Raw genomic sequence first — 82,052 nt, forward strand, 5'->3', positions numbered from 1 at the left:
GTTATTGCTGGTCCTGGTACAGGGAAAACCCAAATTCTTTCTCGTCGTGTTGCGAATATCTTAACTAATTATAACACTACCAAGAAGAGATTAGTGGTGTAGTGTCTGTAAATGAATTAAGAGAATATGGTCAACAACTACTTAAGAATCTTTACGAGAACTATATCCCTAATAGTTTAAAAGGTGAAAATGTTAGTTTAGAGAAAGAGATTAATGTTAGGTTAGAAGGAAATTACTTAATTAATGGTATTATAGATAAATTAGAATATGATAATGATATAATCAGAGTAGTAGATTATAAGACAGATTCAGCAGAACAAGGATTAAAAAAACTTGTGTTAGGTCGTAGTTATTGGCGTCAAGCCGTATTTTATACTATAGATAATTTCTATATATTCAATTTTAGATTGTTATAAATAAAATTAATATATGTATTAAATTAAATCAAAAAGCACTTTTCTAGATGCAGAATAGTGCTTTTTATGTTTATGAATATATTTTATCAAATACATTTTTTCTTAATTTTCTTGTTGCAAGAATCAACAGTACAATTAGTATTAGAGAATATATTATTCCTACTATATTTGCTGATGATGGCAGCATAGCAATTAAGAAGAATGTCGCTACATTAAGTAGTACTAATAATAAAATAGCTCCGAAAGCTAAAATAGTTAATAGGACTTGATTTATCGAACTACGATTAGCTAAATCTGTGATAGTGTTCCAGTTTAGATATAATTTTTTATAGTCGCTTGTATAACTATAGAAAGAAAAGACAAGACTTGAAATAATATAAGATATTATTGTTACAATTGCTAATATGATTGGTGTTTTAGTTATAATTAACATCATAATCAGAGCAAATAATCCAAATCCAAGTTGTAATAAGGTAGCTATTGCTAATTTAATTTTTAGATATTTTTTAAAATCTAATGGCAGAGATTTTAAAAAATAGTAATCTTGTTTTTCTAGTGATATTGCTATACTTGTAAAATTCATAGGATTAGAATTGATGTACAATGCTAACGTGAATCCTATAGTCATAGCTACTGGATAGAATATAAGTGGTAGTGTAATACCTCCGTGCTTTCTAATTTCTATAATCGGAATTACAAATATACCAAGTGTAATTATAAGATTAGTAAATACAGTTGACGAAATTGTACTGTTTAACATTAGTTTTACATTTCTCTTAATTAGTTTAGAAAATAGTGTAGTTGGTGTACTATTAGTATTTTCTTTAATTTTTACAGCTTTAGAACTAGATGTGTATGTATTACCTGATATTCTATATAAGTCTTTCATATATTTTCTTATTACAAATATATATGTAGTAAAGAAAGAAATAAGTGCTAAGATAATAGCTACTATTAAGTAAGTATAAGTCTTAGAAATATCTAATACGAGTATATTTAAAAATAAATCTCCTGAATAATCAGAATCAAAACTTTTAAAAGTATGAGCAAAATTAAATATGTATCCTGTGAAGAATATCAACGCGATTAATATTGTAGCTGCATTAACTTTCCCTTTATTCTTCTTAAAATTTGGGATATAAGTAATAAATGAAAGTAGTGTCATAATAGAACATATTAAAGTAATGATAAATGCAAAACTATATACTAATACGAAGAAAAGTTTTTGAATTGAAAACTCTGCATTTAATCCAATAATCAAGTTTATAACTATTAAAGGAGTAAAATTACTAATAACTTGTGAAAGTAGAGTGAACAATTTACTAAAAAATATTTCAGATCCTGTAACAGGTAAGTGAATAATTGCTAATGTATCATCACTTTCGTAAAACATATTGATAAAATTATTTAAAATCTGAATAAACACTAATAATAAAATAAAGAAAAGTATATTTCGATATCCCGGTCCAGAAAAGTTAAAACCACGAGAAAATATTGAAAATACAAATAAAATATTTAAGAAATTGAAAAAATTCATCATTAATACATTTTTAAAAAGATTATGTCTTATATCGCTCTTTCCACTGAATTTTTTTCTGTATTTTATTCTTTGAGGTGAAAAACTATAAAGAAGATTCGTTAAGAATAACTCTTTTATTACATTGAATCTCATATCTAATCACCACCTAAAATATTTGAATTTGAATTTTTTACTATATTAAGATAAATTTCTTCTAAATTATCTCCCTCAAATTGTTCTTTAAGTTCGTTAAGTGTACCGATAAAAACCAGTTTTCCCTTGCTGAGGATGCCTATTCTATCGCATAGATGTTCAGCGACCTCCAAGACATGAGTAGAGAATAGAACACTGTTTCCTTTTGTGGCATGTTCTTTCATTAAGTTTTTCAAGTCAAATGCAGCTTGTGGATCTAATCCTGTCATAGGTTCATCCATAATCCAAAACTTAGGTTCTGATAATAATGCCCCAATTACGAATACTTTTTGTCGCATACCATGAGAGAAGGAACTAATCTCTTGATGCCCAACGCCTATCAAATTAAATAATTTGCAGTACCTGTTAAGAATTTCATCTCTTGTTTTATTTTCTATTTCGTATATGCTAGCGACTAATGACCAATATTCAAAGGCTGATAATGTAAGAAACATATCAGGAGTATCAGGAACATAGCCAATTTGTTTTTTACATTCTAATCTATTATTTTTAAGAAGTAGGTCGTTGAAATAAATCTCTCCTGAAGTAGGTTCTAATATACTAACTAAAGATTTGATTGTAGTTGACTTACCAGCTCCGTTATGCCCGATAAGTCCGAATATTTCTCCATCATTAATGGTGAAACTCAAATTATCAACAGCACACTTTGTATCAAATTTCACGGTTAGGTTTTTAATTTCTATCATAAGTATCCCTCCAATGTTATCTATAGTTATATTATACTTGTAATCGTTTTAAACAACAAGGGGGATTATTAAATTATTTCTATAATAATAGTTGATGAGAATATAATAAATTGAAAATTTAAAAGTAGTAACAAGGAATACTTGAAAAAGTGACGCAAAATAATATATGCGAAACACCTGGAAGTGTGAATTAAAACTCTATGTATGATACACCTGGAAGTGTTTATTTATATTAGTAAAATGATACACCTGGTTAAGTGTGAAAATAGAATATGATAATAGCAAGTTAAAAAAGATATAAAAAATTTTAAAAAAGTGTTGACAAGAAAAAATAAAAGTGGTATTATTTAGTACGTGAGTGTTACGGCACTCTGTGTAAAGCCACTATGGCTTATAAAAAATTTAAAAACGTGATACACCTGGATAGGTGATTCACAAATTATCGAGGAAAGGAGGAAATCAGGAAAATGCCAACTATTAACCAATTAGTTCGTAAACCTCGTAAATCAAAAGTATCGAAATCAGATTCACCAGCACTTAACAAAGGTTACAACTCTCAAAGAAAGAAAGAAACTAACATTTCTTCACCACAAAAACGTGGAGTTTGTACTCGTGTTGGGACTATGACACCTAAAAAACCTAACTCAGCTTTACGTAAATATGCACGTGTTCGTTTATCAAACCAAATCGAAGTAACAGCATATATCCCAGGTATCGGACACAACCTACAAGAACACAGTGTTGTACTTATTCGTGGAGGACGTGTAAAAGACTTACCAGGGGTACGTTACCACATCATCCGTGGAGCTTTAGATACTGCAGGAGTTAACGACCGTAAACAAGGACGTTCACTATACGGTGCTAAAAAACCAAAAGAGAAAAAATAATATAAGATAAAAATTTGATAAAAAGAATTCGTGAAAGGAGGCAGACACTATGCCACGTAAAGGTCCAGTTGCAAAACGTGACGTTTTGCCAGATCCAATTTATAACTCAAAATTAGTTACAAAATTGATTAACAAATTAATGCTAGATGGGAAACGCGGTACAGCACAAAGAATTTTATATTCAGCGTTTGATTTAATTAAAGAAAAATCAGGACGTGATGCTATGGAAGTTTTCGAAGAAGCATTAAACAACATTATGCCAGTTCTTGAAGTTCGTGCTCGTCGTGTTGGTGGTTCTAACTACCAAGTACCAGTAGAAGTACGTGCTGAAAGAAGAACTACATTAGGTCTACGTTGGTTAGTTAACTATTCTCGTTTAAGAGGAGAAAAAACTATGGAACAACGTTTAGCTAATGAAATTTTAGACGCAGCAAATAACACAGGTTCAGCAGTTAAGAAACGTGAAGATACTCACAAAATGGCTGAAGCTAACAAAGCATTTGCTCACTATCGTTGGTAATTATAGGGTGAATATCAAGCTATTTTATAGCTTGAGTTTTTCACTATAAAAGACAAATTACTCAAAACATTTAAAAATTTATGAAAGGAGAAAATTGACTCATGACTAGAGCATTTTCTTTAAAAGATACTCGTAATATCGGTATCATGGCTCACATCGACGCAGGTAAAACTACTGCAACAGAGCGTATTTTGTTCTACACTGGGAAAATCCACAAAATCGGAGATACTCACGATGGTAACTCACAAATGGACTGGATGGAACAAGAACAAGAACGTGGTATCACTATCACATCTGCTGCAACAACTGCTGAGTGGAAAAACCACCGTATCAACATCATCGATACACCGGGACACGTAGACTTCACAGTTGAGGTAGAACGTTCTCTTCGTGTACTTGATGGATCAGTAGCTGTATTAGATGCGCAATCAGGTGTTGAACCACAAACAGAAACAGTTTGGCGTCAAGCTACAACTTATGGAGTTCCTCGTATCGTATTCGTAAACAAAATGGATAAAACAGGAGCTGACTTCCTATATTCTGTAGGAACAATCCACGACAGATTACAAGCTAACGCACACCCAATTCAACTTCCAATCGGAGCTGAAGATTTATTCGAAGGTGTAATTGACCTTGTTGAAATGAAAGCTATTTACAACGAAGGTAGCGTAGGGGAAAATCTTGTTGTTAAAGAAATCCCAGCTGACTATCAAGATCAAGCTGAAGAATACCGTGAAAAATTAATCGAAGCTGTTGCAGAATTCGATGAAGACTTCATGGAAAAATACTTAGGTGGAGAAGAAATTACAATTGACGAGCTTAAAGCTGCAATTCGTAAAGCTACATTATCTGTAGAATTCTTCCCAGTAGTATGTGGATCAGCATTCAAATATAAAGGTGTACAACCAATGCTAGATGCAGTAGTAGAATACTTACCATCTCCATTAGACGTACATGCTATTAAAGGGGTTAATCCAGATACTGATGAAGAAGTAGAAAGACACTCTTCAGACGAAGAGCCATTCTCAGCCCTAGCTTTCAAAGTTATGACTGACCCATTCGTAGGGAAACTTACTTTCTTCCGTGTGTACTCAGGTATTTTATCATCTGGTTCATACGTTAAAAACTCAACTAAAGGTAAACGTGAACGTGTAGGACGTATCCTACAAATGCACGCTAACACTCGTAACGAAATCGCTGAAGTTTACGCTGGTGATATCGCTGCAGCTGTTGGTCTTAAAGATACAACAACTGGGGACACATTATGTGACGAGAAAAACGAAGTTATTCTTGAATCAATGGAATTCCCAGAACCAGTTATCCAACTTTCAGTTGAACCAAAATCAAAAGCTGACCAAGATAAAATGTCTACAGCTTTACAAAAATTACAAGAAGAAGACCCAACATTCCGTGCTGGAACTGACGAAGAAACTGGACAAGTTATCATCGCAGGTATGGGTGAGCTTCACTTAGACATCATCGTTGACCGTATGCGTCGTGAATTCAAAGTTGAATGTACAGTAGGTGCTCCAATGGTATCTTACCGTGAAACATTCAAACAAGCTGCACAAGTACAAGGTAAATTCACTCGTCAATCTGGTGGACGTGGACAATACGGGGACGTATGGATTGAGTTCACTCCAAATGAGCCAGGTGCAGGATTTGAATTCGAAAATGCTATCGTTGGTGGGGTAGTTCCACGTGAATACATCCCAGCAGTAGAAGCAGGATTAAAAGACTCTATGGCAAATGGGGTATTAGCTGGATACGAATTAATCGACGTTAAAGCTAAATTATTTGATGGATCATACCACGATGTCGATTCATCTGAAATGGCGTTCAAAGTTGCTGCATCATTAGCTCTTAAAGAAGCTGCTAAAAAATGTAACCCAGTAATCTTAGAACCAATCATGAAGGTTGAAGTTGTAATGCCTGAAGAATACTTAGGAGATATCATGGGAGACATCACTTCACGTCGTGGACGTGTTGAAGGTATGGAAGCTCGTGGTAACGCACAAGTAGTAAGTGCTTCAGTACCATTATCTGAAATGTTCGGATATGCAACTTCTCTACGTTCTTCAACTCAAGGACGTGGTACTTACTCAATGGTATTCGACCACTACGAAGAAGTACCTAAATCAATTTCTGAAGAAATTATCAAAAAAAATAAAGGATAATAAAAATTATTCTTTATAGTTGCAATTTTCGTTGTAACATTATAAAATATAGTTATCATAGAATGCTATGTGACTAATTATTAAAAAATAAAATTTTATTAACTTGAAGGAGACATTTTTAAAATGGCAAAAGAAAAATTTGACCGTAGTAAAACACATGCTAACATTGGAACAATTGGTCACGTTGACCACGGTAAAACTACTTTAACAGCAGCTATCGCTACTGTATTAGCAAAAACTTATGGTGGAGAAGCTAAAGACTACGCTTCAATCGATAACGCACCAGAAGAAAGAGAACGTGGTATCACAATCAACACTTCTCACATCGAGTACGAAACTCCAAACCGTCACTACGCACACGTAGACTGCCCAGGACACGCTGACTATGTTAAAAACATGATCACTGGTGCTGCTCAAATGGACGGAGCTATCTTAGTAATCGCTGCTACAGATGGACCAATGGCTCAAACTCGTGAGCACATCCTATTATCTCGTAACGTTGGAGTACCAAAAATCGTTGTATTCTTAAACAAATGTGATATGGTTGATGACGAAGAGTTATTAGAATTAGTTGAAATGGAAGTTCGTGAACTATTATCTGAATACGGATTCGACGGAGATGAACTACCAGTAATCAAAGGTTCTGCTCTTAAAGCTCTTGAAGGAGATGCAGATGCAGAAAAAGCTATCATCGAATTAATGGAAACAGTTGACGAATACATCCCAACTCCAGAACGTGATAACGCTAAACCATTCATGATGCCAGTTGAGGACGTATTCTCAATCACAGGTCGTGGTACAGTTGCTACTGGACGTGTTGAACGTGGACAAGTTAAAGTTGGAGACGTAGTAGAAATCGTTGGATTAACTGAAGAACCAGCTTCAACTACTGTAACAGGTGTTGAAATGTTCCGTAAATTATTAGATTACGCTGAAGCAGGAGATAACATCGGTGCATTATTACGTGGTGTTGCTCGTGAAGACATCGAACGTGGACAAGTTTTAGCAGCTCCTAAAACAATCACTCCACACACTCAATTCGTAGCTGACGTGTACGTATTATCTAAAGAAGAAGGTGGACGTCACACTCCATTCTTCACAAACTACCGTCCTCAATTCTACTTCCGTACTACTGACGTAACTGGTGTAGTTACTTTACCAGAAGGTACTGAAATGGTAATGCCTGGGGATAACGTATCAATCAACGTAGAACTTATTTCTCCAATCGCGATCGAAGAAGGAACTCGTTTCTCAATTCGTGAAGGTGGACGTACTGTAGGTTCAGGTGTTGTAACTTCAATCGTTAAATAGTAATTGAATTGAAACACATAAAGCAAGGTGAATTTCACCTTGCTTTTTTTATACTTAATATAGATTTACATAAAGTTCATATTTAATTGGAGATACTTGATAGTTTTTAAAAATTATATGTATTAATATTGTATTTTTACTGTAAAATCATTATTTTTTGTATTTTCATTAGAAAATACGTACTATTTTTAATAAATCCTTGCAGAAATTCTGTAAGAGGTGTATAATATGTTTAAAGGTAGTATAGGGGAAATAATATAATTTTATATATTATTAAAATAAATCCTAATTACTCTAGGGATATTGAGTAATAGTAAAAAGTCGAAGTTAAAAAATTAGCTTCGATTTTTTATTAATTATGCCAAATAGAGTTTTTAGAATTAGGTATAGATATAAGAATAATAGTATTTTGGATATATTATTTATAAAATTGCTATCATATATCATAGGTTATTAATTCCCTATTGTTCCTATAAAGTAAATAGCTTATAATAATATTACAAGTATATAATTTATCATTATAAGTTATTTAGGAAAAGGAGAAGATTGTGAATACTATAATTTATTTATTAGCGTTGATATTAATAGTCTTATTATTTATTTGTAGTTTAATTGTTATAAAATTTTTTAGAAATAAAGCAATTTGCAAATTATCTACCGGGATTAAAAAAGAGGAATTTATTATCAAAAAAAGTGGGAAATACTCTATTTGGATAAAAGATAAGAGGTATTCTTTTACTAACATTAGAGATTTAAGGATAACTGTTGCTAATAAAAATACTTGTGAAAAAAAATATTTAGAAGAAGTATTTTATAAATCTAAAGGTCTAGGGGTTATTTGGAGAAGAGTAGAATTTTATTGTTTTCAAGCTGATGAAGGGGAGTATATTATTTCATTTGAAAGTGATGAGAGATTTCGAGAGTCTATTTTTAATACTACTATCCAAGTTCGTAAGTATATATCTTTTTATAAGTTTGTGTTAGTTATTTTCGGAGTTCAGTTTCTTTTATTTATAATTAGTATATTACTAATTATTATTTTAAAAAATTTTAATTAATAAGTTTTAGTATATAATTGTTTATAGTATTTTTAAATAAATTAGTTTATTTTAGGAGAAGGAAGAATTAATGAATCAAAAAATTAAAGTATATTTTATAGGTGGCTTAGGCAGTAATTATTATTTCGCAAAGGATTTCTTTCAAGAGCTTGAAGTAGAAACTATTTTTTTAAATCCTTATAAAGAAATAATACAAGATAAAAAAGAACTTCAAAATTGGTTTAATGATGAAGTAAGAGATTGTGAAGAGGTTTATCTGATTGGTCATTCACTAGGTGGTGATTTAGCTAGATTTTTAGCATCACGTTGTCCGAAAATAACTAAACTTATTTTACTTGATGGAGGTTATTTGAATTTAGATGAAATTATGCCTCTTGAAAATGAGATAGAAGCGACAAAAGATTATTTTAGTCAGCATACTTTTTCAAATTTGGAAGAAGTTATAGCTAATGAAAAATCTAAGTCGTATTATTGGTCAGAAAATCTAGAAGAAGCATTAAGAAATTCTTATCGTTATAATAATACTTCTGACAAATTTGAATTAGATTTAGATTTTGAAAAAGTTTTTTATTTACTTAAATTACGTCGAGTTATTAGATCATATCAAAGAAATTTAGAATCAAAAGATGTATTATTTATAGCTCCAGCATATGAGGAAGAACCTGAATGGAGAAAGATATCACTAGATAAACTTCCGAAATATTTTGATGTTGAGTTAGTGGAAAATTGTGGTCATGAGATGTATATGAACCATCCTATTGAAATTGCTACAATAGTACATAGTTGGATTAATAAAAAATAATTTAATAAATTTATTGTTGATAAAAGAGGTCTTTAGAAAGTCTAAAGGTCTCTTTTAGCTATTTATAGAAAATATCATCCCGCTTAAATAGAGACAATAGATATCCATTATAATTTAATAATTTGACTTTACAAGTTATATTCTATATGCTTAGTATAATGCAATTTATTATTTATGAATAAAAATTTTATATTTTAAGGAGAAAAAATGTTTTTAGCTATTAATGAAATAAAGGATGCTAAGCTCAGGTATAGTCTTATTGTAGGATTACTAACACTAGTTTCTTATTTGATGTTTTTCTTATCCGGATTAGCTTTTGGATTGATAGATCAGAATAGATCCTCAATTAATCATTGGAAGGCGGATACGGTATTGCTTTCTTCAGAAGCAAATAAAACTATTGGTTTATCTAATCTGAAATTATCAGATAAAGAATCTTTATCTGCGGATAATGTTGAACCTTTTAGTCAGATGGTTACAGTAGCCGTGACAGAAAAAAATTCAAATGAGGTTATTAAACAAAAAGTCAGTATTTTTGGAGTTAACAATGGAAGCTTTTTAATACCCCCAGTAATTCAAGGAAGAACTTTTGAAGCGAAAAATGAAGTAGTGATTGAAAAAAGCTTATCTGAAAAAGAAGGATTTGCTATAGGAGATACTATTAAAACAGCAAATTCTGATACTGAATTAAAAATAGTAGGTTATACAGAAAAATCTAGATTTAATGTAGCTCCAGTCATATATATGAATATTAATGATTTTCAAGTGTTGAAATATGGTGATAATAAATTAATTGATAATCCTATAATTAATGCATTCGTAGTAAAAGGAGAATTAAAGGATTACGACAGTTCTATTTTCCAAAAAGTTAGTATAGCTGATTTTATTAATGAATTACCTGGTTATAGTGCTCAGATTTTAACGTTTGGACTAATGATAGGATTCTTAATAGTGATTTCTGCTATTATTATAGGTATTTTCATGTATGTACTTACTATTCAGAAAACACCTATCTTTGGTATAATGAAAGCGCAAGGAATCTCGAACGGAATCATTGGAATTTCTGTTTTATCGCAAACATTCTTACTTTCATTAGTTGGAAGTATACTGGGTTTGGTTGGAACATGGGGAACATCACTTGTCCTGCCATCAGCAGTACCATTTTTAGGAAATGGACTTTATTACAGTGTTATATTCGTTAGTTTGATTATTTTTTCTTTAATTGGAACATTATTCTCTGTTTTAGCTATTAGAAAAATTGATCCATTGAAAGCAATAGGGTAGGTGTCATATGAATGTGTTAGAATTTAAAAATGTAACTAAATCATATCAGGATGGAAATAAAGAAATAGAAGCTTTGAAAGAAACCAATTTTAAAATAGAAGAGGGTCAATTTATTGCGATTATCGGTCCATCAGGTTCAGGTAAATCAACTTTCTTAACTTTAGCTGGAGGTTTACAAACTCCATCTAAAGGTCAAATAATTATTAACGGAAAAGATTATACTAATTTGTCTGAGAAAGAAAGAGCAAAGTTACGATTTAACGATATTGGATTTGTTCTGCAGGCATCTAATTTGGTTCCATTTTTAACTGCAAAACAACAGTTAGAATTAGTTGATAGAATAAATAAGCGAAAAAGACAAACACTTCAAGATCAAAAATCTTTATTTAAAGAATTAGGAATAGATCATTTAGAAAATAAATTACCAAAAGACTTATCAGGCGGAGAACGACAACGATTAGCTATTGCTAGAGCTCTTTACAATAATCCGGCAATTATCTTAGCTGATGAACCTACAGCAAGTCTTGATTCAGATAGAGCGTTTGAAGTCGTAGATTTACTTTTAAAAGAGTGTAAAGAAAAAAATAAATCAATTATTATGGTAACACATGATAATAGAATGATTGAAAAATGTGATCATGTTTACCGAATGAAAGATGGTATTTTGACAAAAGAAAGATAAGATAAAAAATGTCTAAGTGAAATAACTTAGGCATTTTTTTGTTGATAATAAGTATAAGTTAGAATATAATTAAACTACAAATAATATATGTTATGAATATTAGGAGATGAATAATATGCTTTTACTAGGTGTAGAAAAAGAAAATGGATGGTTATTTGCAGAATATAGATTGACTTATAGAGTAGGTTGGGAGCACATTTGTAGAGGTGTTGAATTAGCTTACGATTACTATGATAATGTTGAAGTCCTAGTGGATGATAAAACAGCAAATATAAACTCAAAAGAACAAGTTATGGAATTAGAAGAAGCTGGAAAGATGACTATACGAGGTATTTCTAAAATAATAGGTGTACCATTGATGATAACTTTCTATAACCAACTACAAGTAGTTAGATGCTCAGTTGGGTGTGCTACAGAAGAATTTCAAGTAGCTGATTATGAAAAATTTAATAAGTCATTAGCTCAATATATGGATAGTCTAGAAATAGCTATGTTTAGATAAGAAGGATTTTTATTTTTAAAAGTCTTTTTTATTTTTGAATTATATATATTGTTTAAATAAATAATTGTATAAAGCATATTAATATGATACTATGAGTTAAGGTAGTTTATAACATTCTCATTATATTAATATATTAACTAATATTTTAAAAAAAAATAAAAATAGTATAGAAAGGAAGAAGATGAAGAATTTAAAGTTTGATGGAACTCAGTTAAAATATATAGCTATAATTGCTATGACAATTGATCATTTAGCATGGCTATTATATCCAGGTTTAGTTAAAGAACCAATACCAGTACTTATGCACATAGTAGGACGTTTAACAGCGCCAATTATGTGGTATTTTATCGCAGAAGGATGTTATTATACAAAAGATATTAAAAAATATTTCTTTAGAATTATGAGCTTTGCTGTTATCAGTCACTTTGCTTTTTGCTTCGGTTTAGGAATACCATTTGATATAACAACAGGAAGTATATTTAATAAAACGAGTGTCTTATTCCCATTGGCGATGTCGGTTGCATTAATCGCAATCTTTAGAAATGAGAAGATAAATAATACATTAAAGATTTTAGTAATTATTGTTTTCTGTTTATTAACGTTTGTAGCGGATTGGTCTTCTATAGCTCTAATGATGCCATTCTTTTTGTATAATCATAGAAATAATAAAAAACAACAAATACTTGATTATGTTATATGGATAAGTGTTTATGCAGCCATTTACATTATATTTATAGATGTATTTTATGGATTATTACAGTTTACAACTCTATTCTCTCTACCATTATTAATGAGATATGATGGTACAAGAGGAAAACATATTGGTTCTAAGTGGTTCTTTTACTACTATTATCCAATACATTTAGCTATTATAGGTATATTTAGAATAATATTATATGGAAATATTTCATTGGTACTTTAATGATAAAATAATATTTACAAGAAGTGTTTATTAAAGTTAGCACTTCTTTTTTTTAACTGTTATGTTATAATTAGAGTGACTATAATTATATAGTTATTTAGGAGGAAAGTATATGAAGAAAAATATTTTATTAATTTCAGTAGCAACACTGTTATCTATTGGTGTAGTTGGTTGTGGTGTTAATCAATCAACTGAAAATAAGCAGAGTGAGCAAAAACTAAAAACTGTTGAAGGACCAGGTAAAGATTTTGATTGGAATGCTAAAGTTTCACCTGAAGGTACTAAACGTACTTATATTGAGCAAAATACCGGAAAAAGTTTTGACCACGAGTTAACTGGATTAAAGAGAGCTCAGAGTAAATTAGAAGAAAAACGTAAAACCATAACTGATAAAAAAGTCCAAGAAGCACTTAAAGTTGTCGATGCTTTCTATGTAAACCAAGAAAATATCGATGTTATTGTTAAAGCAGCAGGATTCGATAATCAAAGAGAAATGTATAAAAAGGTTTGGAATGATTTAAAACAGTCCATGATTCCTTCGGAAGAAAATGTTAATTTTAAATATCAAAATATTAATTACGATATGAATGAATATGGTCCCATGATTCTAAAAGTTAATGGTAATGCTTATGGTAAGGCTGGAGCTTATGATTTTATAGATTATAAAGTTGAGGGTAATACTGTTTACTTATCTTTAATCGCCCCAACTATCGATACATATCAATACACGGTTAAAGCTACTTATAAACCAAACTACAAAACATTTTTTGAGCCGTTAGCTCAGATGAATGCAACAAGTAAAAATATTGCAGAAAAAGGATTTTCTAAATTTATTTTTTATTTAGCATCAGTTGATTTCAAAGGTGATGGATATGTGAATTTGCAAGGCATGGATTATTTGGCAAAAGAAAAACAATACCTTGCAATTCAAGTAGATGACTCAGGAAAAGTATCGATTGACAATGACAATCTATTAAATTTATTGCGTATAAAAATGGACTTAGCAAACCAAAAGAACATGGTTAAATTTAATACAACAAAAATATAATACAGAGGTTCCTTATTAAGATATTACTTAATAAGGAACTTTTTATACAGTTTGATATCAATATGTAGTAAATGATATCGAAATATAATACAATATTAGTGTGGGATTTACAATTAGAAATAGCATCTATAGAATTTTAAAAGTTGGAGAATGATTAGTATGAAAATATACAAAGAAAATATAGTACGATGTAATGAATTTTATAATAGTGATTTTTATAAATTTCTTAATGAAAACGATTCAGATTTTTTAGAGATAATTTTTACGGAGCTGTGTCTAGATGCAGATGAGTGTGATGAAGAATTATATATAAAATTAGGAGAGAAGTATAACTTAGAAAGAAAAGGAAAAAAACTTTTTGACTATGTAGATAACGAAAAAATAATATTATCTGCAGATGTAATATGTGGTAGAAAGCAACTAGTAAAAATAAATGATGACGTATATTCAAAATGGATTAAAGATTATGAAACTATAAGATCAAAATTAGATTTTCATTTTATATGGCCAAGACATAATCTACCAACAATTAATACGTACAGATATGCTATTTATAAAGATCGAATTGATTGTTTGCTATATGATTTAAAAATGTATTTTAATTGTAAAAAAACACCAATGGAGAAAGCCTATAATAATGGAACTACAAAAATTTGGTTGAAAAAATTTAAGGATTTTCCTGATTTTATTAATAAAATGAAATTTAATAATTATGTTGATGAAAATTATAATGTATTAGATATAGAAAAAAATGATGGTTCTATAATATTTGAATACATTCAAGGAAAAGAGTTAAATGATTCATTAGTAGGATATCTAAGAAATGTACTGGCTTTAAGTTAAAAATAAACTGTTTTCGAAAGGATAAAATGAATAATAAGGAAGAAAGAGTTCAATGTCAAAAGTTATGGGCAAAAAATAAATATCTTGTTTTAAGTCATTCAAGTAAAATATACTTAGAAATTAGAACGTATTTAAAGCAAGAAGAAGTATCCCAAAATAAAGTAAGTGAGCTTATAAAACAAGCTGTAAGTTTACCTGAAGATAAAGGGCAAGTAACGAATGCATTGCATCACGTTTGGGGATATTTTAAAAAATATGCGACAAAAGAAGAAAAAGAAAATTTTTTCGAAATGATTGAAGAATATCATAATAATAAATACAAAAAAGAAGTTTTAATAAAAGAAGTAAAATATCTTCTAAGTAAATATCCAAATAAGTATTTGGAAGAATCTACTTTTATCAATGGAGGACAAGATGAGACTTTGGCATGAAGAACTAATATCAAAATTACCAAGGCAACAACTTTTAGGTCAACATAGAGAGTGTTGTGCATTAAGAGGAAATGGTTGGGGTAAGAAACATGCAACGGTAGATTATGTATTTGAACATAAGCCATTTTTCCTTTTTAAGTATCATGAATTAATCATGCAGGAGATGAAGAATAGAGGCTATAATGTTAGTGAAGAATGGCTTGATAAAAATTATAGAGGAAAAGTTTGTTCTCCTCACAACGATCTAAAAGAATGTAAAATAAATAAGCCGATTTATAAAGAACATGATGCAGCATACTATGATGAGTGCATTGAAAATTTAGCACAAAAGGATATTTTTATCTAGTAGTAATAAGAAAAGATAGTTTTATTGACAATTAATAATAAAAGTAGTAATATTAATTTACTTGCAAACGCAAGTAAATTAAGAGGTGACAAATGAATAATGAAGAAGTAGTAAATAAATGGATAGCATTTCATAATAATATGAAACAAATAAGTACTGAATTAGAAGATGCCTTATCAAAAGGAGAGCATCCAATAACTTTAAATGAATACTATAGCTTACATTACTTGAATGAAACCGAAGGAAATATATTAAGAATGACAGATTTAAGTACTAAGATTTCATTAAGTTTAAGTGCAACATCAAGAATGTTAGCTAAATTTGAGAATACGTGTGGTGTAATAGAAAGATTTTCTTCTGCTGAGGACAAGAGAGGTGTATGTATAAAATTAACACCTAAAGGAAAAAAGTACCTAGAAAACACTACAAGTATAGTTACAGATGTATTAAATAGAAATAGTGATAAAATATAAAATCAGAATTTATTATTTTGATTTTTATATTTTACTAATGTACTTGTTTGTGCAAGCAAATATTTTTAATGAAAGTTTAGGAGAATTAAAATGACAAAATTAACAAATCAACCAGTAAAAGATAGAGCAGAACATAACGCGTATTTCCCATCGGACTATTCTTTGAGTATATATACGAGTCCTGTGACAAATTTTGATGGTTTTAAATTTGAAAACACGTATAGAGGTGAAAAGAATAAAATTTTAATGATAGCGTCAGATGAAAGATACTTACAAATGTCTAATGGAAAGTATTTTTCAACAGGGAATCACCCTGTAGAAACATTATTACCAATGTTACATATGGATGCTGCTGGATTTGAGATAGATATTGTTACTTTATCAGGAAACTCTGTAAAATTAGAGATGTGGGCAATGCCAGAAAAAGATGAAAATGTTATGAAGCTTTATAATAAATATATAGAAAAATTTGAGAATCCTGTTAAATTAGATAGAATTTTGGAGAATATTACTTCAGAAAATTCACCTTATTCAGGTGTCTTCATACCAGGTGGTCATGGTGCAATGATTAACTTGCCTGAAAGTAGTGAAGTAAAAGAGGTTCTTAAATGGGCAATTAAAGAAAATAAAAAAATCATAACACTATGTCATGGACCTGCTGCACTAATTTCAGGAAATATTGACGAATCAGAGTTTTTATTTAAAAATTATGAAATGACTGTTTTCCCTGATAGTATAGATGAGGGAGCAAACCAAGAAATTGGATATATGCCAGGAAAATTAAAATGGTTATTAGCTGAAAAGCTAGAAAGTTTGGGTGCGAAAATAGTAAATGAAGCAATAAGCGGTCAGGTTCATATAGATAGAAACTTAATAACTGTAGACAGTCCTCTTGCAGCAAATCAACTAGGAATTGTAGCTGTAGATGAGTTGTTAAAAATGGTAAATAAATAGAGGTGAAAAACTATGAAAATTTCAATTTTAAATTTAGCTCCATTAAGACAAGGAGAAAATTTTAAAGATGCTATTGATGCAATGGTTAAATTAGCAAAAAAGGCTGATGAATTAGGATATGAAAGATATTGGATTGCAGAACATCATAATACCAAAAGTGTAGCGAGTAGTGCGACACAATTACTAATACAACGTACATTAGATAATACAAAAAATATTAGAGTAGGATCAGGTGGTGTGATGTTACCTAATCATAGTCCATATATAGTTGCTGAGCAATATGGAACTTTGGAGACTCTTTATCCTGGTAGAGTTGATTTAGGTTTAGGGCGTGCACCGGGTACTGATTATAACACTGCGCGAGCTATTAGAAGAAATACTAATAGAGAGATGGATTTTAAAAAAGAAGTCGTGGAGCTATCTGGGTATTTTAAAGATACAAGGCCTGTTCATGCATATCCAGCTGCCGGGCTGGATGTTCCACTATACATATTAGGTTCAAGTACTGATAGTGCATATGTAGCTGCTGAGCTAGGCTTACCTTATTCATTTGCATCACATTTTGCTCCAGCTATGATGGAAAATGCAGTAGCAATTTATAGACATTACTTTAAACCATCAGAAGTTTTAAGTGAGCCGTATGTAATTTTAGGTGCTAATGCAGTTGTTTCAGATACTGATGAAGAAGCAAAAAGATTATCAACAACGCAGATTCAATCATTTTTAAATATTATTACAAGTAATCCTCAAGGTATGGTTCCTCCAGTACAATCGGAAGAAGCGGTTTGGAAAAATTATATTGCGACAACTAAAGTTCCACATTTTGGACCAATTGCATTTGAACATGATGAAATAGTTGATCATGAGAAAGCTGTCGTTAATCAGATGACAAAAATCTCATTTATTGGTAATAAGGAGACTGTGAAAAATCAGATTTTAGATTTAAAACGTAGGGTAGAGTTTGATGAATTAATGATAAATTCATATATTTATGATGAAAAAGCACAACACCACTCTTATGAATTATTAAAAGAGGTTATTGATGATATTAATGGATAGTCTATTGGTGAATTTAGAAATACTGCTTCTTAATTGCTAAAATTTATAATTTCTTAAAAACTAAATTGATGACAAAAGTAGATAATTAGTGTATTATGAAATCAAATAAACTTAATAATAGTAAAAAAGAGGTAAATTATGGAAAAATATCTAATTAATGACGAATTTGTCAATGTAAAATCAAGAATAGAAGAATATTTAGAAAAAAATAACATTCACCAATTTTTAAATATAAACCAAGGTGAATATGCAAAAAATGTTGATTTAGAATTAGAGGATATTCAATATGTAATATTTGGTAATCCAAAAGTAGGAACATTACTAATGCAAGATGACTTATATCTAAGTTTTAACCTACCACTTAAATTATTACTTATTAAGAGAGAAGATAAGACAGAAGTATTATATGAAAAACCTACTTCTTGGTTAAAAGAAGATCATTCTGATAGAATAAAAGAAATATTACCTAAGATGGACAATTTGTATTTAGATATCATTAAGCATTTAGAAGCATAATTAAGAATTGTTTATTTTAGATGAGAAAATTAAAGAAGGAGAATTGGGACTAATCTAAAAGTACTAGATTTTAAAAATAGTTTATATGGAAACTCATAGACGCAGTGGTTTATTGATATCTAAATTCGCTTAAAAAAGCTTTTTAGATATCTAATAAACTGTGCGGGGGTGACTCGAAAAAATCTTGTTTCTAAGAAATCACGATTTTTGAGTCACTCCCACTTCTTCTTTTTATTTGAATATAAATCTAAAACTGGTTTTATCAATGGTTATTGAGAGTATTTTATGATAAACTGTTATTAGTATACATAGGAGGTATGAAGAATGTTAAAAACAAATTTTTTAGATGTAGAATTATCTAACCCATTAATGAACGCATCAGGAGTGCACTGTATGACGACTAAGGAACTAGATGAATTAGCAACTAGTGAAGCAGGTGCTTTTGTTACAAAAACTGCAACTCGTGATTATAGAGAAGGTAATCCTGAGCCTAGATATTATGATACTGCTTTAGGAAGTATAAATTCAATGGGGTTGCCAAATAATGGTTTAGATTACTATTTAGATTATGTTATTGAACGCCAAAGAGCAGGTGCAAAATTACAGTTTTTATCTGTAACAGGTATGAGTTATGATGAAAATATTGCTCTATTAAAAAAAATTCAAGAGAGTGAATATGAAGGTGTGACTGAATTTAATCTATCGTGCCCAAATGTACCAGGAAAGCCTCAGATTGCTTATGATTTTGAACTTACAGATAAATTATTGGCTGAGGTATTCACATTTTTTACAAAACCTATTGGGGTAAAACTACCTCCGTATTTCGATATTGCTCATTTTGATGAAATGGCTAAAATTCTTAATAAATATCCTCTTACATATGTGAATAGTGTAAATAGTGTAGGGAATGGTTTATATATTGATTTAGATAAAGAACAAGTAGTTATCAAACCTAAAGGTGGATTTGGTGGACTAGGAGGAGAATATATAAAACCAACTGCATTAGCTAATGTTCGTGCATTTAGGGAACGCTTGAATCCTAGTATAAAAATTATTGGAACTGGTGGAGTTATAAACGGTAAAGATATATTTGAACATATTCTATGTGGTGCTGATTTAGTGCAAGTGGGAACAACTCTTCATAAGGAAGGAGTTTCAGTTTTTGCTAGACTAACTAAAGAACTTCAAGAAGTGATGAAAGAAAAAGGGTACTCAAGTTTAGATGACTTTAGAGGTAAATTAAAGGTAATAGAATAAATAATTAGCATATATATAGTATAAATTTTAATTAATGATGAAAATGTAAAAGAAAAAATAGATAACACTTGAAAATCATTTTGAAAATTGTTATTATATATTGTACAGACAAAATATAGCACATATAAAGGCAAGAATATGGCTTGCAAGTTTCTACCATCAGACCGTAAATTTGATGACTATGGGCATTCTTATTATAATATTATTACTTTGAATTAATTTTTAAAGTAACTATTTGTAGTAGAATTTTAAATCGCCTATAAGTAATTATAGGTGATTTTTTGTATTTATATAGTTATATTTGTCAAAAAATAATATATAAATAACTAAGGAGAAAAGAATCTTGAAAACTTTTATTTTAAGTTTACAGCACGTACTAGCGATGTACGCAGGAGCGGTAATTGTACCGATAATTGTTGCTGGAGGTCTAGGTCTTTCAGCAGAGCAAACAACTTATTTAGTGTCAGTTGATATTTTTATGTGTGGTGTAGCAACATTTTTACAAGTATATAAAGGTAAATTTACAGGAATTGGGTTACCTGTTGTTCTTGGATGTACTTTCACAGCAGTTGCACCGATGATAGCTATAGGAAATAGCTCAGGATTACCAACTATGTATGGAGCGATTTTTGTTTCGGGGCTAGTGGTAGTTGTAATAGCACCATTTTTTGCTAAGGTGGCTAAGTTATTCCCACCAGTAGTTACAGGTAGTGTTGTAACAATTATAGGTATTACATTAGTACCAGTTGCGATGAATTATATTGCAGGTGGACAAGGATCGAAAGATTTTGGAAATCCAAAAAACATAGTATTGGCATGTATTACGCTTGCAATTATTTTAGTAATTTATAAATTCACTACTGGATTTATTCAATCAATAGCAATTTTATTAGGTTTAGTATCAGGAACTGTTATTGCTAGTTTTATGGGAATGGTAAGTTTAACAGAAGTTACACAAGCAGGTTGGTTCCAACATCCAACACCACTTAAGTTCGCTAGTTTCGAATTCAATATAAGTGCGATTTTAACATTTGTTATAGTTGGAATAGTTAGTATGATTGAATCAACTGGTGTATATTATGCCCTAGGAAATATCTGTAATCAAGAGGTTAAAGAACCAGATTTAAGAAGAGGATATTTAGCAGAAGGATTAGCGGTTATGATTGGATCATTAGTAAATGCCTTCCCATATACTACTTATTCTCAAAACGTAGGACTTGTACAAATTTCAGGTGTAAAAAGTAAAAAAGTAATGTATGTCATGGTACTGTTACTTCTAGTTTTTGGATCAATTCCAAAAATTGGAGCTTTAGCTACAATCGTACCTCAACCAGTACTAGGAGGAGCGATGATTAGTATGTTTGGTATGGTACTTGCATATGGTGTGAAAATGTTAGGAAATACTGATTTTGCTAAACAAGAAAATCTTATGATAATTGCTTGTTCTGTTGGTTTAGGATTAGGTGTAACAACAGTTCCTACAGCATTTGCTCAATTACCAAGCTTTATCCGTATGTTTACTGATAGTGGTATTGTTTTAGGTACAATTGTTGCGATTGTAATGAATCTGATTTTTAATAGAAAATCAAAACTAAAAAACAACTAACTAATAGAGATAAGTATTTTTAATCTAAATACTTTAATTAGAAAATAGAATTATAATGAATGACTCAGGAAGAATAGATTTTTTAAATCATGATTTTTGAGTCGTTCATTTTTATTTATATATGGCTAAAAATCAATGTTTTTTGTGTACAAAATATTGTAGATGTAGTATAATTTAATAAAGGTCAATTTTAGTCAATAAAGGAGGTGCTCTTATGAATAATAGTAATATGACTGATATACTTGAACAATATATTATTGGCTTATTTAATGAGGCGTCAGAAGATCATATAATTATAAAAAGAAGTAATGTTGCACAAAAATTTGACTGTGTACCATCTCAATTAAACTATGTAATAAAAACAAGATTTACACCAGAACACGGATTTATAATTGAGAGTAAGCGAGGTGGAGGTGGATTCATCAGAATCACCAAAATAACTCTTCACGCAAATAAAGACTACATTGATTATTTAATTGAGACAGTAGAGAATGAGATAGTTGAAATAGATGAGGCTATTAGATTAGCTAAAATACTATTGGATAAAGAGTATATTGATAAATTTGATTATAATCACTTTATAGATAGTATAGAGATTGTTACAGCGGTTCATAATCAATTTTTAGATTGTATTGATGAAAATAGTGCTGAAGAAATGATTAATCAAACCAAAGCAAATATTAAGGATCTAACAATAAGATTTTTAACAAATATAAAATATAATAAAAGGGGATGATGTTATGTATATAAGATTTAATGAAACGGCCCTTATGGTATTAACAACAGCAAAAGAAGAAGCAAATGATTTTGGAGTTAAAGCTGTAGGAACAGAACATTTATTATTAGCTATGTTGAGTATGCAAAATACAATATCTTGCAAGGTGCTTAACAGGCATGGTGTTTACTATGACGATTTTAGAAAAAGTGTAGTAGACTTTTATGAAGCAGAATTAGAAGGAACTGATTTTTATCGTAATGTTTTAATGAAAATAGATTATACAAATGGAGCAGTTAGAACGATAGAAAATAGTCAAAGATATGCTGATGACACTTCTAGTTTTGTTGTTACTAGTGAACACTTGTTATTATCTTTACTTGAAGAAGAGACTGGTACAGCTGTACGTTTATTAACTGATAAATTAGGAATAAATGTCGATGCTTTGGTTGATGAATTATTTGATTTAGTGAAAAAGAACCATGCATTGGTATCTAAATTGTATGAAGGATTTAAAAAAATTACTGAATCTGAGAATAGTTCCTCAAAAACTAAAACATTAAATTCTTTAGCGAAAGATTTAACTAGAGATGCATTTAATAATAAACTAGATCCTGTATTAGCACGTGATAAAGAAATTACTCGTATGATCGAAATTTTAAATAGACGTACTAAGAATAATCCTGTATTAATTGGAGAACCTGGAGTAGGGAAAACAGCGATAGTAGAAGGTTTAGCAGAAAGAATCGTTTCACAAAATGTTCCTAGTAATTTATTAGGAAAGAGAGTAATGGTATTAGACATGGGTACATTACTTGCAGGTACTAAGTATCGTGGTGAATTTGAAGAAAGATTAAAAAATATAATTGCAGAGATTGAAGATGCAGGAGATATTATTTTATTTATAGATGAAATTCATACGATTATTGGAGCTGGTGGTAGTGAAGGGAGTGCTGATGCATCAAATATTCTTAAACCTGCCTTATCTCGTGGTTTAATTCAATGTATCGGTGCTACAACAACTGAAGAATATAGAAAATATTTTGAAAAAGATGCAGCCTTAGAACGTCGTTTCCAACCAATTAAGGTTGAAGAACCAAGTACTGAAGATTCTATTAAAATTCTTGAAGGACTACGACATAAATATGAAGAACATCATGATGTAGAAATATTAGATGAAGCTATTTGCTCAGCTGTAAAATTAAGCACAACTTATATCACAGACAGATGTCTACCTGATAAAGCAATAGATCTAATAGATGAGGCATGTTCTAAAGTTAAACTAAGATATTATAAATCACCAGATAAATTAAAAGAGTATGAAGATGAGCTTACTCGATTAAACAAAGAAAAAGACAGAGCTGTTATTAACCAAGAATTCGAAATAGCAGCTAAAAAACGTGATGAAGTTAATAAGGTAATTAGTAAAATCGAAGAATTCAAAATTTCTTGGCAAGACAGCTTATCAAAAGATAAGATTAAGATTACTTCTGAACACATAGCTGAAGTTCTTGCAGCTTGGACAGGAGTTCCAGTTACAAAATTAACAGAATCTGAAAGTGAACGTCTACTAAAATTAGAAGAAATTTTACATAAGAGAGTTATAGGGCAGGATGAGGCTGTAGTTAGTCTTGCCAAAGCTGTTAGAAGAGCAAGAAGCGGATTTAAAGCACCAAATAGACCAATAGGAAGTTTTATTTTCCTAGGACCTACAGGTGTAGGGAAAACAGAACTTGCTAAAAGTTTATCAGAAGCTTTATTTAGCTCAGAAGATAATATGATCCGTATTGATATGAGTGAGTATATGGAGCCACATTCAATTAGTAGATTAGTTGGAGCGCCTCCAGGGTACGTAGGGTATGAAGAAGTAGGACAATTATCTGAACAGGTTCGTCAAAAACCATATTCAGTAGTTCTATTTGACGAAATTGAAAAAGCTCACCCATCAATCTTTAATATCCTTTTACAAGTACTAGATGATGGACGTTTAACTGATGCATCAGGACGCGTAATTGATTTTAAAAATACAATTATTATAATGACTTCAAATGTCGGAGTTAGTGAACTTAATGATCAAAAATTTGTAGGTTTTGGAGGTAGTGATTCTATTAAGAATGATTATAAGAATGTTCAAAACACTATGATGGAAGCATTGAAAAAACAATATCGTCCAGAATTCTTAAATAGGATTGATGATATAATCGTCTTCAAAACTCTTGAAAAAGAAGAGTTGGAAAAAATTTCTGAATTACTAATTGATGGTCTATCTAAGAGATTAGAAGATAGAAATATCACTATTAAACTTACTAAAAAAGCAATGGCTAAAATAGTTGAAGATGGTAGTATAAAAGAATACGGAGCTCGTCCATTAAAACGAAGTATTCAAAAAAATATTGAAGATTTATTAAGTGAAGAACTGTTACAAAATCCTGAATTAACAGGAACTATCAATATTGATTATAAAAAAGATAGTTTTGTTGTAAAGAAGACTAAGAGGTAGTTATGGCTAAGGTAAATGTTAAATACGAATGTAATGCCTGTGGTTACCAAAGTTTGAAATATATGGGGAGATGTCCAAATTGTAAAAAATGGGCATCTATGGAAGAAGTAGTCGAAGCAAAAAAAGCGACAAAACATACAGAATTTGAAGTTAAAACAAACGATACGGAGCGTGTAGAAGCTGGGAAACTAAAATCAGTTTCTACACAGGATGTACCGAGGACTCTAACGGACAGTAGTGAATTAAACAGGGTCTTAGGTGGAGGAGTTGTAGGCGGATCATTAGTACTTTTAGGAGGAGATCCAGGTATTGGAAAATCTACATTACTTCTACAGATTTCAGCATACTTAGCAAAAGAACACGATGTACTATATGTAACTGGGGAGGAGTCAGTAAGACAGGTTAAAATAAGAGCTGATAGATTAAAGAATAATACAGATGAACTTTTTGTTTATGCACAGACTGATCTTAATTTAATATATCAAGTGGTAAAAAAAGTAAAGCCTCAGTTTTTAGTAATTGATTCAATTCAGACAATTTATAATCCTAATATGGAAAATTCTCCAGGTAGTATTACTCAGGTTAGAGAATGTACTCAACAATTGATGAAAATTGCTAAGAGTTTAAATATAGCAATATTTATAGTTGGGCATGTTACTAAGGAAGGAACTATTGCGGGTCCACGTATGTTAGAACATATGGTAGATACAGTTCTGTATTTTGAAGGTGAAGGTCAACATAGTTATCGAATACTTAGAGCGGTTAAAAACCGTTTTGGTTCAACTAATGAAATTGGAATTTTCGAGATGAAACATAGTGGATTAGAAGATTTAGCTAACCCGTCTCAAATGTTCTTAGAAGAAAGAAGTAAAAATCTTGCTGGAGCGACTATAATTAGTACTATGGAAGGTAGTAGACCACTTCTTGTAGAAATACAATCATTAACTACACCAACAGCTTTTAATAATCCGCGAAGAATTTCGACTGGATTAGAATATAATAAGTTAATATTACTAATGGCTGTATTAGAGAAAAAAGCTGGTTATTTATTACAACAACAAGATGTTTATGTTAAAGTTTCTGGTGGAGTTAAGATTGATGATCCGGCAGTAGATTTAGGAGTAGTTATGGCAGTTGCTTCTAGTTTTAAAGATATAGCTGTAAACATGAATGATTGTTTCATTGGAGAAGTTGGCTTAACAGGAGAAGTTAGAAGAGTTAGCAGAATTGAACAAAGAATCAATGAAGCAAAAAAACACGGTTTTAAACGTGTAATTGTACCGGTAGGAAATATGAAGAATTCTGATTTTCCTGACGGGATTGAGATAGTTCCTGTAAAGGATATTAGAGAGTGCTTAGATATAGCCTTCAGTAATGTGTTTTAATAAAGATATGAGATGAATAGAGAGAAAACTAGATGTTTTTTCTTTATTCATTTCTTAGTATTTATATTTATAAAAATATTTTAAAAAAACTTTAATTTTTTTGATTTAGTTATGTTAATTTTAAGTAGAATGTAGTAGAATAGATAGAAGAGATGTTTTATATCTCTATACTTTCTAATGTATTATTATTAAAGCATTATTAATAATTTTATATTTCAAATTAAATAATAAAAGGAGTGATTTTTATGTTGAAAAAAGTTTTAATTATTATTTCCTTTTTTCTAGGAATAACAGTAGGAACACTTTCAACTAGTGCATTAATATATTATAATATTTTTGCATCATTGAGTGAGACGATGTTAAGACTTATTGTTACAATTGGAACTACAGTAGTTTTTGTATTAGTGTCTTTATTATTTTCAGATAGATTCGTAGCAATGTTAAAAAGAATCGAAGATCGTCTAACGAATACACCAATCCAAAAAATTGTATTTACTACAATTGGATTAATTCTTGGTCTGCTTCTAGCTAGTTTACTTTCATCAGGGGTAGATGTTATAGCAGGTGCAGGAATAATGGGAAGAATTATTTCTGCTGTAGTATATATCGTCTTTGGATACTTAGGATTGGTGTTAGGATATAGACGTGAAGGAGAATTTTTAAATATCTTTACGGCATTTAAATTTGGGAACAAACCTAAAGAAAAAGAACAAAAAGTTAACACAAAGAAAATCTTATCAAAAGTTGTAGATACGAGTGCATTAATTGATTCACGTATTCAAGATGTTGCGAAAACTGGATTTTTAGAAGGTAAGATTATTGTTCCAGAATTTGTTTTAAAAGAATTACAGCTTATTTCGGATTCTGAAGATCCATTAAAACGTGCAAAAGGTCGTTTAGGCTTAGATTGTGTTGAACATCTTCAAAAAATGAGAGAAATTGATCTCGAAATTGATAATAAGTACAAATATAATGAACATAAAGGTGTTGATAATTTATTAATAGATTATGCAATGAGATATAAATGTGCTATTATTACAACTGATTATAATCTTAATAAACTTGCAACTTTACAGTCAATTAAAGTTCTGAATGTAAATGATTTAAGTAACGCTGTTAAACCAATGTTAACAACAGGGGAGAGACTGAAAGTTCAAGTATTAAGAGAAGGTAAAGAGAATAATCAAGGTGTGGCTTATACTGAAGATGGAACAATGATTGTTGTTGAAAATGGTAAACGCTCAGTTGGTAAAACTGTTGAAGTAGAAGTACAAAGTGTCTTACAAACATCTTCAGGAAGAATTATCTTCACTAAGATTGTTTAATAAATTTGCTTTTTTTGAAAAAATGTGTTAATATAAGTTGTATTGTATTAACGAATGATTATTTTAGGAGGAGAGTATGCACACTTTTTTAATGACAATGGCAATAGTGAGCAGTATTCTGCTAATTGTAGTAGTTTTATTACAAGAAAGTAAATCTGGAGGTCTATCTGGATTAACTGGTGGAGCAGAAGAACTGTTTGGAAAACAAAAAGTAAGAGGTGCTGAATTAGTTTTACAAAGAATTACAGTAGTACTAGGACTAATATTTTTTATATCACTAGTGTGTCTTACTTGGTTAAAATTATAGACTAAAGATAATAAACCTAAAATGTAATTTCATTTTAGGTTTATTTTTATAGAAATAATTATATGTTGTATAATCTAAATTAAGGAGGATTATATGTTAGAAAAAATTGAAAAAATATTTAAAGAAGAAAAAGTTTTAAGTATAGAAGATTTAAAAGAAAAGTTAAATATTGAATCAGCAAAGGAATTTGTTGAATTAGTAAAGAATGTTGGAAAGTTAGAGAGAAAATCAGTTGTTACTCAACTACCAAGTGAAAAGTTTCTTTACGTTAAAGAAGCATTAGAAATTGAAGGGGTCATTAGATTACATCAAAAAGGATTTGCTTTTGTATATTCTGCAGATTTAGGAATAGAGGTATACATTCCTAAAGGTTTCACACAAAGTGCCATGACAGGTGATGTTGTTTTAGTAAAAGTAGATAGTGTTTATAAGGATGACCGCAATCTAGAAGGGATAGTCCAAAAAGTATTGGAAAGAAATACTAAGTATACAGTTGGAACGCTGACTAATGCTAAGTTTTTTTCTTTTGTTAAAAGTGATGATAAAAATATTGTAAAATATATAAAAATAACGAATGCTAAAAACTTTAATTTAGTTGATGGTAGTAAGGTACTAGTTGAAATTACAGATTATTCAAAGGTTAGTTTTGAAGATCATAAGGGAATTATCATAAAATCAATTGGTCATAAAGATGATCCAGGTGTAGATATTCTTTCCGTGATTTATAAACATAATATCCCGAATGAGTTCCCTCAAGAAGTTTTGGAGCAAACTGAGAAAATAAGTGATGAAATAAAACTTGAAGATAAGTACAGAGACTGTACTAATGAAATGGTAGTTACTATTGATGGAGATGATGCTAAAGATTTAGATGATGCTATTTCAGTGATTAAAACTAAAAAAGGTTATAGATTAAAAGTATTTATAGCTGATGTTAGTAGGTATGTAACTGAAGATAGTCCATTAGATAAAGAGGCAGCTAATAGGGGCTGTAGTGTTTATTTAGCTGACAGAGTAGTTCCAATGTTACCTAGAAAATTATCTAATAACATTTGTTCGTTAAATCCCCAAGTATTACGTTATACAATTTGTTGTGATATCGATTTTAATACTAAAGGATTTCCTGAAAGTTATGACATATATCCAGCTGTAATAAAATCTAAAGGGAGATTGACTTATAAAAAAGTTAATGAAGTCTATGCAGATAATAAAGAAACGATAGAAGAATATAAAGAATATGTACCTATGCTAAAGACAGCATTAGAATTATCAACAAAAATTCGTGCAAATAGAGAAACAAGAGGTGCTATTGATTTTGATAAACCTGAATCAAAAGTAGTGGTTGATGAAAATGGAGAAGTTTTAGATATTGTTCTTCGTGAAAGAGGTATATCAGAAAAACTAATTGAAGATTTTATGCTAAGTGCAAATGAAGTAATTGGAGAGCATTTCTACTGGATGCAAGTTCCATTTATTTATCGTATTCATGAAGAGCCTAAAATGGAAAAATTAAGACAATTCTTTGATATTGCTGCAAGTCTTGGTTATAGAACAAAAGGTAAAATTGAGGAGATTGAACCTTATATGTTAGCAAATATGCTTAGAAAATTTAAAGGAGAAGTTGTAGAAACTATGCTTTCTACAATTCTTCTTAGAACTATGAATCAAGCTAGATATTCAATAAATAATATAGGTCATTTTGCACTTGCTACGAAATATTATACGCATTTTACATCACCAATCAGACGTTATCCGGATTTATTGGTGCATAGAATGATTAGAACATACTTGTTTAATGGTGATGTGTCTGATCAAACTATAGATAATTTTATTAGTAGATTACCGGATTTAGCTGAGAGTTCTTCAGAATATGAAAAACGAGCGGTTGATTGCGAACGTGAAGTCGATAGAATGAAAAAATGTGAGTATATGTTAAAATATCAAGAACAGACATTTAGAGGTATTGTCTCGAGTGTTACAAACTTTGGTGTATTTATTACTCTTGAACGAAGTAATATTGAGGGATTAGTGCATATTAAGGCAATGAATGATGATTATTATACATATGATCAGAAAAATATGTTATTAATTGGTCGTAGAAAGAAAAAAGTTTATAGACTTGGAGACGAAGTAATAGTTAAAGTAGCAAATGTTGATTTAGAAAATCAAGAAATAGACTTTAAAATATTGAAACACAAATCATTAATTAGTAAAAAATAGAGGATTAGATTATGGATAAAGAAATAAAAGTTATTGCCCAAAATAAAAAAGCTAATCATGATTATTTTATAGAAGAAACTTTTGAAGCAGGATTAGTTTTAACAGGTACAGAAATAAAATCTATTCGTAGAGGAAGAATCAATTTAAAAGATTCATACTGTCAAACAAGGCGAGGAGAAATGTTTGTTTACAATATGCATATTTCTCATTTTGAAGAGGGAAATAGATTTAATCATGAACCATTAAGAGTAAGAAAATTATTATTAAAGAAAAAACAAATAGCTTCATTAACTAATGTGCAAAACGAAATAGGGATGAGTATTGTTCCGTTGAAACTTTATATTAAAAACGGCTATGCAAAGCTATTAATAGGTGTTGCTAAAGGTAAGAAAAACTACGATAAACGCCATGTATTGAAGCAAAAAGAAGCAAATAAAGAAATTAATCGTGTTCTAAAAGATAAGCAGAGATATTAAATAACTATATATTGTTACATCGAAAACAAGAGAGACATATCGTATTAATATTAACTACGATATGTTTTTTTTATATATAGTGTACAAAAATAGTAGTAACATAAATTGAATTTTGAAAAAAATAAAGTTCATAAAATCATTTAAAGAACTGTTATAAAAAAAGTTAAGAAAAATTTTCAAAAAAAAGCATACTTTTCCCATTGATAAATAAGGATTTTTTAAAAATGTTGTAAAAATAACCAAAAAAACGCTTTACTTTTAAATGAAAGCGTGCTACAATATTAAATGTAATCAAGAAAATCATTAAATAAATACTATCAAATATGTGGTATAAGTAATAAAAAATAGAACAGGTAAAAAACTGTTACATATCTGATTTAACAAAAAGTAGGTTTTATTCTAAATTAAAATAAAGATGAATTATTACAATATTTGATTTTTAGTTAATATATAACTTTGTTATTTATAATAATAGATTTTCACAAACCAAACAAAATATATTTATACAAAGGAGAAGTGTATTCATGGAAAAATTCACTCAGTTATTACAGCCTGTGGCTGATAATTTATATATTTCTGCACTTGTTGCATTAATTCCTATTGTGTTTTACTTAGTAGCACTTGCAGGATTGAAGGTTAAAGGTTGGCTAACAGGTTTATTAACTTTATTAGTAGCAATTGTAATTGCAATTTTATTCTTTAAAATGCCATTCCAATTCGCAGCATTCTCAACATTACATGGTATGGTTTACGGTGTAATGCCAATCGGTTGGATTATTTTAACATCAGTATTCTTATATAAAATGACTGTTAAAACTGGTCATTTCGACATCATCAGAGATAGTATCACATCATTAACTGATGACCGTCGTATCCAAGCATTAATTATTGCATTCTCATTTGGTGCTTTCTTAGAGGGGGCAGCAGGATTTGGTGCACCAGTAGCAATTACAGCCTCATTATTAGTAGGTTTAGGATTTAGACCACTTTATGCAGCTGGTGTTTGTTTAATTGCTAACACTGCGCCAGTAGCTTTCGGAGCTGTAGGAGCACCTGTTACAGCAATGGACGGATTAACAACTTACGCTAATGGATCACCTATCGCAGCAGCTGAAATCGCAGCAATGATTGGACGTCAATTACCTCTAGTATCTATCTTTATTCCATTCTACTTAGTATTAATCATGGCTGGATTCAAGAAAACATTAGAAGTATGGCCTGCATTATTAGTATCAGGTGGATCATTTGCGATAGCACAATTCGTAAGTTCTAACTTTATGGGAGAACAATTACCTGACATTCTTTCATCATTAGTATCATTAATTTCAATGGTTATTTTACTTCAATTCTGGAAACCAAAAACTACTTGGAGATTTGCTGATGAAAAAGAAGTCGATGAAAATACAGCACATCCAAAACACAGTTTAAAAGAAGTATTAGTAGCATGGTCACCATTCGTTGTATTAACATTTGTTATCTTCATTTGGACAATGAAATCTTCTAAAGCATTCTTCAAAACAATTGCTTTAAATCCGAAGGTACCATTTATCCACAATAATATTATTAGTTCAGTTTCAGGAAAAGAAATTGCAGCAGTATTCAAACTTGACCTAGTAGGTTCAATTGGTACAGCAATTTTAGTGGCTGCATTAATCTCTAAATTTATTATTAAAATTAGTTGGAAAGATGCAGGAGCAACTTTTGTTCAAACATTCAATGAAGTAAAAATTGCGTTATTAACAATTTCATTCGTAGTAGGATTTGCTTACATCATGAATGCATCTGGTATGTCAAATACTTTAGGATATGCATTAGCAGCAACAGGAGCAGCGTTTAAAGTGTTATCACCAGCCCTTGGTTGGATTGGAGTATTCATTACTGGTTCTGATACATCAGCTAACTTACTATTTGCTAAATTACAACAAGTTACAGCAAGTAAAGTTGGAATGGACCCACTATTAGCAGTAGCAGCTAACGCATCTGGAGGAGTAGTAGGTAAAATGATTTCTCCGCAATCTATCGCAGTTGCAGCAGCAGCGGTTGGATTAGTAGGAAAAGAGCCAGACTTACTTAAATTTACAGTTAAACACAGTTTCATCCTGTTAATAATTGTGTGTGCTATCATCGCACTTCAATCAACTGGAGTACTTGGATGGATGATTCCAGTACACCCATAATAAAAGAATAGTATTAAGGAAGATCGAGTCATACTCGGTCTCCTTTTTTTGATGAAAGTGTTAACGAAAAAAAATATCTTAAAATAAAGTGTTTTCGCTAGTATATTTGTTTACAATAAAGAAAAATAGTGGTATTATTGATAAGTTAGATTAAATAATATATGAATTTTTAGATTACATATATTTTATAAAGTAAGAACAAGGAGATAAAAATGTCAGTACAATTAAGAGACGATGTTAGAAATATTGCGATTATAGCCCACGTTGACCACGGTAAAACTACATTAGTTGATGAGCTATTAAAACAATCAGGAATTTTCCGCTCAAATGAGCACGTAGAAGAAAGAGCTATGGACTCTAACGATTTAGAAAGAGAGCGTGGAATTACAATCCTAGCAAAAAATACAGCTATTGATTATAAAGGTAAAAGAATTAACATTCTTGATACACCAGGACACGCAGACTTCGGTGGTGAAGTAGAGCGTATCATGAAAATGGTAGATGGTGTTCTTTTAGTAGTAGATGCTTATGAAGGAACAATGCCTCAAACACGTTTCGTTCTTAAAAAAGCTTTAGAACAAAACTTAAAACCAATCGTGGTTGTAAACAAAATTGATAAACCATCAGCCCGTCCAGAGGAAGTAGTAGATGAGGTTATTGATTTATTTATCGAATTAGGTGCAAATGATGAGCAACTTGAATTCCCAGTTGTTTATGCATCAGCAATTAACGGAACAGCTTCTTTAGAGAGTGATCCAAGTGCGCAAGAAGAAAACATGCAATGTTTATATGAAACAATAATTGATTACGTTCCAGCACCAAAAGATAATAGAGATGAACCACTTCAATTCCAAGTAGCATTATTAGACTATAATGATTATGTTGGACGTATCGGTATTGGACGTGTATTCCGTGGAAGTATGAAAGTAGGAGAATCAGTTTCTCTTATGAAACTTGACGGATCAGTTAAAAATTTCCGTGTAACTAAGATTTTTGGTTACTTTGGATTAAAACGTGAAGAAATTCAAGAAGCGTATGCAGGGGATATCGTTGCAGTAAGTGGTATGGATGATATTAACGTTGGGGAAACAGTTTGTCCAACAGATCACCAAGAAGCATTACCAGTACTTCACATTGATGAACCAACATTACAAATGACTTTCTTAGTAAATAACTCACCATTTGCTGGAAAAGAAGGTAAATTTGTTACAGCTCGTAAATTAGAAGATAGATTAATGCAACAATTAGAAACAGACGTTTCATTACGTGTAGAACCTAATACAAGTGATTCTTGGGTAGTAAGTGGACGTGGAGAACTTCACTTATCTATTCTTATCGAAAACTTACGTCGTGAAGGTTACGAGCTTCAAGTATCTAAACCAGAAGTAATTATTCGTAACATCGATGGTGTTGATTGTGAACCAGTTGAACGTGTTCAAGTTGATGTACCAGATGAAAGTGTTGGTGCTGTTATTGAATCATTAGGTCAACGTAAAGGTGATATGGTAGATATGCAAGCTGATGGAAATGGACAAACTCGTCTTATCTTTAACGTTCCAGCTCGTGGGCTTATCGGATACTCTACAGAATTCATGTCTATGACTAAGGGATATGGTATTATTAACCACACATTCGATTCTTACCAACCAATGCAAAAAGGACGTGTTGGTGGACGTCGTAATGGTGTATTAGTAGCTCTTGAAAATGGTCAAGCTACAGCGTACTCTATTTCAAGTTTAGAGGATCGTGGTACAGTATTTATTGAACCAGGTACTGATGTATATGGTGGTATGATTGTTGGAGAAAACAGCCGTGAAAATGACTTAACAGTTAACATCACAAAAGCTAAAGCTCAAACAAACGTACGTTCTTCAACTAAGGACCAAACAGTAACACTTAAAAAAGCTCGTATCATGACTTTAGAAGAAAGTCTTGAGTACCTAAGTGATGATGAATATCTAGAGGTAACTCCAGAGTCAATTCGTCTACGTAAAAAAGAGTTAGATAAAGCAGCCCGTGAAAAAGCAGCTCGTAAAGCTAAATATTCAGAAGAATAGAAATAAAGAAACTTTCGAAGTAGGTAACTATTTCGAAAGTTTTTTATATTATATGATCAATTTAAAAATGTCCAAGAGTATTCGTATACTCTTGGACAAGATTAACTATTATTGATTTTTAATTTCTAAGTTTCCGTTATCTAAAGAGATATTATCTCCTTCTTTAACTTTTTCATATTGTTCTTTTGTAACGGTAACGTGTTTTGTTTCACCATCCTTAGTTTTAATTTCAAGCATATAAACTGGAACTTTTGAATCTTTAACGTTATCCACTAATTCTTTTTGTTTATCGCTAGCCTGAACAGTATTGTGTGATGTAGCTGAATTAAATAGCGTATACCATAAAAGAGCGTTAGTTATCGTACTACCTGAGAAGAAACCACTATTTCTATAGTTATTGTTTAAATAATCTGTATATTGTCTTTTATATCCTTGATTATTGTAGCTATTGTAGTCTTTGTTATATGAACCATTTATACTATTTGAAAAGTTCTTTTTAGTACCTGTAGTTGGTTTACTGCTGGCAGTGGATGTAGTAGGTTTAGAACTTGACTTACTACTAGATGGTTTAGAAGAACTAGGCTTAGAACTTGATCTTGATGCGCTAGGTCTTGCTGAAGAACCTTTTGCTTCTACTATATTTATACTTGATCCACTTAATGTAGAAAAAATAAGTGTCGAAGTAAGAAATAAGCTTGTTAGTTTTTTTAAAGTATTCTTTTTCATAGTATAATCCTTTCGCAAAATTAGTTGTTTTCTGTAGAACGTTTAGCTACTACAGTTCCTTCAATTTTTTCTTGAGAAGATGAATCGCTTTTCACTATATTTTCTATATTAGTTTTATCATCAACTTGATCATCATTTGTCGATGAAAAAGAGCCATTGAAGTAATAATATAATCCTATAGCAATTGCAGTAATTGATAATAAAGTAAGAAATATTTTTAAAAATCTAGCCATATTAGAATCCTCCTAATACGTATCCTTTCATATCTAATGCACGTTTTAGTCTATCATATTCTGATGCTGGTACTTCAATTTCTTCGCCATTTACTTGAGAAATAGTAGCATATTCGTCGTTTAGACCTTTCCAAATATCAACGATATTGTTTAAGTTAATTAATCCTCGATTTCCATCGATTAGAGTAATTTCAAACCAATTCATAAAATTACCTCCTTTATTTATTCTGATTAAATTATAACATAATTTTAAAGAAAAGAATAGTATAGTAGATATTATAGTATTTGGATTTTTGGTTAAGATAAAATGATACTTATAAGTAAAATTAATGTATATTTTTAGAAAATTTGATATAATTAAAGTAACAATAATTTATAGTGAGGGCAGAATGATGAAAATATCTGTGATAGGTTCGGGAAGTTGGGGAACTGCGTTAGCACAAGCAGTTGTTGATAACGGTCATGAATTACGCTTATATTCAAGAAGTGAGAAGTCGAGAGATGAAATTAATGAAAATCACACTAATAGTAGGTATTTAAAAAATGCTGTTTTACCAAAAGAAGTGATTGCTACTAGCGATTTAAAAGAAGCAGTAGAATTTGCAGATGTAATTGTTATAGCAGTCCCTACAAAAGTGATGAGAGAAGTAGCAAGAGATATTAATAAATATTTAGAACGACCTAAGTTTATTATCCATGTTTCTAAAGGTTTAGAGATGGAAACTAATAAGAGAATGTCAGAAGTTATATCTGATGAAATTGATAGTGTTAAATTAAAAGGAGTAGGGGTATTAAGTGGTCCTTCTCATGCAGAAGAATTAATATTAAGAAATCCTACAGTTGTTGCTATTGCATCTAAAAATGACGAATTAAATAAAATAGCTCAAGAGATATTCCACAATAAATATTTTAGAATATATGTTAATAAAGATATAATTGGTGTTGAAGTTGGCGGAGCGCTTAAGAATATTATTGCTCTTGGATGTGGAATGATTGATGGAATGGAATATGGTGATAATGCCAAAGCAGCATTATTAACACGTGGACTAATTGAGATAACGAGATTAGGAAAAAAACTAGGAGCTGATGAAATGACGTTCTTAGGACTTGGAGGAATAGGTGATTTAGTAGTAACATGTACATCTAAACATTCAAGAAACTATAATTGCGGTTATTTAATAGGACAAGGATATTCATTAAAAGAAGCGATTGAAAAATTAGACATGGTAGCTGAAGGAGTACGAACTACAAAAGTTTGCTATTTCTTATCAAAAGAATACGACGTTTATATGCCTATAACTGAAAATATTTATAAGGTTCTTTATGAAGGATTAAGCATTAAGGATTGTGTAAATAACCTTATGAATAAAATGGCTGCAGAAGAATTAAACAAATTTGAGTAAAATCAGTCTATATATTATTGTATAAATAGAAAAAATCGAAAGAATTGTTAAAAATATTGCAAAAATGCTTAAAAAACGCTAAAATTCGGTAATAAAACCTTGATTATTAGCGATTTATATGGTAATATTTAATAAGTGAAACGGGAGAACCGTTACTCAATAATGGAGGTAAAGAATTAATGAACAAATCAGAATTAATTTCAAAAGTTGCTGAGAAATCAGGACTACAAAAAAAACAAGCAACTGCAGCTATCGAAGCATTCGTAGAAACAGTTGAAGAAACTTTAGCTAAAGGTGAAAAAATCCAAATTATCGGATTTGGTAACTTTGAAGTAAGAGAAAGAGCTGCTCGTAAAGGACGCAACCCTCAAACTAACGAAGTTATTGAAATCGCTGCAAGCAAAGTTCCTGCTTTCAAAGCTGGTAAAGCTCTTAAAGATGCAGTTAAATAATAACAATTTAATTCAAAAAGAGGAGTTACTACTTAGTAGCTCTTTTTTTTATAAAAAATGGAGGATAGCTTTGAAAAATAAAGAACAATCACAAGAACTTATAAAAACATTATTAGAAAATATTGGAGAAGATACATCTAGAGCTGGATTATTAGATACACCAAAAAGATGTGTAAAAATGTATGAAGAGTTATTATCTAAAACAAATGTTGATCCAAAAGAGGAAATCAATACATTTTTTGAATCAGATAATGATGAACCTATTTTAGTAAAGGATATTCAGTTCTATTCTTTATGTGAACACCACATGTTACCTTTTTATGGAGTTTGTCACATAGCTTATGTACCAAATAATAAGAAAATTACAGGGCTTAGTAAATTAGCACGCCTTGTGGAAAGTGCAAGTCGTAGACTTCAAATTCAAGAAGATATGACACTTATGTTAGTGAATGCAATAGAAGAACAATTACAACCCAAAGGTGTCTATGTAATTATAGAAGCTGAACATATGTGTATGGCTATGCGTGGAATTAAGAAAATTGGTTCTAAAACAGTGACAAGTAAGAAAACTGGTGTTTTCTTAGAGGATACAGAATTAGTTAAGGATATTCAATATAAAATTAAGTTATAGTATTAACAGGAGTAGATTATGAAAGAAAGTAGCTATATTATTATTAGAGCAGAAGTCGATAATGTAAAAGTAATTACGAAAAAGACGAATAATGAAGAAGCTTTAGAGATACTAAATAAGGGAGAAGTTATTATTCTAAATATTTTTGATAATATCGTAAACTTTAAAGTACAGGGAAGAGCGAGAATAGTATCAAATTTAGATCAAGTAATTTCAGAATAAAAAAAGTTCGCAGAAATTTTTCTGCGAACTTTTTATCATTTTACTAGAATAGTAATTTGTCTGCTCCACCTAGTTTGTAGTCTAGAGCTGCCATAGCTAGTACGTTAATGAAGTGCCATGGACGGTCGAATTCTGGTTGGAAGAATATATCAGCAAGTGCTAATTGTTCTAATGTCCATTCTGCTGCGATAGCTATAGATAATGCTGCGATAGCACTAGATACGTCATGTTTAGACATAAATTGAGCTCCTAGAACTCTGTGCGTATCTTCGTCGAAGTAGATTTTCATGTGAACTAAATTATTTTCTTTTCTCATGAAGTCTGGGTAAATTCTTTCTTCTACATATTTAGAAGCTACTTTACCATCATATAGACCAACACCGTTTTGAGATAAACCAGTACTTACAAATTTGTAATCAAAGAATGATAATGCAGAAGTACCATTTACTGCAGGCATTTTAGTTTTAGTACCCATAGCGTTTAATGCAGCAACTACACCTTGACGGCGAGCTAGAGTAGCAAGAGCTATTGGTAATTCTCCACGAGTTGGAGCATATGGAAGAAGAGTTGAATCTCCTCCTGCGTATACATCTTTTGCAGATGTTTCTAAGTATTCGTTAGTAACAACAAAACCACGTTCTGTCATTTCTAATTCTCCATTTAACCAAGATGCATCTGGACGAACACCAACAGAAACGATTACTGTATCTGCTTCGTATTCACCTTTGTCTGTTACTACAGCTGTAACTTTTCCGTTTTCACCTTTGAATGAAAGAACTTTTTCCCCACCACGAACTTTAAGGTTGTGTTTAGCACCTTCTTCAGTAAGAATATCAGTAAGTTCTTGGTCTAGATAAGTGTTTAAGATTCTTGGAGCAAAGTCAACAACAGTTACGTCGATACCGTGTTTAGCATAAGATTCTGCTACTTCAAGACCGATGTACCCACCACCGACTACAACTGCTTTTTTACTGTTTTGCATACAATCATATACATCTTGAGTATCTTCTGGTCCTCGGAAAGTGTGGATGTTTTCTAATTCAATTCCTTCGAATGGAGGCTTAATTGCTGCTCCACCAGGACTTAATAATAATTTATCGTAACTTTGTTTTTCTTCACCATCTGCTGTTTTAACAACAACGTATTTTTCTTTTGAATTTAATCCTACAACATCGCTGTTACAGTGAATGTTAATACCTTGAGAACGGTAAGACTCCTCTGTTGCAAAGTGTAGTTCGGATAACGCTTTAGATGTCCCATCTAAATAAGATTGGCTACCTCAACCCATAAATGAAGCCCCAGCGCCTCTTTCATATAAATGAATTTCAGCATTAGGCTCGTTTTTTAAAATAGTTTGAACAGCTTCGTATCCGAAGTGAGATGTTCCAACAACTACGTATTTCATACATTTTCCTCCTAATAATATTATTTATAATGTTTGAATTTTTCCCGTATAATTACTATTTTTTGATTATACAAATAGCATTATAACATATATTGCTATAATATAAAAATAATATGCATTAGAAAAATGATAAAAATAGCTTTGTTATCGCTTTATTTTTGTATTATTATACATTTAATTATATTGATTTATGTTATATATTTAACATGGTGAATAATAGGGTCAGTTTATATTATTTGGAAATAATTATTTTGATTTGACTTTTTTTGACTTTTGTTTTATTATATATTTCAGTAGACAAAGAAAAATACAGAAAAAATTTTTAAGAGGTTATTAATATGATTAAACCATTATTTGATAATGTATTATTAAAAAAAGTAGAGGAAGAAAAAGCAACAACTAGTGGAATAGTTTTAGCTTCAAAAGAAGAAACTTCAAATATTGCGATTGTAGTTGCTTTAGGAGATAGTTGTTTATTATCAAAAGATAATGACGGAGAACTTTCTGAAGGAAGTAAAGTAGTATTTTCAGATAATTATAAAAAAGTTAATTTTAAAAATGAAGAATACTATTTAGTAAACGAAGAAGAAGTTCTAGCTGTTATTGAAGATTAGGAGGAAACATGGTTAAAGAATTAAAATTTTCAGAAGATGCTCGCCAATCGATGAAAGTTGGTGTGGATAAATTAGCAAATGCTGTCAAAATTACATTAGGACCAAAAGGAAGAAATGTGGTTTTAGATAGAAAATTTGGTTCGCCACTAATTACTAATGACGGGGTATCAATTGCCAAGGAAATAGAATTAGAAGATCCATATGAAAATATGGGGGCTAAGTTAGTAGCTGAAGTTGCTAATAAAACAAATGAAATCGCAGGTGATGGAACTACGACTGCAACAATTCTTGCACAGGCTATGATAACTGAAGGGCTAAAAAACGTCACTAGTGGAGCTAATCCTATCGGTATAAGAAAAGGTATGGAAAGAGCGGTGAAAGTTGCTGTTGAGCGCCTTCGTGAAATTAGCGTAACGGTAGATTCTAAAGATAAAATAGCTCAAGTAGGTGCTATTTCTGCAGCTGATGAAGAAATCGGAAAATTCATATCTGAAGCTATGGATAAAGTTGGTAATGATGGTGTTATAACAATTGAAGAATCACAAGCGCTTGATACAACTTTAGAAGTAGTAGAAGGAATGCAATTTGATAGAGGATATCTATCTCCATACATGGTAAGTGATACAGAGAAAATGATTGCTGATTTAGATAACCCTTATGTTCTGGTTACTGATAAAAAAATCAGTGCTGTTCAAGAAATCTTACCAGTATTAGAAGAAGTAGTTGCAGCAGCTAAACCTTTATTAATTATTGCAGATGATGTTGAACAGGAAGCTGTTGCGACACTTGTTGTAAATAAATTACGTGGTACATTTAATGTTGTAGCTGTAAAAGCTCCAGGATTTGGTGAAAGAAGAAAAGCTATTTTAGAAGATATTGCTATATTAACTGGTGGAACATTAATTACTGATGATTTAGGTTTAGAATTAAAAGATGCTAACATAACAATGCTTGGAAAGGCTGCTAAAGTAAATGTTACTAAAGATAACACTGTTATTGTTGGTGGTAAAGGTGATAAAGAAAAGATTGAAAGTAGAACACAACAAATTAAAGCACTTTATGCAGAATCAAGTTCTGAATTCGATCGTGAGAAATTACAAGAAAGATTAGCGAAGTTATCAGGTGGAGTAGCAGTAATTAAAGTCGGTGCTGCTACAGAGACTGAACTAAAAGAAAGAAAACTTAGAATTGAAGATGCTTTAAATTCTACTAGAGCTGCTGTAGAAGAAGGTATTGTTCCAGGTGGAGGAACAGCGCTAGTTCAAGTAATTTCTGAAGTTGAAAAATTAGAAGCAACAGGTGATGAACAAACTGGAATTAATATTATTAAAAAAGCTTTAGAAGCTCCTGTTCGTCAAATTGCAGAAAATGCTGGATTAGAAAGCAGTGTTATTGTAGCAAAGCTTAAAGAGGTTGAAGTAGGGTATGGATTTAATGCTGCTACTGAAGAGTGGGTTGATATGATAAAAGCTGGAATAGTTGATCCAACGAAAGTTACGCGTTCAGCATTGCAAAATGCCGCGAGTGTATCAAGTTTATTCTTATCAACAGAAGCTGTTGTTGCTGATGTTGATAAGGGTGAACCGATGCAACCGCAAATGCCAATGATGTAAAACTAATAGTTAAAACAAATAATTTGAATAATTGGCTATGATATTATAAAATAAATTCATAAGTAATAAAGGAGATAGAAACAATGAGAGAAATCACAGATAAAGAATTTTTTGAATTATCAAAAACTGATAGTGTAAAAGTATTTGACTTTTGGGCACCATGGTGTGGTCCATGTAGAATGTTAGCTCCAGTATTAGAAGAAGTTGCTGGCGAATTTTCAAACATCGAATTCTACAAAGTTAATGTTGATGAAAATCAAGAAGCTGCTGGTGAATTTGGAATTATGTCAATTCCTACACTATTAATCATGAAAAATGGTGAAGTACTAGAAGAAAAAACTGGATACCAACCAAAAGAAGCATTAGTAGAATTACTATCTAAATTCTAATAAAAAAATTAAGCTACGAAAAATTAATTTCGTAGCTTTTTTTGTAAAAAGAAAACAAGAAATAGCTTGATGTTAAGCTACTTCTTGCTTTTATTTAATTAATAATTTTTTAAATATTGATCAATTTCCCAATCGGTAACTTGAGTTCTGAATGAATCCCACTCGATTGATTTTGCTTCTATAAAGTTATAGAAGATGTGATCTCCTAATGCATCTTTCATAATAGGTGAAGTTGATAATTCTTTTAGTGCTGTATATAGTGTTGAAGGTAATTCATCTATACCGTTTTCTATTCTTTCTTCACGAGTCATAACATAAATATTACTTTTAACTTCAGGCGCTGGAACTAGTTTATTTTCAATTCCATCTAAACCTGCCGCTAAGATAGTTGTCATTGCTAAGTATGGATTTGCAGCTGGATCTACTGATCTAACTTCTACACGTGTAGATTTTCCACGAGCAGCTGGAATACGAACTAGAGGTGAACGATTTGAAGTAGACCATGCAACATAACAAGGTGCTTCATAACCAGGTACTAAACGTTTATATGAGTTAACTGTTGGATTACATACAGCTGTGAAGCTACGAGCGTGTTTAAGAACTCCTGCGATGAAGTGTGATGCTACTTCACTTAATCCATTTTCGCTGTTTTCATCATAAAAACTGTTTTCCCCGTTACTAAACATAGAAACGTTACAGTGCATTCCAGATCCGTTAATACCAAAAATTGGTTTTGGCATGAATGTTGCGTGTAAACCGTGTTTTCTAGCAATAGTTTTTACAATTAATTTAAATGTTTGAATGTTATCGCAAGCTGAAATTACATCATCGTATTTAAAGTCAATTTCGTGTTGACCTGGAGCAACTTCGTGATGACTTGCTTCAATATCAAATCCTAGGCGTTCAAGTTCAAGAACGATGTCACGGCGTACGTTTTCTCCCAAATCAACAGGAGCAAGATCGAAATAACCACCATTATCATTTAATTCTAAACTTGGTTCACCATTTTCTTTAAGTCTAAATAAGAAAAATTCTGGTTCTGGTCCTAGGTTTAAAGTATCAAAACCTAATTTTTTCATTCTTTCAAGCGTTCTTTTTAAGTTACCACGTGGATCACCAGCAAAAGGTTTTCCATCTACAGTATAAACGTCACATATGAAACGAGCTACTTTACCGTATTCGCTATCCCAAGAAAATACTAAGAATGTGTTTAAATCAGGGTAAAGATACATATCACTTTCTTCGATTCGTACAAAACCTTCAATAGATGAACCATCAAACATCATTTTATTATCCAATACTTTTTCAATTTGACTAACAGGTACTTCTACATTTTTGATTGTTCCAGTAATGTCAGTAAATTGTAATCGAATATACTTAACGTTTTCATCTTCAATTCTTTTAATTATTTCTTCTCTAGTAATAGTTTTAGCCATGTTGTTCTCCTTATTTTGTAGAAAATTATTGTAAAAAAATCTAACACTAAAATTTATTGTTTTTGTTGTTATAAAATCTAGATAAATCACCACGTCCAATTGAGCGTTCTCTAGGCAAACCATTTGGTCCTGCGAAAATATCGTTATGGATAATCTGTCTGATTTGAGTTGTTTCAGCAGGTACTTCTTTTTTGTTAATAATTTCATCGATAGCTTTTAGACTAAAGCCTTTTGTAATTAAGTCTTTAATAGTTAATAATTTATCGATATCATTAAAAGAAAAAAGCCTAGTATTACCTTCAGTACGTTTTGGAGTGAAGAGTTTTTTTTCTTCATAGTATCTTATTTGTCTTGCAGTAAGTTGAGTAATTTTTGTTACTACACTTATAGAAAAAACTGGAAGATTTTTTTGTAATTCTTTAAACCCCATAATAGTACCTCTCTAATAAGATTTTGTGAAATAAATATTTTATATCTATATAGATATGATAACAAAAAAAGTAAATAAAATAAAGTGTATGTTAGAAAACCTTACATCGTAAAATTACGTAAATATAATAAGGGGTTTTAGATATGTTTTTTATAATTATAGAATAAAGTATGTTTAAAATTTTTCAAAATCATGATAAAATAAGGTTATATAAAAAAGAAAGGATGATAGTATGGCGATATTCTTATCTGTTATAGTTTTTATTATAACTTTTGTATTACTACTGGGTTCATACATAGTATTAGTAGCAAATAATAAAATAAAAAGAAGACGTATGGATAAAGTATTGAAATTGGTGGCTGCATACAGTTTAATTACTGCATTAGTATACTGCTATCAATATTTATACTTATAAAAAATATATATTACAATTAAATATTAAGTTTGGATGTGAAAATTTTGAAAAAAGATTCCTTGTTTAAAGGGACTGCGATACTTAGTTTAAGTTTGATTTTAACGAAAATTTTAGGTGCGATATATCTTATTCCTTTTTATCAGATAATTGGTGGAGAGGAGCAAATGGCTTTATTCAATTACGGATATAGTTATTATGCTACGATACTTGAGATATCTGGAGCAGGAACACCTCTTGCAATAGCGAAATTGGTTGCCAAATATAATGCAATAGGAGCATATAGTGTTAGTAGAAGAATTTATAAACTAGGATCTTGGTTACTAGTAGTAATGGGGATAGTTGGTTTTTGTATCTTATTTTTTGGTTCAGGATTTATATCTGATCAAATTCTTATAAGTAATCAACAAAAATTTACTCCACAAGATGGTGCCTTGGTGCTTAAAAGTTTAAGTTTTGGTATTCCATTAGTTTTAGTATCTTCAGGTCTTAGAGGATTATTCCAAGGGCACGAGATAATGTTGCCTTCAGCACTGAGTCAATTTATTGAACAGGTAGCTCGAATTGCTTTTATGTTAGGTGCAACATATTTCATTATGAAGGTACTAGGATATGGAGTAGTTGAAGGGAATGTTAGTGCTACATTTGCAGCTGCAGTTGGAGCTGTTTTTTCTTTAATTACACTTTTCTTTTTTTATTCTAAAAATAGACGAAGTTTAGATTTTAATATAGAAGATGATGAAGTACAACTTGACATTTCAACATCAGCATTAGTGAAGGAATTCTTCTCAGTTTCTATACCATTTATATTTATAGTAGGTCTATTTCCAATTCTAAATATTATAGACCAACATAATTTTATTCATGGGATGACAGAAATAGGGAAAGCGGATATTGTAGATGGAAGATTCTCAGCATTACAGCTTGTTAATAAAGTAGTAATGATTGCAGTTGCTATTGCTCCAGCGTTTTCTAGTACATTTTTACCTTCTATTACTAGATTGTTTGCCCAAGGTGATAGAATCACTGTTAGTAGTCAAATTAATAAAGTTATTTTGTCATTAATGATGATTGTACTTCCAGCTCTAGTTGGAATGTATGTTCTTGCTGATCCAATTTATTCTGCTTTTTATAGTAGAAGTTTAGAAAATGCTGATTTACTAAGATTTTATTTACCTCTAGCAGTGCTATATTCTATTTATAGTTTAACAAGTATAATTATGCAAGCTGTAAATAAGCAACTATTAAATCTTGCAGCGATTATAGTGGGGTTAGTAGTTAAGTACGTAACTATTACTCCATTTGTTATGAAATTTGAGACGAATGGTGTAATTTTATCTTCAATCACAACTTACCTTGTGATGATTAGTATAAACTTAGTTATTATAAATACAGCGGTTAGACTTAAAATTTTTGAGTTCCTATCTAGATTTTTAATAATCTTAAGTAGTTGCTTTATCATGTTTATCACTGTTGCAGCTATTTATGAATCGATATTATCTAATTTTGTTATTGAATCAAAAATTTCAAGTATGATACTAATTATGATTTGTGCAATCTTTGGTATTGTTATCTATTTCTTCAGTATAACTATGATGAAATTCGATGAATATTTATTTGGAAGAAAGATTAAAATTTCATCTTTAAGAAGATTAAGGAGATAAGAATAGTGAGGCTAGATAAATTTATTAGTACAACTACGACATTAAGTAGAGCAGAAGCGAAAAAAGTTATTAAAAAGGGGATATTAATTAACGACAAATTAATAAAGAGTCCTGATTATAAGGTTGATGAGATTAATGATCAGGTAATTTTAGATGGAAAAAGGTTGGTTTATCAAAAATATGTCTATATTATGATGAACAAGCCGCAAGATACGATATCTGCAACAGAAGATGCGATTGAAAAAACAGTTGTGGATATTTTAAAAGAAGAAGATCGCATTCACAAAGTATTTCCAGTCGGTAGACTTGATAAGGATACTGAAGGACTTATGTTGCTGACGAATGATGGAGAGTTAGCTCATAGATTGATATCTCCCAAAAAAGATGTAGTAAAAAAATACTATGTTGAGGTAAGTGGAGAATTGAAAGAGGAGCATCTTCCAATTATTGAAGCTGGTGTAACACTAGAAGATGGATATAAATGTAAGGCTGCTAAATTAGAAATACTAGAAAGCAACGAGGATGAGAGTAAAGCAAATATATACATAACTGAAGGGAAATTTCATCAAGTGAAAAGAATGATGAAATCACTAGGGACAACAGTAACATATTTAAAGAGATTATCTATTGGTAGTTTAAAATTAGATGAGAATCTAAAATTAGGTGATTATAGATATTTAACAGAAGAGGAACTAAATAAATTAAATAAATAACGGAGGGATATATAATGAGTATCGATTTTAAAAAAGAGGTTCTTAATCATAAGGAGGACTTACTTAAAGATTTATTTGAGTTATTGAGTGTACGTTCAATTTTAGGAACAGATATAACTGAGGAAACTCCATTTGGAAGCGGACCAAGAGAAGCATTAGACCTAATTTTATCTTTTGGTGAACGTGATGGTTACAAGACTAAATTAGTAGAAAATAAAGCTGGACATATTGAAGTAGGGCAAGGTGAAGAATTATTTGGTATTCTTGGTCACGTTGATGTGGTACCTGTAGTAGAAGCAGACTGGACTAGTCATCCATTTAAACCAGAAATAAGAGATGGTAAAATATTTGCTCGTGGGTCATTAGATGACAAAGGGCCTACAATGGCAGCTTATTACGCGGTTAAGTTATTGGATAAACTTGGTGTAAAATGGAATAAACGTGTAAGAGTTATTATTGGAAGTGATGAAGAAACTGGATTTAGATGTGTTGAAGCGTACTTTAAACACGAAGAACAACCAGCATCTGGATTTACACCAGATGCAATGTTCCCATTAGTGTATGCTGAAAAAGCAAGAGCAACTTTCGATCACAAATTGAAATTTGTGGTAGAAGATGGCAACTATAATTATAAACTTGTTAAATTTAATGGTGGTCAAGTTTTAAATATGGTTATTGCCAGTGCAAAAGCTGAATTAGTTGGTGAAGTATCAGATATTAAAGAAAAATTTGAAAACTTCTTAGTACTAGAAAAACTAGATGGTGAAGTTACTGTTGAAGATACAATTAAACTTACACTTAAAGGAAAAGCAGCACACGGATCAACACCACAATATGGAGTTAATGGTGCAACAAAATTAGCAGAATTTTTAAGTACATTAGGACTAGATAATAATGGTAAAAACTTTGTAGATTATATAGTAGAAAAACTTGCTAATGATCCATTCGGCGAAAAATTAGGAATTGATTATTCTGATAATGAAATGGGAGAAGCTACATATAACTATGGTATTATAGATTATGATTTATTGAAAAAGGTTGGTATTGTTTCAACGGATTGTCGTCATCCTATGAAGTTTGATTTAGTAGCTAGATTGAATGGAGTTAAGGTAGATAATATTGATATTGAAGTTACAAGTACTAAAGAAGCGCATTATGTACCGAAAGATGATGAATTAGTAACTACGTTAATGGATGTTTATAGAAAACATACAGGGGATACTAAAAATGATGCGTTTGTATTAGGTGGAGGAACATATGCACGTTGCCTTAAAAAAGGTGTTGCATTTGGATTACTTTTCCCTGATAAAGAAGATACTATGCATCAAGCAAATGAATATTTAGAAGTAGAAGATTTATTATTAGCTACTGCAATTTATGCAGAAGGAATTTACAAACTTTGTTGTGAATAATAAATTTTATAAAAATATTTATTTGATATAATGTTTATTTTGTAAAAAATAAGATAATAAGCAATCTCGAAGATATTAATTCTAATTTTTGTATATATAAATTATAATATCTTTGAGATTTTTAATTTTAGTAAAAAAATAGTATCTTGAAAAAAAAGGTTAAAGAATGTAAAATATATAGTGCATTATAATTTTTAAAAAGAGATTGAAGAAAGGAGCAGTATAAAATATGTCTAAAGAATATTATCAGATGGGCTGGACTTTAGATGATACATATAACGAAGATTATTTTTGTTCGAGAGATAATCAACGTTACTTTATAAAAAAAAATACTACTCCGATGATAGCAACTCTTTCTGCAGAAGGTATTGTACCTAGATTAAGATGGACTAAGCGAATTAGTAATGGAGATGTATTAATCGCACAAGATTTTGAAAATGGTAGAACGTTAAATACGGAAGATATGACGGACAAACGTATACCTGAAATTTTGAAAAAAGTGCATGGATCATCAAAATTAAAAAGAATTATGAAAGCTCAAGGTTATGCTGAAGAAACAGCAGCTAGATCGCTTTGTAATTTAAAATCAATTATTGCTGATGACCTTAGAAAAAATAATAATATTATCGATGCATTAAATTATTTAGAAAAGTGTTTACCAGATGACGATGTAGAATATACACCTTGTCACACGGATTTACATAAAGATAACTGGTTACTTTCAGATCAAGGTAAGTTATTTTTAGTAGATTGGGAACACTCTATACTTTGTGACCCTGCTATTGATATTTCATTTGTATTATATCGATATATTCCACAAAATGAATGGAATGAATGGTTAAAAATTTATGGGCAAGAACCGACAATAAAGTATAGAAATAGACTAAAATGGTATATAACTTTACAATCTGTCATAATGATAGTTTGGTATCATGAGAAGAAACAATTATCAGAAATGAACTCGTGGTTAGTCTTTTTAAATAGTATTTTTAACGATTTTATATAAGCATTAAGTAGGAAAATCCTAATTAATGCTTTTATTTTTTTTATAATCGGTGTAAAATAGAAATAGTTGCGTAATTTATTCTTATAATAAGAAGCTAATATTTGAATAGATTATGATAAATGAAATTAATGGAGAGATGTAATGAGTGTAAAACAATATAAATTATATCTAATAGACTTAGATGGTACTATTTATAATGGTGATAAAAAGATAAAATATGCAAAGGAGTTTGTTGATTATCTAAATACAAATAACATCGACTATTTGTTTTTAACTAATAATTCAACTAGACAACCTAAAGAGGTTGCTGAACACTTAAAAAATTTTGATATAGACACATCAGAAGAGCACGTATTTACATCAAGTGATGCTACTAAAATTTATCTTAAAGGTAAGGGATATAAAAATTTATATGTAATAGGTGAAAGTGGCTTGAAAAACACTTTAAGTTCATTTAACCAAAAAGAAAATGAAGATTGTGTTGACGCAGTTGTAGTAGGTCTTGATAGAAAACTTTCATATGATAAACTTGCTATTGCGACTAGAGCTATATTAAAAGGAGCAGAACTTATCGGAACTAATCCAGACACGTTATTACCAACAGCTAATGGATTTATGCCAAGTAACGGAGGGCAAGTTAAGTATCTAGAATATGCTACTTCTACACCAGCCACTTTCATAGGAAAACCAAGTAAAATCATCATGGAAAGTGCTATAAATCTATTTAGTTATAGTAAAGATGAAATTGTAATGATTGGGGATAACTATGATACAGATATTATGGCTGGTATCAATGGTGGAATAGATACAATTCATGTTCAAACAGGTGTCACAAGTGTAGAAGATTTAGAAAGTAAAGCTCATAAACCGACTTATTCTATTAAAAATTTATTCGAACTAGTTAAATAAAAGGAGAACTCATGATTATTAAAACAGAAGAACAATTACAAAAAATGAAAGAAATAGGTTTCATCTGTGCTACTATTCGCGATGAAATGGTGAAAAAAGCAGTGCCTGGTGTTTCAACAAAAGAATTAGATAATATTGCTAAAGAATTATTCGAAAAATATGGAGCGAAATCTGCTCCAATTACTGAGTATGATTTTCCAGGATATACATGTATTTCATTAAATTATCAAGCAGCACATGGAATACCTTCTAGTACAAAAATATTAAAAGATGGAGATCTCCTTAATATTGATGTATCAGGTTGTAAAGATGGATTTTATGCTGATACAGGTATTTCTTTTGTTGTTGGTAAGGTAGATGATCCAATGAAAGAAAAAGTATGTGAAGTTGCTAAGGAAGCTTTTTACGAAGGAATAAAACATGCTATAGCAGGAAGAAAAATAAACCAAATTGGTAAACATGTACATAAAAAAATAAAAGAACATAAGTTAGAAGTAATTGAAAACTTAACTGGTCATGGAATTGGAACTTCATTACACCAAGAACCACAACATGTGTTCAATTATTTTGATCCATGGGATAATCTAATCTTAAAAGATGGTATGTGTTTAGCTGTTGAACCATTCGTCTCAACAAAGGCTAAAACTGTAGGAAACTCAGATAGAGATGAATGGGAATTAGTAGCGAATGATGGTTCATATATTGCTCAATATGAACATACGATTGTTGTTAGAGAGAATGCTGAACCATTAATTTTGACTAAAATTGATTAATTTTTAATGGAAAAAGTTGACAAGTTAATAAAAATGTTTTAAGATACTACTTATTATAAAATTATGGAGAGAAGTAAATGGCAGAAAATTTAGTAATAGTCGAATCTCCTTCTAAGGCAAAAACTATTGAAAAATATCTAGGGAAAAAATATAGAGTAATATCTTCAAAAGGTCATGTAAGAGATCTTCCAAAAAGTAGAATGGGAGTAGAGGTACTAGATAATGGAAATGTAGATGTGGATTACATTTCTATAAGAGGGAAGGGCGATGTAATTAAGTCTTTAAAAAAAGAAGCCAAAGGAAAGAATGTATTCCTAGCATCCGATCCCGATAGAGAAGGAGAGGCAATAGCTTGGCATATTGCACATATTTTAGGATTAGATAATAATTCTGATAACAGAATTGTTTTTAATGAAATAACAAAAGATGCGGTAAAAGATGCGATAAAACATCCACGTAAGATAAATACTGATTTAGTTCAGTCACAACAAGCTAGAAGAATATTAGATCGTTTAGTTGGATATAATATTTCTCCTGTACTTTGGAAAAAAGTAAAACCAAAGCTATCAGCAGGAAGAGTGCAAAATGCAGCTCTAAAACTAATTGTTGATAGGGAAGAAGAAATTCAAAAATTTGTTCCACAAGAATATTGGTCTATGCCAATTGATTTTATAAAAAATAGAAAAGTCTTAACAGCTAATTTCTATTCTTATAAAGGTGAAAAACTTAAACTTGAAAGTAAAAAAGATGTAGATAAAATAAGAAAAGCGATAAAAGGTGAGGTATTTAAAGTTATCGATGTAGTGAAAACTAATAAAAATCGTAATGCACCTAATGTTTATATTACGTCTACAATGCAACAAGATGCTTCAAGAAAGATTAACTTTAAAACACGTAAGACTATGAGTGTCGCTCAAGAATTGTATGAAGGTATTAACCTTAAAAAGTTAGGTGGAGTTACCGGTTTAATTACATATATGAGAACGGATTCGACAAGGGTTTCTGATGAAGCTGTTAAAATGGCTAGAGATTATATACTAAACAATTTTGGTAAAGAATATCTAGCATCAACAGTTAAAGCTAGAAAATCAAGCAAGAATGTTCAAGATGCTCATGAAGGAATCAGACCTACAAATGTTAATTTCACACCTGATAGTATTAAAGAATACTTATCAAATGACCAATATAAGTTATATAAACTTATATGGGAAAGATTCTTAGCTAGTCGTATGAGTGCTGCAGTTCATGAAACAAGTACAACAACGTTTGAAAATAATAAAGTTATCTATAGAGGAGCGCATTCTAAGTTACTGTTTAATGGATTCTTATCTGTATTGAAAGAAAAAGAAAAAGTAAAACTTGCACCAGAATTTGAAATTGGAGAAGATGCTAAAATAAAAGAAATAAAAGAAGAACAGCATTTTACTCAACCACCTGCACGCTACTCTGAAGCTAAACTTATAGCTGAACTTGAAGAATTAGGAGTAGGACGCCCTTCAACATATGCTACAATTGTTGACACCTTACAAAAGAGATACTATGTAAAATTACAAAATAAAGTGTTTACACCAACTGAATTAGGAACATTAGTTAGTAAAATAACTGAACAATATTTCCCTGATATTATAAATACTAAGTTTACAGCTAATCTTGAGAGTCAATTAGATGATATAGCAGAGGGTAAAGTAGGTTGGGAAAAAACTATATTTAATTTCTATAGTAATTTTAGAAAAGATGTTGAAAAAGCAGAAACTGAAATGGAAAAAGTAGAGATTAAACAAGAATTTACTGGAGAAAGTTGTCCAGAGTGTTCTTCACCACTTGTATTTAAGTTAGGTAAATTTGGTAAGTTTATTGCTTGTTCTAACTTTCCTGATTGTAGATACACTAATACTATCCAAAAAAAAGTTGGAGTAGTATGTCCAAAATGTAAGAAACATGAGATTTTAGAGAAGAAATCTAAAAAAGGAAAATTATTCTATGGTTGTGAAGGATTCCCAGAATGCGATTTTGTTTCATGGGATAAACCTATAAATAGAAGTTGCCCAAAATGTGAGAATATCTTATATGAAGGGAAAAAAGGTGTTCTATGTGGACATTGTGATTATAAAGAAGAAATAAAAAAATAGAAAAAAGATTAAAAGGATTTGATAATTCTTCTCAATTATCAAATCCTTTTGTTTATAATGCGATATATTATTATTATATAAAATTAATCGTTTGAAAATGATTGCATTATTGCTATATTAGAATTCTAAAAGAAAGACTTCCCTTACAACTTCTACAAATTGTCAGAAAATTTAAAACATTTATCCAACAAAAAAGGTGATATTTTCAAAAAATCTATTGACAAATGTTGATAAATATATTATTGTATATAACATATTAAAAATTAATTGAAAATATTTGGAGGAGATGACATGTTGAAATTTTTAAAGAAAAATCCATATGTATCAATCGGACTTATGCTATTTGCACTATTCTTTGGTGCAGGTAACTTAATTTTTCCAGCATTCTTAGGACAAAACGCTGGAACAAACTTATCTACAGCGATGATTGGATTTATTATTATGGGAGTGGGATTACCACTATTAGGAGTTATTGTAATGGGGTATTCAGGAGCTGAAGACCTATTAGATTTATCAAGTAGAGCAGGGAAAGTATTCGGTGTTTCTTTTACGACTTTATTATACTTAACAATTGGACCTTTCTTTGCAATCCCTAGAACAGGGACTACTACTTATGAATTAGGACTATCTAGCTTTGTAGCACCAGAAAATGCTACAATTGCTCAAGCTATTTTCTTAGCATTCTTTATGGCATTAACATTATGGTTAGCTATTAGTCCTAATAAATTAGTAGATAGAATTGGAACTGTAATCACACCAGTTTTACTGCTTTCAATGGTTGTTTTAATCATTGCATCATTAGTTAAACCAATGGGTCTAGCACAAGAACCTACAAAAACTTATCAAACTACTTCATTAGCATTTACAAATGGACTAATGGAAGGTTATAATACAATGGACGCATTAGCATCATTAGTATTTGGTATCATCGTAATCAACTCTGTTAAATTATACGGAGCAAAAACTAAAAAAGAAGTATTTAATAATACAGCTAAATCAGCAATTATCGCTGCTTTATTACTAGCTTTAGTATATGTATTTATTTCTAATATTGGAGCAACATCAGTTTCTGTTTTAGGATTACAAAAAACAGGAGCAGGAGTATTAACTGGGGCAACAACATATTACTTTGGTAATGTTGGTAAATTATTACTATTCGTTATCGTATTCTTAGCTTGTTTAACTACAAGTGTAGGATTAGTAACAGCTTGTGCTTCATTCTTCGTAAGACTTTATGATAAAGTTAGTTATAAAACGTACGCTATCGCGTTAACATTATTCTCATTTGCAGTAGGTAACTACGGATTAGCAGCAATCATCCAAGGAGCTGTTCCAGTACTTGTTTTATTATATCCATTAACAATGGTATTAATTTTACTAGGATTTTTAAACAACTTCTTTGGTGGTAAAAAAGTAGTTTATGTTTGTACAGTTTTATTCACTGGATTATTTAGTTTATATTCTACTGTAGCTTCAACATTTAAGCTTGCAGTACCTGCAGTTGATAATGCACTAGCTAAAGTAAACTTCCTTCCAGTACCAGCTGATTTTGCATGGTTAAACTATGCATTAGTAGGATTTGTACTTGGAATTGTATTAACATTCTTTGTAAAAGAAAATAAATAACTATATGTAAGATGGTAGAGGAAATATCTTCTATCATCTTTTATTTTTTAACTATTGTTTTGACATTAGGTTAAAGCAATGGTATTATTATAAGATGTAATCTAATATTTTAAGAGATAAAATGAATATAATAACAAAACATTACACTAATGTTATTTTTTTAGGAGAAATAATGGTTTTAGAATTTAAAGAATATACAAAAAAAATAAAAAGAGATACAATATTAGAACTTGATTTTAGAGTTGAAACAGGAGAAATATTAACTATTGTTAATAATAGTTCTGCTAGTTTAGAATTATTAAAAGACTCATTTAGACAAAGAACTAAGTTTAAAGGTGAGATTCTTTTCGATGGTGAGAATATAAATAATCAGAGACTTTTATTTGCTAAAGATTTTGGTTTTTATAATGATTTATCATTATTAAAAAATTTAAAAAAAGCATTATCTCTATTTAATATAAAAGCTACTGAAGAAGAATTAGTAGGAGATCTAGAATTTTTAAACTTAAATTCTAGTAGAAAATATAAAGATTTAGAATCAAATGAAGTAATAAAATTTCATATTCTATTTTCAATTTTAATAGATCAAAATGTATTGATTATTGATAACACTGAAGAAAGCTTAACTACTGAAGATAAAGAGGAGATAAGTGAATTAATTCTTGATAAATCGAACAATGCAAATGTTATTATTTTAGATACAATGCTTGATAGCTTTAATAGTATTGCTGATAAAGTTCTAGTTATTACTGATGGAATTAAATCATACTTCGGAAGTCTAGAAGACTTATTAATATTAAAGCAACTTACGGCTATAAATGTTTCTAGTCAAGAAAACCTAGATGAAATTTTAGAAGGGCATAAATTTACTATTTATCACAATAATGAAATTGTAGTAAGAGAAGAAGTTCTTGAAGAAGTAGTATATGCCTTATTGAAAAATAACATAGAAGTTTTTCAAATTCGCAATTTAGGTGAAAAAATTAAATTATATGAGGGCGAGGCTGATCTATAATGTTGTTTGCAATAGAATTCGGAAAGTTATTTAGACGTAAATTTAATTACTTGTTTATAATTATTTTATCGTTAATTAACTTTGCATTTGTATATAAACTAGACGCATTGGCTACGTTTTATGATAAGTCAATACTAGATATTATATTTTCAATAATTCTGAAAGTGAATATGGTAACTGTATTTTTTATAATGGGATTAAATTATATATATTCATATAGAGAAGATTATATTTCAAAAGTCAATGTTCTTTTGGAAATAAGAAAAAAGAAAACAACAAGAGATATCTTATCTATTTTAGCAAATTTAATTTATTTTTTAGTTTACTATGTTATAGTAATTGCATGTTTCGTAGGAATAATTTTCTTACGAAAAAGAAATGTTTTTGAAGAGTTAAAAACATTAACGTTGAATGTTAATACAGCAGGATCATTTGCTACGATGCTAGTTTTATTATTCGTGTTTGCTAATCTTGTTTTCTTACTAGCTTTAACACTATTCAATAACACAAACTTGGCAATTTCTTTCTCACTTTTATATTTTATAGGAGGAGAAGTAATAGCAAATATGATAAAATCTAGATTTTCTGTACCAGCAGAAAGAGTAGATAATAGCGTATTAACTATCTTTACTAAATCATTTAATCTATTAAATCAGAATATTACTTTTAGTCTGGGGAACTTTTTACCACTTGTATTAAACATGTTAGGATTAATTGTAGTAATAGTTATTGTTAGATTAATGAAAAAAATTATAGGATAGAAGGAGACTAGAATGGATACACAGATACTAATTCAATATGTGATAGTATTATTGAGTTTAATACTTTTAGAAGGATTGCTTTCGGCAGACAATGCTATTGTTCTTGCTGTTATGGTTAGACATCTACCACCTAAAGAACAGAAGCATGCATTGATGTACGGTCTTGCAGGAGCACTAATATTTAGAATAATAGCGATTTTCTTAATTACAATTTTAGCACAGTATTGGGAAATTCAAGTTTTAGGTGGTTTATACTTGCTGTATATGGCAGGTGCGCATATTAAAGAATTTTTCGATAAGCGAAAACAAGTTGATGAAACTGAAGAAATTGCTGAACCTAAAAAACAAAGTGGTTTTTGGGTGACTGTAATTAAAGTTGAGCTTACTGACATAGCTTTTGCGATTGATTCAATTTTGGCTGCTGTAGCTATCGCGATAACATTGCCTCATATTTCTGAAATATCTATTGGAGGAATTAACCTTGGTCAATTTACTGTAATGGTAATTGGAGGTTTTGTTGGTGTAATTATCATGCGTTATGCAGCTAATATATTTATAAGAGTATTAGAAACTAAACCTGGTTTAGAAATCGCTGCATTTCTAATTGTTGGTTGGGTAGGTATTAAACTATTTGTAATTGCAGCTGCGCATGAAAAATTAGCACTTATCCCTCATGATTTTCCACATTCTACACTTTGGACTGTTATTTTCTGGGTAGTATTACTCGGATTATTAGTGTGGGGAGTATTAGTTTCAAAAAGATTTGAAAATAAATAATATTTTAGAAGAGATGATATGTATATATCGTCTCTTTTTAGTATTTGTATGTTTTTTATTTTCGTATACACAAATTAATATATATGATATAATTTTAAATTATATAATTAAAATACAAGGAGGATAAAAATGGCATTTGATGGTTTTTTCATAAGAAAAATGGTGAAAGAATTAGAAGAAAATATATTAAATGGTCGTATAAATAAAATAAATAATTTATCGACAGACGAATTTGTATTTTCTGTTAGAAAAGGAAAAAATTTAAAGTTATTTTTATCTGCAAATTCAAGTGCATCTAGAATACAGTTAACAAATAATAGTTTTGAAAATCCTTCAACACCTTCGAACTTTTGTTCAGTACTGAGAAAGTATTTAACAGGTGGAATAATATTAGAGATTAATCAAGTTAATAATGACCGAATAGTAATTTTTAAAATTAAAAACTTTGATGATTTAGGATATGAAAAGTATTATTATCTAATTTCGGAATTAATGGGTAAACACTCAAATATAATATTAACTAATGAAGATAATATAATCTTAGAGTCTTTAAAAAATAGTTATAGTCTTGAATATAAGAGATCGACTATATCTAATATGGAATATACTCTTCCTCCGACAGCTGAAAAAATTAACCCCTTTGACTTTAGTCGCTATAGTGATATTGAGTTTTCTATTGATGATAAGAAATTTTTAATGAAAAGTTTCTACGGTGTTTCAGCATTACTGAATAATTATTTTGAAAAAAATTCGAAAGAGGATTTGAAAAATTCATTTATTAGTTTTTGTGAAGAATTTGATAATTACTATAAACCCGTTTTACTTGAAGAGAACAATAAGAAAGATTTTTATTTCTTTCAAGTTAAAGAGTATAGTAGGGATTTTGAATCGTTGTCACAATTATTAGATTATTACTACATGGATATAGCTAGAGAGTCAATAAATAAAAATACTGACAAAAAACTTTTTAATTTTGTTAATTCTAAAATAAATAGATTAAATAAGAAAATTGTTATATTAAAAGATGAACTGGAACAAGCTAACAATAGAGATGATTATAAATTAAAGGGACAACTTCTAATTTCAAATATTTATTTATTTAAAAAAGAAATACCAGAGATTGTAACACTGCAAAATTTTTATAGTGAAGATTTATTGGACATTGAGATTGAGTTAGATCCAAATCTAACTATTGAGAAAAATTCAGAGAAGTACTTTGATTTATATAAAAAGAACAAGAGGACGATTGAGAATTTAATTGAACAAATAGAGATTGCAAAACAGGATTTAGGATATTTTGAGACTATTAAATTCCAAATCGAAAATGCAGATAAAACGGATATAGCGGAAATCAAAGAAGAATTGATTGCTAATGGAATATTAAAAGAAAAGATAAAGGTTAATAAGAAAAAGAATAAGAGTAATTATTTTGTAATTAATCATAATGGTACCGCCATTTATGTTGGAAAAAATAATCTTCAAAATGATGCTATTACTAATAAATTAGCAAGACGAGATTATCTATGGTTTCATGCTAAAGATATTCCTGGTAGTCACGTCGTAATCTTTGATAATAATCCTAGTGAAGAAACAATAGAAGTTGCATCAATGTTAGCTGCTTATTATTCGAAGTTTAAAAATGAAGAGTATGTTAATGTTGATAGAACATTAATTAAAAATGTAAAAAAAATATCTGGTGCTAAACCTGGTTTAGTAACATATACCGGACAAAAAACGGTTAAACAAAAAATTGATAAAGATCTTATAGGAGAGCTCTTAATAAAATAAAACAATTAAATAGTTTAGAAAGGTGAACATATGAATGATAAATTAGATGTGAAGGCTAGTATAAAAGATACATTACCGACAGTTTTTGGATACATTGGTATAGGGATAGCCTTTGGAATTATTGCGAGTTCAGTTGGACTCAGTCCTTTCTTTGTTGGAGCAATGTCATTATTTATATATGCAGGAGGAGCTCAATTTATAACTGTAAGTATGCTTTCTAGTGGCTTTCCTATACTCTCAATTATTTTGGCAACATTTCTAATAAACTCAAGAATGATATTAATGAGCATGGCAACAGCTCCCTTTTTCAAACGATATAGTGTGTTTAAAAATATTATAATTGGTACTTTTTTAACTGATGAGAGTTTTGCTTTAGGGATGAATAAACAAAACTATACTAATGGAAGGCTGACTTACGAATGGTTCAATACTGCAAACCTAGTATCTTATTTTACTTGGTCAGTATCATCGGTACTAGGTGCGTTACTGGGTGGAATAGTTAAGGATCCTAGGGCTTTAGGATTGGATTTTGCTCTAGTAGCAATGTTTATAGGATTACTATATTAACAAGTTATTTCAGATTTTACTATAAAGAAAAAAGTACAATTTCTAGTAATAGTTGTTGTGTTCTTCTTAGTATATTTTGGAATGATTTTTATTCCAAGTAATTTATTAATTATAGTGGTTACTTTAATAGGATGTGCGATAGGAGTGGTATTGAAACATGTTATCTACTAGCTATATAATATTAACAATATTAGGATGTTCAATTGTTACTTGGTTATCTAGGGTACTTCCATTCATATTGTTGAAGAAATTTGATTTACCTAAACCAGTTATAGAGTATCTAAGTTTTGTACCGATTGTAATAATGTCGGCTTTATGGTTCAATAGTCTGTTTGTTCAAAAGATTGGGGAGTTCCCTCAAATTAATTATGAAAATCTACTTGCTTCATTTCCCACTGTATTAAGTGCTATTATTTCAAAGAGTCTCCTGGTGATAGTTGTAGTAGGAATAATTTCATTAGCGATTATTAGAATTGTATTTTAAAAATAAAAAATGAGAATTTTAAGAAAATATAACCGAATTAATTTACAACTTAAATATACATGTTTATAGTTTAAATTTTTTTCGATTTATGGTATCATAAAAAGATAATAAAACATAACAGAAGGATACGAAAAATGGAGAAAGGATTATTAATAGTTCTTTCAGGACCTTCAGGAGTTGGTAAAGGTACTGTTAGAAAAAGAATTTTTGAAAGTAATGATGTTGACTTCGAATATTCAATTTCAATGACGTCAAGAGGTATTAGACCTGGTGAAGTAGACGGAGTTGATTATTTCTTTAAGACAAAAGAAGAATTTGAATCTTTAATTCAACAAGGTGAGTTATTAGAATATGCTCAATATGTTGATAATTATTACGGAACTCCCGTTAAATATGTAAGGGAGACGATGGAAAAAGGAAAAGATATATTTTTAGAAATTGAAGTACAAGGTGCAGGACAAGTAAAAAGTAAAATTCCAGATGCTTTATTTATATTTTTAGCACCACCAAGTATCGGTGATCTTAAAGAAAGATTAAAAGGACGTGGAACTGAGACTGATGAAGTAATAGAATCACGTATAGCAAAAGCTAAAAAAGAAATTAACATGATGCACTTATATGATTATGTTGTTGAAAATGATGAAGTAGATAAAGCTGTAGAAAGAATAAAAGCAATTATACTTAGTGAGCATTTAAAACGTGAGCGCATAGAGATGAAATATAGAAGAGCATTATTAGAATTAGAAGAAATGTAGGAGAAAAAAATGTTATATCCAAAATTAGACGTATTAAAATCAAAAGTAAATTCAAAATATATGCTAGTATCATTAGCAAGTAAAAGAGCAAGAGAACTATTTGCAAATCCTGAAACAAGCAAACTAGATAAATACACTTCTCATAAAGAAGTTGGTAAAGCATTAGAGGAAATTGCTGAAGGTAAAATTTCTGTATTAGAAAAATAGTTTAGATTATTGTTTACAAAATAGTATTTTTAGTGTAAAGTAATATAAGTGTTTTTCTTTGAGTGATCGCGGCAGTAATGCTGAGGAAAGTCCATACTCACACAAGCTGAGATGCTTGTAGTGTTCAACGCTAAACGAAAAAATAAGTTTAGGCACCTTATGGTGACGGCAGAAAATATGACCTAAGTAGTTTTCTATATGGTTATATGTCTTGAAAGTGCCACAGTGACGGAGTTCTTATAGAAATATAAGAAGTGGAACGCGGTAAACCCCTTGAGTGAGCAATTCAAATTTTGGTAGAAGCACTTATTCCACAGAAATGAATGTAGGAATAGGAAATATGTATATATTTAGACAGATGATCACAGCTATTTTTACGAGAGTAGACTAGTCTCGTTCGAGTAAGATAGATACAGAATATGGCTTATGATAAGAAAAACAACTAGTTCTAGGGGCTCTTAGGAGCCCCTTTTTTTAAGGAGGAAGAAATGAATTTTAATTTAGTAGCAACAACCCCTATGGGAATTGAAGCAATAGTAGCTAAAGAAGTGCAAGAATTAGGTTATGAAACAAAAGTAGAAAACGGGAGAGTGTTCTATTCAGGAGATAAGAGAGCAATAGTACGTTCGAATCTATGGTTAAGATGTGCAGATAGGGTTAAAATCGTAGTTGCACAATTTCCTGCGTATACTTTCGAAGAACTTTTTGAAAAAACTAAAGAAATAGAATGGGATAAGTATCTACCAGTAGATGCCAAATTCCCTGTAGATGGACGAAGTCATAAGTCTACATTATTCAGTGTTTCTGACTGTCAATCAATCGTTAAAAAAGCAATTGTTGAGAAAATGAAAAAAAGCTATGGAGTTACAGGTTGGTTAACGGAGACTGGAGCTAGATATAGATTAGAGATTATTATGTTAAATGATATTGCGACTATTCTATTAGATACTTCTGGAGATGGACTGCATAAGCGTGGATACCGAGCTAAACAAGGGACAGCACCATTAAAAGAAACATTAGCAGCAGCAATGGTTAAACTTACAAACTGGAAAGGTGAAACACCATTATACGATCTATTTTGTGGATCGGGAACATTATTAATTGAAGCGGCAATGGCAGCACAAAATATGGCACCTGGAATCAATAGAAACTTTGACTTTGAAAAATGGCCTTGGATGCCTAAAAGTCTTGTAGATGAAGAAAGAAATAAGGCGGAGGATCTAATTGATTATGATAAAGAATTAGAATTATATGGTTCCGATATTGACCCTAAGATGATAGCAACTGCTGAAAATAATGCTGAAGAAATAGGATTAGCAGGTGTTATTAAGTTTAAACAAATGTCAGTTTTTGACTTTGTGGCGAAGAAGGAAACTGGTTGTGTGATTGCCAACCCACCGTATGGAGAACGTTTAGGTGAGAAAAAAGAGGTAGAGGCGATGTATAAGTTTTTAGGGACTGAACTAAAAAATAAAAAACATTGGTCACTTTACTTATTAACTTCTCATAAAATGTTTGAACATTTATATGGTAAAAAGGCGACAAAAAGAAGAAAGCTATTTAATGGTTCCATTGAATGTACCTATTATCAATACTGGGGAGAAAAATTAAGATAACATTTGACAATTATAAAAATATATCATAAAATAAGGATGTAAGTAGAGTTATATTATAAAGAAAAGAGGTTGAGTTTATGCATTTAACAAAAAGTACTGAACAAGCAATCTGTATAATGGTAATGTTATACCTTCAAGATAGGCATGTTTTCTTAAATTCTAAGGAAATAAGCCAGCGTTTAAATATTTCTCCAACGTATCTGAAAAAAATTATGAGAAAATTGGTTGTCAATGATTTAGTAAAAGCTAACACTGGTATTGGCGGGGGATATAAATATAAATCAAATAAAAAAGTTACTTTATATGACGTATATGTAGCGCTAAATGATGAAGTAGAAATATTTGCTTTAAAAACAGATTATGTGTCTAAAATTTTTGAAGGTGCGTTAGCAGTTGATAAACGTTATAGCAAGTATTTGAAAAAAGTTAACACTGTAAATAAAGCTATAAAATCTTCATTAGAAGAAATTACAATTGAAAACTTAGTTGAAGATATTCTAGAAGAGAATTCTAAAATAAGATTAGATTGGAATAATTGGGAAGACGAATTTGAAAGGGTAAACGTCTTCTTTAAAGGATAAAAAAGAACGGTTATGAAAATTCATAACCGTTCTTTTTATTATAAAGCACTAGCAAATGATTCGATAAATTTATCGATATTTTCAAAGTCTTCGTCTGTATCTGCTTCGATTTCAATTTTAAGGTTTTCTGTTGGGTTAGTTGCACCAGTTTTAGCAATTTGTTCGTTGAATTGATCTACAGAAACACAATATTCATCATAAATTGTGTCACCAGTACCTATAACTCCATAGATTTTTCCTTCATAGTCTTTATCAGCAAGTGCTTCGAAAAATTCTTCCATTTCCTCTGGTAGCTCTCCTTCACCGTATGTGTATGTAGCTACGATAAATGCATCTGCATCATCAAGAAAATCAAAATCTTCCATATCTTCGATAAATAATTTTTCTATTTCTAATCCTTTTTCTTCTTCGAATTTTTCTATCATTAAATCAGATAACATTTCAGTATTACCTGTTAAACTCGCATAAACTAATTTAATATTCAAAAAGGTCCCTCCGTTCTATTTATATATAAATGATAACTATTCCCTATTATAACGTATAAGAAAAGTTAAGTAAACAAAAACATTTTATAATATTTATTTTGAGCAAAATTATTGAAAATTTGTGAAAAATATAGTTTAATTTTACTATAATTTTCATCTTGGAGGTACAGTATGGAAAAAGGTTTAATTCTTTTCCATTTTATCTGTAGTAGGAGTAAAATTTAATATTAAAATTTTACAAATATAAATAGAAGATGAGTAATATACTCATTGTGGAGGATAGATAAATGGAAAACAAATTTACATTTTTTGAGAAATTTATTATGATTTCTACAAAAGAAACTTTATTATTTTTATTAGTACTTTTTGGGTTATTTTACTTTATGTATTATCTAGCACAAAAAAGAGTTAGTTCTTCAAAACGAACTTTATTATCAACAGCAATTGGTTTACTTTTAGGTATTGCTATTCAAGCATATTCAGGATTCAGCGATGAACCAATGAAAATTAAATATGTTGCTGAGATTACGACTTGGTATTCACTATTCGGTAATGGTTTCATCGATTTAATTAAGATGTTGATAATTCCATTGGTACTTGTCTCAATAATTAATGTTATTGTTAATATTAATGCAAATACAGACGTTAAAAAATTAACACGTTTAACATTGATTATTACATTAGGTATGGTAGCAATTAGTTCAATCGTTGGATTTATAGTCTCTTCAGTATTTAAACTTGGAAGTAGTTCTATTGTATTAGGAAACGGAGAAAGTAAAATTAAAGAAGTGAAGAATGTTGTAACAATTATTCGAGAATTAATTCCTTCGAATCCAATAAAAGCAATGGTTGATTTTAACGTTATCGGTATAGTTATCTTTGCAATGTTTATAGGCTTAGCAGCAAGATATATTCAAAATAAAGATGAAAACAAAGTTAAGACTTTTATTGATTATATCGCCAACTTACATGCTATAATTTCTCGTATGACAGTCCTAGTAATTAGATTATTACCCTATGCAGTAATCCCATTACTAGCCAACACAATTGCACAAAGAGGATTAAAATCAATTAAAGATGTACTATTATTTATTGCTTTACTATATGTAGCCGTAGTAATTCAATTCATTATTCAAGGATTATTCTTAGTTTTACACGGTGTTTCACCAGTTACATATTTCAAAAAAGCAAGTAAACCTTTAGTCTTAGCATTTACATCACGTTCAAGTGCAGGTACTTTACCTTTAACAATTAGTACATTAACTAAAGAAATGGGTGTTAACCAATCAACAGCTAACTTTGTTGCTTCATTCTCATCTACAGCAGGAATGCAAGGATGTGCGGGAATTTATCCGACTATGTTAGTTGTGTTCTTGGCTAATGCAAATGGAATCACTATTGATGCAACATTATTCATTATGACTGTGGTTGTGGTAACATTAGGTTCAGTAGGTATTGCAGGAGTTCCGGGAACAGCAATTACTGCCGCTTCAGTTTCAGTAAATGGAGTAGGTTTTGGGGCATTATTTAACCAAATTAATCCAATCTTAGCAGTAGATCCGATCTTAGATATGGGACGTACATGCTTAAACGTTAGTGGTGGTATGACAAACTCAATCATGGTTGATAAGCATTTAGGTTTATTTAGTAAAGATAAATTTAATGAGTTTAAAAAGGTAACAGAATAGACAAATTAATCGCAGTGTAAAGATACTGCGATTTTTTGTATTCAAATTTTACAGTTGATATAGCAAAAATATAAAAACTATATTATTAAAATGTAGAAGTTATTTGAAATATAAAATAACAAAACTTATAATATGTATATTATTAGTTTTTTTGTTCGCAATATGATAATATAATAAAGGTAAAAATTTAGTAATATATCAAAATTTTGGTCAAAGCATTATTTTGCAATTACGTTAAAATATATGGAGGTACTATGACTGAATTTTTAAAAGAATATGATGTTATTGTAATTGGTGGAGGACATGCCGGAATTGAGGCAGCCCATGCAGCAAGTAGAAAAGGTGTTAAAACTTTAATGATTACAATTAACTTAGATACTATTGGTTTTATGCCATGTAACCCGAGTGTAGGAGGACCGGCAAAAGGTATTGTTGTTCGTGAAGTAGATGCACTAGGTGGTCTAATGGGACGAGTAGCTGATAAAACTAATATTCAAAGTAAAATGTTAAATACTGCAAAAGGTCCAGCAGTTCGTGCACTAAGAATGCAATCTGATAAGGTAGAATACCAACTAGAGATGAAGAGGATTTTAGAAGATACTCCAAATCTAGATATTGAGCAAGCAATGGTACGTGAACTTATTATTGAAGATAATAAAGTGGTTGGTCTAAGAACAATGCTAGGTACAGCATATAAGGCTAAGACAATAATTATCACAACTGGTACTTATTTACGTGGTGAAATCGTAATTGGAGATATTAAATATTCTTCAGGACCAAACCATCAGATGCCATCTATAGATCTTGCAAAACAATTAGAAGAATTAGGTTTTGATTTAGTTAGATTTAAAACTGGAACACCACCAAGGGTTAATGCTGATAGCGTAGATTTTTCAAAAACAGCAATTCAGCCGGGGGATGATGAGGAGCATGCATTTAGTTATGAGACTAAAGAATTTGTAAAAGATCAGGTTCCTTGTTGGTTAACTTATACTAATACAAGTACACATGAAATTATTGATAAAAACTTAGGGCGTTCTGCAATGTATTCTGGAGTAATAAAAGGAACAGGACCAAGATATTGTCCAAGTATTGAAGATAAATATGTTCGTTTTAATGATAAGGAAAGACACCAACTTTTCTTAGAACCAGAAGGTAGAAATACTAAAGAAATCTATGTTCAAGGTTTATCAACTTCTTTACCTGATGATGTACAAAGAGACATGGTTCGAAGTATTGCAGGGCTAGAAAATGCAGTAATTATGCGTAATGGTTATGCTATTGAGTATGATGCTGTAAATCCAACAACACTTTGGCCAACATTAGAGACAAAATTAATCGATGGATTATTTACAGCTGGTCAGATTAATGGTACAAGTGGTTATGAGGAAGCTGCAGGTCAAGGAATTATGGCAGGAATAAATGCCGCATGTAAAGTGCTAGGCGAGGAACCGATGATTCTAGGTCGTGATGAAGCATATATTGGAGTGCTTATTGATGATTTAGTAACAAAAGGAACAAATGAACCATATAGACTTCTAACTTCAAGAGCGGAACATAGATTACTTCTACGTCATGATAATGCAGATATGCGTTTAACAGAAAAAGCTTATAATTATGGCTTAGTAACTGAAGAAAGATACAATATATTCTGTGAAAAACGTAGTATGGTAGCTGATGAAATAGAAAGACTTAAGACTTTTAGAATAACTCCAACAGCTGCAACTTTAGAAAAATTAGCAGAGTTAAATAGTGCGGAAATTCGTGATGGAATTTTAGCCATTGATATGCTGAGACGTCCCGAATTATCTCATGCAAATGTACTTTATTTAGCAAATGATAAAACGGTTTTACCTAAAGACGTAGTAGAACAGGTTGAAATTGAGGTTAAATATGAAGGGTATATTAAAAAATCTATTCAACAAGTTGAAAAACTTAAAAAAATGAATGAGATGAAAATACCAACAGATCTAAATTATGATGATGTACCAAGTTTAGCTTTAGAAGCAAGGGAAAAACTAAAAAAAGTTTTACCATTAACTATTGGACAAGCATCTCGTATATCAGGAGTTAATCCAGCGGATATTTCTATTCTATTAGTATACTTAGAACAAAGAAGAGGTATGAATAATGAATAAGGAACAGTTCTATAATGCTGTGAAAGAAAAGGTAGGTATAGAATTATCGGAACTTCAAAAAGATCAGTATAGTAAATACTATGATTTAGTTGTAGAATGGAATCAAAAAATCAATCTCACGGCTATTACTGAAGAAGATGAGTTCTATACAAAACATTTCTTTGATTCGATTTCATTAGCATTTTATAAAGACTATTCAAATATTGAAAGTATTTGCGATGTGGGAAGCGGTGCAGGATTTCCGTCTATTCCACTAAAAATATTATACCCAAATTTAAAAGTTACCATTGTTGATTCTTTAAATAAACGTATTAAGTTTTTAAATCTAGTTAAAGATGAACTTGGACTTACTGATTGTAATTTTGTTCATGCAAGAGCGGAAGAGTTTGGTCAAAATAAAGAATACAGAGAAAGTTTCGAAATAGTCACTGCTAGAGCGGTAGCAAGATTAAATATATTAGCTGAGCTTTGTTTACCATTAGTTAAGAAAGATGGTTACTTCTTAAGTTTAAAAGCTCAAAAAGCTGAAGAAGAGACTAATGAAGCAATAAATGCAATAAAACTTTTAGGTGGAAAATTAGAGAAAGATCTTGAATTTGATATTGAAGGTGAAGAAAGGCATATACTAGAAATTCGTAAAGCTAAAGAAACACCTAATAAATATCCAAGGAAAGCTGGTACACCTAATAAAAAACCATTACTATAGAATAAATTAAAGGAGAATTTTGTAGTTATATCTACGAATTCTCCTTTTGTGTATACTTTAACGAAATAAAAAAGAAAAAAGGGAAAAATTTTCAAAAAATTCTTTACTTTTTTTTGATTTTATATTATTATATTTATTATATTAAAAACAAACAAGAAAAAGGAGGATATATATGTCAAAAAGAGTAAAGGATTTTCTTAATATTATTTTAAACGGAACTGCCTTAGGAGTGGTTGCTGGATTAATTCCAAACGCTGTTTTAAGTACATTATTTAAGTACTTAGGAACTCTATTTGCACCGAGCGTGTTCACGACACTATCACAAGCGATGTATTTATTACAATTTTCTATTCCAGTTTTAGTCGGTGTTATTGTTGGGCAAAGTTTAAAATTTAAACCTTTAGAGTCAGCAGTATTGGGAGCAACAGTTTTAGCTGCAAGTGGTTCATTAACATTTAATGCCCAAACAAAAGCGTGGACTGGAGTTCCGATGGGAGATTTATTTAATGTAATTTTAATAACAGCAATTGGAGCATTAGTATTAAGTTATGTTAAAGATAAATTTGGAGCTGTTACAATCATTTTCTTACCAATAACTGGAGGATTAGTAGCAGCATTAGGATTAGTAACATTACCTTACACAAAAAGTTTAACTAAACTTTTAGCTTCATTACTATTTGAATTCACAACATTACAACCAGTATTAATGTGTGTATTAATAACAATGGCGTTCTCATTCTTAATTGTAACACCTGTATCAACAGTAGCTATGGGATTAATTTTATTCACTAATGAGAACTATGTAGGAGCAGGGGCTGCTACTTTAGGATTAGTATCAGCTGCTGCAGTATTAGCAATTGGTACATTTAGAGCAAATAGTAAAGGAGCAAGTGTTGCCATCCTTCTAGGAGCAATAAAACTTATGATGCCTAACTGTGCACGTAAACCACAGTTATTCCTTACGATTTTAACAACAGCAGCAGTTACAGGTTTATCTGGATACTTCCTAAAAATTCTTGGAACTCATGAAAGTGCAGGATTTGGAATTATCGGATTAATCGGACCGACAAAATCATATGCAATGAATGGTGGAAACTTACTTCCAATTCTATTAGCGTTCTTTGTAATTCCGTTTGTAGTTGCATTTTTAGCTGATAGATTGTATTCAGATGTTTTAAAACTATATAAGCCTGAAGCTTATAAACCAGAAAGCTTATAATAAATTAAAAGGGGCTTATTTAAAAGTCCTAAAAATTAACAAAGTTCATATAGGAACTAATAGACGTAGTGTTTTATTAATATTTAAATTTACTTTATAAAACCTTTTTAGATATATAATAAAAAGTGCAGGGGTGACTCGACAAAATCTCATTTCTTAAGAAATCGCGATTTATGAGTTACTCCTTTTTTTATACTAAAAATATAGAGATAACGTTGACAAAGTAATTTTGTAATTATAAAATTATAATAGTAAATATATTAAGGAGAATGATTATGAAAATTTTATTTGCAGGAGCTGGGGCATTAGGATCGAGATTTGGATACATGTTATTTAAAAATAATGAAGATGTAACTTTTGTTGATACTTGGGGAGAGCACGTTGAGAAAATAAGAAATAAAGGACTAAAGGTAATTATTGATGAGGTTGATTTAGGAAACTTCTATATTCCAATATATAAACCAGAGCAGATTTCAGGGAAGTATGATGTTATATTTGTAGCTACTAAATCAATGCAATTAAGACCAATGTTAGAAAGTGTGAAGCATCTTTTTCATGAAGATACTAAAATTATTTGTATATTAAATGGTCTTGGACATGTGGAAACACTGAAAGATTATGTCAAAGAAGAAAATATTTTAATAGGTGTTACAGTATGGACTAGTGGTCTTGGAGGACCAGGAATATTGGAAGCCCATGGAACAGGAAAAATAGAATTAAAACAGGTTAAAGAGATTAACCTAGATAGAACATTATCTTTAGTAGAAAGATTCAACGATGCTGGATTAAATATTAGATACTCAGAAAACGCATTTCAGTCTATTTGGCATAAAGCAGGATTAAACTGTGTATTAAATACTTATTGTACATTGATTGATTGTAATATAAATCAATATGGAAGTTTTGAAAAGAATCTTGAATTAACTAGAGCAGTTCTTAATGAAGTAACAGCAGTTGGTAGAGCAGAAGGGATAGATGTAAAACAAGAAATTATAGAAAATAATATAAAAAACTGTTTTCCTCTTGAAACTGCTGGAGCCCATTATCCATCATTATATCAAGATATGAAAAATGGACGTTTAACAGAAATTGATTATTTAAATGGAGAAGTATCAAGATTAGGGAAAATACATAATATTCCAACTCCTGTTTGTGATGTCATTACATTAATGATTCACTCTAAGGAGTTCATCAATAATAATAAATAATAGTATTATAAAAGGGATGCTAAAAGGCTCTAAGTGGAGAAATATCAATGTTTTACTTGTATTTTTCTGTCAAAAAAGGTATAATAGTTCGTATGTTCAATTTGTCTATTTTTGAATAGGAGGAAAAGATATGTCATTAGAAATTAATAATGAATTTGGTCATGTTTCTATAAGTGATGATGTTATTGCATCAGTAGCTGGTGGAGCAGCTGTAAGTTGCTACGGTATTATAGGAATGGCTAGTAAAAATCAAGTTAAAGATGGAATTACAGAAATTTTACGTAAAGAAAATTACGCAAAAGGAATTAAAGTAAAAAAAGATGAAGATAAACTTGTTATTGATTTATATATAATTGTTATGTATGGAACAAAAATTTCAGAAATAGCAAACAATGTTCAATCTTCAGTTAAATATCAAATAGAAAAAACACTAGGTGTTAAAGTAGATGAAATTAACATTTACATTCAAGGCATCAAGGTAAATAAATAGGAGGAAAGATAGTGGAGAAAATTAACGGACTTGTTTTAGCTGAAATGATCGACTTAGGATCGAAAAATTTAGCTAAAAATGCAGAAAAAATAAACGCATTGAACGTTTTCCCTGTACCAGATGGTGATACAGGAACAAATATGAATCTTTCGATGTCATCAGGTGCAAAAGAAACAGCTGCAAATGTTGTTGAAAACATCGGTGAATTAGGTAAATCTTTTTCTAAAGGTTTATTAATGGGTGCACGTGGAAACTCTGGTGTTATCCTTTCTCAACTATTTAGAGGGATGTCTCAACACATCGCTGATAAAAAGGAAGTTAATGCAAAAGAATTTGCTGAAGCTATTCAAAATGGTGTAAGTATTGCATATAAAGCGATAATTAAACCTGTAGAAGGAACAATCCTAACAGTTGCACGAGAAGCAGCAGAAGCTGGACTAAAAGCAGCTGAAAATACTACTTCTGTAGTAGAAGTAATGGAAGCTATATATGCTGAAGCGCAAGCGTCTCTAAAAAGAACACCTGAATTATTACCAATCTTAAAAGAAGTTGGTGTAGTAGATTCAGGAGGTCAAGGTCTTGTTTGTGTATATCAAGGATTTGTTGCTGCACTGAAAGGTGAAAAAATCGAAGGTTTAGAAGCGGTAGAAACTAATCTTGTTGACATGCAATTCGAAGATGATCATGATATGGACTTCATGAATCCTGAAGATATAGTATACGGATTCTGTACAGAATTCACTGTACGTCTTGATAAAGAGAAAAAAGAATTTAATGAAGATAAATTCCGTGAAGATATGAGTAAATTTGGGGATTCATTATTAGTTATTTCTGATAGTGAGTTTGTAAAAATTCATGTTCACACAGAAACTCCAGGGGATGTGTTCAACTATGGGCAACAATACGGAGAACTTATCAAAATTAAATCTGATAATATGAGAGAACAACACCGTGAAGTTCTTAGAAAACAAGAGGCAAAACAAGCAACTGCTCCAAAAGAACTTAAAGAACAAGCGATGATTTCTATTTCTATGGGAGCTGGATTAAGTAAAGTTTTAACTTCAATGGGAGTTGACTATATCGTTGAAGGTGGGCAAACGATGAATCCATCTACTGAGGATATTATGAAAGCTATTAAAGAAGTTAACGCTAAGAATATCTTTATTTTCCCTAATAACAAAAACATACAACTTGCAGCAAAACAAGCTGCAGAGTTAGCAGAAGAAAATGTTTTTGTTGTTGAAAGTAAAACAGCACCTCAAGGGCTTGCTGCGGTAATGGTATACAATCCACAAGCAGCTGCTGAAGAGAACTTTGCAAATATGCAAGAAGTTTTATCTACAGTAAGTACTTTAGAAATTACCCATGCTGTTCGTGATACTAATATTGAAGGTGTTGAAATTAAGAAAGATGAATTCATGGGAATTAGAAACGGTAAGATTGTAGTTTCTAATCTATCACTTAATACAGTATTAGAAGAATTATTAGAAAAATCACTTGATGAAGATTCTGAAATTGTTACACTTTACCTTGGTGAAGAAAGTACTGAAGAATATACTGATTTCTTAGAACAATTAATCGAAGAGAAATATCCTGATGTAGAAGTAGAACTTATTGAATCAGGACAACCAGTATATCCATATATTATTGGGGTTGAATAATAATTAAATGTTAAATTAAAAAAGTAGCATTAGTCTAAAATAGATTAATGCTACTTTAAAGTTGATAGAGTAAAATATCAATATACTAATCATAAGACATTAAAGAAAAATAGATTATGATTGGAAAGGAGAAAACATGGTTGATATAATTATTGCATTATTATTAGCTGCAGGTGCGTACTTAGGATACAAACGTGGGTTAATCATGCAAATTTTTTATCTAGGAACAATTGTAATTGGTTATGTAGTATCAATGTTATTCAGTTCAAGATTAGCATATTTATTTACAAGTATGATACCAATTCCAACTGATGTTACAGATGGTTTAGAAGGAATATATAAAGGATTAAATATTCCAACTGCATACTACCGAATAGTGTCATTTATTGTATTGTTTATTGTAATTCGATTAATAATACAAATACTAGCACAAACATTAGGAGTTGTTAGAAAATTACCGTTAATAAAAATAACGGATAGATATTTAGGGGCCATTTTAGGGTTTGTGGAAATTTATTTAATAGTTTTCGTAGTATTATATCTAGTAACAGTATTGCCTACACCGGACTGGAAGATAGCGATATTTAAAGATTCAGTGTTACCAGACTATATAATACAAAACACACCAGTGTTATCTAAACAGTTTATTAGTTTATTCTTTAATAAATAATTGAAAGAATCGGAGTACGTAAAGTACCTCGATTTTTTTGTAAACTTAAACCAGATTATGATTTTAATCGAAAGAAATTGTTTAATGCTTGTATTTAGTGTATAATAGTTTGTGTTATAAAAAGATAAAGCATGTAAATATAGATAGAAGGAGTGAGATTAGATTGAATAAAATTACTCAAAAAAAACTTAATTTAGACCTAGTTTTAAAAGATATAGAGAAATATTGTTTTTCAGAGTTATCTTATGAAAAAATAAAAAATTTAGAATATATAACAAATTATGATAAGTTAGTAGAAGTTCATAAAGAAAACGAAGAAGGATATGACTTACTAAGAAAATATCCAAATGAATTCAAATTAAAAATATTTGATTATAATGCTAGTGTTAAGAAAGCTAAAATTGATAGTGTCCTTTCAGAAAAGGAACTCTTCTATATATTAAGGAATATTATAACTTATGATAGATTTTCTAAAAGATTTGAGAATATTAAATTACAAGAACATTTTTCATATCCAAGTTTAACAAAATATGTAGTTAAACTAGATGATTTTAGTGATTTAGAAAGATACCTAGATAGGATAATAGATGAGGATGGTTATATAAGACCAGACGCTTCATTAGAACTGAAAAATATCAAAGTAAATATTTCTAAGTTGAAAAATAAAAGTGATCAGATTTTAAAAAATATTTTACGTTCAAATGTTAAAAAATTAACTGAAGCAATTGTTACAAAGAGAAATGACCGTGATGTTATTTTAGTAAAACCAGAATATAAAAATGATTTTGGTGGAATTATCCATGATGAGAGTGCTTCGGGTAATACTTTTTATGTTGAACCAAAGGAAAATGTAGAGATTAATAATGAAATTGGTATACTGAAACGCAAAGAAAGAGAAGAAATACTTAGAATTTTAAAAGAGGCATCTGAAGTTATTAAAGAAAAAGCTGATGAACTTATAAATTCACTTTGGAACTTTTCACAAATAGAGTTTATTTTTTCAAAAATGAACTTTTGTGCTAGAAATGGCTTTAATAAACAAAACATAGTAAATTCACAAGAACTTAATTTAAAGAAAGCATATAATCCATTAATTGATAAAGATGTAGTTGTGAAAAATGATGTCATTTTAGACAATAAAGGAAATTCACTAATAATAACTGGTCCTAACACTGGAGGTAAGACTGTAATATTAAAAACAGTTGGACTATGTGTGTACTTATCACATTTAGGATTTTATATTCCAGCATTAGAGGAATCAACAGTCGGATTTTTTGAAGATGTGTTTGTAGATGTGGGAGACGAGCAATCAATCGAGAATAACTTATCTACTTTTTCTTCACATATGACTAATATAATTGATATATTAAATAAAACGAATGATAAGAGTATTATTCTATTAGATGAATTATGTTCAGGAACTGATCCGAGTGAGGGTGCTGTGTTGTCAATTGCATTATTAGAGAAATTCAAGAATCTAAATGCAACGATGTTATGTACAACGCACTACCCAGAAATTAAAAACTATTGTTTTGAATCAGAGTATTATAAAAACTCATCTATGGAATTTGATTTTGAAAAATTAAAGCCAACTTATAGATTTATTATAGGTTTACCAGGGAAATCTAATGCAATAAATATTTCTGCTAAACTAGGTCTAGAGCAATCTATTATAGATGAAGCAAGTTCATTATTAGAAGTTAATACGAAAGAGAATAATCTCTTCATAGATAAACTATCGGAAAGTATTAGAGAATATGATTATAAATTAGAATATATAAATAAAAGTTTAGCTGAAATTGATGAAGTTAAAGAAACTCTTGAAACTAACCTACAGAAATATGAAGAATATAAAGAAAGTCTATACAATGATTTAAGTCTAGAGTTAAATAAAGAAATAGAAGAGAAAAAAGAAGAGATGCTTGAAATTTATAAAGAATTTAAAGACAATACTTCTTTAAAACAGCATGAGCTTAATGACTTACTTCATTCTATGGATAAGAGCAAGAATAAAATAAAACTACAAAGAAAATTAGAAAGTCAACCTAAATTTAATAATAGTGAAATACAGGTTGGTGATGATGTGCTCGTGCTAAGTTATAATCAAAGAGCGACTGTATTAGAAATTTCAGGAAATACCCTACAAATAAAAATGGGGGCTATGAAACTAAATATCAAGAAAAAAGAAGTAAGAAAAATCGAAAGTGAACCAGAAATTGCTAAGAGATATGTAAGTACAAGCAGTGTAAGTAGTAAAAAAGTGGGTATTGATATTAATGTAATAGGATTAAATACAGAAGAAGCTATAAGAGAGATTGAAAATTACATGGATAAAGTAATACTTCAAGGGTATGATACATTTACTATTATACATGGTTTAGGTTCTGGTATACTACGAAAAAATATCGGAGAATACCTTAAAAATAATAGATATGTAGCTAGCTATAGAACCGGAGGGCAAAACGAAGGTGGAATGGGAGCTACTGTGGTTGAGATGAAATAAAAGGTTAAGTTGGATTAAATTCCAACCTAACCTTATTTTTTATATATCCAATATCTTAATGTAGTCCTAGATTCTTCTACTACCTCATTTTCTAAAATACCACCACATGATTCAATAGTACGTTTTGAAGCTATATTATTTTTATCGCAAGTAATTAGAATTTTCTCTAGACCGAGTGAAAATAAAAATTCAGAAGTGTAGTTTAACATCTTCTTTGCATATCCTTTTTTACGTTCTGATTTTCTAACACTGTAACCTATATGACCTCCAAAGTTTAATAGATAATCATTAAGTTCATGTCTTGCGTTAATAATACCGACAATCCTATCATTATCTAGTGCAAAGAAAGTATGTGCAGTAACAAATCCTGGAGTGACTGTTTCTTTATACTTAGTATTTTCTACAAATTTTACCCATTCATTAATAGATAGATCAGTTAAGTTTGCCGCACCGTGGATTGTTTCATTGTTTAAAATAAATTCATTCTTATAGTCTTCTATTTGTTGAAATGAAACATCGATAGGTTCTTTAAAGATAATCATAAAAAATCCTCCTTAAACTATGTTATTTATATAATATCTCATTAGACTTAAATTGTAAATAATAAAAAAAAAGAAATATTGAAAAAAAATGAAAAAGTATGAAAAATAATGTTGACAAGAAATAAAGATGATGATAGAATAGTAAAAGTCTTCTCAAGAAGAAGACGAACAATTAAACATTTCAAAATATTAAATGTTAAGAAATTATAAAAAAGTTCTTGACAAAATATAAAAGAAATGATAAACTTATAAAAGTCTTGAAGAAAGACAAAATCAATCATTTCAACGAAGTAAACGCTTCAAAAGTTTTTAAAAAATATAAAAAAACTTCTTGACAAACATTCGAAGAAATGATAGAATAATAAAAGTCTTCTAAAGAAGATAAAAAAACATTTTTAAAAAAGTTTTAAAAAAAGCTTGACAAAGAAATTTAAAAATGTTAAAATATAAAAGTTGTTAATCGCAATGATTTGAACATTGAAAACTAAACGAATTAAGTCAACGTTAATTCCAAAAAGGACAGTTTTAAAAGAAACTATAAAACTTTTTAATGAGCTAATCAAGCTAACAAATTTATTTGGAGAGTTTGATCCTGGCTCAGGACGAACGCTGGCGGCGTGCCTAATACATGCAAGTCGAGCGAAGTTTTTCTGGTGCTTGCACCGGAAAAACTTAGCGGCGAACGGGTGAGTAACACGTAAAGAACCTGCCTCATAGACTGGGACAACTATTGGAAACGATAGCTAATACCGGATAACAGCATTAACTGCATGGTTGATGTTTAAAAGTTGGTTTTGCTAACACTATGAGATGGCTTTGCGGTGCATTAGCTAGTTGGTGGGGTAAAGGCCTACCAAGGCGACGATGCATAGCCGACCTGAGAGGGTGATCGGCCACACTGGGACTGAGACACGGCCCAGACTCCTACGGGAGGCAGCAGTAGGGAATCTTCCGCAATGGGCGAAAGCCTGACGGAGCAACGCCGCGTGAGTGAAGAAGGATTTCGGTTCGTAAAGCTCTGTTGTTAGGGAAGAATGATTGTGTAGTAACTATACACAGTAGAGACGGTACCTAACCAGAAAGCCACGGCTAACTACGTGCCAGCAGCCGCGGTAATACGTAGGTGGCAAGCGTTGTCCGGAATTATTGGGCGTAAAGCGCGCGCAGGTGGTTTAATAAGTCTGATGTGAAAGCCCACGGCTCAACCGTGGAGGGTCATTGGAAACTGTTAAACTTGAGTGCAGGAGAGAAAAGTGGAATTCCTAGTGTAGCGGTGAAATGCGTAGAGATTAGGAGGAACACCAGTGGCGAAGGCGGCTTTTTGGCCTGTAACTGACACTGAGGCGCGAAAGCGTGGGGAGCAAACAGGATTAGATACCCTGGTAGTCCACGCCGTAAACGATGAGTGCTAAGTGTTGGTCTCATAAGAGATCAGTGCTGCAGCTAACGCATTAAGCACTCCGCCTGGGGAGTACGACCGCAAGGTTGAAACTCAAAGGAATTGACGGGGACCCGCACAAGCGGTGGAGCATGTGGTTTAATTCGAAGCAACGCGAAGAACCTTACCAAGTCTTGACATACTGTGAGGACACAAGAGATTGTGTTGTTCTGACCTTTGGTTAGACACAGATACAGGTGGTGCATGGTTGTCGTCAGCTCGTGTCGTGAGATGTTGGGTTAAGTCCCGCAACGAGCGCAACCCTTATATCTAGTTGCCAGCAGTAAGATGGGGACTCTAGATAGACTGCCAGTGATAAACTGGAGGAAGGTGGGGATGACGTCAAATCATCATGCCCCTTATGACTTGGGCTACACACGTGCTACAATGGATAGGAACAAAGAGAAGCGAGCTCGCGAGAGTAAGCAAACCTCACAAAACTATTCTCAGTTCGGATTGTAGTCTGCAACTCGACTACATGAAGCTGGAATCGCTAGTAATCGCGAATCAGAATGTCGCGGTGAATACGTTCCCGGGTCTTGTACACACCGCCCGTCACACCACGAGAGTTTGTAACACCCGAAGACGGTGGCCTAACCTTTTAGGAGGGAGCCGGTCACGGTGGGACAGATGATTGGGGTGAAGTCGTAACAAGGTAGCCGTATCGGAAGGTGCGGCTGGATCACCTCCTTTCTAAGGATAAGGAATACGTTGATAATTCGTTTAGTTTTGAGTGTTCAAACACTCAAGCACAATGAAAACTGAATATATATATTAGATCAAAAATAATTTTCTATAAAGTAAAAGAAACAGATTTACAAAACCGAGAAAAAAGTAAGTAAGTTGTAAAAACTTATTCACAAAGAGTTCAAGGAAAAGAACGAAGCGTAAAAGCTACACACGATTAAGTAGTAAAGGGCGCACGGAGGATGCCTTGGCACTAGGAGCCGATGAAGGACGTGACAAACGACGAAATGCTACGGGGAGCTGTAAGTAAGCAAAGAGCCGTAGATATCCGAATGGGGGAACCCACCGCTTTTAAAAGGGCGGTACGCGAAAGCGAGGTAACGCAGGGAACTGAAACATCTAAGTACCTGTAGGAAGAGAAAGAAAAATCGATTTCCTGAGTAGCGGCGAGCGAAAAGGAAAGAGCCCAAACCAATGTGCTTGCATATTGGGGTTGTAGGACTCTCAACAAAGTGTATGACAAAGTATAGTAGAACTAGCTGGAAAGTTAGACCGTAGAAGGTAAAAGTCCTGTATACGAAATGCTAAGTTGGCGCGAGAGAGCACCTGAGTACGGCGGAACACGAGGAATTCCGTCGGAATCTACCAGGACCATCTGGTAAGGCTAAATACTACCTAGTGACCGATAGTGAACCAGTACCGTGAGGGAAAGGTGAAAAGAACCCCGGGAGGGGAGTGAAAGAGAACCTGAAACCGTGTGCTTACAAGTAGTCAGAGCCCCTTGAGGGTGATGGCGTGCCTTTTGTAGAATGAACCGGCGAGTTACTTTATCATGCGAGGTTAAGTGGAAGACATGGAGCCGCAGCGAAAGCGAGTCTTAATAGGGCGAAATAGTATGATGGAGTAGACCCGAAACCAAGTGATCTACCCATGGCCAGGTTGAAGTTTAGGTAACACTGAATGGAGGACCGAACCAGGACACGTTGAAAAGTGTTTGGATGAGCTGTGGGTAGCGGAGAAATTCCAATCGAACTTGGAAATAGCTGGTTCTCTCCGAAATAGCTTTAGGGCTAGCCTCGTTGTGAGTTTACTGGAGGTAGAGCACTGTTTGGACTAGGGGCCCATCCCGGGTTACCGAATTCAGACAAACTCCGAATGCCAGATAAATATCAACGGGAGTCAGACTGCGGGTGATAAGGTTCGTAGTCGAAAGGGAAACAGCCCAGACCGCCAGCTAAGGTCCCAAATTGTATGTTAAGTGGAAAAGGATGTGATGATGCACAGACAACCAGGATGTTGGCTTAGAAGCAGCCACCATTTAAAGAGTGCGTAATAGCTCACTGGTCGAGTGACATCGCGCCGAAAATGTACCGGGGCTAAACATACAACCGAAGCTGCGGATATAACTAATGTTATATGGTAGGAGAGCGTTCTAACATCGTAGAAGCCGAGCTGTAAGGCGAGGTGGAGAGGTTAGAAGTGAGAATGCCGGTGTGAGTAGCGAAAGATAGGTGAGAATCCTATCCACCGAATGACTAAGGTTTCCAGAGGAAGGCTCGTCCGCTCTGGGTAAGTCGGGACCTAAGGTGAAGCCGAATGGTGAAGCCGATGGACAACAGGTAGAAATTCCTGTACCACCAAATATCGTTTGAGAGAAGTGGGGACAGAGGAGGCTAATTGATCGTCCTGATGGAATAGGACGTCTAAGCACAAAGGTTGAGTAGTAGGCAAATCCGCTGCTGTAAGACTGAAGTGTGATGGGGAGCGAAATATAGTAGCGAAGTCAATGAAGCCAAACTCTCAAGAAAAGCCGCTATCGAGATAAGAGGTGCCCGTACCGCAAACCGACACAGGTAGTTGGGAAGAGAATTCTAAGGTGAGCGAGAGAACCATCGTTAAGGAACTCGGCAAAATGACCCCGTAACTTCGGGAGAAGGGGTGCCTACGAGAGTAGGCCGCAGTGAATAGGCCCAAGCGACTGTTTAACAAAAACACAGGTCTCTGCAAAACCGTAAGGTGAAGTATAGGGGCTGACGCCTGCCCGGTGCTGGAAGGTTAAGAGGAGTGCTTAGCGTAAGCGAAGGTATGAATTGAAGCCCCAGTAAACGGCGGCCGTAACTATAACGGTCCTAAGGTAGCGAAATTCCTTGTCGGGTAAGTTCCGACCCGCACGAAAGGCGTAACGATTTGGGCACTGTCTCAACGATGGACTCGGTGAAATCATAGTACCTGTGAAGATGCAGGTTACCCGCGACAGGACGGAAAGACCCCATGGAGCTTTACTGTAGCTTGATATTGAATTTTGATGCAGTATGTACAGGATAGGTAGGAGCCAGAGAATCATGCACGCCAGTGTATGAGGAGGCGTTGTTGGGATACTACCCTTGCTGTATTGAAATTCTAACCCTCGGCGTAGAAGACCGGGAGACAGTGTCAGGTGGCAGTTTGACTGGGGCGGTCGCCTCCCAAAGAGTAACGGAGGCGTTCAAAGGTTCCCTCAGAATGGTTGGAAATCATTTGCAGAGTGTAAAGGCACAAGGGAGCTTGACTGTGAGACCTACAAGTCGAGCAGGTGCGAAAGCAGGACTTAGTGATCCGGTGGTTCCGCATGGAAGGGCCATCGCTCAACGGATAAAAGCTACCCTGGGGATAACAGGCTTATCTCCCCCAAGAGTCCACATCGACGGGGAGGTTTGGCACCTCGATGTCGGCTCATCGCATCCTGGGGCTGTAGTCGGTCCCAAGGGTTGGGCTGTTCGCCCATTAAAGCGGTACGCGAGCTGGGTTCAGAACGTCGTGAGACAGTTCGGTCCCTATCCGTCGTGGGCGTAGGAAATTTGAGAGGAGCTGTCCTTAGTACGAGAGGACCGGGATGGACGTATCAATGGTGTACCAGTTGTCACGCCAGTGGCATAGCTGGGTAGCTAAATACGGAAGGGATAAGAGCTGAAAGCATCTAAGCATGAAGCCCCCCTCGAGATGAGATTTCCCACGGATATTAAGACCCCTTGAAGACGACAAGGAGAATAGGTTAGGAGTGTAAGCACGGTAACGTGTTCAGCTGACTAATACTAATAGGTCGAGGACTTAATCAAGTGAAAGTTCTTTAGAAAAGTAACTGTTGACAAAAAGAAAAAAGATGATATAATATGTATATGAAGTTTTCGTCTGGTGGCGATAGCGAAGAGGACACA

At 31.2% G+C, this 82,052-nt stretch carries 76 protein-coding genes, 2 rRNA genes, 1 other RNA gene and 1 riboswitch (1 of these 80 only partly in view); of the genes, 69 read left to right on the forward strand and 10 right to left on the reverse strand.

Annotation, left to right across the window (positions count from 1 at the left end; all coding sequences use genetic code 11):
- Together GEMHA0001_RS04780 and GEMHA0001_RS04785 are read left to right on the forward strand one after the other, a co-directional pair.
- Nucleotides 1–102, forward strand: the 3' portion of a protein-coding gene (locus GEMHA0001_RS04780; RefSeq protein ID WP_004264453.1) for a UvrD-helicase domain-containing protein. It extends 93 nt beyond the left edge of the window; only the last 102 of its 195 coding nucleotides appear in the window; its start codon lies beyond the left edge, outside the window; its stop codon occupies nt 100–102.
- Nucleotides 102–416, forward strand: coding sequence for a PD-(D/E)XK nuclease family protein (locus GEMHA0001_RS04785; RefSeq protein ID WP_004264372.1), 315 nt, complete (start codon nt 102–104; stop codon nt 414–416). The genes GEMHA0001_RS04780 and GEMHA0001_RS04785 overlap by 1 nt, the downstream gene beginning before the upstream one ends.
- 70 nt (nt 417–486) lie before the next feature.
- Here the strand turns inward: GEMHA0001_RS04785 and GEMHA0001_RS04790 are convergent, their stop codons facing one another.
- Together GEMHA0001_RS04790 and GEMHA0001_RS04795 are read right to left on the reverse strand one after the other, a co-directional pair.
- Nucleotides 487–1,809 carry a hypothetical protein gene (locus GEMHA0001_RS04790; protein ID WP_233445912.1) on the reverse strand — a complete coding sequence of 441 codons (1,323 nt, stop codon included), beginning with the start codon at nt 1,807–1,809 and terminating at the stop codon, nt 487–489.
- 281 nt (nt 1,810–2,090) lie between these two features.
- Nucleotides 2,091–2,834, reverse strand: coding sequence for an ABC transporter ATP-binding protein (locus GEMHA0001_RS04795; protein WP_003144668.1), 744 nt, complete (start codon nt 2,832–2,834; stop codon nt 2,091–2,093).
- 467 nt (nt 2,835–3,301) lie between these two features.
- Between GEMHA0001_RS04795 and rpsL the strand changes: the two genes are divergently transcribed.
- The 29 genes from rpsL to typA all read left to right on the forward strand — a co-directional run bounded on the left by rpsL (nt 3,302) and on the right by typA (nt 34,674).
- Entirely contained in the window at nt 3,302–3,721 is a 420-nt protein-coding gene (gene rpsL, locus GEMHA0001_RS04800; protein ID WP_003146927.1) for a 30S ribosomal protein S12, read from the forward strand.
- A 49-nt stretch (nt 3,722–3,770) separates the two neighbouring features.
- Nucleotides 3,771–4,241 (forward strand): 30S ribosomal protein S7, encoded by a 471-nt coding sequence (gene rpsG / locus GEMHA0001_RS04805; protein WP_003144697.1) that lies wholly within the window; start codon nt 3,771–3,773, stop codon nt 4,239–4,241.
- Nucleotides 4,242–4,342: 101 nt separating this feature from the next.
- A complete protein-coding gene (fusA, locus tag GEMHA0001_RS04810) occupies nt 4,343–6,418 on the forward strand; it encodes an elongation factor G (protein ID WP_004264311.1) in 2,076 nt (691 codons plus the stop codon).
- A 123-nt stretch (nt 6,419–6,541) separates the two neighbouring features.
- Nucleotides 6,542–7,729, forward strand: a complete 1,188-nt coding sequence (tuf, locus tag GEMHA0001_RS04815; protein WP_003144664.1) for an elongation factor Tu — start codon at nt 6,542–6,544, stop codon at nt 7,727–7,729.
- A 548-nt stretch (nt 7,730–8,277) separates the two neighbouring features.
- The gene (locus tag GEMHA0001_RS04820) at nt 8,278–8,787 is read left to right on the forward strand and encodes a hypothetical protein (protein WP_004264488.1); all 510 of its coding nucleotides are present in this window, start codon (nt 8,278–8,280) and stop codon (nt 8,785–8,787) included.
- Between the two features lie 70 nt (nt 8,788–8,857).
- Nucleotides 8,858–9,589 carry an alpha/beta fold hydrolase gene (locus GEMHA0001_RS04825; protein ID WP_003144710.1) on the forward strand — a complete coding sequence of 244 codons (732 nt, stop codon included), beginning with the start codon at nt 8,858–8,860 and terminating at the stop codon, nt 9,587–9,589.
- 207 nt (nt 9,590–9,796) lie between these two features.
- A complete protein-coding gene (locus GEMHA0001_RS04830; protein WP_003144660.1) occupies nt 9,797–10,873 on the forward strand; it encodes an ABC transporter permease in 1,077 nt (358 codons plus the stop codon).
- Between the two features lie 7 nt (nt 10,874–10,880).
- The gene (locus GEMHA0001_RS04835) at nt 10,881–11,555 is read left to right on the forward strand and encodes an ABC transporter ATP-binding protein (RefSeq protein ID WP_004264331.1); all 675 of its coding nucleotides are present in this window, start codon (nt 10,881–10,883) and stop codon (nt 11,553–11,555) included.
- Nucleotides 11,556–11,670: 115 nt separating this feature from the next.
- A complete protein-coding gene (locus tag GEMHA0001_RS04840) occupies nt 11,671–12,057 on the forward strand; it encodes a hypothetical protein (protein WP_003144719.1) in 387 nt (128 codons plus the stop codon).
- A 181-nt stretch (nt 12,058–12,238) separates the two neighbouring features.
- Nucleotides 12,239–12,979, forward strand: a complete 741-nt coding sequence (locus GEMHA0001_RS04845; protein WP_004264407.1) for a TraX family protein — start codon at nt 12,239–12,241, stop codon at nt 12,977–12,979.
- 112 nt (nt 12,980–13,091) lie between these two features.
- Nucleotides 13,092–14,027 carry a hypothetical protein gene (locus GEMHA0001_RS04850; RefSeq protein WP_003144651.1) on the forward strand — a complete coding sequence of 312 codons (936 nt, stop codon included), beginning with the start codon at nt 13,092–13,094 and terminating at the stop codon, nt 14,025–14,027.
- 159 nt (nt 14,028–14,186) lie between these two features.
- A complete protein-coding gene (locus tag GEMHA0001_RS04855; RefSeq protein ID WP_004264352.1) occupies nt 14,187–14,870 on the forward strand; it encodes a DUF6994 family protein in 684 nt (227 codons plus the stop codon).
- A 26-nt stretch (nt 14,871–14,896) separates the two neighbouring features.
- A complete protein-coding gene (locus tag GEMHA0001_RS04860; RefSeq protein ID WP_003144669.1) occupies nt 14,897–15,301 on the forward strand; it encodes a YbgA family protein in 405 nt (134 codons plus the stop codon).
- Entirely contained in the window at nt 15,285–15,647 is a 363-nt protein-coding gene (locus GEMHA0001_RS04865; protein ID WP_003144701.1) for a TIGR02328 family protein, read from the forward strand. The genes GEMHA0001_RS04860 and GEMHA0001_RS04865 overlap by 17 nt, the downstream gene beginning before the upstream one ends.
- A 92-nt stretch (nt 15,648–15,739) precedes the next feature.
- Nucleotides 15,740–16,120: a MarR family winged helix-turn-helix transcriptional regulator gene (locus GEMHA0001_RS04870; RefSeq protein ID WP_004264456.1), complete on the forward strand. Its 381-nt coding sequence runs from the start codon at nt 15,740–15,742 to the stop codon at nt 16,118–16,120.
- Between the two features lie 90 nt (nt 16,121–16,210).
- Nucleotides 16,211–17,074 (forward strand): glyoxalase III HchA, encoded by an 864-nt coding sequence (gene hchA, locus GEMHA0001_RS04875; protein WP_003144678.1) that lies wholly within the window; start codon nt 16,211–16,213, stop codon nt 17,072–17,074.
- A gap of 12 nt (nt 17,075–17,086) precedes the next feature.
- Nucleotides 17,087–18,133 (forward strand): LLM class flavin-dependent oxidoreductase, encoded by a 1,047-nt coding sequence (locus GEMHA0001_RS04880; RefSeq protein WP_004264437.1) that lies wholly within the window; start codon nt 17,087–17,089, stop codon nt 18,131–18,133.
- Nucleotides 18,134–18,271: 138 nt separating this feature from the next.
- The gene (locus GEMHA0001_RS04885) at nt 18,272–18,649 is read left to right on the forward strand and encodes a DUF302 domain-containing protein (protein ID WP_004264297.1); all 378 of its coding nucleotides are present in this window, start codon (nt 18,272–18,274) and stop codon (nt 18,647–18,649) included.
- A 324-nt stretch (nt 18,650–18,973) separates the two neighbouring features.
- Nucleotides 18,974–19,906, forward strand: coding sequence for a dihydroorotate oxidase (locus GEMHA0001_RS04890; protein WP_003144698.1), 933 nt, complete (start codon nt 18,974–18,976; stop codon nt 19,904–19,906).
- 100 nt (nt 19,907–20,006) lie between these two features.
- A riboswitch (purine riboswitch) is annotated at nt 20,007–20,108 on the forward strand.
- Between the two features lie 141 nt (nt 20,109–20,249).
- Nucleotides 20,250–21,512 (forward strand): nucleobase:cation symporter-2 family protein, encoded by a 1,263-nt coding sequence (locus GEMHA0001_RS04895; protein WP_004264435.1) that lies wholly within the window; start codon nt 20,250–20,252, stop codon nt 21,510–21,512.
- Between the two features lie 214 nt (nt 21,513–21,726).
- A complete protein-coding gene (locus GEMHA0001_RS04900) occupies nt 21,727–22,248 on the forward strand; it encodes a CtsR family transcriptional regulator (protein WP_003144712.1) in 522 nt (173 codons plus the stop codon).
- Nucleotides 22,249–22,252: 4 nt separating this feature from the next.
- Complete coding sequence (locus GEMHA0001_RS04905; RefSeq protein ID WP_004264399.1) at nt 22,253–24,727, forward strand: ATP-dependent Clp protease ATP-binding subunit; 2,475 nt, start codon at nt 22,253–22,255, stop codon at nt 24,725–24,727.
- Nucleotides 24,728–24,729: 2 nt separating this feature from the next.
- Nucleotides 24,730–26,112, forward strand: coding sequence for a DNA repair protein RadA (radA, locus tag GEMHA0001_RS04910; RefSeq protein ID WP_003144691.1), 1,383 nt, complete (start codon nt 24,730–24,732; stop codon nt 26,110–26,112).
- 245 nt (nt 26,113–26,357) lie between these two features.
- The gene (locus tag GEMHA0001_RS04915) at nt 26,358–27,437 is read left to right on the forward strand and encodes a PIN/TRAM domain-containing protein (RefSeq protein ID WP_004264347.1); all 1,080 of its coding nucleotides are present in this window, start codon (nt 26,358–26,360) and stop codon (nt 27,435–27,437) included.
- A 76-nt stretch (nt 27,438–27,513) separates the two neighbouring features.
- Nucleotides 27,514–27,744, forward strand: coding sequence for a preprotein translocase subunit SecG (gene secG / locus GEMHA0001_RS04920; RefSeq protein WP_003144724.1), 231 nt, complete (start codon nt 27,514–27,516; stop codon nt 27,742–27,744).
- 93 nt (nt 27,745–27,837) lie between these two features.
- Entirely contained in the window at nt 27,838–29,964 is a 2,127-nt protein-coding gene (gene rnr, locus GEMHA0001_RS04925) for a ribonuclease R (RefSeq protein WP_004264428.1), read from the forward strand.
- Nucleotides 29,965–29,975: 11 nt separating this feature from the next.
- The gene (smpB, locus tag GEMHA0001_RS04930) at nt 29,976–30,440 is read left to right on the forward strand and encodes an SsrA-binding protein SmpB (RefSeq protein WP_003144718.1); all 465 of its coding nucleotides are present in this window, start codon (nt 29,976–29,978) and stop codon (nt 30,438–30,440) included.
- Between the two features lie 524 nt (nt 30,441–30,964).
- Nucleotides 30,965–32,617 (forward strand): L-lactate permease, encoded by a 1,653-nt coding sequence (locus tag GEMHA0001_RS04935; protein WP_004264375.1) that lies wholly within the window; start codon nt 30,965–30,967, stop codon nt 32,615–32,617.
- A 212-nt stretch (nt 32,618–32,829) separates the two neighbouring features.
- Entirely contained in the window at nt 32,830–34,674 is a 1,845-nt protein-coding gene (gene typA, locus GEMHA0001_RS04940) for a translational GTPase TypA (RefSeq protein WP_003144717.1), read from the forward strand.
- Between the two features lie 108 nt (nt 34,675–34,782).
- Here typA and GEMHA0001_RS04945 read toward each other — a convergent pair whose 3' ends face one another.
- From GEMHA0001_RS04945 to GEMHA0001_RS04955, 3 genes are read right to left on the reverse strand one after another with little or no spacing between them, the layout of a single operon-like run.
- Complete coding sequence (locus tag GEMHA0001_RS04945; RefSeq protein WP_003144709.1) at nt 34,783–35,400, reverse strand: DUF7489 domain-containing protein; 618 nt, start codon at nt 35,398–35,400, stop codon at nt 34,783–34,785.
- A 20-nt stretch (nt 35,401–35,420) separates the two neighbouring features.
- Nucleotides 35,421–35,633, reverse strand: coding sequence for a hypothetical protein (locus GEMHA0001_RS04950; RefSeq protein WP_004264364.1), 213 nt, complete (start codon nt 35,631–35,633; stop codon nt 35,421–35,423).
- Between the two features lies 1 nt (nt 35,634).
- Nucleotides 35,635–35,838, reverse strand: a complete 204-nt coding sequence (locus tag GEMHA0001_RS04955) for a hypothetical protein (RefSeq protein WP_003144653.1) — start codon at nt 35,836–35,838, stop codon at nt 35,635–35,637.
- 184 nt (nt 35,839–36,022) lie between these two features.
- Between GEMHA0001_RS04955 and GEMHA0001_RS04960 the strand changes: the two genes are divergently transcribed.
- The 4 genes from GEMHA0001_RS04960 (at nt 36,023) to mtrB (ending at nt 38,341) form a co-directional block, all read left to right on the forward strand.
- Entirely contained in the window at nt 36,023–37,036 is a 1,014-nt protein-coding gene (locus tag GEMHA0001_RS04960; protein WP_004264426.1) for an NAD(P)H-dependent glycerol-3-phosphate dehydrogenase, read from the forward strand.
- 179 nt (nt 37,037–37,215) lie between these two features.
- Complete coding sequence (locus tag GEMHA0001_RS04965) at nt 37,216–37,488, forward strand: HU family DNA-binding protein (protein ID WP_003144688.1); 273 nt, start codon at nt 37,216–37,218, stop codon at nt 37,486–37,488.
- A gap of 70 nt (nt 37,489–37,558) precedes the next feature.
- The gene (gene folE / locus GEMHA0001_RS04970) at nt 37,559–38,119 is read left to right on the forward strand and encodes a GTP cyclohydrolase I FolE (protein ID WP_004264307.1); all 561 of its coding nucleotides are present in this window, start codon (nt 37,559–37,561) and stop codon (nt 38,117–38,119) included.
- Between the two features lie 18 nt (nt 38,120–38,137).
- A complete protein-coding gene (gene mtrB, locus GEMHA0001_RS04975; protein ID WP_003146887.1) occupies nt 38,138–38,341 on the forward strand; it encodes a trp RNA-binding attenuation protein MtrB in 204 nt (67 codons plus the stop codon).
- Nucleotides 38,342–38,384: 43 nt separating this feature from the next.
- Here the strand turns inward: mtrB and GEMHA0001_RS04980 are convergent, their stop codons facing one another.
- Nucleotides 38,385–39,746, reverse strand: a complete 1,362-nt coding sequence (locus GEMHA0001_RS04980) for an NAD(P)/FAD-dependent oxidoreductase (RefSeq protein ID WP_197720166.1) — start codon at nt 39,744–39,746, stop codon at nt 38,385–38,387.
- Between the two features lie 338 nt (nt 39,747–40,084).
- Between GEMHA0001_RS04980 and GEMHA0001_RS04990 the strand changes: the two genes are divergently transcribed.
- From GEMHA0001_RS04990 to trxA, 3 genes are all read left to right on the forward strand, one after another.
- Nucleotides 40,085–40,360: a co-chaperone GroES gene (locus GEMHA0001_RS04990; protein WP_004264303.1), complete on the forward strand. Its 276-nt coding sequence runs from the start codon at nt 40,085–40,087 to the stop codon at nt 40,358–40,360.
- Nucleotides 40,361–40,368: 8 nt separating this feature from the next.
- On the forward strand, nt 40,369–41,973 hold the full coding sequence (gene groL / locus GEMHA0001_RS04995) for a chaperonin GroEL (RefSeq protein ID WP_004264485.1): 1,605 nt from the start codon (nt 40,369–40,371) through the stop codon (nt 41,971–41,973).
- Between the two features lie 83 nt (nt 41,974–42,056).
- Nucleotides 42,057–42,362: a thioredoxin gene (gene trxA, locus GEMHA0001_RS05000; protein ID WP_004264280.1), complete on the forward strand. Its 306-nt coding sequence runs from the start codon at nt 42,057–42,059 to the stop codon at nt 42,360–42,362.
- Nucleotides 42,363–42,460: 98 nt separating this feature from the next.
- Here the strand turns inward: trxA and glnA are convergent, their stop codons facing one another.
- Nucleotides 42,461–43,798, reverse strand: coding sequence for a type I glutamate--ammonia ligase (gene glnA / locus GEMHA0001_RS05005; protein WP_004264335.1), 1,338 nt, complete (start codon nt 43,796–43,798; stop codon nt 42,461–42,463).
- A 46-nt stretch (nt 43,799–43,844) separates the two neighbouring features.
- The gene (locus GEMHA0001_RS05010) at nt 43,845–44,228 is read right to left on the reverse strand and encodes a MerR family transcriptional regulator (protein ID WP_003144662.1); all 384 of its coding nucleotides are present in this window, start codon (nt 44,226–44,228) and stop codon (nt 43,845–43,847) included.
- Between the two features lie 232 nt (nt 44,229–44,460).
- Between GEMHA0001_RS05010 and GEMHA0001_RS05015 the strand changes: the two genes are divergently transcribed.
- The 20 genes from GEMHA0001_RS05015 to GEMHA0001_RS05105 all read left to right on the forward strand — a co-directional run bounded on the left by GEMHA0001_RS05015 (nt 44,461) and on the right by GEMHA0001_RS05105 (nt 63,423).
- Complete coding sequence (locus GEMHA0001_RS05015) at nt 44,461–44,643, forward strand: hypothetical protein (protein ID WP_004264283.1); 183 nt, start codon at nt 44,461–44,463, stop codon at nt 44,641–44,643.
- Nucleotides 44,644–44,678: 35 nt separating this feature from the next.
- Entirely contained in the window at nt 44,679–46,304 is a 1,626-nt protein-coding gene (locus GEMHA0001_RS05020; RefSeq protein WP_224207456.1) for a putative polysaccharide biosynthesis protein, read from the forward strand.
- Nucleotides 46,305–46,309: 5 nt separating this feature from the next.
- A complete protein-coding gene (locus GEMHA0001_RS05025; RefSeq protein WP_003144713.1) occupies nt 46,310–47,017 on the forward strand; it encodes a pseudouridine synthase in 708 nt (235 codons plus the stop codon).
- A 14-nt stretch (nt 47,018–47,031) separates the two neighbouring features.
- Nucleotides 47,032–48,429: a dipeptidase PepV gene (pepV, locus tag GEMHA0001_RS05030; protein ID WP_004264337.1), complete on the forward strand. Its 1,398-nt coding sequence runs from the start codon at nt 47,032–47,034 to the stop codon at nt 48,427–48,429.
- Nucleotides 48,430–48,658: 229 nt separating this feature from the next.
- On the forward strand, nt 48,659–49,435 hold the full coding sequence (locus GEMHA0001_RS05035) for a phosphotransferase family protein (RefSeq protein ID WP_004264292.1): 777 nt from the start codon (nt 48,659–48,661) through the stop codon (nt 49,433–49,435).
- 141 nt (nt 49,436–49,576) lie between these two features.
- Nucleotides 49,577–50,344: a TIGR01457 family HAD-type hydrolase gene (locus GEMHA0001_RS05040; RefSeq protein ID WP_004264440.1), complete on the forward strand. Its 768-nt coding sequence runs from the start codon at nt 49,577–49,579 to the stop codon at nt 50,342–50,344.
- Nucleotides 50,345–50,355: 11 nt separating this feature from the next.
- Entirely contained in the window at nt 50,356–51,117 is a 762-nt protein-coding gene (map, locus tag GEMHA0001_RS05045; RefSeq protein WP_004264431.1) for a type I methionyl aminopeptidase, read from the forward strand.
- A 77-nt stretch (nt 51,118–51,194) separates the two neighbouring features.
- On the forward strand, nt 51,195–53,246 hold the full coding sequence (topA, locus tag GEMHA0001_RS05050; protein WP_003144692.1) for a type I DNA topoisomerase: 2,052 nt from the start codon (nt 51,195–51,197) through the stop codon (nt 53,244–53,246).
- 291 nt (nt 53,247–53,537) lie between these two features.
- Nucleotides 53,538–54,872: a branched-chain amino acid transport system II carrier protein gene (gene brnQ / locus GEMHA0001_RS05055; protein WP_004264396.1), complete on the forward strand. Its 1,335-nt coding sequence runs from the start codon at nt 53,538–53,540 to the stop codon at nt 54,870–54,872.
- Between the two features lie 172 nt (nt 54,873–55,044).
- Nucleotides 55,045–55,887 (forward strand): hypothetical protein, encoded by an 843-nt coding sequence (locus GEMHA0001_RS05060; protein WP_003144658.1) that lies wholly within the window; start codon nt 55,045–55,047, stop codon nt 55,885–55,887.
- A 191-nt stretch (nt 55,888–56,078) separates the two neighbouring features.
- Entirely contained in the window at nt 56,079–56,648 is a 570-nt protein-coding gene (locus GEMHA0001_RS05065) for an iron ABC transporter permease (protein ID WP_248657383.1), read from the forward strand.
- Nucleotides 56,649–56,660: 12 nt separating this feature from the next.
- Complete coding sequence (locus GEMHA0001_RS05070) at nt 56,661–57,425, forward strand: TerC family protein (protein WP_004264443.1); 765 nt, start codon at nt 56,661–56,663, stop codon at nt 57,423–57,425.
- Nucleotides 57,426–57,554: 129 nt separating this feature from the next.
- Nucleotides 57,555–59,213 (forward strand): Rqc2 family fibronectin-binding protein, encoded by a 1,659-nt coding sequence (locus tag GEMHA0001_RS05075; RefSeq protein ID WP_003144699.1) that lies wholly within the window; start codon nt 57,555–57,557, stop codon nt 59,211–59,213.
- A 30-nt stretch (nt 59,214–59,243) separates the two neighbouring features.
- On the forward strand, nt 59,244–59,780 hold the full coding sequence (locus GEMHA0001_RS05080; RefSeq protein ID WP_004264411.1) for an AzlC family ABC transporter permease: 537 nt from the start codon (nt 59,244–59,246) through the stop codon (nt 59,778–59,780).
- Between the two features lie 157 nt (nt 59,781–59,937).
- Nucleotides 59,938–60,264 carry an AzlD domain-containing protein gene (locus GEMHA0001_RS05085; protein WP_003144685.1) on the forward strand — a complete coding sequence of 109 codons (327 nt, stop codon included), beginning with the start codon at nt 59,938–59,940 and terminating at the stop codon, nt 60,262–60,264.
- Between the two features lie 134 nt (nt 60,265–60,398).
- Nucleotides 60,399–61,019 (forward strand): guanylate kinase, encoded by a 621-nt coding sequence (gene gmk / locus GEMHA0001_RS05090; RefSeq protein WP_004264450.1) that lies wholly within the window; start codon nt 60,399–60,401, stop codon nt 61,017–61,019.
- 9 nt (nt 61,020–61,028) lie between these two features.
- Nucleotides 61,029–61,226 carry a DNA-directed RNA polymerase subunit omega gene (rpoZ, locus tag GEMHA0001_RS05095; RefSeq protein ID WP_004264469.1) on the forward strand — a complete coding sequence of 66 codons (198 nt, stop codon included), beginning with the start codon at nt 61,029–61,031 and terminating at the stop codon, nt 61,224–61,226.
- Nucleotides 61,227–61,280: 54 nt separating this feature from the next.
- Nucleotides 61,281–61,658, forward strand: an RNA gene (rnpB, locus tag GEMHA0001_RS08800) — RNase P RNA component class B.
- 56 nt (nt 61,659–61,714) lie between these two features.
- Nucleotides 61,715–62,842 carry a THUMP domain-containing class I SAM-dependent RNA methyltransferase gene (locus GEMHA0001_RS05100; RefSeq protein ID WP_004264288.1) on the forward strand — a complete coding sequence of 376 codons (1,128 nt, stop codon included), beginning with the start codon at nt 61,715–61,717 and terminating at the stop codon, nt 62,840–62,842.
- 77 nt (nt 62,843–62,919) lie between these two features.
- Nucleotides 62,920–63,423, forward strand: coding sequence for an RrF2 family transcriptional regulator (locus tag GEMHA0001_RS05105; RefSeq protein WP_003144673.1), 504 nt, complete (start codon nt 62,920–62,922; stop codon nt 63,421–63,423).
- 38 nt (nt 63,424–63,461) lie between these two features.
- Here the strand turns inward: GEMHA0001_RS05105 and GEMHA0001_RS05110 are convergent, their stop codons facing one another.
- Nucleotides 63,462–63,908 (reverse strand): flavodoxin, encoded by a 447-nt coding sequence (locus tag GEMHA0001_RS05110; protein ID WP_004264359.1) that lies wholly within the window; start codon nt 63,906–63,908, stop codon nt 63,462–63,464.
- 287 nt (nt 63,909–64,195) lie between these two features.
- On the opposite strand from GEMHA0001_RS05110, the gene GEMHA0001_RS05115 reads away from it, so the two are divergent.
- The 9 genes from GEMHA0001_RS05115 (at nt 64,196) to GEMHA0001_RS05155 (ending at nt 76,191) form a co-directional block, all read left to right on the forward strand.
- The gene (locus tag GEMHA0001_RS05115; protein WP_004264476.1) at nt 64,196–65,596 is read left to right on the forward strand and encodes a cation:dicarboxylate symporter family transporter; all 1,401 of its coding nucleotides are present in this window, start codon (nt 64,196–64,198) and stop codon (nt 65,594–65,596) included.
- Between the two features lie 254 nt (nt 65,597–65,850).
- On the forward strand, nt 65,851–67,734 hold the full coding sequence (gene mnmG / locus GEMHA0001_RS05120) for a tRNA uridine-5-carboxymethylaminomethyl(34) synthesis enzyme MnmG (RefSeq protein ID WP_004264345.1): 1,884 nt from the start codon (nt 65,851–65,853) through the stop codon (nt 67,732–67,734).
- The gene (gene rsmG / locus GEMHA0001_RS05125) at nt 67,727–68,440 is read left to right on the forward strand and encodes a 16S rRNA (guanine(527)-N(7))-methyltransferase RsmG (protein WP_003144694.1); all 714 of its coding nucleotides are present in this window, start codon (nt 67,727–67,729) and stop codon (nt 68,438–68,440) included. The genes mnmG and rsmG overlap by 8 nt, the downstream gene beginning before the upstream one ends.
- A 172-nt stretch (nt 68,441–68,612) precedes the next feature.
- Nucleotides 68,613–69,659 (forward strand): PTS sugar transporter subunit IIC, encoded by a 1,047-nt coding sequence (locus GEMHA0001_RS05130; protein WP_004264350.1) that lies wholly within the window; start codon nt 68,613–68,615, stop codon nt 69,657–69,659.
- Nucleotides 69,660–69,934: 275 nt separating this feature from the next.
- Nucleotides 69,935–70,867: a ketopantoate reductase family protein gene (locus GEMHA0001_RS05135; protein WP_004264333.1), complete on the forward strand. Its 933-nt coding sequence runs from the start codon at nt 69,935–69,937 to the stop codon at nt 70,865–70,867.
- A 130-nt stretch (nt 70,868–70,997) separates the two neighbouring features.
- Nucleotides 70,998–71,357, forward strand: coding sequence for an Asp23/Gls24 family envelope stress response protein (locus GEMHA0001_RS05140; RefSeq protein ID WP_003144659.1), 360 nt, complete (start codon nt 70,998–71,000; stop codon nt 71,355–71,357).
- Nucleotides 71,358–71,368: 11 nt separating this feature from the next.
- Complete coding sequence (locus GEMHA0001_RS05145; protein ID WP_004264423.1) at nt 71,369–73,018, forward strand: DAK2 domain-containing protein; 1,650 nt, start codon at nt 71,369–71,371, stop codon at nt 73,016–73,018.
- 136 nt (nt 73,019–73,154) lie between these two features.
- Entirely contained in the window at nt 73,155–73,688 is a 534-nt protein-coding gene (locus GEMHA0001_RS05150; RefSeq protein ID WP_004264291.1) for a CvpA family protein, read from the forward strand.
- Nucleotides 73,689–73,851: 163 nt separating this feature from the next.
- On the forward strand, nt 73,852–76,191 hold the full coding sequence (locus tag GEMHA0001_RS05155) for an endonuclease MutS2 (RefSeq protein ID WP_003144683.1): 2,340 nt from the start codon (nt 73,852–73,854) through the stop codon (nt 76,189–76,191).
- A gap of 32 nt (nt 76,192–76,223) precedes the next feature.
- Here GEMHA0001_RS05155 and GEMHA0001_RS05160 read toward each other — a convergent pair whose 3' ends face one another.
- Nucleotides 76,224–76,733 carry a GNAT family N-acetyltransferase gene (locus GEMHA0001_RS05160; RefSeq protein WP_004264493.1) on the reverse strand — a complete coding sequence of 170 codons (510 nt, stop codon included), beginning with the start codon at nt 76,731–76,733 and terminating at the stop codon, nt 76,224–76,226.
- Nucleotides 76,734–77,307: 574 nt separating this feature from the next.
- Between GEMHA0001_RS05160 and GEMHA0001_RS05165 the strand changes: the two genes are divergently transcribed.
- Together GEMHA0001_RS05165 and GEMHA0001_RS05170 are read left to right on the forward strand one after the other, a co-directional pair.
- Nucleotides 77,308–78,864, forward strand: a 16S ribosomal RNA gene (locus GEMHA0001_RS05165).
- 209 nt (nt 78,865–79,073) lie between these two features.
- Nucleotides 79,074–81,953: ribosomal RNA gene (locus tag GEMHA0001_RS05170) — 23S ribosomal RNA — on the forward strand.
- Together the 16S and 23S rRNA genes form the textbook arrangement of a ribosomal RNA operon.
- The last annotated feature ends 99 nt before the right edge of the window (nt 81,954–82,052 follow it).

Origin of the sequence: Gemella haemolysans ATCC 10379 (genome assembly GCF_000173915.1) — a bacterium.
GTDB lineage: Bacteria > Bacillota > Bacilli > Staphylococcales > Gemellaceae > Gemella > Gemella haemolysans.

Excerpts from the sequence above, each read along its gene's own strand:
- GEMHA0001_RS04840 (WP_003144719.1), top strand. The coding sequence starts at position 11,671 with ATGCTTTTACTAGGTGTAGAAAAAGAAAATGGATGGTTATTTGCAGAA.
- secG (WP_003144724.1), top strand. The coding sequence starts at position 27,514 with ATGCACACTTTTTTAATGACAATGGCAATAGTGAGCAGTATTCTGCTA.
- fusA (WP_004264311.1), top strand. The coding sequence starts at position 4,343 with ATGACTAGAGCATTTTCTTTAAAAGATACTCGTAATATCGGTATCATG.
- GEMHA0001_RS04945 (WP_003144709.1), bottom strand. The coding sequence starts at position 35,400 with ATGAAAAAGAATACTTTAAAAAAACTAACAAGCTTATTTCTTACTTCG.
- GEMHA0001_RS05070 (WP_004264443.1), top strand. The coding sequence starts at position 56,661 with ATGGATACACAGATACTAATTCAATATGTGATAGTATTATTGAGTTTA.
- GEMHA0001_RS04955 (WP_003144653.1), bottom strand. The coding sequence starts at position 35,838 with ATGAATTGGTTTGAAATTACTCTAATCGATGGAAATCGAGGATTAATT.
- GEMHA0001_RS04880 (WP_004264437.1), top strand. The coding sequence starts at position 17,087 with ATGAAAATTTCAATTTTAAATTTAGCTCCATTAAGACAAGGAGAAAAT.
- typA (WP_003144717.1), top strand. The coding sequence starts at position 32,830 with ATGTCAGTACAATTAAGAGACGATGTTAGAAATATTGCGATTATAGCC.
- GEMHA0001_RS05150 (WP_004264291.1), top strand. The coding sequence starts at position 73,155 with ATGGTTGATATAATTATTGCATTATTATTAGCTGCAGGTGCGTACTTA.
- groL (WP_004264485.1), top strand. The coding sequence starts at position 40,369 with ATGGTTAAAGAATTAAAATTTTCAGAAGATGCTCGCCAATCGATGAAA.
- GEMHA0001_RS04990 (WP_004264303.1), top strand. The coding sequence starts at position 40,085 with ATGATTAAACCATTATTTGATAATGTATTATTAAAAAAAGTAGAGGAA.
- GEMHA0001_RS05075 (WP_003144699.1), top strand. The coding sequence starts at position 57,555 with ATGGCATTTGATGGTTTTTTCATAAGAAAAATGGTGAAAGAATTAGAA.
- GEMHA0001_RS05080 (WP_004264411.1), top strand. The coding sequence starts at position 59,244 with ATGAATGATAAATTAGATGTGAAGGCTAGTATAAAAGATACATTACCG.
- GEMHA0001_RS05010 (WP_003144662.1), bottom strand. The coding sequence starts at position 44,228 with ATGGGGTTTAAAGAATTACAAAAAAATCTTCCAGTTTTTTCTATAAGT.
- glnA (WP_004264335.1), bottom strand. The coding sequence starts at position 43,798 with ATGGCTAAAACTATTACTAGAGAAGAAATAATTAAAAGAATTGAAGAT.
- GEMHA0001_RS05135 (WP_004264333.1), top strand. The coding sequence starts at position 69,935 with ATGAAAATTTTATTTGCAGGAGCTGGGGCATTAGGATCGAGATTTGGA.
- GEMHA0001_RS04795 (WP_003144668.1), bottom strand. The coding sequence starts at position 2,834 with ATGATAGAAATTAAAAACCTAACCGTGAAATTTGATACAAAGTGTGCT.
- GEMHA0001_RS05035 (WP_004264292.1), top strand. The coding sequence starts at position 48,659 with ATGTCTAAAGAATATTATCAGATGGGCTGGACTTTAGATGATACATAT.
- brnQ (WP_004264396.1), top strand. The coding sequence starts at position 53,538 with ATGTTGAAATTTTTAAAGAAAAATCCATATGTATCAATCGGACTTATG.
- GEMHA0001_RS05015 (WP_004264283.1), top strand. The coding sequence starts at position 44,461 with ATGGCGATATTCTTATCTGTTATAGTTTTTATTATAACTTTTGTATTA.
- GEMHA0001_RS04905 (WP_004264399.1), top strand. The coding sequence starts at position 22,253 with ATGTATATAAGATTTAATGAAACGGCCCTTATGGTATTAACAACAGCA.
- GEMHA0001_RS04935 (WP_004264375.1), top strand. The coding sequence starts at position 30,965 with ATGGAAAAATTCACTCAGTTATTACAGCCTGTGGCTGATAATTTATAT.
- GEMHA0001_RS04915 (WP_004264347.1), top strand. The coding sequence starts at position 26,358 with ATGTTGAAAAAAGTTTTAATTATTATTTCCTTTTTTCTAGGAATAACA.
- GEMHA0001_RS05160 (WP_004264493.1), bottom strand. The coding sequence starts at position 76,733 with ATGATTATCTTTAAAGAACCTATCGATGTTTCATTTCAACAAATAGAA.
- GEMHA0001_RS05130 (WP_004264350.1), top strand. The coding sequence starts at position 68,613 with ATGTCAAAAAGAGTAAAGGATTTTCTTAATATTATTTTAAACGGAACT.
- GEMHA0001_RS04865 (WP_003144701.1), top strand. The coding sequence starts at position 15,285 with ATGAGACTTTGGCATGAAGAACTAATATCAAAATTACCAAGGCAACAA.
- GEMHA0001_RS05060 (WP_003144658.1), top strand. The coding sequence starts at position 55,045 with ATGGTTTTAGAATTTAAAGAATATACAAAAAAAATAAAAAGAGATACA.
- GEMHA0001_RS04860 (WP_003144669.1), top strand. The coding sequence starts at position 14,897 with ATGAATAATAAGGAAGAAAGAGTTCAATGTCAAAAGTTATGGGCAAAA.
- rpoZ (WP_004264469.1), top strand. The coding sequence starts at position 61,029 with ATGTTATATCCAAAATTAGACGTATTAAAATCAAAAGTAAATTCAAAA.
- hchA (WP_003144678.1), top strand. The coding sequence starts at position 16,211 with ATGACAAAATTAACAAATCAACCAGTAAAAGATAGAGCAGAACATAAC.
- rsmG (WP_003144694.1), top strand. The coding sequence starts at position 67,727 with ATGAATAAGGAACAGTTCTATAATGCTGTGAAAGAAAAGGTAGGTATA.
- GEMHA0001_RS04950 (WP_004264364.1), bottom strand. The coding sequence starts at position 35,633 with ATGGCTAGATTTTTAAAAATATTTCTTACTTTATTATCAATTACTGCA.
- topA (WP_003144692.1), top strand. The coding sequence starts at position 51,195 with ATGGCAGAAAATTTAGTAATAGTCGAATCTCCTTCTAAGGCAAAAACT.
- GEMHA0001_RS05085 (WP_003144685.1), top strand. The coding sequence starts at position 59,938 with ATGTTATCTACTAGCTATATAATATTAACAATATTAGGATGTTCAATT.
- map (WP_004264431.1), top strand. The coding sequence starts at position 50,356 with ATGATTATTAAAACAGAAGAACAATTACAAAAAATGAAAGAAATAGGT.
- GEMHA0001_RS04790 (WP_233445912.1), bottom strand. The coding sequence starts at position 1,809 with ATGTTTTACGAAAGTGATGATACATTAGCAATTATTCACTTACCTGTT.
- GEMHA0001_RS05115 (WP_004264476.1), top strand. The coding sequence starts at position 64,196 with ATGGAAAACAAATTTACATTTTTTGAGAAATTTATTATGATTTCTACA.
- GEMHA0001_RS04845 (WP_004264407.1), top strand. The coding sequence starts at position 12,239 with ATGAAGAATTTAAAGTTTGATGGAACTCAGTTAAAATATATAGCTATA.
- radA (WP_003144691.1), top strand. The coding sequence starts at position 24,730 with ATGGCTAAGGTAAATGTTAAATACGAATGTAATGCCTGTGGTTACCAA.
- mnmG (WP_004264345.1), top strand. The coding sequence starts at position 65,851 with ATGACTGAATTTTTAAAAGAATATGATGTTATTGTAATTGGTGGAGGA.
- rnr (WP_004264428.1), top strand. The coding sequence starts at position 27,838 with ATGTTAGAAAAAATTGAAAAAATATTTAAAGAAGAAAAAGTTTTAAGT.
- GEMHA0001_RS04850 (WP_003144651.1), top strand. The coding sequence starts at position 13,092 with ATGAAGAAAAATATTTTATTAATTTCAGTAGCAACACTGTTATCTATT.
- GEMHA0001_RS04900 (WP_003144712.1), top strand. The coding sequence starts at position 21,727 with ATGAATAATAGTAATATGACTGATATACTTGAACAATATATTATTGGC.
- GEMHA0001_RS04890 (WP_003144698.1), top strand. The coding sequence starts at position 18,974 with ATGTTAAAAACAAATTTTTTAGATGTAGAATTATCTAACCCATTAATG.
- GEMHA0001_RS04870 (WP_004264456.1), top strand. The coding sequence starts at position 15,740 with ATGAATAATGAAGAAGTAGTAAATAAATGGATAGCATTTCATAATAAT.
- GEMHA0001_RS05065 (WP_248657383.1), top strand. The coding sequence starts at position 56,079 with ATGGGATTAAATTATATATATTCATATAGAGAAGATTATATTTCAAAA.
- gmk (WP_004264450.1), top strand. The coding sequence starts at position 60,399 with ATGGAGAAAGGATTATTAATAGTTCTTTCAGGACCTTCAGGAGTTGGT.
- rpsL (WP_003146927.1), top strand. The coding sequence starts at position 3,302 with ATGCCAACTATTAACCAATTAGTTCGTAAACCTCGTAAATCAAAAGTA.
- pepV (WP_004264337.1), top strand. The coding sequence starts at position 47,032 with ATGAGTATCGATTTTAAAAAAGAGGTTCTTAATCATAAGGAGGACTTA.
- GEMHA0001_RS04960 (WP_004264426.1), top strand. The coding sequence starts at position 36,023 with ATGATGAAAATATCTGTGATAGGTTCGGGAAGTTGGGGAACTGCGTTA.
- tuf (WP_003144664.1), top strand. The coding sequence starts at position 6,542 with ATGGCAAAAGAAAAATTTGACCGTAGTAAAACACATGCTAACATTGGA.
- smpB (WP_003144718.1), top strand. The coding sequence starts at position 29,976 with ATGGATAAAGAAATAAAAGTTATTGCCCAAAATAAAAAAGCTAATCAT.
- mtrB (WP_003146887.1), top strand. The coding sequence starts at position 38,138 with ATGAAAGAAAGTAGCTATATTATTATTAGAGCAGAAGTCGATAATGTA.
- GEMHA0001_RS05100 (WP_004264288.1), top strand. The coding sequence starts at position 61,715 with ATGAATTTTAATTTAGTAGCAACAACCCCTATGGGAATTGAAGCAATA.
- trxA (WP_004264280.1), top strand. The coding sequence starts at position 42,057 with ATGAGAGAAATCACAGATAAAGAATTTTTTGAATTATCAAAAACTGAT.
- GEMHA0001_RS04830 (WP_003144660.1), top strand. The coding sequence starts at position 9,797 with ATGTTTTTAGCTATTAATGAAATAAAGGATGCTAAGCTCAGGTATAGT.
- GEMHA0001_RS04835 (WP_004264331.1), top strand. The coding sequence starts at position 10,881 with ATGAATGTGTTAGAATTTAAAAATGTAACTAAATCATATCAGGATGGA.
- GEMHA0001_RS05105 (WP_003144673.1), top strand. The coding sequence starts at position 62,920 with ATGCATTTAACAAAAAGTACTGAACAAGCAATCTGTATAATGGTAATG.
- GEMHA0001_RS04885 (WP_004264297.1), top strand. The coding sequence starts at position 18,272 with ATGGAAAAATATCTAATTAATGACGAATTTGTCAATGTAAAATCAAGA.
- GEMHA0001_RS05140 (WP_003144659.1), top strand. The coding sequence starts at position 70,998 with ATGTCATTAGAAATTAATAATGAATTTGGTCATGTTTCTATAAGTGAT.
- GEMHA0001_RS05040 (WP_004264440.1), top strand. The coding sequence starts at position 49,577 with ATGAGTGTAAAACAATATAAATTATATCTAATAGACTTAGATGGTACT.
- rpsG (WP_003144697.1), top strand. The coding sequence starts at position 3,771 with ATGCCACGTAAAGGTCCAGTTGCAAAACGTGACGTTTTGCCAGATCCA.
- GEMHA0001_RS04965 (WP_003144688.1), top strand. The coding sequence starts at position 37,216 with ATGAACAAATCAGAATTAATTTCAAAAGTTGCTGAGAAATCAGGACTA.
- GEMHA0001_RS04855 (WP_004264352.1), top strand. The coding sequence starts at position 14,187 with ATGAAAATATACAAAGAAAATATAGTACGATGTAATGAATTTTATAAT.
- GEMHA0001_RS04825 (WP_003144710.1), top strand. The coding sequence starts at position 8,858 with ATGAATCAAAAAATTAAAGTATATTTTATAGGTGGCTTAGGCAGTAAT.